The sequence below is a fragment of the Halodesulfovibrio sp. genome, assembly GCF_025210605.1.
Taxonomy (GTDB): Bacteria; Desulfobacterota; Desulfovibrionia; order Desulfovibrionales; family Desulfovibrionaceae; genus Halodesulfovibrio.
The window spans coordinates 1-95,584 of sequence record NZ_JAOARI010000014.1 but is presented as its reverse complement, the minus strand read 5'-3'; the positions used below and the strand labels follow the sequence as shown (position 1 = coordinate 95,584).

Below are 95,584 nucleotides of genomic sequence, written 5' to 3'. Positions count from 1 at the left end.
TTAGAAATACATATTTCGACGCGTCCCCATCGTCTAGCCTGGCCCAGGACACCTGCCTTTCACGCAGGCGACAGGGGTTCAAATCCCCTTGGGGACGCCAAAGCAAGTTAAGCTCTTACACGAAAGTGTAAGAGCTTTTTTTGTTGTCCTAATTCCTTTCTTCCCCTGCATCTTTTTCGTTAGCGTTTGCTTTATGCTTTTCACTATCGCTACAATATTTGGCTACTAGCCGAAAGCATTGCTGTGGTCAGGCCGTTTGGTAGCATCGTTAGTTAGCTAAGTTCGCTAACCGCACGTCACTTTAAGTCACGTCCATTTTTTCTATATAATTCGGACAATCGTGTGGAAGTTCGATGCGGTTGCTTGAGAAACATGTTAGATTGTCAAATTATAAAATGTAAGATTTAGAGTTGTTATGTTACGCATGTATTGACAATGAAATTCACTATCAATAGTCAGAAGAGGATTGTAGTTTGGTGAAACGATGAGGCTGAAGAGACTGAAAGCGATCAATAAGAGGTTATCCAAATGCCTAATTTACTCGAAGAATATGACTGCCCTTCAACTGTTTTGTCCAAGAGGCAAGTTATAGAAAACGATATGCAGATGGTTATTCAACGAGGTGAGGGGGCAGCAGAAATCTATTATGAGGGCACGGAGCAGACAGACCGTACAGTAGAAGTCTGTTTCAATCTTGGAGGGAATATTAAGGGGATGGTTTATGGGGAATCAGGTTGCCATGCGCAAAATTTAGAGCATGGGCAGGCTCATATTGCTTACTATTCAGCTTGTTCAGGACATGTGGCTTTTTGCCCCAAAAGTCCGATTTTCTGCATAGCCTTTATGTTGTCGGAAGATTTATTCGAGCGTTTTTTTGATACCTCTCTTTCATCTATACGTGAGCAGATGCACGAGGAGCAAACGCTCGTCTACTCTTTATTCAGCCCTATCACGGCGGATATGAAGCTTGCCCTGTCGCAATTAGTTCGTTGTCCTTTTTTAGGAAAAGCAAAGGGAATGTTTCTGGAGGGGAAAGCCATGGAGCTTGCTACCCATTTAAGACAGGTTGCAAAAAAGCCAGTCATGAACATGCGTGGGGCACTTACGGCAGCAGATTACGGAAAGATGTGGGAAGTGAAAAATATTCTGGATGATAATTTGGAGTCTCCTCCCTCAATAACTGAGCTTGCGGGGATTACTGGAGTTAATGAGTGTAAACTGAAAAATGGCTTCAAACAGGTACATGGGGTGACGCCATACAGATATATTGCTGATCATAGGTTGGAAGAAGCTAGGTGCCTTTTGTGTGAAAAAAAAGCGAATGTTTCCGAAGCAGCTTTTTCTGTGGGGTATTCAAGTCTAAGCCATTTTTCAAAAATATTTAGAGAGAAATATGGTGTTACTCCGCAGGAATACATGGTGAGTGTTGATACGTTTTAACAGGCATTTTTGCGGAGTAAAGTTACACGCTCCATATTTCGCTAGCTTTTATCCTTGAGCAGTTAGTTTCTACTATCTCCCTTCATTATAAATAAGCATCACGTACAGTAAGAAATGTGCGGAATTTGGTGTGCAACAGCCTCTATGCTGTGCATGTCAAAGATCGTTGCTGCTGCTTTCGTACTTTTCTGTGCGTGAAAGAGGTAGTTAAGGGAGATTATATGAAAAAGTTGGTTGTTTTTTTAGTGGTGTTCTTGTGTGTGTGTAGCAGCAATGTCTATGCACAGAACAATGCTACACCTGCTTCGGGAGAAGGGGATACATCAATTGCTCAGCAGGATGAATCAACAAAAGACCCTGAGGCAGAAGAAGAGAACGCAAAAGAAGAAGTTACACTGGACAGGTATGTTGTCTCGGTTACTCGAAGTGACACTGAATACACAAGATTTCCAGCGGCAATTGACGTAATTACCAGCCGCGATTTGGAAATCAAACCTAAAGCAGATAACTTTTATGATGCAGTATCAAATGTTGTAGGTGTTCAGGCTGACCAAGGTTCTGGCATGGGCTGGCCTTCACTTAATATTCGTGGGGCTAGACCTACTGTGTTGTTAGAGGGGATTACAATCAATCCAGTTGTTACAGGTTCTCCTTTCAACATCTTAACAGCAGGTACCGGCTCTGTAGAACGCTTGGAAATTTTGAAGGGTGCTCAGGCTTCGACGCAAGGTTCAGGCTCCATGACAGGGGTAATCAACGTCGTTATGAAACAAGGTGACCCTTCTGATCCATATGTAAAAACTAAATTATATGGTGGGACTAATTCCACTGCTGACGGCTCTTTTACAGTGAGTGGTGGACAAGACAAAGTTGCCTGGTTTGCTAACTACGAGCAGAATTATAGTGGTAACTATGATACTCCTAAAGGAAGAATTCCATACACAGATTCCCGCTTTAGAAACTTTTACGGCAGATTGGATTACCTCGCCTCTTCTAAACAGGATTTGTATTTTGAGATGTTTTATAATGATGGGCAGTATCAAACTGGCGGTCAGGACTATTACTACTCAGGTAGCCTGTATGGCATGGACCCTCGCAAGATCTGGCAAAACAAACCCCAGACTACTGGTTTGTTTGGACGCTATAAAGGTGAATTTGAACGATGCACCGTTAAAGCGACACTTGGGTACATAGATAACGCGCTGGATTATGTATTCGGGAATCCAATTTACGACGTGCCTTCCTTCCAAAGCAAACAGAACACCGTGGATATGGATGAAAAGAGTTTTGTCGGGGATATCAGATCACAGATAGATATTATTCCTGATGATAAGCTTACTGCACATGTGAACTATTTCTATAAAAATGATTATGTTACGGCTGATTCCGTTGGTGGAATGCCATACGATATTTCCTCAAGCTACAATCAGAATAGCCTTGTCGGGCAGCTTGAATCCAAGCCGATATCTCATCTCTTACTTATCGGTGGTGTACGATATGACTCATACCACATCGATGAAAACTCTATCGATAACACCAGCGTAAACGTTGGTGCCTCCATCTATCCATTTGCCAACACAGAGTATGACTGGACAACATTATGGGCTTCCTACAGCGAGGCTTTTAAGGTTCCGTCAGCATTGTATCTGTACCTGCCATTTTTTGGTAACCCAAATCTTAAAAGTGAAAAATCCCATGGCTGGGAAGTTGGTATTAAACAACAATTCTCCCATTGGGCTGATGTTGAAGCAAGCTACTTCAGTATTGATTATGATGACCTGATTGCTGTTGACAATATGAAACTTCGTAACGTTGACAAGGCAAAGACTGAAGGCTTTGAAATGCAGGTGAACGTGTATCCGGTAGATCATCTTACACTTAATGTGAACTACCTGAATATGAAGCGTACAAATGAACAGACTGGCGAACGCTTGTATGCTCCACAAGTTCCGGATTCAAAGTTAGGATTTGGCGGTGTGCTGAGTGATTTATATGGCTTCACTCTGGCAATCGACGGCTCTTATTACATTACCTACAAGATGAGTAATGGAACTAAGCATCCGACACAGGGCAAAGTTGTTTGGAACGGCAAGCTCTCTTATGAATACTTCTATAAAGATTTAAAAATAGAGCCGTTTATTGAAGTAGATAACTTTAGTGATGAACTGGTTTACAGTTCTGGCGATGTTGTCGGCATTCAGCCGGGTCGAACATTTATGGCGGGCGCATCTTTGACCTATAGTTTCTAAAGGTTCGGGTTGTAGAAAAATTAGGGAGAAGTTGCTCGTAGACTCTGCACAGTATGGTATGTGCTCTGTATATACCATACTGTGCTCTATCTCTGTTGTTTTATGAGAAAATAAAAATAAATTTAACAGTAGATTCGAGGCTGGAATGTTTAAAGATAATGTAAAAGCTATTCAATGGCTTATTTCTGTATCAAAAGGTAATCGCGTTTTTGTAGTACTTTCTATTTTGTTCGCGATTGGAGGCGGTTGTGTTTCGATGCTACCGTTTCTGTTTTTTCATGAAATGGTACAGGCGATGTTTTCCAGTGCCGTTACAGAGGAACTGGTAACATCAGTCGTAATGGGAACTGCTGGTGCTATTCTTTTGCGATATATTTTTGTGTTCTCGGCTAATATGTGTTCGCACCGGGCAGCGTTTGATATTCAGTGTAATCTCAGAAAAGATCTTTTCGCACACGTAGGAAAACTACCTCTTGGTGTTTTTGATAAAAATTCTTCTGGATTGTTACGAAAAATCATTAGCGAAGATGTCGAAAGTTTAGAAATTTACATTGCCCACCATATACCTGACACGTTCCTTTCTCTCACAATGACCATTGTGATTGTCGGTATTATTTTTACACAGCATACAGCGCTTCCAACTGTTTTGGTTATTCCAGTTGCGTGCATGCTACTGGCATTAAACAGATTGAATCAGTTGCGAAAAGATAATGTAAAAGAATATTTTGATAATGCGGAAGTCATGAATTCTGCGACGGTAGAATATCTAAGAGCGATTCCGATAATTAAAATATTCAACGTAACAGTAGAATCTTTCACTAAATTTCATAATTCTATTCAGAAGCAGATCTCTCTTACTTCGCAATGGATCAAAAAAAGTTCACCCTTCTTCGTGTTATTCAAATCTAGTCTCGATTTAATCCTTCCTCTACTTTTATTTGTCATAGCCTTTTTTATGTATGCTGGTTCTCCGATTAGTGGTGCTACCTATTTGTTATGCTTCATTTTAGGAGCAGTAATGGTGAAGCCAATTAATCAGATATACACCTCAAGCAATATATTGTGTTCGTTGATGGAAGGGGCGAGCCGCGTAGAACAAATTATGCAAAAGCAGCCTGTCCCTGAAGTTGCGCATCCTCTCACCCACGCCAAAAATTTTGCCATTCAGTATGAAGATGTATCGTTTGGGTATGGTGAAACGACAGTGCTACATAATGTCAATTTGAATTTGAAAGAGAACGGGCTGTACGCATTCATCGGGGAATCCGGATCAGGCAAAACAACCGCAGCCCGTCTTCTTTTACGATTCTGGGACGCAAGTAGCGGACGTATCTGTATTGGCGGACAAGATAACAGAGAGTACTCCATAGACTTTTTGCTTAATTCTGTTGCGTTCGCTTCTCAAGACCCCTTTATTCTTGATGGCACTATTAAAGATAATATCTGTATGGGGCAGGAGGGCATCAATGATGAAGAAATTGTTAGAGCCGCTACGATTGCTGAAGCACATGGTTTTGTCGAAAGTCTGCCCCTCGGATACGAAACAATTATCGGTGCACATGGAACCAGACTTAGCGGTGGTGAAAAACAACGAATCTCCCTTGCTAGAGCGCTGGTAAAAAACGCGCCTGTTCTGCTGCTGGATGAACCGACATCACAGGTAGACTCAGCGATAGAACGAAGAATTTTTGAGGCAATAAAGCGTGAGTGCACGAATCAAGTCGTAATTTTTATTACACATCGTATTGCGACAGCAGTAAATGCTGACACGATTTTTCTTTTTAATCAGGGACATATTGTTGCCAATGGACACCATGATGTGCTGGTTGAAGAAAACGAATTATATCGGCGCATGTGGGGAGTAGCAACACGGGCGGGTAATTGGTCACTGGAAGTCGGGAGTTAGTACTATGCTGCTTAAAGTAAGAAAAATTTCAGAACGAAGTCTTGATGATATGTACTTGGGAGTCATGTACATTTTGGGTGAAGTTATTTTGTACACGGCTTCAATCTTGCTTTTTTATTTTGTTGCAAATGGACTGCTGAACGGCACAATGAACGCAGATAAGGTCTTTATGGCAGGAATTGCAACAGTGCTGTTAACTTTCATACGGATGATGCTGACATGTGTTTCATATAAAAAAGTAATGATTGAGGCATACAAAACAACATCAAGTATCCGTGTAAGATTAGCAACGCATTTAAAAAAACTGGCATTTGGTTTTTTCCTTAAAAAGAACTTGGGGAATCTCACCAATGCAATTCTTCAAGATACTAACTTGTTGGACTTTCTGTTGTCCCACATTTTTATTCGTTGGATGCGCGATATTTTTGCTGTCTGTCTTCTTTTAGCTGTGATGGCATGGTTAGATTTTTACTTATTCTTGTTTTCACTGGGAATATTGGCAGTTGCCGTACCATTTTTTTTATGGGCACGACTAACAACAATTAAACTCGGATCACAGCGACTAGTCACCGTTGATAAAACGGATTCGTATATTCTTGAATATATACAAGGTATAGCGGTTATGAAGTCGTTTGGTCTGGTGGGCGAGCAGAATAAAAAAATCTTACTCCAGCTAAAAAAACTGGCTAGAGACAGCTTGATTGCTGAAGGCAGTATTTTAGGGCTTGGACTCATTTTTACTCTTGTAATTGAATTGGGACTCCCGTTCTTTTTCTACATTGTTATGCAAGACTATCTTGAAACAGGGCAGTTGAATTTCAATTCTCTTATGTTCATTCTTTCGTACATGCTCATGTATTTAGCAATGTTTGATGTCATGCAGTATTCATTACTTGGTCAGCATATGCTTAACGCGGTGAGCAGGGTTGAGAAAATGCTTAATCAGCCTGTGATGATCGAGCCCAAGAATCCTCAGTACCCCGAAACATATGACATTGCCTTTTCAAATGTATCCTTTGGGTATGGAAAAAAAGAAGTCCTGCATAACGTAAGTTTTGCGGCAAAAGAGAAAGGATTAACCGCCCTTGTAGGGCATTCCGGTGCTGGGAAATCTACTATCACCAACTTAATTCCTCTATTCTGGAATACCTATTCAGGCTCCATCACGATTGGCGGTGTAGATGTACGCGACATTCCCAATAAAGACTTGATGGAAATATTCTCCTTCGTTTTTCAGGACGTTTATCTGTTTAATGATACGATTTACAACAATATATTGTGTGGGCGTAAGGATGCCAGCCGTGAAGAAGTACTGAAAGCTGCGCGGAAAGCTCATTGTCATGAGTTTATTGAAAAACTTGAAAACGGGTATGACACCATAGTGAGCGAAGGTGGAAGCACACTTTCTGGTGGGCAGAAACAGCGGTTATCTATAGCAAGAGCAATGTTGAAAGACGCTCCGGTTGTTATTCTGGACGAAGCAACGACCGCACTTGACCCGATTAATGAGCTATATATTCAAGAAGCTATTAGTGAACTGATTCAAGATAAAACGGTTATTACTATCGCTCATAGGCTGTATACGATTGTTAATGCAGACAATATTGTGGTCTTGCAAGATGGTAATGTCCTTGATTCCGGTTTGCATAGCTATCTTGCAGACAATTGTTCCACATACCGCACTATGCTTGATTCAACACAATAACATGACAAACAAGGAAGATAAGCATGGATAGTAGGCTGACAAAATTTACTACGCATGATTTGGTGATGGTAGGCATTTTTAATGCTGCGCTTGTTCTCTTTTTTTATGGAACAACAATAGTTTTGCATTTTATCCCGTTTTTGTGGGGAGCAATGGACCCTGTTCTTTGCTTTGTTCTTGCTCCCATTTTTTTACTTATGGTTGTCCGTGTTCCCAAGACAGGAGTCCTGACTATCCATGGTTTTATCATCGGTATAGTGCATGCTGCCATTGGCTGGTGGCCAGGGCTGGTAGCAGGTATTGTAGGAGGCACTGTTGCTGATGCTTTTGCTGTAGCTGCGGGAGGATATAAGAAAAAGACGGTTGTCTATGGAAGTATTTCATTATTCTTTTTAGTTAAAATAGCTCTTTTTTATTCACCGATGTATCTCTTTATGTATTTGCCATGGTTCGATGATGTTCTTTCCATGTGGCCCAAAGAATCTATTGAAAAATACACAGTTGTGTATGTAATCGGAGTACTGGTATTTTCACTTATTGCTTGTTTTGCTGGTTTGCTTTTTGGGCAAAGAATGCTTTCTCGCCATTTTAAAAACAGCAGCGTGGCTTGCTAACTCGAATTGGTATCACCCCGTAAGCGCGCATTTAGTTTGGATGCGCGTTTACTCTTGTATGTTATCTGACCGAAATACTGCGGTGAAGTGGCATACAGTAAAAAGGAGAATGGTATGGCTGAGCTAGCAACCGAAGTAGATGGGAATAAACGCGTGGCACTATCTGGAAGCGGAGTGGAAGGTTTTGTAGCTCGGCTTGATCCCAGAACAGTGCTTTGCGTTTTTCCACTTGCTTTAACATGTGCGTTTCTTTTTTTGAGCGATCCTTTACAGGACTATGCATTTATAGCGTATTTGTTTTTTGGACTTATGGTATTGCGACGTGAAGGCTTTGTCGCAAAATGGATTCTTGTTTTAGCTGTGGTACATACACCACTTTTTTTTATTTCAGAGCCGTCCTTCCAGTATAGCTTTCTTGCCTTGTCTGCTAGAAAAGCATGCATGATTTTCAGCACGGGGCTTATTCTTTTTACAAGCGTCTCAGTTGGTGATTTGGTTGCTGTAATGAAAAAGATGAAGCTGCATAAAAATATTATTATACCTGTTGCTATCTGCTTTCGATTTGTCCCGACACTCGTTCATGAAACCCAAATGATACGTGCTTCTTTGAAAATTCGAAGATTGTACTCGGCTACCGCAGTGCTGCGTCACCCCTTGCAAATATTTGAGTTATTTTTGGCAACGCTTCTTTTCAGAATGTTTGCGTTAGGGGAAGAGCTTAACTTTTCTCTTTCGACTCGCGGAATAAATTTTACTGGTAATGCTTTTTATCAAGCTAAGGCATTTAGCTATCGTGATGTACTGTTTATTGCTGCTACATGTGTGTATCTTACTGCTATCTTGTATTTACCTTCACTGGAGTTTTTTCAACAATGAAAAAAAAGAACGCATTGAAAATACATAATTTTTCATTTCGATATGCAGGGAAAGAAGAGTTTGCTCTCCAGAATATCTGTTTGGATGTTCAAGAGGGAGAATGCATTGTGCTGGCTGGTGAAAGTGGGTGTGGAAAATCAACACTGCTACGTTGCTTGAATGGCATTATTCCACATCTTCTTAAAGGTGAGGTGCAGGGAGAGATAGCTGTTTTCGGCAATGAACTTGGCAAAAACATGTCGTTGGAAGAGCTTTCAGCAGTAACCGGCTCTGTGTTTCAAAATCCACGCTCCCAGTTTTTTCATATTGATGTGACGGATGAAATTGCGTTTGGCCCTGAAAGTATGGGGCTTTCCCATGAAGAGATAGTTTGTAGGGTAGATGAAGCGTTTGACCTTTTTTCCATAAATCATCTGCGTGGAAAAAAAATGTATGAGCTTTCTAGTGGAGAACAGCAAAAGGTATCTTTTGCAGCCATCTATGCTGCTGGCGCAGAAGTTTATTTACTGGATGAGCCTTCTGCTAATTTAGATTATGCAGGGGTTATCAATTTGAATCAGATTGTGAAGATTCTCAAAAAAAAGAAGAAAACAATCATTCTTGCAGAGCACCGGCTTCATTATTTGGCAGATGTGCTGGATTCAATTCTAGTCCTGAAAAATGGGAGCATCGAGAAAGTTTTTTGTCAGGGAGCCTTACCGGAGAATGCTGCTATGCAGCAGTGGGGGCTACGGGCGCTGGACTTGCAGAGTTTCGTGAATGAGTCTGCAATGTGTTCAATACCTGCACGGGAAGCCTCTGTGACTGAAGAGCAAAAGGATGCACCTAATCTATCTGTTAAAAAACTTTCTTTTTCCTATCCGCGAAGTGGAAAACGCGTATTGCACAATTTATCTGTTGATCTAGGATATAGTGAAAAAATAGCGATTATTGGGCAGAACGGTTCGGGAAAAACTACGTTTTCTAAATTACTCTCCGGTCTATTCGAACCTTCAGAAGGGGCTATTTATGATGAAGGGCGTGGAAAAATGCGAGCACGTCAGCGATTAAATGCAACAGGCTTGGTGTTGCAGGAAAGCAGTCATCAACTTTTTTTTCCAACTGTGATGGAAGAGCTTGTATCAGCACGTCGAGAAAAAAGCGAAGTAGATCCTGAAGAATTGTTACACGAACTTGGTTTAGAAGAGTTGCACAATGCGCATCCACAGTACCTTTCTGCGGGGCAGCAGCAGCGTCTTGTGTTTGCCTTAGCTACCGTGAATCATCCTCGTATACTAATTCTTGATGAGCCTACATCAGGGCTGGATGCCCGGAGCATGCAGGCTGTGGGGAACCAGATTTCGCATGCATCAGCCGCTGGGTCGACTGTGGCAATTGTAACCCATGATTTTGAGTTTGTTTCTTCGTACTGCGATGCAGCACTTCTTTTGAAGAATGGAAGGGTGGTAGAGAGGATTGAGCGGGCAGATTTTGGCGAACGGTTGTTATCGTGTATTCCAATCCAGTAATCGGATGTTTCCTTACGTAAGGCGGCACTAATGGTGTCGCCTTACTTTTTTTCAAGAAGAGTAGAGATACTTTGAATTGTCTTTTGAATGGTTTCAGGCGTAATGGAAAACCCTATTTCATTAAATATAGCATCAAGCTTAAAATGTCCTTTGTACTTCACTAAAGAAAGTACATCTTCAATAGTCGCAACGCCTTTTTGTATCTGGTCAAAGAAAAAAAGAGCTCCAAGCTGGGTCATCGCGTAATTGGAAAAGTATCCTGGAGAACTGATAAGCAAGGGAATGCGGTACATCCATAATTCAAGTGCTGTTTCATAGCCTGCATAATCAATCTGCCCTAAGTTTTTTGAGATAAGTGCAGCAAAAAGCTGTCTGCGTTGCAGAGAGGTATGCTTGGCACTGTATATAGCATGTTCAAAATGATACAGCGTGTGATGTGTAAGAAAAACCTGCAAGATGCTTTCGATGAACTTTCGCTTTGCCCATTTAGCAGCGTCAGGATCGGTGTAATAGACAGCAAGGTGTTCTGCTGCGAGTAACTCAAGCGTAAGAGCAAAAAACTCACTGGTTTCCGGGACGATTTTTGTCGTTACACTGGCAGAGTCGTTAGAGGCTGACAATATACTATGGAAGGCATGTCCCAGCTCATGAAAACCAGTCATGATGTCTTTCCGTCCACCGCGTAACTGTAGAAATAAAAATGCTTTTTTACTGTAGGGTAGTGGCAGGCAAAATGATTCTGGCGCTTTCCCCGTGCGCGGTGTTAAGTCATACAGTCCTTCATTGATGATATCTTGAAAAAGAGCTGATAGCGATGGGTGCATGGTAGCTAAGACTGTGCTTGTTTTAGTGCACCAATCCTTATGTCCATCAAATCCTCTTGCATTGCGTGTTGCGGCATCAAACGGTCGAAGGCGGGTAAGATGTAGTGTACGTTTTTTTTCGCGCTGAAGTTTGGATAAGATCGACCGGCATGGCATCGCAACGGCTTCGGTAAATGCGGAAGTACAGCCTGATGCGTTTTGTTTTTGCCGTAATACCTCGGAGTATTGTTGTTTTCCGTAGCAGAGAGCGATCTGGTGTCGTACAGCAGTAATTTTATCAAAAATATTATCAAGTTGATCTGCCTGATGTTCCCAGTTTTGGCTCGTTGCAATCCATTGTTTTTTACGAATACTTCGAGGAAGGCAGGTTAATGTATCCGTAAGTGCTGGGTGGCTTTGGTCGTCAATGCTTGCAACCAGTTTGAAATATTCATGCTGGTAATGTTGTTCCTGTTGCTTTTGCTGAGCCAGAGCGCTGTTATTTGCTTTTTCCGGATCATTTTTTTGAGGTAGTGTATCACGTTTATTCTCCATTGGTTGCAAAAAAGATGTGGGCACAGGGCTTTGTTGCGAAAGTGTGGCAAGTTGGCGCGATAAGGTGCGCAGTACAGTGCCGTATTCTTTTTGTGCTTTTGCAAAATCTACACGACGTGAAGTCGAGACCATATTTTGCTTCCAATATATGGTGAAAAGCGAAAGAAGCTCTTTGTAAAAAGCAATTGCCTTTGCTTTTTGTAAAAAAATCTCTGCCTGCCCTTCCGGTGAAGAAGGGTAGGCAGAGGTTTGTTGATCTCGAAACTGCGGCTCAATTTTTTGCATTGCAATAATTGTTTCTACAAGCACAGAGTGTTGTTCGCAGTTGCTTATAGTCCAGCCAATGCTACTTGGTGCCATAGATCACATCATTAACCATGGCGTGTTCTAGCTCCAGTGTGCCTACGACAACAACGGAGTTTATGGACGGATCAATTTGTCTGAATTTATAGCGAACAAGTCCTACGCCGGGTGCAAAGTGAACTACAGAATTGTAGATAGTTCCTGTGGCGCGCTGGTAGTAAGTATCAACTCGGACACAATTCTGAAAAATACCGGCTGGAAGGCTGATGGTTTCGTATCCAGTCATTTGTGAATTCAAATATGCCGGAATTTGTCCACCATCGGATTCGGAAAGAATATATGGGCATGCCTTCCGTTGTCCAAATTCAGCGTTGTTGGAAAGGCTGGTCCATGGTGGTGAAAAACTTTCTGATCTACCCTTAGGTTGCAAATCTGCATGGTGCTGAATGCCGTCTTCGTCCTTACTAATGACAAGCAACATTGGATTATTGTCGCCAAGCAACCATGCTGGTTTTCCGTTTGAGACAATCTTGCCATGAATTTTCCATTCAAAATTATCTGTAAGAACTTCCCCGTTTCTGCGGATACGGGTTGAACGCATGTTCCAGAAGTTTTCTGGATTTTCAACAGGGAAATAGGCATCAATATCCAGATTTGGCGGGGTAATTTTATGCACTATTTCAGTTGCACCAAGAGTACCTTCATATATGGTCTGTGGCATAGAAGCTCCTACAGTTTAATGTGTGTTTGCCAGAAGCGGGCTAAGAAATAATCGCAAATGTACGGTAAGTTATAACTGCTGTATGCTCATGGTGTAAGGCAGTTACAGCAAAAACTGCTTGGATCTATTTGCGGGCGGCAATATAGAGCTTGATACCATACTGGTCTGCATCAGTAATTGGTTCTGCTTTATTGTCGACAAAGACTTGAATGTTATTGAAACCTGCTTCTTGCAGCATGATTTTGTACTCAGCTAATGAGTAAAGCCTGATGAGCTTGGTGTAGTAATCAATAGCGTAAGAGCCATTTGTGCGCAGGACTCGATAGTCCGCCGCTTTAACGATTCCTTTCAAATTATCAATCGGGTTGAATACGTATTCAGCACGCGCAAAACCTTCTTCCAATTCACGAGTGTGAGTAAGCGACCAACCCGCAGGATTCCAGATTCCTAGTGAGTTGTAGACAGAAAAAAGAAAGACACCGTCAGGAGCGAGCAGCGAGTGTGCCTTTTTAAAGAAGGTAATAGCCTCCGTACGATCGAGCATGAATTGCATCAGGTAAAAGGCAACAATACCGTCAAAATTGTGTGATGGGGCAAAGTCTTCAAAGGCTGTGTGCACAAGCTCTGGATGCGTATCGATATTTTGAACTTTACTTTTGAAGATATCGAGCATGGGTTCACTTGAATCTATGCCGACAACTTTATGCCCCTGCTGGTGCAGCGGCAGTGAAAAACGTCCGGTTCCACAACCGACATCCAGTGTTGTACCAGTGCTTTTTTGTTGGTCGCTTAAAAGATTGAGATACAGTTCAATATCATACACTGTTTCGGCGTCCTCAAAGAAATAGTCCCACATTTCGGCTGTGTTCACAGAATAACCGCTGTCCATAATCTCTCCGAATAGTATGCTTTATTGGCTGTGTCAGTTGCATCTCGATGTCTGACTGGTTCTTCTTGGGTGTCGGCAAGCAACAGCTTCAAGAAGTAGTCATTTTCAGTTAGCGACGAGGGCTGACAAAGCTTGATTTGTATACGCTGCTTTTACGTAAAATAATGTGAAGCTGACTAACGAGAGCAGGAGTTCTTTTGATGGAAATAGAATAGGCTGGATTATGTGGGAATTGTCACGCATCAAGGTGTCAAAAAGAACTTAGTTCATTAGAATAACAGTAGTAATGTGTCTTGACCTTGAACTTTCATTTCTCTAATGATAGTGAAAATCAAAATCACTTAGAATGTGTTTTATCACCAACGCTTCGGATACGTTGAACACTTAATTAGCAGAAGGTACAGACATGATAAGCCCTGATAATATGGTAACTAGTTATGATAGTACAAATGTTTTCGCGCAATATCATACTCTTCAACAGGATAGGTCTCTTGTTGTCCGGCAAGGAGAAAAAGGACACCAGCTGTATTCATTTGAGTATCAGAATGAAGGAATGATAGAGATCGGGTTTAATCTTGGCGGTGAAGTTGTCTGCAATAAGAACAGAATTTCCAGTAAGGATGAAACAATAGTTATCGGACATGGTCAGGTGCACGTGGGAAGTACTAATGGTACACTTGTGTTTTCAAGTGACCAGCCTGTGTGTTGGATTGGGATTGTTCTTCCTGTAGCGATGGCTAATGAGCATTTGGGTGAATCGCTGGCTGATCTGGTTGGGCAAGGAGCCGTGAAAAGTGAAGCCTGCTGTATTAGTAAAAAAATTGGTTCAATTACAACTGATATGAAAGTTTCATTGCATCAGATTGTGCAATGTCCGTTTTTGGGTAAGACAAAGTGCTTGTTTTTAGAAAGCAAAGTTCTTGAACTTATTTCGCATGTTCGGTTTAGTCTGGAACAGGTGCCAGAGTCATCTGCTCAGAAAACAAATATTTATTTGAATATGGAAGATAAGGAAAAAATGTGGCGAGCCAAGGCGTTTCTTGATGAAAATTTAGAGGTGCCGCCAAGCATTGTTGAATTGGCGCAGTATGTTGGTGTTAATGAATACAAGCTTAAGAATGGGTTTCGTCAGGAGCATGGTATTACACCGTATCGGTATATTGTCGAGCAGCGCTTGGAAAGAGCAAGAAAACTGCTGTGGAATCGAGATATGAATGTTACTGAAGCAGCTTTTGCTGTGGGATACTCAAGTTTAAGCCATTTTGCGAAAATTTTTCGCGATAAATTTGGTGTAAATCCCCATGAGTATTTGGCGTAAGTAGCGTTACAGGAGAGAAACTTCGAATCGACCTATTTTTACGTATAAAAAAAGAGCCTTTATAACGTGTTCGTTGGAAAGGCTCTTTTTTTATAACTATTGGTAATGCAATTGGTTAAATTTACATTTTAAAATGGATACCTTCCATTAAAGAGTTCTCGATACGTGAGAGGCGTCGCTCTGCGTCCCATGGTGCACGGAACGGTGAAGAGTCGTTCCTGCGTAACCTGAAGTGGGTGTGAGAGCTGCTGCAAACCACATGGAATTACTCTAACAACGGGGATTCCGATAGCATTGTCAGTTAAATCTACGCCGATTACTTGAATGTCGGGAATATTTGTTGAGAGTATTTCCAATGTTTTGTGGAGATCTCCTGTAACTGTTCCAGTTGTGACATTAGGGATATCTTCCATGGAAAGTGTACCGCCTTCAGCAGACAAATCAACTTGTGTGAAGTGGTAAAGGTAAAACAGTGAATGTCTGCTGTTAAGGATATCGCCATTGCCTTTAGACATGTAACGGGTATTTTTCGCCTTTGTGTACATAGTCTGCGGCATGGAAAGCTTAGCCTCAGTAAGTGCTCTTCGAAGCGCAAGATGTTTATTCAGGTGGCATCCGAATCCGTGAGCAGCGTAGATTTCGACAGAATCAGGTTGAACCAGCCAAACCCTAAAGACCGGAATACCGAGTTCTGTTGCGATATATCGGATGCGCACCTGATATCCTTGCACTTCAATTTCACTGATTATTTTCTGAATGGTTTCATCGTTGATGGATGACTTCAGAATTTCTGGACAAGGAAGGCTGTTCGCTTGCCAGATCATCCAGGCATCGTGCTCAATTGTTTCCATCAATCCTTGTAGTAGAGCATCTTCAGATGTTGTGCCTGCTGCAATTCCACCTGTGCTGGCATTGTAAAACTTACCGGCAAAACTTGTTGACCCGACATAAACCATAGATGCAGGAGTCAAAACAGGCTTGCCTGTTTGCAGGCATTGCCCCCAAACCCAGTCAATTGGCATGTCCTCATCAAATGGATCATTATTGCGGTAGAAGTGAACTGTTCCGATTCGTTTAGGGATATTGAGAGCTTGATCTTTTACTTCGTTCCAGCTTGCACGCAATAGCTGAGTATTGCCACGAGGTTTAGAGCATAACCGTTCAACTGCTTCAAATGTTGCGGAAAGGTAAGCTTGCTCTTTATCAATGCCCTTACCAAAACCAAGTATATTTTCAGATGATTCTGGAAGCTGAAGTTCTGCTCTAAATGATGGGAGAACGTTGTCCAGTGCTCCTGTGTGAAGTTCTTGAACTTGAATAGAGCCGTTGAGGTTTGCAACAGCAATATCGACCAGTTGTTTTGCCTGTGATGGGGTTAACACCCTGTACCCGTTGTCCAGTTGGCATGTCGGGACATCTTCTAGCGTAAATATTGGTGCTTCAGGTTTGATAAAATCTTTAACACAATCAGAAAATTGTGATGCGAAACCACCGTGACAAGTCGGGCAATGGGTAGTGTGCGCAAAGCGTGTTGGTGTGCCCTGTGCTTGTGGAGTTGCTGAAAATTGCATCTGACATCCAGCTAGCGAACAAGGCATATTATGCGACGCAGCAGTCAATTGATCTAAAAGAAGTTGGATAGCCCGCTCTGCAACTTCATCTTGCGAAAGTGAGTATGGCACGGCTGTAATAATTTCTGCCAATTCTTGTGTAGTTAACTGAAGCTGCTTATGGCTTTCTATTTGTTTTTCTTGCCATGTCATCAAGCAGGATAAGCAAGGCGTTTTGTCGGGAATAACTACAGGTCCAGTTATTATTTTTTTGCCATTGAAGTATATGAAACCGAATGGTTTTGTTTCCTTTACGTGCAGGGCATTAAAGTGCGCCAATTCGCCACGGGTTGCATGCTCAGGGCAGATGATGTGTAGCGTGTGCTGGTCATCTTCTGAAGAAATTGGTGCTTCTGTGAAAGGAACTTGAATGATGCTGGCAGATGAGTATTTTTTTCCCGCATTCGCTAACACCATGTCTGCCAGTTTTCCTGTTCCGTATACATATACGCTATGAATGGATTTACTTGCAGCAGCATGGGAGTGCACCAGTATATTTGCGCGGAGTAGCTGTTTTTCTAGTGCTGTAACCATCGCGGTGTTTTTTGCGGCAGAGGAAGATGTTCCATAATTTTGCAGCCATTCGCCAGACATGGAAGGCTGTTTCCAGCGCAACCGTTTTATTTTTCCGTATAATGAAAAGACACTCTCTTCTTTGGTTGATCGTAGAAAAGAAATATGGGGGTTTAATGTTAATTCAGAATTATTGCTGGTGGCAGTCATTGAATAGCTCCTTAAAAGAAAGAGTCTTGTCACGGTACCCAAGCTTAGTAGCCTGTTCAAATAATCTGTTTTGAGGGAAGTTTTGCAACGGCTGCGAAGGGTTTTGCAAGCCGGATGTGATGACCCTTACTACGGGAATACCGAATTCTTTTCTGGTAAGGTTTACAACAATCAGGTCACTGTCTGGAACTTGCTGTTGCATACGATGCTGTATTTCCAGAATATCTTGCGAAATGCTTCCAGATGACAGGTTAGGAAGTGACGTATATGCTGTTTCAGCACCTTCAGCGAGAATATCTGTCATGTTGTCTTGATAGTGCATGAACAGCGTTGTTGTGTTGTAGCTGAACAAATCTGTATTGCTTTTTGAAGCATAATGCTTAGGGGCTTGCTGTTTATCACTTGGCCATGATTGTTTAGCTTCCGAGATAGCTCTGCTGAGTGCAATATCAGGATTCAGTGATGCGCCGAGACCTGCTGCTGCATAGTGAATAGGGTTATCTTTTTGAACAAGCCATGCTTTGAAGACATAGATACCCAGATCCGTGGTGCAGTCTCGAACGAATAAGGTAAATCCTAATTCTTCCATTTGTTTTGTGAGGTTTCGAACTGATTCTGGAAGATCTGTAAGCTTTGGTGTAACGACTGGGTTTGCTTGCCAGATATATCGAGCGTCATGTTCGACGGCTTCGAGTAAACCTTGTAGAATGGCATCTTCAATCGTTGTTCCGGCAGCCAGTCCGCTTGAGCTGTTTAGCATGAATTTCCCTTGAAAAAGAGTCCGGCTCAAATAGACCATACTTGCTGGGACCAGCACATATTTTTGATTCACCAGCGACCAACCCCATACCCAGTCAGCAGGAATATCCGCATCAATGCTGTCAATATTTCGCAGGTAATGCTGTTCTCCCACTCTGACCTGTAAATCAAGAGCGAAATCTTTAACCTGTTTGTACGGCAATTGAATCATTTCAACATTACCGTTGTATTCTGCGCTGATTCGTTCCATCAGTTCAAACCCTGCGGAAAGATATGCCTGCGCCTCGTTCATTCCTTTGCCCCAGTGGCAGTGTTCATCGACGGTGAAAGGCAAATCCGGAGAAAAAACAGCAGAAGTATATGAACGAAAGCTTGGAATAATATCGTCAAGAACGCCCTTGCGAGATTGCGTTATTTTTACATTTGCCTTGAGTAGACCAAGCGCGCGGTCGAGTAAGGTTCTGGCGTCTGCGGTGCTTTTGGAGCGCAACCCGTTATGACCGTGTCGAACCGTATTGTGTTGTAATGAAATTTTGACCCGTTCAGGACTTGCAGGTTCCATGCGCACAGGTTGTGTGGTGTGGTGTTTATTCATACCCTGACATGCTGGGCAAGTGGTGACTGCTTCAAATTGGACATCAGGAATGTCTATAGTGGCTTGCAACGGTATTTGTATCTGGCGTCGGGTATAGAGCGGAGCGTCGGCGAAGGTCGCAAGCCGCTCCAGTTCAGCAGCAAGAAGCCAACCAGCCCATTGAATAGTACTTTCCAAAGCTTGGTCTTCAGGTATTGGAAAGTTCTCGACGCACTGCAAAAAGGTGTCCCATGTAATATTCAGCGAAGGGGCTATTGCTTGCAGTCTGTGTTCAAGCAGGCATTCGAGGCATGGTGTTTTGTATGGAATTGTTGATGGTCCAAGAGCTATTTCGCAGCCGTTGAAATATGCCAGAATCCAAGGAAGTTGCAAAGTAAGGCAAGCTCGGTTGAGAGCACAAAGCTGCACATAATTCATGTTTTCCGGCAGGACGACTAGGCTCTGTAATGAGTATGATGCCAAGTAGTTTTCAAAGAATGCAGTCCACGCTGCGACACTATCTTCTGACTTCACTGGCACCGATGAGTCTGAGAACTCTGATAACGGGATTACAGGAAGTTTACTTATAGAGGTAACAGCCTGTGCAAGTTTTCCGGCTCCAAGGCAGCCTACCCGTAGAGAATTACGGGTACTTGCCGCTGTCTTTTCGGTTGAAACTGGAAGCAAGGAGTCAAGAGTTTCGATCTCTTTTCTGACAAGAATGCCAGAGGTAAACATATTATTAAGTAAGCGTTCAGCTTTGTCTCGGGAGTGTGTTGGAGAAAGAGATTGTAATAGCTCTTCTTTACTTTTATTTCCATCTACAGCGTGTAAAATTGCTACTATAGTGGGAAGAGAACCACGAAGCATTTTAACTTCTCCAAAGAGGGAGAAGGTTAGTGTCTCTTCTTGCTCTTTCAGTATGGTGAAGCTTGGATGTACAGCAATCGCAGTATGTTTCATAAAAATAGTCCTTTGGAAAAAAATCGTTAGGCATATGGCATGGGCAACGTGTTCCATTCAGATGGTGTAGAAAAACCAAGCTTTCGTGGGACTGTCCAAAGTCTGGAGACCGCCTTTGGTGGATACAATGTCGGGAGGTTCGGAACCGCTCCCGGAGCAACAACCCGGACGACCTGCCAGCCGATATCAGCGACATCTTCTGTCGTTAGGTCAATACAGACTGGTTCAAGCCCAACGTTAATAAAATTTTCGAGTAGTCTTTGGTAGTCAGTTGCATACTGATGCGACTTGCACTCACAGAGTTGTATTTGCTGCTGCGGAGATAAAAAATCTTCGAGGTGCTTCCAGTTTTGCGGGTTCAGGTAGAACCCGAGATTATACAGAAGTTCTGTCATAGGAAGTTTTGCCCGTGCTGCGGGGTCAAGAAAGGCAGAAGGAATTGCTTTCTTCGAAGCAAGTTTTCCTTTTGCCCCGTTTTGCACTTCCTTGCTTAGTCGTAGAATTTGGATAGCTTCACATACCGCTTTTTTCGCGGCGTGAACGGCATTGAATCCTGCGGAGCATCCACCCCCCAGTAAGCCGTTTTTTTCATCCAGTAGTAGAGCAAACATGCACGGCACTTGAATGTCTGTTTCCAGCAATGCAAGGTAGAGCTTTAACTGCGGTGGAAGTTTGAACTGTTTCCGGATGCGCTGAAAATCCTCATCATGGGCGATTCCCGTAACAGGAATTTGATTAAGCCAATGAATCATCATCGTGTCCCGTTCAACGATTTCTAACAAAGCGCCGGTGAGTGCTCGGGTTTTAGAAAAGCTGCTGGCAACACCAGGATGAATATCAGGGCATAACCGTAATTCATTTGTTTTTGGTCGGAATTGATTGAAAACAAAGCCTGCGGGCACAGAGACTGTCGTGTTATCGCTTAGGCGGTTACCTGCTATCCACGAAAGTTTGGAATGATCTGTAGCGTATGTGAAAGGAAATTTTGACTGTGCGTACTGGTCGCTGGAAAAGAGAGTAAATTTTTCAAGGGGAAGTGGGGTATGTCCCTTTGCTTTTAGACCACTATACGAGTCATACGTAAGTGTTTGAAAGTCAGCGAGAGCAGCGCAGTAGCGTTCAATAGACTCCCCTAATGAAGACCAATGAGCTTGCGTAATGTCAATCGAAGTGCCTGTAGAGGCAAAATCAGCTTTGTTTCCACTGAATCGATGGAATGCGGTTATTGATGAGGTTACAATATGTGGCGCAGGTTCTTCTGGGCTGCGCAACAAGTTGCCAACGCTTTTCACAATACCTGTTTTGGGGCTGATGACTTCGGTAAGTCCAGATGTACACGAAGATGTTGTGGAATGAAAAATATTCTGCATGCCAACCTCGACTATTATGCATACGGCATAGGGAAAAGAGCCATGGATTCTTCTGTTTTTTCTTGAAGTCCAAGTGCCCTGGGGACAGAGTAAAGGCGTTGATTTCCCAAATGTGGCCACGCTGTGACACTGTTTGGAACTAAACCGGGAATGGATACTCTGAGGACAACAAAACCGAGATCTGCAACATCATCGTGCGTTAAATCGGTTGTAATTACATCGAAACCCTTTTGCTCTAGAATAGAGAGGCATTCTTGCAGGTCTGTTTGAGCTGAACCTGTAGACCTGTCCAGAACATCGGCAAGTTCGATTCGTGATGCATTGGAACGAACAGTATCCAGCAGGCGGTGTCCTTCAGGCTCTAAGTATGTATGCAGATTCTTGTCTAAGTTTGTCATGTTTACAAATTGTGAAGACGAGGTGTCTGGTTGTTCGCTTGAGAATATAACCTTTTGGTTTTTTTGATTATAAAGAGTTCTTCCCCAATCTGATTTCATGGGGAGTTGACCAAGACGGTTTTGTACGCATTCAAACAACGCTTTGAGTGCTGCAACGTTTGGGTTTAAGTTGGTACCAAATCCACCAGCAATGGCATTGTTTTTTGTATCGGTAACAAGCCCGAAAAAGACCGGAATCGGAATATCCATTGTGATATTCCATAACTCGAAGGTTAAGCCGGAATCTGCAAAGTTTTCTTTAAAAATTTCACCAATCCAGCTTTCAGAGGATAAAGAAACTTGTGGAGTTGGATGTTGTCCAAGCCACCAGATCATCATTGCATCCCTTTCTACAGCTTCATACACACCGGAAAGCATAGCAGATGTATATGATGTGCTACTTGCAATACCGCCAAAGATGGTATGGCACAACGGGGACTCATTCTCTTCTGGGGTGTAGGATACATATACTAATGCAGCGGGCAGGCTACGTGTCTTTCCAGTGATGGCAGAAGTCCCTTTTGCCCATCGGATGACGCTTTCTTCAGTAAAAGGGCGATAGCGAAAATCGGAAAGAGCGTACTGTGTCTGAGAGTACAGTGGAAGTTCCTGTGGAGAAACGGCGAAAGGGTCAGTCTGTATAATCTGCCGGTAGCTTCCTTTTTCGAGGGTACTTTGAATATCGTAGGCGCAATAACCTTCAACTGCTTCGCCAATAGCTGCCATAAGTGCGTTGTTTTTTGTTAACCCGACGCCGGTTCCAGATACTTCCCCGAAACAATCCAAGTACCTTCTGGAATTTGTCAGTTCACTGATAGCAACGTGCACTTGAGGGTCAGCTGCGCCACGGAAGAGTGTGTTAACTCCTTTTAGTACACCACTCTTTTTGCTTACCAGATATGGAAGTATCTGGTCTAACGTGACGTTTTGCGGGTGATGGTTTGTCATACCGCTTGCTCCGCAAATGGGCGCACGGGAGCACCTGAGTGTTGAAGGCGGCTGCATGCTGAACAACGTGGAAGTTTAAGAACGGGATGTAATGCAAATTCCATTGTTAATAAATTAAGTTCTAACTGAGCGTTGTATGTGACAGGCGGTGTTAATCCGCTAATGTCTTTAACAACTTCCAAAGAGACAAGACCTGCAATAAGCTGTGTGTGCGACGGCAGGTATCCAAACAATGTCGGGTTACCATTTGTTCGCAACTGCTGTTCGTACGCTTGCAGTTCATCAGGGTAGTCTGCATTGGCATTGAGTCTTGTTGTATAACATTCGAAACATGCTGTTTCGTGCGGCAGAACTGTTGGACCGACCGTACCGCAAAGGGCATCAAGGGAGCACCATGTGTATGGAACTCCGGAAGACAGGCAGAAGGTGTTGATGTCAGCCAGCATATCGGGACGATAATTTTCGTGGCAAACGACAATATAGTCCGGATGATCTTCTCTTTCGATGTGGCGCAGTGACAAATCCATGATGTCCCATTGAACTTCTGGGAAATTTTCTCGTATAGACATCACAAAATTTTCTTCACAAGAAGAGCCAATGGTTGCAGAAGGAGCTTCAGCAGCTAAAGTGTCTTCGAGCTGTACTGGGTTACTGTCTGAGACACTGATTCTTCCAATTCCTGATTGAGCAAGCGTGTGAGCTACGCTTGTGCCAATTGGTCCTAACCCGATTACTGCAACGTGGGCTGAAGCCAAAGCTGCAAGGTTCGGATTGGCATTGGGTGAAAATTGGGAAAAATAAGCTTGCTGTGCTGGATGTATTTTTGAAGTTTCAGGCGTTGCCTCTATACGTTCTCGAACAACACGGCGTTGCGTCAGGCGTGTCAGTATCGAAATAATACTTTTTTCGGGATATCGGTCGGCAAGCTGACTGATGATTTCTGGCAGCGTGTTTTCCCCTGTCAAAAGTGGCATCAGATCATTGATGAGATTCAGTAGATTGGGACCTTTGATGACAAACAGATCCTGACCGTTTCGAAATTGAACCCTGTCACCGTCCATCTCTATGATATGATAGCTTGTATTTACGACCGGCAACTGCGGTAGTTTTGAAATTTTAGTCTGCATTACGTGTTTTCTCCATGTCAGGGCTTCCAAGGCTGATAGCAAAAAGAATTGACTCTTCAACGCCGTCAATCTGAAGAAAGTCGTTCATCGGGTCATCGAGGCAGGCGACAATAATACAAGCACTGTAATTCAGAGCTGTTGCAGCAAGCAAAATGTTTTGCGAGACATGTCCGGCGTCAAGCAGGACGCCTCTGTATCCTCGATCACCATATTTAATCTGGTTTCTTTTGAATGCTGCTGTGACAAAGAAAACAGCACCTGCTGTTGCAAGCCATTCATTGTTGTTTGGTTGTATGAGCGAATACATTTCAGGAAGTAGAGTCCCGCTTCGCAGGCATTCAATCGAGTTGTCTGGTACATTATAGTGATACAGCCCGTTTTCTATTCCAGCCACATTGTTGATGAGTGGATATATTTCAAGTGGGTACAATGCACCGGCTGAAGGCGCAGCTCTGAGGCTCACTTCATTTCCGTTTCCAGTAAATGTACCAGTCGGTCCGTATCCGAACTGAAGCATTTGCGCTAATGCGTTGCCGTCTATTGGAGTGTCAGAATAATCTCGTTGGCAACGTCTTCGCTGGATAACGTCCCATAAGCTGCCCGCCTCATGCTTTGCTTCGATAGGAGGAAGCTCGAGAGCCGGATAGCCGTCATATTTTTTAAAACTGGCTACGCTCCTTTGAAAGAACGTTTTTACAGACATAGCTGTAAGCCCTGTCGGAAGGAGCGGAGCCAGCCAAGGGCGGACATCGTTTGCGTGCATCTTGGTGTTTTCGTGATAGAGTTCGCTCAAGTAGTCGGGAGCACTGCTTGAAAGCTTTATGTTTCCATCAAGATAAAACGTTTTTGGACGGTATAGTTCCTTTAAAGTAATCATAAAGAAATCTCTTATAGCTAAGGCTTTTGCGCAATGGTGTACAACATTGTCCCTTGCTTGGTTTCGTCGTGGATTGGTTCAGCATTGCAATCGGCGTGGGTTTTAATGTTCGTAAAACCGACATCTTCAAGCAGAAGTACCAATTCTGTAAGCGTGTAAAACCGCTTTGTTTCTGTGGTGAAATCGAAAAAAGGTGCTCCTTTTTCTTTTACCATGCAGTATTTTTGGACAGTGGCAGTGCCGTTGAGATGATCTTGCGGGGTGATAGTTGTTTCAATTCGCCCGAAGCCGTTATCAAACGTATATGCTTCAGTTGTTACCCACTGCTTGGAATTCCATAGAGTAAAGGGATTCACGAAGCTGAACAGAAGAGTCCCCTCTGGAGCAAGATGGGATAATGCCTGTTTGAAAAAAGAGCGCAGGGCATTTTCGTCCAAAAAGCTCTGAATGGTATCGAGTGCAACGATAGTTGAATACGCTTCTTGAGGAGGGATCTCGTCGAAGGTAACTGTCCGAACATCTAGTGAATGGCTTTGGCTAGCAGCTTTTTTGTGAAGGACATGGAGTAGGGTTTTATCTGTTTCCAGACCGACTACCGTGTGACCTTTTTCTAGTAATGGGAATAACAGCTGTCCCGTGCCACAATTTATGTTTAAAATAGAAGGTTGTAATGGACTTTTAGGGACAACCTGTTCAAGATAGAAGTTAAGTTCTGCTTCAAAATGTTTTTCGTAGCAGGCATTCCATAATTCAACCGCTGTTGCGGATAATGTACTGTCAAGTTGCTCAATAACCATGTTGTTGTCCCTTGAAAGTTCTTGAAAAAAGATCGGCGCATCTTTTTTGGGTTACGTGTTTTAAAGTAGGTTGTTCCTTGCTAATTGTTGTCCCAATTAGCTACAATTACTCTCCGGAAGACAGGTTGTTGCAATGGAGAGGAACGCTGATTTCTTCGAGATCTTCGAGGTCAATTACTTCGTATTCATCGTAAGTTGTTTCTTGCATAACAGTTCTCCTTGTTATGTTAAAAAAGATGCGCCGAAATATTATTGATGGCTTTTAGCCTTCATGTCTTTTTGTGCCCTTAAGGGCGGGTAGCTGTTACAGCTATAATGGGAGAGCGGGTATTGCCGCCTTCCATTTTTTTTGCGGTAAACCCTGCATGCAATGTAATATCTGCAAAGCCTGCTCGCTTTAGAAAAAGTTTGATAGTGTTTGGGGAATGGAAGCGAATTGGACGTACGCTCAGATCATATGCCGTACCGTGTGCTGAATGCGTGAACTGCCTGTAGTCTTCTGTGGCAGCAACTCCCCTGAGCATGTCGACTGGCTTGTTCGTGTAGTCCACTTTTAAATGTCCGCCTTTGAACAGCCTTGCCATATCGGATTCCCATCCTTCAGCATTCCAAAATTCATATGCATTAAAGAAATTGAATATGAATAAGCCATCAGGATTCAGTAGGCGATGCACTTTTTGCAAGAACGAGAGTATTTCCTTGTCCGGCAAAATGTAGATGATTGAAAAAAAAGCCATCGCCAGATCAAATTTCTTTGTGATATCAGCTTCTGCAAAGTCCTCAGTAATTACATCAGCAGTAATTTGGTGACGTTTTGCTTTTTGTCGCAATACTCCAAGCATTGATTCGCTTGAATCAACTCCAGTAACATCCCATCCTTTTTTACTTAACGGTATGACATAGCGGCCAGTACCGCAGCCAATATCAAGAACGTTTTGAGGAATATGTTGAGCATGTTCTTCCCATTTGGCACAAACAAATTCTGCTTCTTCTGTGGCAACAGGGCCGTACATGACGTCCCAAAGTTGTGCAGCGCCTGAGTGGAAGAGGGATGTATTTTTTTTGGGTGCTTGCTGAGTATCGTTCATAAAGTACAACCAGTTCTTGAGTTATGGTGATCCAGATGGAGACTTTGTTTCGTCTATAGGTGAGTTTTAGAGGATTGCTAAAAGCTCGGCTAACGAGGGAAGGAGTTCTTTTAGTGGGAAATGGAAAGGGTATTTGCTTTTGAGTATAGAATAGTTGTTCCGAGGGGCTACTAGGAATAGATAGGGGTGAAAAGCGATGGTTCGGAATACCTCTTAGCGTGACAGTTCTAAATTGATCTATATTCATAACAATAGGTTATGTTGTATGAATCAAAAAAGAAAAGGACAGAACAATGTTCCTTTACAGGATATTGTTCTGTCCTTTTTTGCTAATGATACAGCGTAGAATTAATAAGTAAGACTGTCAGCTATGCTTTTTTAATGCTTTTTCTTCGCTATGGATTTTTTCCTTTTGCTGGATGAGCATCATACCGCTTGCTGCACTAAGTCGTACTTTTTTATATTTTTTGGCTTTAAGAAACAGTTTCTTTGCGTTATCGTATTGATTTAATTGAAGGTAGCATTGTCCTTGGAAGTAGTATGACAGTCCTTTATATTTAGTCTTGGCAGCCGCTTTGTCAAAGTGAGGTATGGCGTTGCTGTACTGCTGATTTCGGAAGTATATTTTGGCAAGCTCAAAATGTCGCTTGGGGGAAGGAGCAAGGCTGATTGCTTTTTCAATTGCTTGTGCGGCTCGCTCTAAGTGACCGCCCTTTTCTTGTGCAATAGAAAGCAGTTCTAGTTGCTTTGCTGTCAGTGGCTCCGGCGAGGCCTTAATTGATTTAACTGCAAGGAGTGGTGAATTAACCTGCAAGTAGACTTTTGCAAGGCGCATACACTCACCAGAAGTTGCAGGTTTCAGGCTATGCGCTACTTGTAGCGCCGCCGCACCTTTTTTGAGTTTTCCGCGTTGAATATATACCTCGGCAAGCAGTTTCCAGGCATCTCTATTGCTAACTTCTTTTTTTAACAGGCTGACAAGAATCGCCGTGGCTTCTTTCCATTTTTTTTGCGCAATATAAGAATGTGCAATAAGCCTATGGGTATCGCAGAAAGCCTTGTACTCTGGATACATTGTAAGAGGGTTCAGCATCGTCAAAGCATTTTTGTAATCTGATACTTTGTAATAGCAGACGCCAGCTTGATATTGACTGTTGTACCAGCTTGGGTCTGCTTTCTTTACGCTTTTTTTTTGGTGTTTGCCTTTTGGTGTACGTTGTAAATCGCTTAGCTGGTGAAAGCAGTCACCTGCTTTTGCAAACTGTTCTAGATAGTATAGAGCAACAGCCTTGTTTTGCAGAAGGTGAGTGTCATGCGGATAAAGTTTTGTGCCACGCTTGTAGAGAGCCAATGCTTTTGGCGTTTCTTCAAGCTCCATATACGCGTTACCTGCAATAACCATCGCAGATACATTCGGTCTTGAACTTGCGAGTGTAGATTCCAGAAGTTCCAGTGCTTTCTTAGGATGATTTGCCTGTAACTCTTTGTATGCCTTGTGTATGGCAGGATTGGCGCGTGGTGCTGCAAAACAAGCTTGTCCGGCAAAAAACGTTATACATAGAGCGCAACTTACGATTAATTTGTACATGTGAACTCCAGTGGCAATGAAACCAGAACCGCCACAGCCTTTCCGTGTAAGCGGGCTGGCTTAAATCGCCATTTTTTAACAGCCTGCAATGCAGCACTGCTGAATAATTCCTGATGTTCGCCTGTAACTATGTGAGGTTTTGCGACTGTACCGTCAGCTTTTATAACCATTTTTACAAGCAGGTTTGTCTCAATTCTTCGTCTCTTTGCTCTGGCCGGATAGAGTGGAGGCGGCGTATATATTGGAATAGGTGCTTCGTCTACATCCCCTATTCCAAGTGTGCCAACCTGCCGTGGAATATTGACCGGAACTGCTAGCGAAAGGTTGGCTGCTATATCTACATCCAGCAAATCTGGTTGTACGGGAGAAACTGGTGGAGTTGAAAGCTCCATAATTGCGACCGGTTCCTCCGCAGGTGGTTCAGGCTTTTTTTCTTCTTCGGGAGGCGGTTCCTCCTCTTCTGCTTTCGGTGGGATTTGACGTAACGAAACAGTAGTCCGAAATCGTGTTATTTTATTCGGTTCGGTTTCCTGCTTGAATAGAGAAGGAGCTAAAATCAACACAACAGCAAATGCTGCTGCAATTAAACAGGACAAAACCCATTGGAGTCGGGAAAACGGTGGGCGGATCATGATGGAATCCTGGCAGCAACGCTCAGATTTGTAGTCCCGGCTTCTCTGCATGCATCCAGCACTTTGATAAGAAGACCGCTTTTGCATTCTTGGTCCGCTGCAATTACGACTGAACCTTCAGGCGTTTCTGCAAGAAAACGGTTCATATACCCACGAATGGAACGTACGTCATAGATTTTTCCTTCAATCCAGATTTCGTTACTTTCAGTAATGCCAATAATCAGGCTGGTACTTTCATTTGTAACCGCCGTATTTGCGACAGGACGGTTTATTTCAACTCCTGCCTCTTTAACAAAACTTGTTGTTACAATAAAAAAAATAAGAAGAATGAATACCATATCGATTAATGGTGTCATGTTTAATTCACTTTGCTGGCGACGTGCTCGCCGAGAACGTATGCTAGACATGAGTGGAACTCCTATGGGCTGCTGTCGTCCGTTGCGCTGTATTTACTTCCGGTTCAGATAATAACTCAGCGTCGATGTAGGTAAGATACGCGTTAATACGCTGGCGCAGTCGGTTGACTCTGCGTTGCAGAAAATCCATTGCTACGTACCCGGGAATAGCTACGAGCAAGCCCCCCTGTGTCGTGATAAGAGCTTGGGAGATGCCTTCAGCCAGTCCTCTGGCGTTGCCCGTTCCAAATTCTGCAATTGTAGTGAACGTTGTTATCATGCCGGTAACAGTGCCTAATAAGCCCATGAGCGGAGCTGCTGTGACAAGCAGGGCAATAGTGGACAGCCCTTTTGCCATGTTTTCGCAACAGGAGTTACCAATGGTTGCCATAATAGCATTGTTGGTTTCGTCATTCTGACTGCGTAATTTTTTGTAGGTGGCGGCGAGTGTGCTTTGCCAGTGCCATGCTGGTGGTGGATTTGTCTGAAGCTCCGACGCACTTCGCTCGTTCTTTTTGAACTGAATCAAGATGAAAAACTTGTTGATGATAAGCCACCACATAACGAATCCGGTGATGATAATCGGGATAAGAACCGTGCCACCAGCATGGAGCTGCTCAGTCAGTTGAGGTAAAAGTGTCATTGTTACCTCCCGTTAAGAATTGTGGCAATTAAGGCTGTTCCCTTTTCCTCCATATCATTTGCGAGGCTGTCTACACGGCTGTTTAGCACATGATGCAGCATCATAATTGGGATAGCTACGGCAAGTCCCAGCTGAGTTGTCACCAGTGCTTCGGAAATACCGCCGGAAAGCATATGTGGGTCACCCGTGCCAAACAATGTAATGACTTGGAATGTATTAATCATACCTGTAACAGTACCCAGCAGTCCAAGAAGCGGAGCAACTGCTGCAAGGGTTTGCATGGTAGGAAGGAAGCGTTCCATCTTTCCGAGCTCAAAAATCAATGCTTCTTGCATACCTTTTTCAAGAGCTGCGGGGCTGCCGGAAGATTTTTTCAACGTTGCCCAGAGAACACGTTTGGTAGGTGTGTTTTTGTTGGAAAGTTTTTTATAGCAGGATGTCCAGTCTTTGTTTTCTGCCAGCTCCATTATTTCAGTAAGCTCTTCAGGAGAGGTACGCTTCATCCGCCCCAGATTTATAAAACGTTCAAGAGCCAAGAGCAGTGCGATTACTCCAATGCCGAGAATGGGCCAAACGAGCACCCCGCCATCTTTGATTTTTGTCCAGATGTCACTGTCGGCAACAAGGCGTACAAAAGCTGCGCCGTGGCTGAAATCGAGTGGAACAATCTGGTTGCCTGCGAATGCATCAACGACTGTTGAGGTAAGTTCGGAGGACAGGGCTTCAACGCTTTTCACCTCTGTTCCGTTTCCGGTAACTTCCAGAAAGCCGTATGTATCGGAAGGAGTTCGGTAAAATGCTGAAGAAGTACCAGTACGGAAAATTTCAGCAGTAATTTTTTTGCCGTCTGGGGCGATAATTGAGCTTTCGTATCGGGCAAGTGTTCCGGTGGCGCGCAGCTCTTTGAAATACATGTCTATCAAGTGTTGAAGATCGCTTAATCCGGGCATTCTTCCCGAAGCCAGCAATGTTTTGAATGCCTGCAAACGTTCTGGATGTTGCTGGGTCAGGAAGCTGGTGGAGGCTCTGTCCTGCATGAGCTTTGCAGCAGTACGCACTGTGCCTTCGAATGTTTTGATTTCTTCACGTCTATTTTGAAGTTTCTGTTTTAACGCTGCTTCTTTTTTTAGCAGCATTTCATACTGCGAAATCAGCTGTTGGACTTCTGAATCTGTTTTTACAGCTTTTTGTTTCACACTCGTTAATTCGGCTGTAAGCTCCTGTTTGTTTTTTTGCGTAAGTTGCAAGGTAGAAGCTACACTTTTTGCATGATCTTTTTTTAATTTGCTGAGCGTAGCAATGGTCGTTTCCCATTGATCTGATTTTGTTTCAGAAGGCGTTGCAGCGTTAGACGCTAGGGCAGAAGAAAAAAGCAACATAATGGCTGCTACAGAAGAGATGAATAAACGCATATTAGTTTTCCTCCTGCTCTGTGGTGTTTACTGCCAGAGCAGTAGGGTCTGTTTGTTTAGATTGAACAGCGATTGTTAGTGGTAATGGTGTGACTTCAATGATCTGTTTGCGATGGGCGATGTGTTGTAGCTGTAAAACAGCAGTAGCGGCTTCGCCTTCAATAGGAATAAATTTTTGCTGTTCTGATGACCAGATTCCAACTTTTTCCTTGTCTGGAGAAATGCAGTAGTAGCCCAGTCTACCAGCGCGGAGAGTTGTTGTGTGGATTTTGCTGTCACCTAGCAGGACTTCTTCATCTTCCAGCTCAATTCCAGATCCATATGCTGTTTCAATTTCTAAAACTTCCAGCATCCTTCGGAGTTGTTCAGCTTGAGGGGCGTGTGGATCTGCTAAAACTTTTTTTATTGAGGCAATACGCTGTTGTCTTTCCTGTGAAAGAAAAGGGATGTCTTCATCGATAAAAGCAGTAATGTGATCCAGTGTCGATTGAAGCAACGGCGATACTGCGTTAGCGATAGTATCCAGCTCTTGGTTTTGTCGCTCCATCTCTGCAATGTTATCTTCAATAGTTGCAACGTACGCGGTATATTTATTTTTTTGATGGGTGAGCCAGTCCAGCTCCAATTGTTTGTGTTGAATTTCTGCAATGATTGCAGGCTTCTTTTGCTGCCAAGCGCTTATTTTTTTTTGCGCCCTCTGCTCGGAGGTAATGGTATCGGTCACAATTGATTGAGCAGTGGAGGTTGAAGCTAATAGTGTTCTTGGCGTAAGCAACAGGCATAGGGTTACAATGAATGAGAAATACGAAAGATTTTTCATAGTAAGGCTCCGCATAACTTCTGTTCTGGTTATGATTTTGGGCGAGATTGTCTGATGGGTATAATTTGTGCTGCTACTTATGAATCATTTGGTAGCGATAAGGATATTTCTTGTATTTGAGGTAGTTATGTTTAAAGAATATCAGTTGCTTGCAAATGAAACTCATTATCAAAGATCAGATAACGATCGGGTTGTCAAGCTGTTAGCCGTTAGATAATGTTTTTTTTCATCAAATATTTTGGAAAGTTACAGCTAGTTGTAACGGCTGAGGCGCTGATAGCAGTTGCTCCATAGTTTTTTAAAGGAGCTATGCCTCAATAGTATTTTGTAAAAACAGTGCGCGTGTGAAGATCAGCAATAGCAGGTAATATTCGATGGCTACTCTTCAAGATATCTGATGGTTGAGTGAGTTATTCGCTTGTACCTTTTCAGAACAGGTCTGGATTGTCGCAGTATAGTATTAGTACCTTCTCTTCATGACCTCCTGTCTTTTTTCTCTCTTTTTCTTTTTCAAATCCCATGAGCTTCAAGGCGGAGTTCGTAGTTTATTTATGCTGTTTCTTTGAAGGAAGGGCATGCTGGCTGCTGGTGCAGTGTTTTTGGAGTGTCTACTTGATTGGTTTTCTATTGTAATTTTTTAAGAAAGTCGGTGGGCAGTCCGTGGAGGATTGTACTGTGATGCTTGATGGATGTTTACTTGTGTGGGGGGATGAATATTTGTGCACGACTCGTTTTTTTCGTGAAAAATTATCTTTGAGGTTAATTGTTTGAAAATAATGTGTTTTTTGTGGAAAATTCTTTGAGAATAAAGACTTTTTGTCTGGAAAAGATGTCGATTGAGCTTTTTATCACGAAGTGTTTTGAAGGCGATAATTGAACTAGTTCTAATGGCGCGACAATTGTCACGCAGGAGCGACAAGGGTGTCGCTTTATTTTTTGCACTGATAATACTGACTATTTTCTATTTATGCCAGCAGGGCGACAGGAGTGTCATGTGTTAGATTCGGCTGTCTGGAGTACGTTGCTTCTTTTTTCACAAGGGGAATAGGGAATTTCAGCATTTTGTTCAGTTTGGTCTACAAATTGCTCATAGGGGTTTTATAAACGCATTCGTGTATCCGTTTTTACTCCAAATCAGACTAGTTTGCCCTGAACTACTGATGAGAGGAGCATTAACAATAAGTCTGACTCCCATATTCAATTTGAACCGGTCAGAGTACACGAACTTGCAAGAGTATTTATGCTTGCGCCCATGATACTCGCAGTAGCTGTGTGGGTAACTGGCATATTATAATAGTATATTGGCTTGTTGCTATACCGCTGATTTGAACAAGACCATCTACTGCTTTTCGTAAAAAAGTTCCCCTTTCGGGCAGGTCGTTGCGATTACAGCTTTTTTATGAAGAGTTTGCATTATAACGTGTTGATAAAAAGGAAAAAATTAAATGACTTCAGAAGCCAAAAGAATTGCACTTCTCGGTTTTGACTGCGCTATTCCTAAGCGCCTTGAAGCTTTGATGGAAGAAGGCGCTCTGCCTAACTTTAAGAAATTTAAGGCAGAAGGCTCTTACATGACTGAAGGCTACAACATGCCTACAGTTACTCCTCCATCTTGGGCTTCCATTTGTACAGGTGCTTACCCTCGTACTCACGGTGTAGAAGATTACTACTACTACAACGAAGGTGAATCCCTCCACTTCTCCAAGTGTGTACAGGCATTTGGCTCTAAAATGCTCAAAGCTGAGACTATTTGGGATGCTTGGGATAAAGCTGGCAAGAAATGTCTGGTAGTTAACTACCCTACTTCTTGGCCTTCCAAACTCGAAAACGGTGTAATGGTTCAGGGCGAAGGTCTTTCCGCTGCTGAATCCCGTTGGCAGATCGAAGGCTACGAGCACAAAGAACACCTTTGTGCTGAATCCTGTGTTTCTACTGATTACTACCCAATCGGTGTACAGGCTAGCTTTGAAGATGCTGAAGGCTGGAAAAACCTTCCTGAAGAAATCGAAGATGCTGATCCATTAGAAATTGTAATTCCTATGGAATTTGCACATGCAATGGAAAAGCTTGCTCCACAGACATGGTACGGTCTCACATGGGAATCTGACGACGACGGATACGATGTATTTGCTCTTTGTCCTGAAAAAGACTTCTCTAAAGCGTTCTTCACCATCAAACTTCGTGACTGGTCTGACGTTATTGAAGGCGACTTCCCAATGGCTGCTGACGGTCGCATCGAGAAAGGTTACTTCCGTTGTAAACTGATGGAACTTTCTGACGACGCTGAAGATTTCAAACTCTACATTTCCGGCATCAACGGCACTCACGGCTTCTGCGCTCCTGACGATGCACTGAAAAATGTTGACTTTACCAAAAACATTCTTGGTAACGACATGGGCTTCGTTGCTCTCGCTAACGGTATCATCGATGATGAAACTGTTCTCGAACTTGCTCAGTTCCACTCCGAGTGGCTCACAGAAGTTCTTACAACTCTCATGAAAGATCATCCTGATTGGGATCTTCTCTACATGCACTCCCACCTTGTTGACTGGTTCTACCATGGTTACCTCGACAAAATGGAAGACGGCAACGAAGAAGAGAAAAAGAAAGCATACGACATGGAACGTGTTATCTACCAGATCGAGGACAAATTCCTCGGTATCATGATGGATCACATGCCTGAAGATGCTCTCACATGTCTCATCTCCGACCACGGTGCAACTCCAATGGGTCCTATCCTCAACACTGCGGAAGCACTCAAACAGGCTGGTCTTTGTGCATACGAAGCTCGTTCTAACGACGATGCAAGTGCATTCTTTGACGAGTCCGAAGGTTTCAACTACGACCTCATCCCTGAGAAATCTTTGGCTGTTCCTCAGCGTTACATGTTCGTTTACGTTAACCTGAAGTCCAAATACCCAGGTGGTATCGTAGAGGATGAAGATTACGAAAAAGTTCGTAACCAGATCATCGATGCACTTTACGATTACAAACACCCTGAAACCGGCGAACGCCCAGTTATGTGTGCTATCCCTAAAGAAGACGCTAAAGTATTCGGTATGGGTGGCGAGCAGGCTGGTGACGTTGTTTACGTTCTCAAGCCTGAGTACATGGCTGAACACGGTTACGGCTTCCCTACTGGTGAATCCGGATGTGGTTCCCTCAAAAACATCATGCTCTGGAAAGGTCCTGGCGTGAAAAAAGGCTTCGTATACGAACGTCCTCGTTGGTTGGTTGACGTTGTTCCTACCTTCTGCCACGCAACAGGCAACCCTGTTCCAGCAGATACCGAAGGTGCGGTAATCTACCAGATCTTCGAAAAGCACAACAACTAATACCTAGCTAAATCGAACAATTAACAAGGTCTTGCGTTGGCAACAGCTGCAAGACCTTGTTCATATAATAATATTTCTGGAAAATTCAGGAGACACAGACAATGGCTGAAAAAAAAGTAGTTCTTCTCGCTTGCGGTGAAGCAGACGTAGCTGGCAAAGGTGCTGCACTCGAAAAATTCATGAAAAAAGCTTGTTCCCTCGCTTCTTTCAAAAATGAAAATGTTCTTGCTGAAGTTGCAAAAATCGAAGGTGCTGTAAACGCTGCTGCTGACGGCGTTGCAAAAGCTCTCGAAGACGGTGCTGCTCTTGTTGTTGTAGAACTCGGCAACGCTGATGCTGATGCTCTCGAAGCTGCAATGGCTCACGTTTCTGAAGCTGCTGACCGTCGCACACTCGTTGCAATCGCAACCGACAAAGGTCTGTTCCTCGGTGGTCTTGGCATCAACAAAAAAGCTGGCGCAATCGATCGTGCTGCTTGTGTATGCGACCTCGTTGCAACTTTCTGCTACGTAGCAGACCTCCCAGTTCCTGCTGATTGCATCGGTGGCGTTTTGTACCAGGCTCTTAAAGATCCTAACATGAAAGCTAAAGAAATCGGCAAACTCAAAGACGCAATTGCACGTATGGAAGTTGCAATGCAGCGTGACAGCCGCGAGCCTTGGGATAAGCACGATTGTGCATAATCCTAAATTAGGAAAGTAGTACCATACCCCATGGATTGTAACTTTGTTAAAACCATGGGGTATGATTCCTTATTTGAAAGCCTACAAACTCTTATACCCTGAATATACATTCTATTTTGACTAATAGAATTGGCGATATGTGTTGCTATTGCATTAAAATCATTCGTGTTCTGCATGAATGATTTTTAGAATAAGAGTAATGTGAAAAAAAGCACTTGTTCTTTTTGAAAAAGCGACGTATCTGTCCTGCCAGAAGCGACGACAGTGTCGCACTTGCGTTTGGGAGAGACACTATGGAGACTAAGACCGAAGAGCAGTATGTCGATCAGCCTGCGGATAGTGTAGAGCTTGATAGGGGAGAACTGAACAGCGCTACCCCAAAAGAGGATATACTGGGAAGCCACTGGCGATTAACTCGTTTGCTGAACAATTTGCCGGGGACAGCATACCGCTGTTCGCTCAGCGAAGATTATCAATATACATTGGAATTTGTTAGCCGTGGCAGCATTGATCTTCTTGGCATTACGCCGGAAGCGCTTGTTGCTAAAAACACCAATGTACTTGAGTTAATGGCACATCCAGAAGATTTGCCGTCTATGCGTCGCGAACTTGAAGAAGCGATTCTTGGTAAGCGTCCTTATAAGATGCTTTACCGTATCACGCTGGATGATGACGGCAGTAAGTGGGTCTTAGATCAGGGTGAATGTGTTTTCGACAGTGCAGGCAATCCTATCTATATCGAAGGCATTATTATTGACATCAGCGCGCAAAAAATGCGCGAATTTGAACTGTTGCAGGAAAACCATCGCCTTCAGGGCTTCATGGAAGACCGCTTCAGGCTTGGGAGCATCATCGGCAAAAGTCAGGGTATGCGCGATGTTTTTAAGCTGATTTTGAAAGCAGGCAACAGTAATGCTAACGTAATCATTTTAGGTGAGACTGGAACCGGTAAGGATCTCGTTGCACAGACTATCCATGAGCATAGCGGTGTGAGCGGCGCATATGTTGCTGTTAACTGCGGTGCTATTCCTCCTAACTTGATGGAAAGTGAATTTTTTGGGCACAAAAAGGGCGCTTTCTCCGGTGCTACAAGCAACCGCAAAGGCTATCTTGCCGCAGCAGATGGCGGCACACTCTTCCTTGACGAGGTAGGGGAAATTGATCTGTCTTTACAGGTTAAGTTGCTCCGTGCACTCGAAAGTAAATTATACACCCCTGTGGGGGGAAGTGAGCCACAGCGCTCTCAGTTCCGACTTGTTGCCGCAACAAACCGTGATCTTGCCCAGATGGTAAAAGACGGCACAATGCGCTCGGACTTCTTCTTCCGCCTCCATGTCCTACCTATTCGTGTTCCGCCTCTTCGTGATCGTCTGGAAGACCTGCCATTGCTGGTTACCGAATTTATGTCCCGCTATTTAGGGAAGAATGCTGATGTGCCGAGTTTGCCTGTTAAGCTTCGTGCAGCGTTTGAGACCCACCACTGGCCGGGAAATGTTCGTGAGCTGCAAAACGTTCTTGAGCGTTACCTGACGTTTGGTGAAGTGATTTTGAGTGATTTTGGAGCACAGGTTTCTAAAGGCTCTATGGACTTGGATGATGCGTTGGAAGCTGCTGCTGCCTATTCTACACTCACAGAAGCCATGGAGGCTGTGGAGCGCCACCTTATGCTGAAAGCTCTTGAAAAGAACCACTGGCGCAAAGGACAGACAGCTAAGTATCTCGGACTGAATATGCGTACTATGCAGCGGAAATTGAAAAAATATTCTATGTAGTTGCTATGGTATGTGAAGGTAGCAGCACGCTGTTGATGTAAAAAATTTTGCCGTGACGAAATATTTTCCTTGAAATACTATATGGAAAATATTGTTCAGGTTAAACGGTTAGTACAAAGAAACGACCAGTTTTTCATGATGCTCCATGCAGGGCTTCAGAAAAAAACTGGTCGTTTCTTTTTTTGAGAGTATTAACTCTCATTCGTGCAAGATGAGTAGGAGAATGCACGAATTATTTGCAAAAAACAGACGTTACTATTGGGAAGGATTACGTTTTTTACAAGTTTCCGCAAACAGTGCAGCATTGTACGATGACCGTACTAATGGGGCACTGAATACGTGAGGAATCCCTTTGGATTTACCGTACTGTGCATACTCTTCGAACACATCAGGATGAACATAGCGCTCTACGGCTGGGTGTTTCATTGAAGGACGCATATATTGTCCGATGGTTACGATGTCGCAGTTAATGGCGGCAAGGTCATCAATAACGCCTCGTACTTCGTCATCCGTTTCACCAAGACCGACCATAAGTCCTGACTTGGCAACGCATCCGGCTTGATTAACCCGCTTCAGCAGTTCCAGACTTTGCTGGTAGTCCGCTTGTGGGCGGATTTCTGCATAGTGCACAGGCGGGGTTTCCACATTGTGGTTAATGATATCCGGACTTGCAGCAATAACTGCATTCAGTGCGTCCTCATCTCCTTTAAAATCGGGAATAAGAACTTCAATAGTGGAATCAGGCTGCTGCGTACGAATGGCTCGAATGGTGGCGGCAAAGTGGGCTGCACCGCCATCTTCAAGGTCATCGCGGGTGACTGATGTTACGACAACGTGTTTGAGGGCTAGACGCTTTGATGCCTCAGCTACGCGGTTAGGTTCCGTAGGGTCGAGCGATGCAAGAGTCCCGCTTTCTATGTTGCAGAAGGCACAGGTTCGGGTACAGGTGTCGCCCATGATGAGAAAAGTTGCAGTATGCTCAGAAAAGCACTCAAACATGTTGGGACATTTGGCGCTCTGACAGACTGTATGTAAATTCAGGTCTTGTACCAGATCGTGTGTGGCACTGTAGGTTTTATTACAAGGAATTTTAACCTTGAGCCACGGTGGAATGCGTAAATATGGTTTGGAAGTGTCTTGTGAGGACATCTTTGACCTCCTGCATAGGCAGTTCGTCGCGATTAAGTTCTTGGGCAAGGGATGAAGGTTCTGCGTCGGCTAATCCGCAAAGGGTAATCATTCGGAATAGTTCCACATCGCGCTGTACGTTGAGTGCCAGCCCGTGGTAGCTTGTCCATTTTTTCATGCCGATACCGATTGAGCATATCTTACGGTTTTCTACCCACACACCGGGGCGACCGTCTTGCCTTGTTGCCGTTACTCCAAAGTCACTGGCGGTGCGGATAACAATTTCTTCCAGATCATTAAAGAATTGGCGCATGCCTCCAGGACGCTTGGCAATTCGAAATATAGGGTATGCCACAAGCTGACCGGGGAAATGGCAGGTAATGTTTCCGCCGCGGGAGGAATGCACAAGGTCAATGCCAGCTGCACTGAGGTGCTCGTCGCTGACGTGCAGATTTTCACGACCACCGTTTCTCCCGAAGGTGATAACCGGATCGTGTTCCAGCAGGTAGAGTGTTTGCTCTGCACCCGTTACGACAGCGTCAAGGCGCTCCATTTGGATGCGTTCGGCGTCTTTGTATCGAATTTGTCCAAGGTCGATAATCTGCATTGGTTTTATGAAAGCAACGTTGCGATTAAAGTTGGTAAAAAGAGCGGCTTCATAAGTACGAAGCCGCTCAGGTGCAAAGCTTGTTGGTTAGCAGCAGTAGTCACTGTCGTGGGGTATGCGACAGTATTCCTTGGCTACTACAGCTGGGATGCGTATTTTTCAGAATCAAGCAGCTGGGATTTGTCAGCATCTGCATCAACTGTGATGCGGATCATCCATGCGTCGCCGTAAGGAGCAGTGTTAACGTCAGAAGGCTCATCTTCGAGAGCTTCGTTAATTGCGGTAACAGTGCCTGCGATAGGCATGTGAAGGCTGCTTACAGCTTTGATGGATTCAACGGTGCCGAACTCGTCGCCAGCTGCGAAAGTTGAACCGATTTCTGGAAGGTCAACAAAAGCAACTTCGCCAAGCTGCTCCTGTGCAAAATCAGTGATGCCTACAACTGCTGTGTTGTCGTCGGCAATGCGTACCCAAGTGTGTTCTGGATGGTAAAGAATATCTTCTGGAAAAGTAAGTTCGCTCATTTTAAATCCTTTTTATATACTGTTTTGTTGGCGCAAAACAGGGGCTAGCAGCCCCGAAGCCAGCCTTCCGCGACCTCGTACAGGCCTTCAGCAAGGGTTGGGTGCGCGTGAATAGTGTGAGCAAGATCGGCTGCGGTAAGACCTTTTTCGATAGCTAATGCTGCTTCTGCAATAAGGTCGGTCGCATGAGCACCGGCGATGTGCACGCCAAGAATTTTGCCGCTTTCTTTTTCACAGATTAATTTGAACATGCCAGGCAGTTCGCCCATTGCCTGTGCTTTACCCAGTTCGCGGAACTGGAATACCTGAGAACGAACTTCGAAGCCTTTGCTGATAGCATCTGTTTCAGAAAGACCGACTGTTCCGATTTCAGGGGAGGTGAAAATTCCAGCAGGGATAACGCTGTAATCAAGTGTTTTGTCTTCGCCAAAACAGTTTGCAACAGCGCAAAGACCTTCAGCAGAAGCTACATGTGCAAGCATGATACGTGCAGGACCAAGAGCATCGCCGATAGCGTAAATTCCTTTAGCAGAGGTACGCATACCTTCATCGGCTTTAATCCAGCCACGGTTGTCAGCTTCAACACCTGCGGCATCAAGGTTGAGACCTTCAATGTTTGGAGTTCGACCAACAGCAACCAGAACAACGTCTGCTTCGATGGTTGTGTCTTCTCCAGTAGCACCTTCAACAAAAGGAGAAGGTCCGAGCACACAGGAAACTTTGCCGTCTACCACGGTAGCGCTTTTAACGGTTTTAGCGAGTTCAACCTTAATACGGTGTTTTTTCGCTTCACGCTGCAACAGGCGGCTCATGTCTTCATCAACAGAAGGGATAGGAAGCAGACGATCCAGACCTTCTACAATGGTAACTTGTGCGCCGAAAGCACGGTAAATAAACGCCAGTTCACATCCGATAACACCGCCACCTACAATAACCATACGGTTAGGAACATGGTCGAGGTTCAGTGCATCGTCACTGTTAATGATATGCTTGTGGTCAACAGGCAGAGAAGGCAGGTCCAGAGTGCTGGAGCCGGTAGCGAGAATAATGTTGTCGCTTTTGACTTCTTCTGTACCTTCTGCGGTGTGAACACGTACTGTAGTGTCTCCTGCCAGTTCGGCAGCACCACGGATAAGGCGGATGTTGAGAGAAGCGCAGGTCTTCTCCAGACCACCGCTGAGTACTTTTCTCACACGTTCTTTACGTGCGATGACAGCAGGCATATCTGCTTTGAAAGAAACTTTTTCGGTGCCTGCTTCAGCGGCAATGCCGAACTGAGCAAGTTTACCAGCGGTTTCTAATGCTTCGGCTGAAGACTTGAGTGTTTTGGTAGGAATACAACCAGTATTGAGGCAGGTTCCTCCAACATCAGTCTTTTCAACCAGAGTAACTTCGGCTCCACGGCGTGCGGCTTCAAAAGCAGCGATGTGTCCGCCCGGTCCTGAGCCAATGATCGTGATGGATGGCATAGTTTCTCCTGTTTGCTAACGCTATTGCTGAATTACAACGCTAGTCGCATTCGTGGTGCAGCTTGTAGGTCATAGGGAATGCGTCATGCAGGGAAGCAGTAACAAGACAACCTTTCTGCATAATTTTTTCAACACGATCAAAAATGAAGTCGTAGTCTTCATCCATGTATACTGTAACATCAAGAGTAATGCCGACAACGCGAGCACGTTTCTTTTCATCAACACCGGTTTCAAGGGTAGCAGTACCATGAATACGGTCATATTTAGCACCGCGTGTTTCCAGTGCTTTACCAAGAGCACCACAGAAACAGTAAAGTGCTGAAGAAGCCAGCAGCTGTTTTGCTGTGCCGCCACGCTCGTCTTCTGGAATACCATCAAAGTTGATGTCTAATTCACCAAGAATTTTAGACTGTGTGTCGATGGTGCGTTTTTCGCCTTCTTTATTGTATGAAACGATGACTTCTGCCATTTCTCTTCTCCCTCGTGATTATTTGGACAAGCTTGTCCGTCAATCCCAATTAGCATGCTCCATGCCAAAGTAATTAATTGCAGTAAGTAAGGGGATGTTTAGCCTGATAAAGGAGAGCATTACCGTAAGGGGAGCTTTGGTAAAGCGTATGGGGCGACGTAAATGTCACTGTATTGTGAGGTGTGGTGATTAAAAAATGTTAAAAATCAAGTTGATAAAAGTATTGCGACATTGGTGTCGCTTGTGGTCGCAGTACGATACTTTGTAAGGGTGCTGTGCGGGTCTTTGATTCTAATACGTTGTATTTTAATGTGTTATATGAGGTGACATATTTGTCCTCAGGGTGCTGCTGCAAGGCTTTGATGGGCATAGGAAATGCGTCCTCAAAAGCACGGATTCGGAGTTATATCGAGAAGATTGGCACAAGTGACATTAGTTGTAGGAAGCTTTGTTCGTGATATGTTCACGTAATAGTATGATATAGTCGTAACTAAATACCATTGTTTAATGTTGTATTGCAGCTAGTTACTATTTTTTGATGTGCTTTGAGGTGTAGCTCGTTCTTTTTTTCTTAAGCAAATATGTAACTGTGGAGGGTGCTTGAAGGGAATTACTGATATACGCGGAAGAAAAGTTGTATATCGTCAGGTGTGGTAGCAATGTTCTCGAGATGTATGTGACATTTGGGGTGCGATTGACGACAAGAATGACATGTTTTGTAACTAGCTGATAAAAAATAGCAAAAGTTAAGATTAGGAATAAAAGGCGACCTTTGTGTCGCTTTTTTTTGTGTCCGATTTGGGTTTCATAATAAAGTCTTTAAAAACAAGTGGTTACATCGATAGTGCGACTGGCACGCTCTGTGCTCATAGAGCAGCGGAGAGAGTTTGGAGAAGTGAGCTGTCTTGTTAGCACTCCACTTTGGTTGGTGGAGAAGGCTCTTACTTGTTCTGACGAAGCCCCCGGGGGGCCGGGGGCTTAAATTTCTAAGTGGACGTTGAGATGCCGCAAGCGGCGCTAGCTCAACCTATTAGTGCATTATTTAACAAGAAGAAGTTGTGACAATGCTAGACCGCTTCCAAAATATATTAAAAGGTAAAGTAGCAGGGTACTGCTACATAATATTGGCGATCGCCAACTTTTCAGGAAATATTGTAGCAGCAAGAGCTATGGGTGATGTTATGCCACCTTCTATGCTCAACCTGTATCGCTGGACGCTTGCTACATTGATTGTTCTCCCGTTTGTTGCAAAACCAATGTGGAGAGAACGTCATTTGCTGAAAAAGCACTTTGTAACTCTTTGTGCTCTCGCTTTGCTTGGTCTTACCTTATTTGATTTATTCTTATTTATTGCTGGTCAGACAACTTCTGCACTGAATATTGCGCTCATCTCAACGTTGTCACCGCTGCTCACTGCTGTGGTTGCCCGAGTATTTATTGGTGAAAAAAGCACTCTGGCTACATATGTAGGGTGCGTTATCAGCATGATTGGTGTTGCCTATCTTGTAACACACGGAAATCTGTCACAGTTGGCCAACATTCAGTTTGGACGAGGTGACCTGTTCGTTATTTGTACCTGCGTGATGTCTGCTATCTACAACTCTACTGTAAAAGTTGTGAGTGAAAAAATTAGCCAGCTTGCACTCCTTGGTTCCATGTTTATTCTTGGTGTTGCTTTCCTCTTCCCGATTTTCTTGTGGGATGTGTACACAGGTGTTGAAATGGTTGAAGTGACAAGCAATATGTGGATGATTTTGACATACTTAGCCATTGGTGCATCCATTCTGTGTTACTTCTTCTGGAACTTGGCGGTTGAAATTATTGGCGCAACACGCACTACCCAATTTTACTATGTAATTCCGTTAGCAAGTGGTTTCCTCGCGTACATTTTCTTAGGCGAGCCAGTTTCTGAAACACAGCTTTACGGTGGTGCTGTAATCTTTGCAGGTATTCTGCTCTCCATGATGTCTGGTAGCCCTAAAAAGCAGACGCCTCAGGAAGTACAAGAGGAAGAAATGGCAGGAGTGCATCACACACCTGCTTCTCAACATGTATAAAAAAATGCCCGTGTGCAGCATGTAAGCATGTTCTTTTTAATGTTACTTTTGGCATAGTTTACTTTATTTCATATGCGAATTTAATTCTTACATTTTGCTTATGCTTTGTTGCACAAGCCCCCCTTCTATATTGCTTAGAAGGGGGGCATTTTTTGTGGGAGAACGTCTAGATATTTTTATGGAAAGGGTTGTTTCTTAGAAAGGTGGCATCATTGTTGTGGCAAAGCTTGATAGCAGAATTTCTTCGTGTCGGTAGTGCATACATCTACCCACTGTAAAGGCATGTTTATAGAGTACACCGGCTTTGTTTAGGATGCGTTATGGGAGTTCATGAGCGCGTTTGAGACGCAGGCTTAGAACGGCTGTTGTGTGCGTTTAGAGGCTAGCCCTCTTGGTGTAGAAAAAGTAGTTAGAAGAAAATTGAGCGGTAGGCAAATTGTGAGGTGGAAATAGTTTAGAGGCGTCTATCTACCGTATATAGCAAAAAAGCCCGCAGACTAGTGTCTGCGGGCTTTCTATAGTGTGTTGTGCTTTATGAATGATTAGCTAGCTTTTTTGAAGTCCTTGGAGGATTCAGCAAGGGTTTCTTCAATTTTATCTAATCGTTCAAGCTTATCTGCGATTTCAGGGTATTTTAAGCGAATAGGGTCTTCGTCTTTAAGCATTTTAAAGAGAGAAAGAACCATAGGGATGATAACGAAGATCATCAACGCGCCTGAAACGTTCGCAAATGTTTTCATTGGAGCGATACCGCCAATGAAGAGCATGGAAGCAGGAAGGATCGCCTGGAGGAAAGCCCAGAAGAAACGGTGACCAACGGTTGGGTGGTCGCCGATGCCGAGCTTACGGGTACAAGCAGTGGAGAGAGCATATGCAGCAGAGTCAACAGAAGTTGCGAGGAAGATTGTTGAGAATACGCAGTATGCGAGCAGAATGAGAACACCACCAGGGAGGCTGCTGAGTACTTTAACAACTGCCATAGCAGGACCGAACTCTTTAAGGATGCCTACTGCATCAAGAGCGCCGGTGAGCTGGAGGTTAAGTGTGTAGCCGCCGAAAACGCCGTGGATGAGCCAGCCGCCGAGCATGCCGAAGATAAGACCCATAGTCACGATCTGACGTACAGTTCTGCCTCGGGAGATACGTGCGATGAACAGACCCATGAACGGACCGTAGCTTGCCATCCAGAGTGCGTAGAACACTGTCCAGTCCTGAGGGAAGGAGCCACTGGTGTGTGGGTCAGTCCACAGGGACATGTGGAAGAAGTTGTTAACCATTACGCCAAATGCGTTTGTGAAGTTATCTACAATGTAGGTTGTAGGACCAACAACAAAAGCAAAACAAATGAGTGCAATAGCAATAATAAGGTTTACGTAACTAAGGTTAGCAATACCTTTTTCCAGACCTGCAGCAACACTGGCACTGAAAATTACTGTACTTGTAGCGAGTACGATGAGCTGGAGACCAATGGAAGGCTCAATACCAAAGGTTTCGGAGAGGGAGAATGCGATAATTGGAACAGAAATAGCCATTACTGCAGCGTTGGATGCAACAAGACCAATGCAGAAGAAGGAGTCGATAGCGGAGCCGAGAGGGCCGTTAACGCGATCGCCAAGAATTTCTTCACATGCAGTACTAATACGCAGAACAGGTTTTTTGCGTTTGTAGTACATGTAGCAGATAGGAATAGCACAAACTACATACCAGGACCAAGTGAGTGGTCCCCAGTGGAACAGTACATATGTAGTTGCCCACTCGTATGCTTCTTTAGAGAAAGGTTCAGCGTGCATTGGCGGGTAAGCAAGGTCAAAGAGCGGTTCCGCTACTGACCAGTACATTACAGCACCAGCTACACCGGTACAGAACATCATAGCAATCCAGGACATGTCGGAAAATGCTGGTTTTTCGTCTGGCTCACCAAACTTGATGTTACCGTATTTTGAGAAAATTAAATAAAGCGCAAGTCCAACAAAAGAAAGGGTGATCCACAAGAAAGCGGAGCCTGTGTATGTTGTCAGCATGCTGAAGATTGTTTTCAGGATGCCTTGGCTTTGATCTGGGTATAAGACGAATGGGATGCAAACACCTAAAATAACAAGTGAGGTTGGGATAAGGATTTTATAATCCGGTCTGAGGTCACTTGAAGAGGTGCTGTTAGGTTGTTCCATTTTTTCTCCTTGGTTGAACGTGCCAGGAGCGCCGTGTTTGAAATGTTAGCTGTGCGGCGCAGCGTAAAAAATTAGTCGTTTTGGAGTTGGGTCTGACGGCTAGTTCTAAGCATTATTTGTGCCATTTTTCACATTTAGATTTTACGCCACAAATTGTTGAAGCTAGCACTATCCGGTAGCTGGACTAAATTCAAGAAAGGAGGGGAGAGATGGATATGTGACAAAAATGACACTATATAATCATTATAAATAATAAATATAACGTATTACTGAATAGACAATAGTGTCGCAGAAGAGACATCTCTGTCTGCTTTTTTTGTTAAAGTTTGTTAACGCTCGGTGCTTGTTTGAAAAGCATAGAATGTAGGAACTGAAGGGCTAGGTATGGCGTGGGGAGACTATTTATTAGCTGCTATATTGGAGTGTTGAGTTGACTTTACAGCATTTCCCCTGCGGGAACGTACTATCAACGATATGAGAAAATAAAACGTAATCTGAGGAATGCAATTATTTTTATGTAGCATTTGGGCGTGAAGAGAGACTAACTCGCACGGTCGGGTTCTTTTACCGTGGTCAGCTTAGGGGCTGCATACGCATGAGGCACAGTGCAAAGGCAACTCGTGGTATGGTAATCTAAATCGCAGGCAGCGGTTGTGACTGTAGGAAGGTTGACCAAGATAAGGTCGCTGTTGCCGCATGGGGGGGGTGCTAAGCGAATTTGGACGATGGCGAGGGGTGGTGAAAATTTTCTGCAACGCCCTTGTGTTACCGAAGGGCGTTGCAGAAAAAAGTGGTTAAGCGGACTGGAGAGTTGCAATCATCTCTTTCAGTTGATTAGAAAGTGATGTCAGGTTGTCCATAGCTTTTTGTGCTTCATCCATGCGTAAGGATGTTGCTGCGGAGATGTTGTTGATTTCTCCGATGGACTGATTGATCTCTTCACTCGCGGCGGATTGCTGCGTTGTGGCTGTTGCAATTGCGCGAACCTGTGCCGATGCGGTTGTCACGCTGTTCATAATCAAATCAAATGTGCTTCCAGATTCTTTAATGCTTTTTGTCGCATTGCTTACCACGTCGATGGTTGTGTTCATCAATGCAACGTTTGTGTTTGTGCTTGTTTGGATGTTTTCGATAGCTGAACTTACCTGATTTGTTGCACTCATGGTGTGTTCTGCAAGTTTACGAACTTCATCTGCTACAACTGCAAATCCACGACCTGCATCACCTGCTCGAGCAGCCTCAATTGCTGCGTTGAGTGCAAGGAGGTTTGTCTGGTCTGCAATGTCATTAATAACGTTCATAATTTCACTAATGGCGGCTACTTCTTTGCCGAGAACGTTCATTTCTTGTTTGAGCTGCTCTGTGTGAGAATGAACATCTTGCACGGTTGCAATTGATTCGCTGATACCTTTCATCCCTGACGTAGCTTCTTCGTAAACCTTGTCAGAGTTTGTAGCGGCTTCATTTGTATTTTTAGCAACTTCAAGAATTGTGCAGTTCATTTCTTCCATGGCAGTGCCAAGTTCGCGGTTACGCTCACTTTGAATGGTTACATCACTCGCGGTAGATGTAATCTGTTCATAAAGCTCTCGAGAAACATGTCCTAAGGTCTCAACCACAGTTCCGAGCTGTTCTGCGGCTGTAAGCTGACCGCTTCTGTGCGCGTGCTCTGCTTCTTGTTGTGCCTTCTCTGCTGCAACCATTGCTTCTCTTGCTTCGGCAGAGTGCGTTTGGATTTCTTCCATGTTCGTTTTGAAGCGCTGCTCGTTGCGCTCAAGCGTTTCGCCAAGGTTGTTTACGGCATCTTGCATTGTGCCGATTTCATCCTTGGACTGAACAGAGCATCGGGCTTCAAGGTTGCCAGAGGCTAACGCTGCAACTGTCTGTGAAGTATGAATGATCGGGTTAGCAATGACAGAGGACAGTTTGTAGATGAACAAAATCGCGATGAGGAACGCAAGTACTGAACCTGCGATGAGTCCCATTGTCATTGTGTCAACTGGTGCAAGTACGACTTGCTTTGGAATGGAAAGCGCTACTGCCCACTTTTCTATTGTGTTACCCGGCTGCATTGGAACGAGAACACGGATTGTGTCATTGGTAGTGGAGGTAACAGCCTGACCGGATGATACTTGTGAAAGAAGGCTGGAAGCATCCTCAACGTATTCGCTGTATGGTTTATGAAGGGCGTCCGGTGTATTTGTTCGCGCCTGAACATTACCATTAGGGGCAATGATAGTTAATGTTGCCTGACCATCGAAGGCTTCGATGGAGTCAACGATTGTGCTTAAAAAGTCAGCTGATAAGTCAGTGCCGATTACGCCGAGAGCTTTTCCGTTTACCATAATAGGAACGGCTAGAGAGGTTACTTTAATTGTTCTGCCGACAGGATGATACTCTACTACGTTTGTTGCTATTTCACGGCGTGTGTTGCGCGGGTGAGTGTACCATGCAGAGTTTTCGTGGTCACGATACGACTTACATGGGTATAGTGAAAGATATCCCTTGGTTTTGTTCCAATATGGAATAAAGCGTCCTTCGGAGCCTGAGTGATCCGTGCCTGACGTATATTTGGAGTCGTCTCCATTATACGCATTCGGCTCCCATACAGACCAGATGCCAAAAAACTGCTCGTTTTTTTTGACTAACTGATGTTGCATTTCGGTTGCCTGATCACGTGTCGGCATTATGCCTTTAGCTCGTAAGCCTGCTAACGTAACAGCCAGAGATCGTGCTGCGGAAAACCCAGTTTCAAATTCTTGTTTAATGCGTAACGATTGTGCTGTTGCTGTTTCTTCAGCAAAAACCATAGCATCATCAATAGCGAACAAGCGCGAGTAGTATGTTGTTCCGGCGACAAGTCCGCTGAGGAAGATGGTGAAGAGAATAGAGATTGAGAAAATCAGTTTCGGTTTTAAGGATGTAAAATGCATGATTGATCCTATCTACAATCGTGATGTGTTGAAAAGACATGTAATATATAGTGATTAAGCAAAAATTACACCATGTTCTGATGGTATAAAGGAATCTCTCATAATTGGTAGTGCGTTTAGTGCAGTAAACAATGCGTGCTTACTTGCATGGTAAATGGCAGTTTCCCGACATTATTGGTGGCGACGACAACAATGTCGCTATTCTAATAGTCTGTTTATGTTGTTTAAAATAAAAAAGCAGTCATAGTGCGACAATGGTGTCGCTATTGTTTTTTAGAGGGTTGATGCTTTAAATGTGAAAGATAAACAATTCAGATACTTATGCGATTATAATGTATGGCATGATCTATGCTCTAGTACTAAACGAAATGAAAATAGTATGTGCCGACAAAAAACTAATGGATGCATGCAAAAAAGAATTTCTGTGAAGATACATCCTAATCCTGTGTCTTCATGCTATTTACAGTTTAGTTTCTGACATAACTTTATAGCCCCCCTTTAATTATTTTACCTGACTACGAATGCGCTTATCGTCGTCTGTGTAATATAATTTACCTTCCCCCTCTGATACTGCCTTAAAGAGGGGGAAGCTCATAAATAAGAAAAGGGTTCGCAATAGAAATACTGCGAACCCTTTTTGCTACGGAACTAAGAAGTTAGTGTGGCTTCTTTTAGTATTCTTTTGCTGTGATGACGTACTTACTTTTTTTTCATGGTGCAAGTGCGCAATCTAATAGTATTCATATCGTTTGTACTGTTTTTCACATTAGAGTAAACAGCAAAAAAATAAAATAAAGTTACGTAGCGAGTGGGTAGGGATGTTTTTGAAAATAGTTATGGATGAAATAAAGCGACACTGTTGTCGCTTGTATTTTTGATATTCAAAATATACGAACTGTTACGTAGTAGACGCTTTTGTCTTAAAGAACGACAAAAGCGTCTACTTTTTTTGTATCAGAAGAACTAAAGGGAACTTTTTAATTTATCAATTCCGAAAGAAGTGATTTCGTAAGACTGAATTAATGTTTCCTGTGCAGTAAGGCGTGCACTATTTTCTTTCAGAATTCCTACTGCCTTCAGTGACATAAGGTGGTTTTCAATTGAGCTACGGGTGAATTGTCCTTCGCCACCGTACTCAGACTCTAATTCAGAGAAAACATCTTGTGATGAGCGAGGTTTCATGTCTGAAAAAATATGAGCAATACTCATGCGAAGAGGGCGTTTATCAGCAAACATTCAAGGCTCCTAATCTACGTTACGTAAGTTAATCATGTCTTTAGGATTACCAACAACCATAAACATACCGGCTGTAATGGTAATTGCACCGAGAACAAGGTTCATGGTGAGTTCAGTATCCATGAAAATTGCACTAAAGATGATTCCCCACAGTGCGTAGGTAACGTTCATACCCATTGCACGGCTTACGCCTGTCATGTTCATAGCGCGGTACCACATAAGGTATGAAATAGCGCCAAATACCCCTGCGAATACAATGAGGGAGCCTGCGTTTGACCATGCTGCTTCAGAAATAACCATGTAGCCGCCAACAGCTGGAATAATAACTAAAAGGTAGGTAGTGGCAGAAACGAGCTGGCGAATGTTCAGTACTGCCGCCGGATCGAGCAGATCCATACCGTAAGCAGCACATACGCCTTCGGAACCCCAACCCAGTGTCGCAACGAAAGCGAATGCGATACCGAGGTAGAAAAATTCATCAGAGCCACCGGTAGGTGGGGTGTAGCCAATGATAATAGCACCCGCGATGCACATAGCCAGTCCGCACCAAGCGAGTTTTGTGATTTTTTCTTTAAGCACAACAATTGCGAGAAGTGACGCGATTGCTGGGTATAAGGTTGTGATAGGAAGTACAAAAGCAGGACCAGCAAATTTGAGTGCGAGCAGATAGCCACCCATGCCGATAGGACCGCCTAGCAGTGAACCAAGGCACACGAATTTCCCTGGTTTGCTGAAGAGGCTTCGTGTAATTTCTTTAATTTTGCCTGTGTAACAGTTTACTGCAGTTACAACTATTGCTGATGCTGCATCGTGCATTGCTGCTGCGGACAAAGGAGCAAGAAGCCAAAGTGAAGCATCCGTGAAAGGACCCATTGTCAGAGCTATACCAAGAATAACCCCGTCAAGTCCCCAAGTCATTCCGGACAGGAGTGCAACCAAAATTCCTGTCTTTGCAAACCGCAAATCTCTCTGAGATTTAAGCTGTTCGATAGTTGTTGCGTGTGCCGCCATATATACATTCTCCTTAAGTGTAATACCCCCATCTAAGCACGTAGCGTGCCAGTTTGCTTGTGAGCCTTTTAACATGCGGTAGGTTAGTGGTTGCTATCAGAGCTTATAATGATTCGGGTATTCAGCCTGTGCATTGCTGTGCTAAAGGAGAGTGGATACGGCTTATAGGCTGTCTGGTTTCAGGTATAAGCTTGTGTGTAAGTGCAAGTTTTTGTGTTTAGGGGGACGGGCAGTCGCAACTCGAGTAGCATTGTGCAGTTGATGTGGTAATGGGGAGCATCTCTTACATCTTTAATAATGCCAAAGTATTGTACGTTGTGCTCCGCGTTGGCTATCACCAATCAGGCGTGGTTGGTATTTCTTGCTACTACAGCTTGTATTTTACGTATTGCATGGTTTTTTCCGAAATTGTTTTGAAAATGGAGATGAGGCAAAGCAAAATAAGGAATCAGTATGACCAAACTACCATCAAGTATCTTCAACGAGGTCATTGGTCCGGTTATGATCGGACCTTCAAGTTCTCACACAGCAGCACCGTCGCGTATCGGGAATTTAGCAGGTCAACTGAGTGGTGGGACACTGTCACGGGTGACAGTGACGTTCGAGGAAAACGGTTCATTTGCGACCACCTACAGAGGGCAAAAATCCGATCAAGGATTGGCTGCCGGATTGATGGGAATGTCCCCGCATGACCCGCGTCTCTCTGATGCGTTATCGATTATTGAGCAAGCCGGAATCGCCCTTACATTTGAAGTAAAAAGCTTTGAGGCAGACCATCCAAATGTTGTGTATCTGGATATGGTTAACCAGCAGGGAGAGCTTGTTACTGTAAAAGCTTTGTCGACAGGTGGCGGGCGTATTGAGTTTAACGAAATAAACGGATGCCCTGTGTATCTGGCAGGAGATTACTACGAACTTGTTGTCATGTTTGAAGGGGATAGATCTTTTTCATTGGAACAGCAGTTGAGTAAAATCTGTCGGGTGTTAACAGGGGCAGGCATTACGTTGCACGGAAGTTTTGTAAGTGACAATGGTAAAGCCGGTGTTGAAAGCCGTGCGGTCATTGTCGTGCATATGCGTGAACAACTTTCGCAGGAACGTATGGACTCTATTCAAGTGCTGTGTGGAAAGGCATTGCTGCGTAATCTTGTTCCCGTAATGCCTGTTATGGCATCAGAACAGTGTGAAGTTCCCTATACTCGCGCAGAAAAAATGTTGGAGTGGTGCAGTCAACAAGGTGATGTTCCACTGTGGCAGGCTGCCGTGAAGTATGAATCGGCTCGAGCTAATCTGGATGAACGTAACGTCATTGAGATGATGAGAGAAATTGCGGAAGTGATGGAATCTGCCATTGCCACAGGTCTTACTGGTGACTTTTTTATGAGGGGATTTTTAACGCCTTCTGCTGGAAAGTTACATGCTGCTTTAAAGCAGCAAAAATTTATTCCGACAGGCATGCTGGATATGGCAACCGTTATGGCGGTAGCAGTGATGGAGCTAAACTCTTCAATGGGACGTGTTGTAGCTGCTCCTACAGCAGGTTCATGTGGTGTTTTGCCTGCCGCAGTGTTCAGCGCACTTGATGCGCTTGGTGTTCCATCGGAAGAGCGAGGCGAAAGAGCTGCTAAGGCGTTGCTGTCCGCAGGTCTTATCGGTGTATTTATTAGTGAGCAGTCTACGTTTGCGACGGAAGTGTGTGGGTGTCAGGCGGAATGTGGTTCCGCTGCAAGTATGGCGGCAGCTGCATTGGTGGATATGGCTGGAGGTTCTGCACTGGATGCTTGCAATGCCGCCGCTCTCGCAATGCAAAATTCGTTAGGACTTACATGTGATCCTGTCGCTGAACAGGTTGAAATTCCTTGTATCGGTCGAAATGTTGGCGCAGTAAGCAATGCAGTTTCATCAGCAAACCTTGCTATGTTCGGTTTTAAAGGAAATTTACCGCTTGATGATGTTATTAGCGCTATGTGGGAAGTTGGGCATACCCTGCCGGATACATTACGATGTACTGGTAAAGGCGGATTGTGCACGACTCCTTCCGGCAAGAGAATAAAAAAAGAAGTCGATAGTATTCGGTTTGCTTCTTAGCATCCTTTTGTAACATTAAATATAGTACTAATTGTGAGAACCACAATTGTGTTAATTACGTAAGTTTACATGCCCCCGTTATGTTTGTGTATAGCGGGGGTGTTGTGTTTTCTTTGTCACTGAACGCTAATCAAATAAGTATCTGGCAGAAAATACAGTAGATTTGTTATTGGGGCAAAGTCCGTGTGCTCCTTATTCTATGCGTAACTGAAAAAACTGGATTCGTTTCATTAAAAAGTAGGTAGCGTTTTTCTAATTTTTATGAGCAATTAACATCTTGACTCTGAGAATGGATTTCAATATCAGAAAAAGCGATATAAAAAGGTAGGCGTTTTGTGAAAGAAAATGTGTTTGACCGTGAAGCAAAGGTCATCCGCAATGCACGCTTGAAATTAGCAGAAGGCGTGTTTCTGAAAAAAAGCGGAGAGCAGCACTATAAGGATTTGCTTGGGGAGTACGAAAAAGTTGTACGCCAAAGTAAAAGACTGCTGAAGATGGGGGATCGGATGCAGCATGCGCTTTCTTCGTTGAATGAAGAATTGCAATTGCGTGAGCAAACCTATCGGGGAATTTTTGAAAATGCTACAGAGGGGATTTATCGCACTGACGCAAATGGAGTGCTGCTGGAAGTAAATGCAGCCCTTGCGGCAATGCTTGGATACGAGACTCCGCAGGAGTGCTTGGAGCAAGTATCTGAAATGGAATACTTTTTCCAAAGCGCGCAAGCTGTGCGGCAATACAACAACGTGCTGCGCAATAAGCTTGTAGTCAAAACCATGCATGCAAAATTTTGTAGTGCGGACGGCGGGTATGTATGGGTTGAGATCAACGCAGGTGCAATTGAATCGCAGTCTGAAGAAGGGCGCAAGCTTGCAGGTGTAGTGGGCGTTGTCGCAGATATCACAGAACGCAAGCGAATGATGCGCGAGATGTGCCGACTGGCACGTACAGATTGTCTGACCGGATTGTGGAACAGGGGATATTTTGTAGAGCTTGCAGCGCAAGAGATAGCTCGCTGCAAACGTTTTTCAAATGACCTTTCCATCTTATTGGTAGATATTGATTATTTCAAACGTGTGAATGATGACTACGGGCACGATGTCGGGGACAAGGTGCTTGTAGGGGTTGCAGATATCTTGCGTGAAACATTGCGTGAAGTGGATGTCGTTGCCCGTTTTGGTGGAGAAGAGTTTGTAGTGATGCTTCCTGATACCTGTCTTACTGCGGCACATTGTGCGGCGGAGCGGTTGTGCGATGCGGTTCGCAAACATGATTTCTCCTATGACAGGCACAGAACTATTAACGTAACGGTCAGCATTGGCGTTACCGCATATGAGAACTCATCTATGAGTTTTGACCTGTTAGTAAAGCGTGCCGATACTGCTATGTACGCTGCAAAACATAACGGGCGTGACAGGGTGGAATACTGCCCTGCTGATCCAGTTGTCTAGCTTTGAGCATCGTTCACTGTTTTCTGAAAACTCCTTTTGCAAAGAGTACAAGGTTATTACATGGAAGAATTTTTTGTTGCGCAAACAAAGTCATCTCCGCGAATACACTTTAATCCGCAAACGCATCAGCATGAAATAATCGGCGAATCTTATCCGGAAAACAGCGCTAAATTTTATGGGCCAATGTTCAGCTGGCTGGAAGTGTATCTCGGAAATGTGTGCAATGCCACAGTCGAGCTTTCGTTGGATATTGTATATTTTAACAGCTCCAGTTCCAAAGTTTTTATGGATTTACTTGATCTGTTGGATGATGCAGCATCGCTGAGTACCAAAGTTGTGGTGAACTGGCGATACCATGAAGAGAATGAACTGGCACTTGAGTGCGGTGAAGAGTTCATGGAAGACATACAGAACATACATTTTAATCTGGTAAGTTATCAGTAGATGAGGTGCCTCTTGTCACTGCTCTTGTACCGCCATTTGCGTGGTGAGATATGGAATTAATGCCAATTAGTGCGCCAAGCTCCAGCTTTGCAGAATTAAGTGATGAGCGGGTGCAGCGTGCTGTACTCCGGTCTCTTCATTCTTTTGCAGAATCGCTTGGCAATGCTATCGATGCTAAAGATCACTGCACCTGTCTCCATTCAGAAGAAGTTGCAATAATTTCTCAAGCAATCGGAATGCAGCTTGATTTGTCGAAACTGGAGACAAGGCTGCTCCATATAGCAGGACATCTGCATGATATTGGGAAGATAGGTGTCCCTGATGCTATTCTGAAAAAATCAGGCGCACTTACAGATGATGAATATGCAGAAATTAAACGACATCCGCAGTTAGGTGCAGAAATTGTTGCACCGGTGATGGGAGCTGTGGGGAATGGCGAGATTGTGAAAGTGATATTGCACCATCATGAGCGCTTTGATGGCAGAGGCTATCCTGATGGTTTGAAAATGTATGATATTCCTCTGGGCGCTCGTATTATTGCTGTCGCTGATAGTTTTTCCGCTATGTTGCAGAATAGACCGTACCGTGCTGCTATGACGTATGAAGATGCAGTAACTGAAATTGTGCAGTGCGCTGGAACGCAGTTTGATCCGGAAATTGTAACTGCCTTTTTTGAAATCAAAGATAACGTACGTGAACTGCTCCAAACTATACGTGGATTTGATGTACTGATTTAATATAGCTTTCATAGTTTAGAAATGCTTTCAGCTGTGGTACAGAATAACTACATGCGTTGTGTCGTAAATAATAACTTCTGTATTTGCAGTTAGGCGTTTTAAAAAACTACTGGTTAGTGACTACAAACTAATGTATGCCTCTTCACACAATCTTAAAGAATAAGGTGTTTGTATGATTAAAAATATTCTTCCTAAATCACCCGTTGCGGCAGCTGGAGTAGGACTTCTTCTTGGAGCAGGCATAGGTGGTGTGAAAGGCTGGCTGGAATTTCGACGCGGCGAATCAACTAAAAAAGAAGCTGTTGCAGGAGCCATTAAACAAGGACTTATGTTCGGCGGCGTAGCTGCTGTTTCTACTTTTGCCAGTGGCAGTAAAGGCGGTGGTGCTGGGCTTGCAACCATGGCTGTTGTCGGCATGAGTGGCGGCGGTGGCGGTGCATTACCAAACATGTTGCTCGGCATGGCTGGCGGTGGCGGCGGTGGTCGCGGCGGCGGTATGGGGGGCGGCATGGGCGGAATGAGCAAAATGGGCGGCGGTCAAGGCGGCGGTGGTCGTGGTGGACAGGGCGGTCAAGGTGGCGGCTCCGGTGGCGGTCGTAACCAGTCTTCCGGCTCAATTTTAGATACTATTTCTTCTGCTGTTACCGATTTGATCTTGCCGGATGAAAATAAAAAACAGCAAACCGTACAGGCAATTCCAGCAGCACAGCCTGCTATTGAAACAGAAACTGTGGTTGCTGAGGTTGTGGAGCCAGTACAGCAGGATGTTGTTGCTGAATCTTGCGAGGAAGCACCTGAACAGGTATCCTCTGAAACACTTGATAACGATATAGAACAAGAAGAAAGCAAAAATAAAACACCGTAACAGGGGTTACTCTTCGGTCTGAAATGGTTTTCTTCACGGAGAATATATGGATTTTGCTACTGTTGCTAAGCTGCGTAAATATCTATCTGTTAAGCATCATATTCCGGGGAGGATCAGGATTTTATTTGATAAATCTATCATGACGGACCCTGAAGCATTGAAGCTTGTTAAAACTGCGCCTAAGACATTGCCGGAAGCAGTTAAAAAAACAAAGTTGAATATTTTTACCAAAACCCTTGTTATTGAATACGATTCTAAGCGAGTTCCACCCAAGTTACTTGAGGAGCTGATTAATGCTCCTTCAGATAAAGCAGCAAGTGCGATTGTCGAAAAACTCTACTCCTTGCTGTATTAGGGGATGTTGTTACTTGTAAGTTTGTGCTGCTTGCTTTTTCCTATTAAGGTACTATCCAGCAAGTAATTAGTTTCGACGTAGCTTTGCTATCTCTAGAATATATTTTCACTTTTGCTTTGCATGGAGAAAAAGCTAACGAGCATTCCTGTGCATACAATGTAAAAACATATCCTAAGTAGATCTTTCCTGTCTCACAGCCCTGTCTTTTTCTACGAAGACAGGGTTTTTTTTATATAAAAATGTTGACGATGATAATCGTTTTCATTAGAAAGGGATGAAGAGATTGGGAGAAAATTCATGGATAAATACATTCAAGAAAAAGCAAGACGATTTGCAGCGCAGTGTGACAAGTTGGACTTTGATCCAACCACACCTGCCTGTTCCGTTTGTGCACTAAAAAAACGTTCGCGTTGCCGAGACTACGGGCTGCTGCTCTCTCTTTGCGGAGTTATGATTTGTAACCAGTTTAACCTTGGTGTTGGACAGGCCGTCTGCCATGGTTTTTTGAATGTATTCATGAATAAAATCGCTGCAAATCAAGGATATAATAAGAAAACATTGCTTCAAAATTGCTAATTCATTTTTATAATGTTAGCAGATCTCGAGACGATACTTTTTGTTGTGAAGTCTTTGCGGTAAAATATATCGCAAAGACTCTTTTTTTATCTAGTGGGGAGATTTTGCTTATGAAAGAACTTTCAGAAAAAATTTTGTTAGTGGCAGCCGGAGCAGCTGTTGGTGCTGTTGGCTATCTGGCATGGAAAAATAGAGATGAGCTTCATGAGTTATTAGATGTAGCTCTTGATAAAGGCAAAGAGCTTGTCGAAAAACAAGTAGAAGAAATGGGAGACCTTGTTTCCCAGTCTAAAGAGGAAGGTGTTAAATAATGGCTGTAAACAGATTAGCGTATTTCTTCGCAGGTGCAGTGCTTGGAGCTGCTGGGCTGGCTATGGTTAAAACCGGAAAAGGGCAGGAGCTTGTTTCCGGCATGATTAACGGTGGCTGCGGCTTGGCAGAAAACGTGCTTGGTCGTGTAGAAACTGTGAAAGAAGACATTGAAGATTACATGGCAGAATTAAAGTACAAAGCTGAGCAGGAAAAAGAAGCTGCTGAAGCTTGTGCACAGGACGTTGCTGAACAGGAAGAAGTGGAAGCAGTTGCTGATGTTGAAATTGACATTGCGTCTGAAGACGTTTCTGAAGCAGATGAGGAAAGCGTTACGGATTCTGAAACCGGCAAGGCTTAGTAATTCATTCGCACGGATATTGTGTGAGACTGGTGCACACGCACAACGAGTGGCGGAGAATAGATGACGGTTATACGAAGTTTTCCGGGACGAATCCGGTTTGCGGCGCAAAGTCCTGCTGCGGTACAATATTTACAGCAGCAAGCTGAAAAAGCGCTCGATACGATTAAAACTGATGTTGCAGTAGAATATAACCCTCGCACAAAGCGCGGATTATTACTCTTTGAAAAAAATAGAGAACTGACAGACCTGCTTGTTGGCGTCATTGACGGTATGGCGCATACCTTGTCTTCAACGTTTGTTGAGTCAGATGCAGATGGTGCATGCGGTGAATTGGTTCCTGTGGCAGAAGGTGTAGCGCAGTCTGAAGAGCATGTGGAAAACCCCGTATGGGTCATCTCTAAAAAGGTCATAAACCATTATATGACCCGCATGTTTATGCCTGCAACAATCCGTCCTTACTGGACGGCTTTCAACGTTGCCCCGCTTATATGGGAAGGGTTAAAGTCATTAGGTCAGCGTAAGCTTGATGTGAATGTTCTTGACGCTGCTGCTGTAGGCTCCGCGCTTGCCATGCGTGATTTTAATACGGCGGGCACGATTAACTTATTGCTCGATATTAGCGAAACTCTCGAAGAATGGACAAAAGAAAAATCTCGCAGTGACATAGCTGCATTGTTCTGCGGTGATAAAAAGCCTGTTTGGGTTATGCGAGATGATGAGCCTGTTGCGGTTTCTCCGGATGAGCTTGTTGTCGGTGACCTTGTTGTTGTTCGCTCCGGTGCGCGCATTCCTGTTGATGGCATTGTTGCAGAGGGTACAGCCCTTGTAAACCAGTCCTCAATGACAGGCGAACCGCTTGCTGTAGAGAAAAGCGTGCAGAGTGAAGTTTACTCTGGAACAGTTGTAGAAGAGGGGCGTATTATCATATACGCCGAATCTGTCGGCGATGAAACTCGTTTTGCCAAGATTGCGAAAATCTTGACAGAATCTGATGATCGTAAAGCGGACATACACAGCCAAGCCGTGAAAATGGCAGATAAAATTGTTCCATTCTCCTTTATTCTGTCTGGAATTGTCTATGCGGTAACCCGCAATGCAACGCAAGCGGCAGCAGTACTGCTTGCGGATTATTCCTGCGCTATTAAGCTGGCAACGCCGCTTGCTGTTCGCTCTGCAATGCTGGAAGCTGCACATAATGGTGCTGTAATCAAAGGCGGCAAGTATCTTGAACATCTTTCAAAACTTGATGCTATAGTTCTGGATAAAACAGGTACGCTTACAGAGGCGCGTCCAGAGGTTGTACAAGTGTGCGCACTTAACGGCTTCAGCGAAGAGTTTGTATTACAACAGGCTGCCTGCATGGAAGAACATTTCCCGCATCCCGTTGCGGATGCCGTTGTGCGAAAAGCAGATGAAGAGGGACTTGTTCATTCTGAGGATCATGCAGAGGTCGAATACATTCTTGCTCATGGTATAGCCACAACGCTTGATGGGCAGCGCACAGTTTTGGGCAGCAAGCATTTTGTACATGAAGATGAACATATTTCATTTGAAGGTGCAGAGGATGTTATTGCAGAGTGCTCTGGTGCAGGGCTTTCCTTGCTGTATTTTGCATGCGGAGGAGAGCTAGCCGGTGTTCTTGCCATTAAAGACCCAGTCCGCGAAGACGCAGAGCAGTTTATTCGTAATCTGGAAGGCATGGATGTTGAGCGTATCATTATGCTGACAGGTGACGGTGAAGATACTGCTGCATCTGTTGCGGCTGATCTGCGTATCAACGAATACTATGCACAGGCATTGCCGGACGAAAAAACAGAGCTGATTACCAGCCTGCGATCTGAAGGCTACACCGTTGCAATGGTCGGCGATGGTATTAACGATTCCGCTGCGCTTACCACAGCTGATGTAGGTGTATCGATGAAGCACGGGGCAGACATTGCACGTGAGGCTTGCGACATTATGCTTACTGGTGAACGTCTGGATAGCCTTACCGACGCAATGGAAGTCTCAAAGCGCGTTATGCGGCGTATTAAGCGCAACTTTATGTTTATTGTTGCAAGTAATACTCTGTTTATCGGATTGGGTGTGACGGGGCTGATTACTCCGGCTCTCATGGCGCTTTTGCATAATTCCGGTACTGTTCTCACATGCGTACACTCAATGCGCCCGATGTTACCGGAACGGAAAGACGCGTAATTTGCGCTCTTATCAGAAATAAAAAAACATGCGGCAATCGTCGCATGTTTTTTTATTTTGTCCAACGTGAATTTTTCATTGTATGTGCAGAAATGGCAGGCTGTCTTTTCCCTTACAAGATAGAAGTAAAAAAATGCAGGTGTAGCGGGGCTACGTCAAAGCAAAATTTTACAGATTGTTCATTAAGGAAAAAAACATGACAGCTGTGCAGCAATACAATTCAAAAACATCCTATGAAAAAAGAGTTCGCTTATTTTGGTAAAGATGGGCAGCCATCAGGGTCAGCCATACGCCACCAGCAACTGCGTGTCCTTTTTCAGAAAAAGCCAGTAACGCAAGTGTGGTAGCACCAGCGCAGAGTAAACCTCTTTTTACAACTCTTCTTCCGCTTCTTCCAATTACAGCACGGTTAAAGCTGCTCAGTTTACTTTTGATCTGTTCCGGCTCTAATCCCAGACCTTCAGCGATTTTGCAGAAAAGCTTATCGGCGCTTACTGCTGCCTGATCGAAAAGAACAAGAATGCTGCCAACTCGCTTGTTAACTGCAACCTCAACTACGCCTTTGGTTTTAGCTAATGATTCTTTGATTGCATTGGCATGTTCTTCTATTTTCAGTGATTCACATCTAAAACGGAAGCGTGCATGTTCTACGGTTGTTGCGCTCATAGTATCGGCTCCTTGGTATATCGACACTGTACGTGAATGAAGTATGGCAAAAAGTATATTTATAGAAGATCGGTTGTGAGATCAAGATAGGAAGATGTGAGTAACAAATCAGCATTGTTGAAAAAAGTAGAGAAGCAGAAGTGGGTGCTTCTGCTTCTCTATTGGTTCGTATTTGCGTGAACACTGAGCGCGTAGATAAAGCAATGCCGTTGCAGCTGGACGAATGCTGCTTGTCATATGCTTTGCATTGAACGTGGGGTGTTGCTGGCGCATTTTTTACAATGCGTGCCTTATAATCAATGCATTATTCAGTGTTAACGAGAATACGGACTTTTTGTTGCTCATTAAGTAAAAAAGTTTGTTTCGCAGTAATTGCGCTGTGCTGATATTTTTATCGCAGAATATTGTCACAGAAACTTTTTTTACTCATAACATCTCTAAATGTTAGATAACTACGTACCACAAGAAATAGAATATGTGTAGAACATTTGTAAAATTCTTTATGCAACCTATCAGTAGTGTAGAGAACTATATGAAGGGCAGCATTATAACTGTTAGCGTATCGTGGGAAGTTACGATTATACGACGGGATTATGAAAAAAGCGAGCGGGGGGAACTGATGGGGGATAGTATTAGAAATTAGCTCATATTTTGAATGCTCAACTTTTTTATTGGATATGAAAAAAATGGTACGACTTCCCTTTTTTAAATACGGATAGGGTTGGGTACGTTTGCCATTGTGTGAGACTTCTTAAAGGGCACTGCTTGTAAAGTGTTGCACCCGAATGTGGAATACGGCAACCTGCTGTGGATTCATGAAAAAAGCATAGTTATTATAATTTTGAGGAGATGTCTGGATGGGGATGTCAGAAGAAAAAACAGCAGAATTTAGTCAAAAGCTCTGCGATATTTTAAATTACGGTGCACTGAATGCTGCTATGGGAATCGGGTATGCTTCTGGTGCATTTGAGGCGCTGGGAAAATTTGATGCTCCGGCGTCTTGCGAGGCGATAGCCCTTCAAGGTGGGTTGAACGAAAGGTATCTGCAAGAGTGGCTTGGGGTGATGGTTTCCGGCGGGATAGTGGAGGTTAGTGAAACAGAAGCTGACGGGGAGGAGTTGTACTTTTTGCCCAAAGAATACCTACCGTTGCTGACTCGTAGCGGGGGGAACTCTAATATGGGGGTATATACGCAGGAAATACCTTTGTTGACGCAATCAAGCTTGAATCAAGTTGTTTCAGGCATGCAGACAGGTGAAGGCATCGGCTATGAAAATTACAGCTATTTCTACTCATTTATGGAGGAGCTTGCTAACGCCAAGCATGAGCAGATGCTTGTTGAAACGTTTCTACCGTCAGTTATGGATGGTGTCATAGTCGAACGATTGCGGAAGGGAATTCATGTTTGCGATATGGGCTGTGCAGACGGGGTTGTTCTTCAGTTAATGGCTAAAGCATTTCCAGAATCGACTTTTGTGGGATTTGATATTTCGGAGGCGAGTATTGAAAAAGCACAGCAACAGGCTGCAAATCTTGGATTGAAAAACGTTCAGTTTGTTTTACAGGATGCAGGGGCAGAGGTCGTTGAAGCCGAACAGTTTGATTATATCATGGCGTTTGATGTGATCCATGATCTTACTCGCCCATTTGAAGCGTTGAAAAATATTCAAATGATGTTGAAGCCTGAAGGTGTATTTTCCATGGTGGATATAACTGCGAGCTCTTCTGTTGTGCAAAATAAGAAACATCCCATGGGCATGTTTTTATACACCGTGAGCCTGATGCATTGCATGCCTGTGGGGCTGGTGGATAATGGTATGGGGCTTGGGATGATGTGGGGGCGCGAGCAGGCACTTGATCTGTGCTATGCCGCTGGTTTCAGTTCTGTTGAAGAATATGCAATTCCAGAAGATGCTTTTAACAGCCACTACCTTTGTCATAAGTAGTTGAAAAGGTGACCGGAGACACACTGGATATGGCGTGAACATATCCATAATGCCTCCGGTCATGAATACCAATATAGGTATTCAAAAGCAGCACAAAGGATAGAGGTGCAGGTAAACCCTTGTGCTGCGTTAACATCTAGTAATCATTACTGATTAAAGTTTCTGAAAATGAAAGATTTGATTCGTACGTCTAGCACACTGCGGTAGAGGAGGACAGAGCTAAACGTTGGTTATGTCGTAAAAACTGGTTAAAAAATAATAAATTACTGTACAATATTCTGATTTTTACTGGGGTGAATTGTTACCTGAGGAAAGCAATAATTTGTTCTCCGAACAGGTAGGTGATGAGCGCACCCGACGCAAGGAAAGGACCAAATGGAATATACGTGGTGGCAAGGTTACTTTTTCCTCGCAGGGAGATAATGCAGAAAACGAGTGCACAACTGGACGCCACAAGAATGAGAATAGATAACTGCTGCCAGCCTACCAATGCGCCAAGCATGAACATAAATTTCACATCACCAAGCCCCATCCCGTCTATTTTGCGAATCAATTTATAGAGTGCTGCAATAGCCCAAAGTGCAAAAGCGCCGATAACTGCACCGAGTAACGCATCAACGAATGTCACTTGGAGAAAACCAGCGTAGCTCGCGAGCAGTACCAATACCGCACCTGAATATGTAAGCACGTCTGGCAACAAGAACGTACGCAGGTCAATTGCAGACGCTACAATGCAAATGCCGCCAACGACCATGAGCGTTATCCATTCCGCTGGGCTGGAAGTATGCATTGCTGCCAGCACTGCCCAACACATCGAAGTCAATTCAATAAGAGGATAGAACAGCGGGATGCGGGTTTTGCAATGTCTGCAACGCCCTTTTTGTAGAATAAAGCTGATAAGAGGGATGTTCTCACGAATTGTTAATTGGTGTTTACAATGCGGGCAACGTGAACGTGACGGTTTGAAAATTGTGTTTTCGGTTCCGTAGCGGCTTGCACATACTGAATAAAAGCTACCGAGAATGAGTCCCAACAGGGCTGCAAAAGGAAGATACATAATGATTCCAGAACGTGAAGGTTTAAAAAATATGAGAATGTAGCATCGAATTATAAGAAGGATGTCGGAGGGTGTAAATGAGATACGGGGGAGTATATCGGTAGAATTCACAAAAACTCAATGATTGCGAAAGTTTTTAGTTATAGGTGTAGGCTATGATAAAGCTCACAAATTAGTATTTAACATTCTTTTTGTTTTAGCCCAAAGTGCGCGCTGCATTTAACTGTCCTGACTGCTGTCGGACAACGGAGAATATATGGAAAATCTATTTTTTGTAGCGCTGTGCTGGGGTATTGGTGGATTTATCAATGGTATTGCAGGATTTGGTGCTGCACTCATTGCTATGCCACTTATTACAAGCACCGTTCCACTGTCTCTTGCAGTACCTAGTTGTACCATTGTTGGTATGAGCTTGTGTTTGCAAATGGCGTGGACGTATCGCAAAAATATTGACTTTCAGAAGTTGAAGCCAATTTATATAGGCACTGTTCCCGGGGCACTTATTGGTGTTACTATGATGCAGGAGTTTCCTGCTCATTACTTGAAGTTGGGCATGGGAATTTTCCTTTTTATCTATGCAATGTGGGGACTGTTTTTTGAAGGAGCAAAACCTCGAAAAGTGCACAGTGCATGGGGGGCAGTAGCTGGTTTCTGCTCCACGGCGATTAGCTCTTCCGTTGGCATGGGTGGACCTCCGACTATTGTCTATACCTCACTTGCCGGGTGGGAGAAAGATACGATCAAGGCAAGTATTGCCAGCTACTTTATCGTATCTGGTGCATTAATCCTTTCGTTGCAGACTTATGCAGGCATCCAGACAAAAGAAACTGTTCTCCTGTTTGCTGCGGCTGCCCCAGCTGTAATGCTTGGCGCGCGGTTAGGCGTTCTCGCCTCCAGAAAGATTGGGGAGTTTGCGTATCGCAAAGTTTTATTCGGCATGCTTGCAGTAATGGCATGTATGATTTTAAAAAGTGCGTATGTGCAATTTGCAGCTTTAGTGTAAAAACAACAGCGAGAGTGCATTTTTGTGCACTTTTTTAAAATATCTCTGCTAATTTTTTTTAAGCAACTGTTCTCCCGTGTTCTATCTATGTAAAAAGTAGACCGCGGGAGTTCTTTTTTATGTGTTCTAATATGCAAATTTAATGAAAGACTTTCTTTATTTTTCTATTTGATATAATTGAACGTATCTATTCCTATAACATAGGAAAAAAATGTAGAAGGATTGTTTTATTGTAGTAAGATTAACAAAAGAATAGGGAATGAAAATGGTAGAAAATCGTTTATATTTTCTGGATAACCTTCGATCTGTAATTATTTTGGGAGTTGTAGTGCTCCATGTTGCAATTTGTTACATGATGTATCCTCCCGTTTGGTGGTATGTAGTGAATCCGGTTACAAACTTGTATTTTACACAGTTGGTAGTGCTGGTAGATGTTCCTTTAATGCCTTGTATGTTCTTTATCGCAGGATATTTTGCATTGCCTTCGTTACAGAGACATGGTGTTGTTTCATTTTTACAACAGAAAACATGGCGCATTTTCATTCCATGGGTGCTCGGCATTGTTCTTTTAGCACCTCCTACTGCATTCAGTTACCCGTATTCCCGCAATATGCCGGTAGACCTCTATTCATTTTGGACGCATTATTTTTGGACAGACGCGTTCCAACACTCGGTTTACTGGTTTCTGGCGCTTCTTTTTTGGCTATTTGTGGCGTTGACAATAATTTGGAAGTGCGTTCCAGCGTTGCGTAATGTAACACGCACTCCAGCTCAGGCACCGCTTTGGCTCTTTCCTGCCGTCGTTGGCGTTTCCGCATCATGCTTTTTCATTGCGTTACAATTTTTTCCTTTGGATTACTGGTACGTAAGTTACCTCCTGTCTTTCCGCCCAGAACGTCTAGTGCAATTGGTTGTGTTCTTTATTCTTGGCATGTGGGCATGGAAATATGGATGGTTTACACAAGAGGGATACCGTCCGCGAAAACGCGTCTGGTTGCCGCTTTTTGTCCTCACTATGGTTATTTACCTTCCTGTCCGTTTAGGCTTTGTGGCATCTCCTATTCCACTTTGGCAAAAACAGATTATTCTAGCTTGCGCCTTTACAACATACAGTATTGCTTCACTTATGGGCTTGTGTGCCGTATTCAGCACGTGGGTTAATGGTAAAAGCGCTTTTTGGCGCTCTGCTTCAAAAAACTCATATGGTATTTATTACTTGCATGCCCCGATTGTGTACTGGTTGGCATATGCGTTTATTCCGCTGGCATGGTCAACTTATGTCAAATCAACTGTCATACTGGTGCTTTCAATGGCGGCAAGTTGGATGTTTACGGCGGGTGTATTGAGAAAAGCACCGTTGCTGAAACGTATGTTTTAAAAAAAAATAGGATGAACAGAAATGATGGTGTACGGAAAATTAATCCTTACCGCAGTGTTGTGGGGAGGAACATTCGTAGCAGGACGTCTGCTTTCGGATGGAATGGGCGCTTTTTCCGCCGCTTTTTTGCGGTTTTTAACAGCATCAGTCTGTATGGTGTGGATTATGTATCAACGTTCCGGCGGGTTACCGGCTCTTGATAAAAAAGGATGGCTGGGTGTTTGCCTATTGGGCGCAACCGGTGTGTTTGCATACAATGCATTCTTTTTTACAGGACTTCAAACCGTTCCTGCGGGGCGGGCTGCTGTGATTATTTCCACAAATCCTATTCTTATTACTGTACTGGCGGCACTGTTTTTTGGAGAGAAACTAACTACTCGTAAAGGGGTGGGTATTTGCCTCTCTGTTACAGGTGCTACTATAGCGATATCCCGCGGCAATCCCGCATCACTTTTGACAGGTGGGCTAAGCGGTGGGGATCTCATTATTTTTGGTGGTGTTCTAAGCTGGGTTTTATACTCCCTGCTTGGGAAGCGTATGATGAGTTTTTTAAGTCCGCATGCGGCAATCACATATTCTTGTATAACAGGTACAATAATGCTTTTGCCGTTTGCCCTGAATGAAGGCATGGTAACCGACTTTTCCGGCTATACTATGACGCACCTATTATGCATCGCGTATTTAGGTGTGCTGGGGACAGTCATCGGTTTTACGTGGTTTTATCAGGCAATTAAAGAGATAGGTGCTTCGCGGTCAGGAGTGTTCATTAATTTTGTCCCCGTAGCAGCTATCTTGTGTGGATGGATTATTCTGAATGAACCACTATCGCTTTCGTTGTTTGCTGGTGTGCTTCTTGTTATCACAGGTGTGTACATGGCAAACTCGGTATCGGCGAAAGCTTCGTCGTAACATCATAAGATTCTGAGATATAAAATTGAAGAGCTGTTCTGCATAATGCAGGGCAGCTTTTTTTGTATATTTTGCGCTTTGACCGTGCAGATAATCCACGATTTTGTACTGCCTCTTGTGGTAGATTGATGGCTCTTACAGAAAAGCTGTGACGTAATTATTGCAGGAAAAATGCATGAAAAAATTAATCAATAAAGCTGAAGATGTTGTGCTTGAGCAGCTACAGGGACTGGCGGCAGCGCACCCCGAACTCTATTTGAACCTGAACCCCAGATATGTATGCCGCAGGGAAATTCCAGATGGCAAAGTTGCTTTGATATCAGGCGGTGGCAGCGGGCATGAACCGATGCATTGCGGGTATGTTGGTTTCGGTATGCTTGATGGAGCATGTCCGGGTGAAGTCTTCACGTCTCCGACACCGAACCAGATATATGAATGTGCGAAGAAAGTGCACCGCGGTGCTGGCGTGCTGTTTTTAGTTAAAAACTACACAGGCGATGTTCTTAATTTTGAAACGGCAGCAGAGTTGTGTCTGGCTGATGGAATTCAAGTTCAATGTATTCTTATTGATGACGATGTAGCCGTAAAAGGTGGCGGTGGAACAGCTGGTAGACGTGGGCTGGGTATTACTGTTCTCGCCGAAAAGATTATAGGAGCTGCTGCGCAAGCTGGATATTCTTTTGAACAGTGTGCGGCGTTAGGGCGTCGAATAAACCAGAATGGGCGGTCTATGGGGGTGGCGCTAAGCTCATGCGTTGTTCCGGCAGCTGGTAAACCGACTTTTACGCTGGGCGAGAATGAAATTGAAATCGGCATTGGAATTCATGGTGAACCGGGCATAAAACGTATGCCTATGGCTTCTGTAGATGAGCTAGTACAAATTTTGGTTGAACATATTTTCGCAGACCCTGATTACACGCGTATTGTGCACGAATTAAACGCCGACACTGGAATATGGGATGATGTTGAACTTGTGAGCAAGCAGTTTGCAAAAGGTGATAATGTTATCGTGTTGGTCAATGGCATGGGAGGAACGCCGGTAGGCGAATTGTACGGTGTCTACCGGAAGCTCGCATTACTTTGTCCGCAGTATGGAATAACTATTCAGCGCAATCTCGTTGGGACTTATATTTCTTCCTTGGAGATGCTGGGATGTTCCATAAGTATTTTGCGGGCGGATAAAGAAATGCTTGATTTGTGGGATGCACGTGTTGCGACTCCTGCGTTATGTACGCTCGGAACTGTCTGTACTTCTTCCAAATAGGAATATTCGATGTTTACGAAAGAAACTGCTTTTACATGGTATACAAAAGCAGCTGCAAAAATGAGTGAACATAAAGAAGAACTGCATGATCTTGATGCCGCAATCGGTGATGGAGATCACGGTATTAATATGGACAGGGGCTTCACATGGCTGTTGCAAGCTGTGCCGGAAATGCAAAATTTACGTTTAGGAGAAGTGCTCAAGACTTCAGGGATGATATTGCTTTCAAGTGTCGGGGGAGCCAGTGGACCACTCTATGGTACGCTGTTTTTAAAAGGTTCTGCAACGGTTGGTGAGCGGGATGCGTTAACTTCTTCTGAGTTGTTTACTTTTTTTGATGTTGGTGTTGCCGCTTTGATTGCACGTGGCAGAACAAAATCCGGTGATAAAACAATGTATGATACGTGGGAGCCGATGCTGCTGGAGTATAAAAAGCAATTAGAGTCCGGTGCGACGATGGTTGAAATTATGCGTGCCTGTGTTGATGCAGCAGCAGCAGGAATGACTGCAACAATTCCTATGCTGGCGCAAAAAGGGCGAGCAAGTTACTTGGGAGAGCGCAGTATCGGGCATCAGGACCCCGGAGCCACGTCATCATTCTATCTTATACAGGCATTGTACGAGAGCATAAGAGAGTAAATATATGGTCGGTATTGTTTTGGTATCTCATTGTCGTCGTTTGGCGGAAGGGCTTCATGGTATAATCGAACAGATTACGCAGGGTGCTGTCCCTGTGGCATTGGCTGCCGGAAGTAATGATGAAGAACATCCCATTGGAACTGACCCTGCTAAAGTTCTCAGCGCCATTCAGCAAGTGCAGCAGGGGGACGGTGTTCTTGTGCTTATGGATTTGGGGAGTGCTATCTTAAGCGCTGAAACAGCTATCGATTTATTACCGGAGGACCAACAAAGAAAGGTCTACATGAGTTCAGCACCACTTGTTGAAGGTGCTATGGCGGCAGCGATTCAGATAGCAGCAGGCGCAGACATGGAAGCTGTTCTTAAGGATGCTGAAACTATTGTGCGCGCAAAAGCGAAACAACTTGGAGTGGAAGAACCAAATGGACATGCGCGGAGTCCGCATGTTGAAGAAGAGACACCGCCTGCACGGGAAAAAAGTGAAGAAATTTCGATTGTAGTCCCGAATAGACTTGGGCTGCATGCACGTCCGGCTGCACGCATTGTGGGCACGCTTGGAGGGTACGTTGCAGATGTGTGGCTTATTCGGGAAACAGAAAGTGCCAGTGCTCGTTCGTTGAACCAGATAACAATGCTGGCTGTTCAACAGGGAGAAACCATTCAGTTTCGGGCAGTGGGTGTTGATGCCAAAGATGCCTTGTCTGCCTTGACTGCATTGGCAGAAGAAAATTTTGGTGATGTTGATAAGCCTGACTACAGCCTGCGGAATGCAAGTATGTCCGCAGGAGGCATTGCTGCTGCACCGGGGACAGCGCTTGGTCCTATAGTCTGGTATCGTCCGATGCTGCCAACCGTTGAGAAGACTGTTGCGTCTGATTCAGAAGTTGAAATGATTCGGTTGGCAGAAGCCATTGCTATGGCGCGTATCGAGCTGGCAGATTTGGAATATAAAGCGTCCGGTAGTGCAGACTCAGCAGAGGAGGCTGAGTTTTTCGCATTGCACAGTATGCTGTTGGATGATCCATACATTACATGCTCCGCACATGATTTTATGACTAAATCAAAATACACAGCGGAGGCGGCATGGTCGGAAACAATCGACAAGACAATGGAACGATATCGTACTCTTCAGAACGAATATGTACGGGGCAGGGCAGCAGATGTTCTGGATGTTGGAATACGGGTGCTGCGTGCGTTAACTGGGGAAAAATTTGTGGGACCTGAGATTGCTGAGCCTTCCATTCTTGTAGCAACTGATCTTGGACCATCAGATATGGTTGAGCTTGATATGGAAAACGTGCTTGGCATTGTAACACAGGAAGGCGGGGCAACGTCACATGTTGCAGTGTTTGCCCGTGCATTGAAAATACCAGCAGTGGCAGGTGTTCATCAACTTCTTGAGCCATTGCAAGATGGTGATATTATCGGCTTAAACGGTGCGACTGGTGAGGTGTGGATTTCGCCGGATGCAGCTAAAACAAATGAACTAAAAATGCTACGTTCGCAATGGGATGAGCATGTGCAGGACGTGCGTTTAAAAACAGTAGCCCCTGCGGTAACTCGTGATGGTAAAACAGTGCGCGTTGAGGTGAATGCTAAATCCGTTGAAGAAATCCCCGGTGCACTTGAGTCCGGTGCGGACAGCATAGCTATTTTGCGAACGGAAGATTTGTATTTGAATCGGGTTATTCCTCCGTCAGAAGAAGAACAGGTACAAGTGTACACCAAGGCGGCTGAATTACTTAAAGGTGAACCGCTTGTTATTGCGACAGCTGATTTGGGCGGCGATAACCAGTTACCGTATCTGGAACAGCATGCAGCCGAACGACATTCATGTTTTGATAAGCGGGGAATACGGTTCAGCCTTGCCCATAAGGAATTATTTCTCCATCAAATTAAGGCAATTTTACGTGTAGCTGCTGACCATCCATTAAAGATGTTGTTACCGATGGTGTCGCAAGTTACCGAGCTTAGAGACGTGCACAGCATCATAAATGAAGTTCGGGCAATGCTTAAAAAAGAAAATATTGCTTGTGCTGCCAACATAGAAGTGGGGGTGGTTATCGAAGTACCTTCAGCTGTTTTTCTTGCAGACCAATTGGCACGCGAAGCAGACTTTTTTGTACTGGGTGGTGATGATCTCGCTCGATATGTCATGGTGTATGATCCAAAAAATTCTGTTTTAGGCACAGAGTATGACGAAGTGCACCCTGCTATTCTTCGCATTATCCGTGATATCATCGCAGTAGCACACGAAGCAGGCATCCCTGTGAGCGTTGGTGGAGAAGTTACCAGCAATCTCCAAGCTGTATTCGTGCTTGTGGGACTTGGGGTAGATTCTCTTGCGGTTGCACCTAACTCAATTGAACAGACAAAAGACTTAATCCGCACAATCGTAACGTCTGATGCAAAAGAGATTGCAGTAGAGGCAATGGAACTGCCGGATGCCAGCAGCGTGAAGACTCTTATTTCGCTCCACTGTTGTATGTTAACGTAAACACAAAAGTGACGGATAGTATGACAGCCACAGTTTTTGAAACATATGCTCCCATAGCAGTGATGGTGCTTCTTATTGTTGCAGGATACTTTGTTACACGGACAAGAAGTAATAAAAAAGCTAAGAAAAAGCAGATAGATAAATGAGAAGAGGGCAAGCGCCCCGTGTGTTACTTAAAAGCAGCAAAGGCAGCCCCATGCAAGAAGGGCTGCCTTTTTCCGTGAGTAAGACACGTCTGTACTTATGAAGAAGAATGGGACGCCTACACAGACAACGTGCATACTTACATGCTGTAGCATAGGGTGTTTTTTGATGATTTCTGCACAGAAACTAGGGTGCATCCAGATTATAAAAAATAGCTAAGGTACTTGGACATCTTTTACATTGCACCTGTTAGGTGCTGTTCTTTTCTATTCCTTGAAGCGCCATCAGTAAAAATATGTTCTGACGTACTGCTGATGTATTCAAGGTGTTTTTATTTTTGCCTTGTAAGGAGAACGAGCTGCATAGCATCTCTTTGCGCATAATTTTAAAACACGCCCTAGACGGTAGCATATCTTGAACCATATTCCAAAGGATTCTCTGTGATGAGAGCGGTTAACTTGTTAGTATAATGTAATATATACTGCGGCTAATCTTACCGGAAAAGAAGGTGTTTCTGTGGAAAGGTGTAGTGCTTGCAACAAAAGTAAGCAAGGGCAGAGAATAGAAAAACCCCACTTGCTGCCAGGTGGGGTTTCTCTGTCTTGGTTGTCTATAAAAGCGTGGGGTAAGTTCTGGAATTTTATTAGGGAAGAATTACACTTAATCTGAAAGAATTCATCTCTGGGGGAGGTACCATCGTGGGGTTAGCACGATTGTGACCGGAACAACGCCAAGACATTCAATACGTCTTTATTGCACACAGAGTAAATTCATTCCACAAGAGTAAACATCATCACTATTTGGCACAAAGTGATAATAAGATGATGTTCTATTGTTTTTTATGAGTATTTCACACGTATGAAAGTAATGACTACGTGAGACTAAAAATGCTCATTTGTTGCCCGTATTTCTTCAACACGCAGTCGTGCTTCAGAGTAAAGGGCAAGAGCAGCCACGGCTCTGTCACACACAGGAAAAACAGGTACATTATGCAGTAAAAAGTGGTCACGTAACGGGTCATAGAGTCTACCACCATCAATAACACCGATGATTGGCTTGTTTGATGCTTGTGCCGCTTCTACAAGTAATTTTGCAATAGAGTGTTCATCTTCTATTGAAAACACTGGTAACGTCGGTTCTGCCAAAGTGTGCATAGCTGGTGAAAGTGGATCAAGTCCAACTATCACAGAATCTACAGCGGTATCAGTAGCGAGCGTTGTCACTGCTTGAGCATGGAGTGTGTCGTTTGCGCTTGGTGTGAGGTCAAGCGGATTTTGAATCGTAACAAGGGATTGCAGCTTGTTGGCTTCAAGCATGGTTGCAATCGTTTGTTTTGTCTCTGCACTGAACGCTGCAAGATCCATTTGAAAATCATCGGAATGTATGGAGTCTGCCATACCCACAGCCTCAAAACCGGCACCACTGACAGCAGCGAGGCGGTTTCCAGCAATATTTTTATCATGCAGCATCTCTGCAAGCAGGAACAGGTCTTGAAATTCCTGAAAAGTTCGGGCTACGAGTGCTCCAGCTTGGCGCACACAGCTTTCGCATACCATGTAATCGCCAGCAAGAGATGCCGTATGTCCACTGGTAGCAGTTTTTCCTTCCGGTGTGCGACCAGCTTTGTAAAACACAACTTCCTTGCCATTCAGAATAGCCTCACGAACAGCTTTGCAAAATTCCAGTCCGTCGAGATCACTAAATCCTTCAGCGTATACGGCAATTACATCAACATCATCAGCGTCTTTAAAGTAGCGAACCATATCACCAAGTGTAAGGTCTGTCTGGTTGCCCATTGAGATCATATAATTCGGATGTAATTCCGGCTTCTGGCTGCATCTGTGCAGCATGAAAGCTCCGCTCTGGCTTATAAGTGCGGCTCGATGCGGCGTTGCAGTACGGTTTTTGGGTAATTTTTCTTCAGGAATGAACCATGTGTCATAGGAACCGGGGTGTGAAACTACACCCATGCAGTTAGCACCAAGAAATACCGGCCCACCGTCGTTTCGTGTGTGTGCGGCATCTATTTTTGCAATGAGTTCCGCAGCTTCTTTCTGGCTGCCTTCTGTTTCACCTATGCCTCCGGGGATAAGCATGACGCTCTGGGCGGCATCAAGCTCGATGATTTCATCCACAAGTTGTGGCACTTGTGCAGCGGAAACAGCAACAACAAAGAGGTCTAGTTTGTGGTCAAGGCTGGCGAGATTAGGAACACAGCGTACCCCGTCAATTTCATCAATTCCATCGCGGATGAGTGTGACGTTCTCCTTGGCGAATCCTTCAGCAATAATGTTTTCAAGAATTATTCGTCCAAAGTTACGGCGGGTAGCAGAAACACCAATAATGCCTATGCGCTCAGGATGCAGCAGGTTATGAATTTTGTGGATAGGACGTGGAGCCGCAAGTTTTTCAGCTTTACCAAAGCGGCACATGCCATCCAGCGGAACCATAAGGTAGTCAGTAAAAGCAAACGGGTTTATTTCAAGTTCTTCAATAATAAATGGTGCTTCAGTGTTGGATGGAGAGTAGAAGCGTCCCATTTCAATAAACGAACTGAAGCATTCGATAAGCTGCTCATCAGTAACAATGCGTCGTTGTCCGCGAGTTAACCCTGCGAGTTTGCGATATGAAATAGTCTTGCGGAAAAGTTCAAAGAAAGATTCCCCGTCGACTAATTCTGTAGATGCCGCCACGATAGCCTGCCCTTTGCGGAAGCGCTCTGCATAGAGCTCTGTATCTGTTCCACCTAGACCTGCACTGATAACCATGCCGAATTCGCGAGTATGGCGAAGCCCAACAATCAGTTCGTTACCAAATGCACTGGAGTCTGGTGGCATAAACTGTACTTGCAGCACCCCTTTGAGATCTCGGCTGATTGCTTTGATAAGCGCATCACCTTTTAATCCTTTGTAGGATTCTGGTGCATGGTCGGGATGGCGTTCGATGTAGGCAGCGTAGTTTTCAGGCACTTCATACTGCATGCCGCGTACTGCTGAACGAATTTTTGAAGGGTGTTTTTCAACAATGCGTACTCCACCTACTTCTGTTTTATGAATAATGGTAGGAGATACGATTTTGAGTACAGCTTTTTCGCCGGGGATAGCCATAAGCTCTTCATCTGAAAAGCGAGCACCGCGTGGTAGAAGGTTTGCAATTGGCGGTGTTTCTGCACCTGAATTTGCAAGTAAGTTGTACACTTCATATTCGTACAAAAAATCTCTGTTTTCTGTATCAGCGGCAGCAAATAGCTGTGTAATTTTATCGAAATCAATTAATGTGTTCATAGCCATCTCGCTTAAGAAAAAAATTCGGTTGGAGAATAACTGTACGAACTTTTGAAGCTTTTGTCTTCGGTGTGTTTTTCTTTTCGACTATGTGGAAAACTGTCGGTGCGATTGCAACAGGCTAGATGCTTGTCGTACGCTGTTTTTACGCATTGCATGCGCGTAGAGCTAGTGAGACTAGCAATGTGCAGGGAAGAATACGGGGGGAGCGTGCGGGGTGCTTAATAAAAAAATGATCGGAGCAGGGAGAGAGAGGTTTCCTGCTCCGATCAGTTGTCTCGAGGTGTGGTAGTTGCTGGACCACCCATCAAAGACAGAGGATAGAGTTGCTGTCACCCTATTGTCAGCTAATGACAATTATAAAATATCTAATCCGTGTGTCATTTGTGTTACAAAGTACAAAATTTGCGTCAAAAAAGACAAATCTGTGAAGTTCGTTAATGAAAAAAGGAAATTGATTTACAGCCCCAACGATTCAGGAAGGGTTGCTATATATTCCTTGATTGCGTCGCGCACTGCTCGATAGCAATTCAATTGCTCTTCGGCTGATGCGCCTTGTGCTGCAAGTTCTTTTGCTTGGGCAGGCGGATCAGGGAATCCTACATGCACCACCTTGGCATTGCCTGGAAAATATGGGCAGGTTTCGTGTGCATGTCCGCAGACGGTGACAACAGCATCGAACGCAATGTCATCGTATTCAGAAAGAAGTTGTGACGTATGCGATGAAATATCTACGCCTGCTTCTTTCATGACTGCAACGGCGTTCGGATTAAGACCATGCGTCTCAATACCTGCGGAATAGGCGTTCAAAATATCGCCTTTAAGGTGTCGTGCCCATCCTTCTGCCATTTGACTCCGGCAGGAGTTTCCAGTGCATAAAAAAAGGATATTCAATTTAGTCTTCATTGTGATTCCTGTTTTTAGCGGCAGAGCCGCTACGCTGTTTGCGGGAGATATCTTCAGGGGCGCAGGCTAGAATTTTTTTCAGTTCAGCAAGGTCAGCCTGTAGCTCAGGGCATGTTTCTGCCTTGTCATTAATCCAGTCTAAAACAGGCTGCGCATATGCAATGCCTGCTCCTAATTTATAAAATATCCATCGCCCTTCTTTTCTGAATTGTACGAGTTCTGCATTGTGTAGAACGCTTAGATGCCTTGAAACAGTGGCTCCAGCAATGCCGAGCAACTGCGTAAATTGGCAGGCGCATAATTCATCATACTTCATAAGTGTGACGATTATGCGAAGTCTGTTTTGGTCTGATAGTGCCTTTAGTGTTTGAGTGAGCTTTTGCATGTGATTTCCAGAATCAACTTGTTTAGTTGTTGTGCTAAATAAAGCGTTTTACGTGTGTGTCAAGAATGTGCGGGCTACATGGACATGAGTATGTAGGTAACACAATGTTGTTTACATAGTATAAAAAAGCAAAGGTAGTCACGATAGTGAAATATAGTTCTTTCTGCGTAGTTATTTTTATTGGGTACTTACTGGCAGCATGACCTTTTCAGTAGAAAACAATTTAGCAAGGAACGCTACGTAGTGATGATACTTTTTTAATAGTATGCTCGATTCTATGATTGCCGCGGGCTTTAACAGCGCATCCTGTACACATGGATACAAGTAATAGGGTCGTGACAAGTAGGTGAATGTGCTTTTTGTGCATTACTCCTCCAGAGTTTGATAACTGTACAGCACCAGATGATTCAGAAACCGTCAAGAGGACGGAGTGGTTCAAATTTACGCGGAAAAACAAAACCCGTCAGAAAGTGAACTTTTCTGACGGGTTTTGTTTTTAGCTAAAAAATGTGCTGTTGAGAAAATGGTAACAGCTAATAGAGTTTTCGTGGTGCGAAGTTAGAGCCGATTACGGAGAATGTATTTTCAACAACAAAAATTGCGTTTGGATCAGTATCAAATACAAGAGATTCCAACTGCTTCATGCGGATGTTATCTGTAATGCAAAACAGCATGCCTACTTCTTTGCCGGAATATGATCCGGTTCCATGAACCAGAGTTCCATTGAGGCGCTTAGCGTGTCGCATTTTCATGATAATTTCATCGTTTCGATAGGATATGATGCGCACTGCTTTTTTCTGGTTGAACACGGACAGTGCGTATTCAGTTATATATGAACTGATGAAGAGCATAATCAGCGTGGTAACAACCAGATCAGCATCAAACTGTATCGCAATAAGCCCCATGAGTATCAGGTTGATAACGAAGTAAAAAACACCGATGCGCACACCGAATTTACGGTTCAAAATGACTGCTAAAACATCGAAACCGCCGCCTGCACCAAATGATCGGAGTATTATTCCGCCGCCCATTCCCATAATTACACCGGCAGCAATGGCACCGAGCAGTTTGTCCTGAATGTGCAGGTTGAGTGTTAAGTATTGGGACAGAATTGTAACCAGCAACATGCAGTACATATTAAGAAAAAAGAAACGTCTTCCGACTCCTCGCCATGCGAGAATGAAAATAGGAATGTTAAAAAGTAAATACCATTGCGAGATGGTGAGTACATCGTTGGAGTAGTTTGCAAAAACTGCAAACCCATACAGCCCAGCAGGGATAAAGCTGTGGTGCGCTGCAATGCCATTGTAGCCAATGACAAAAATTAGTGCACCGGTAGTGAGAAGAAAAATATTCCACGGAAGGGAGTAGGCAAGAGCATGACGGTTAAACTGCATTGTGGCTTTCCTTGTGTTTTACAGCTTAGATTGTGCTCCGGTAAGGCCGGTTTCAGGATATTCTGTGCGCCTGTAACGTTACCCTTTTGCAAAACAACATCGCATAGGGGTGTAAAATAAAATCAAAAAAAAAGGCTCGAACGCAAGTTCCGAGCCTTAGTGGTACAATAATTTTAGCAGCGTGCTATAGCTGCACGCCTTCGCGAGTAGTCCAAGGCTCATGGAATACGCGCGCAAAAGTACTTTCCAAACAAGAAAGTGTTCGTTGACTAGTTGCGGTATGAGTATTCTGCATACAAAAGCCTTGGTTAAAAATTAAGAAAACGGGTGCAGCTTGACCGCTACCCGACCTGAATGCGAGGTGTTTATCTGATATTGCTAATGGCGTCCAGAAAAAAATATATTTTTGGTTTTACGGTAATTAAATGAATATGTTACGTGATGAAAGCAGTTTCCTGTACTAGCTTTGCAGAACATATTTCTATCACCAAAAAAAGAATATGCCTTAATTTGCCGAGGATCAAGCAGCGTATTGAGAACTACCTGTAATATGCTCTTACACTTTGGATTTTTCATTCGGGCATTCATGCTGCTCTAAATGTGCTGCCAATTCTTTTAAGCTGCTTGTAAGGGGAGATTCTGGATAAAGATGGCAGTATGGCGTGCCGTCATTTATCGCAATAAATGTCCCTTTTTGATCTTCTGGTAAGCAGATAATGCAATTTACGCCGATGGTCTTTTCGATTTCAAATTTCGAGAGAGTATTGCCGGAAACACATCCCGTAAGAACCAGAGAAAGTTTGCAGAAATTTTCAAAGCCACCGGAAGTGATGGTTTGAACAAATCGTTTTGCACTCCCCATGCAGGGCTTGGTAGGCATAGCGACCAGTAAGCTTGCATCTGCCATTTCCATCACCCGATAGAGGGCGGCATCAACACGACTGCCCATATCTATAACTATTATTTCAAACGCATCTGCCGCTGCAAGCAACATTGCGGAGACAGTTTCCGGAACCACACTCCCTGTTCCCATAGTTACTTCTGGTGCTACGAGCGCCAGTATTCCACTGCTGTGATGATACATGGCACTTTTCATAAATGATGCATTCATTAACCCTATGTCTCTGGCAGCATGCCGTCTATCACGTTTAGACGGCGTATTAAGAAATGTTGCCACATCTCCATATGGTCTCGAAAAGTCTAGTAACCCGACTCTTGTACCGTCTTTTGCGAAACAAGCTGCAAGGTTTACAGTGACAGAGGTTGTGCCGGAACCGCCGCGTGCTCCCATGAGTGCAATAACTTTGGGGCGGCTGGTTTTGCTTGTGTCCACAGGTCGATTCGTCAGGTAATCCTGTAATGCCCGTTGCAGGATGAGTTTGCTGAGAGGGTAGCTGAAAAAATCTCGAGCACCAGCGACTAATGCCTCATGTTTATTCGTATCAGTGTATTGTGATGCACAAACGTACACAGCACCGTATTTGTGGCGTTTTGCTTCTATTATTCGTTCTGTAATTTCTTCTGAGTATGTTGTGCAGCCAATAATAAGTACTTCGGGCTTTGTGAGTTGGAGTGTGTTGACCAGATGCGTAAAAGGAATGTCGCAGAGCATGTTGTGCAAGGCACCTGCAATAGTAGGGTCAATGGCTTCAAGTTTTATATACAGAGCTTCTTCAATTGTGGGCATTAATTCCTCCGCTGGCTCATCATGCTGCAAGCATGAGGTGTCTCGGGCAAATACTATTGCTAAATTACTTTTCTAGATTTTTTTCTTCTTTAAAAACTTTTTGAGCTTCAGGTATTTTATCTGAATTTGTATCGATTAAAATCCGCCATGCACCGATGAGGAATGTTATGCAGAGTATAACCAATAAAACATTTCGTAATATGCGGACATTTGATGCTTTGTAATCGCTAATCATTATGCAAACCTCAAAAAATATGAGTGTTGTATTTTTACGTAAAAATTAATGAAGAGGAGTTTTTTCACTCTACCAGCAGTGTAATATGTGAGCGTGGAAAGAACATATGATATTGAAAAAAGTATATTCTTGCTATGTAGATGCATTGTGAAAGTAGATTTGTATTTCTGTTAGTATGCAGTGATATACTTTTAATATAATATTATTACTTTTTTTGTTATTGATGTTGATTTTATCGAATTAAAAAAGCATGTTGGATGGGCAATAAATAGAGGTTTTTAAAAACAATGAACGTTTATTGTTCGTTAAGCTTTTAAAAAATAAAGAATAATCAATAAAAGCCGATGGAGGTTTACGCACTTCGCTTAATTGACTGGAGTGCATGGCAATTGCTGTGAAGAGCGTTCGGGCGAGCGCGCAGGGGTGCGCGTTTATGCTCTTTCAAAAAGGAGAAAAAATATGCAAAGCCAAAGAGTTTTGATAATTGCTCTTGGGTTAGTTCTGTGTGTTCCATGCATTACACTTGCAGCAAAGTATGTGGGGTCTGCTGCATGTAGTGAATGTCATGAGGAGGAATACGGGCGCTTTATGCAATATTCCAAGAAAGCAAAGTCTTGGGATAGTGTTGCAGTTATGGCGCCTAAGCTTACAAAAGCTGAGCAACAGGAATGCTACGAATGTCATACCACAGGGTATAACAAAGGAGGATTTGTCAGTTACGAAGAGACACCTGAATTATCTGATGTAGGATGTGAGTCCTGTCATGGACCTGGTGCGGCACATGCAGAAGCAGGTGAACCAGACCTGATTCGGCGAAAGCCTGATCCAAAAGAATGTGTTGTATGTCACAGCCCAACACGAATTAATACTTTTGGATTTAAACCACTTGTATCCAGTGGTGCACATTAGGAGGATGGCATGGCAATGAAGGCTTCGTTAGGTGGCAAAATCAGTATTTTGATTGCTGTCATTTCGTTTGCAGTGTTTTCTATCCTTATTGGAACTTCAACATATCTTCAGCGGCAGGCAATGCTGGTGCAGTTGAGTGAGTCTTTAACACAAACTTCTCAACTAGTGCAGGAAGTTATTGAACGTCCGATGATTATCGGTGATGACGAAGGCACAACAGAGGAATTTCACCGTTTTCACGAGAAATATCCAAGCATGGAAATTCATCTTGCTGACTATGCAGGTGAGATTACGTATTCAACAAAAGAGACTTCCATTGATAAGCAGATTGCCTCAATGGTACCAGTAGAAGGGTTTTCCGGTTTGTCGAGACGGGCACTTGAAAATCCTATTAAAGAGAATTTAATCGTAAGTGGTGGTGATAGCCCTGTGTTTATCCGGGTTGTGTCCATCGCCAATTCCCCTTCTTGCAGGCACTGTCATGGTGCGTCTAAACCTATCCTAGGGCAGCTTGTAATTGCAAAAGATATTACTGGAACCATGGGGACAATTCAGACGCAAATGTTTGATAATATGGCAATTTCTTTTGCAGGATTTATCATCCTTGTATTGAGCGTCATGTTCTTCATTCGTAAGGTTGTTATTAAGCCTATTGAAAAAATTACTGTTGCATCAAATTCAATTACAAACGGTGATTTTCACGCAGATTTTGTTGTGAATAGTGCGGATGAACTGGGCGACCTTTCCAGAAACTTAGGCTCAATGGTTGAAAAGCTGAAAATTGAACTTGGGTTTTCTAAGGGTGTGCTGCGCGGCATGACAGCTCCAATAGTAATCTGTGATGCTGACCGCAAGCTGACGTCAACAAATCAGGAAGCAATTGACCTTATGGGAATTGCTGGTTCACCTGCGGATTATAAGGGTGTTCCTGTTTCTGAGTTTATTGTGAATGACCCATGCTGCGATAATATTATTCAAGATGTTATGGCGTCACATCAGCCATCAACGGGTAATGAAGCCCGTTTGCAGAATTTTGCTGGCGATGAACTGGTTCTGGTATTTGATGCAGCACCAATTTATGACCTCGATGGTAAGATGCTTGGTGTATTTGTGATGATTACAGACATGACAGCGATGCGAACCCAGCAGCGTCGCGTTGAAGAGCAGAACGACAAAATCACGCATGCAGCAGAATCTGCACGCACAATTTCCGAGCAGGTTTCATCTGCTTCAGAAGAACTTGCTGCACAGGTTCGTCAGTCCAGCAATGGTGCTGATGAACAGCAACGACTGACTGGTGAGTCTGCCAGTGCTATGACTCAGATGAACGCTTCAGTTCTGGAAGTTGCGCGCAATGCGTCAGATGCCGCAGAGTTAGCTGCTGAAACACAGGAAAAAGCAGCTGAAGGCGGCGACATAGTCGAGCAGGCTGTGAACAAAATCCATGCAGTTGCCCAACAGGCGCAGACATTGAAAAAAGAAATGGATGTGCTTGGAACAAGGGCAGATGGTATTGGACAAATAATCACAGTGATTGAAGATATTGCCGACCAGACAAACCTGTTGGCGTTGAATGCTGCCATTGAGGCAGCTCGTGCCGGTGAAGCAGGACGCGGTTTTGCTGTTGTAGCTGATGAAGTACGCAAACTTGCGGAAAAAACAATGAGCGCAACCCGTGAAGTTGTTGAATACGTTAGTGCTATTCAAGCAAGTACGAATCAGAATGTGGAAGCAACCGAAAAGGCAGTAGTCCTTGTTGGTGATTCGACTGAGCTTGCTGTTCGTTCCGGTGAGGCTTTGAAAGCTATTCTTGGGATGGTAGAAGCGACCGCCGATCAGGTGCGCGCTATTGCAGCAGCTTCTGAAGAGCAGTCTGCGGCGAGTGAACAAATAAGCTGTTCTGTGAATGTTATTAATGACATTTCGGAACAAACAGCAGCTGCAATGACTGAATCTACGGCTGCTGTAGAATCAGTTGCTCAGCTTGCTCAAGACTTGAATGGCATTATTGACAATATGCGATCATAGTTGTGAGTAGCTGTGTCAATGCGTTTGGGTAAGTATGCATCTCTGCATCGACAAGAAGCACTGTTTACGGTGTCTCGAAAGTACAAACTTTGTTTGATGATAAGGTGTAAGCGGTGACATATAGGCACCTGCAAATAGAAATTAAGAGGGATGGGCAAATGCTCATCCCTCTTTGTGTATATATGCTACAACGCCTTCGACGTGAATGGTCTGATTGTTGGCTGCTTGTAGGAAGAGCTACCTTTCTGAGTATTCAGCAGAGCTTGAAAAGCGTTATCGCGCTTGGCTGCCCTGTTGATGAATTCATCTGCGATTTTGGTCGGTCCGTTGCATTCATTCACAAGGTAATGCTGTACATGTTCTGCTTCGGAAAAGCTCAGTGCTCCATGCAGCGTCCGTCTGCTTGGATAGTTTATGTGGAACGTAGACGAGAGAATGAATTTGCCAATTGTAGTTTTGTACAGCTTCAGTTCCCACCAGTTGGGCGTTACGCCCATTAACTCTCTGTCATCAAGGCTCACAAGCAATTCGCCAGTAAATGTCAGGTTTTCTTTACCATTTCTTTTTAAGGAAACTGTTTGCATCGTAAGCTCCTGTGAAGATATAATTTTATATTTTGCTGTGCAGGTAACGGCAGAAAAATTGTACAAGTAAACAAGCTAACACGTTAGTTTGTGCAACAAAAAAATAGTACTATGATTAGTGTAGTGCGTTTTTTATGCTGGTACAGCAATGATAATGTTTCTGCCGTGTGGAGATATAAAATATAATCAAAAGAGAAGATGCGGAACTGGCTGGAATAAAGGGAGGAGCTAATATGGCTATAAAAATGCAGATGCGCCGGAACTACAAGCTCCGGCGCATCGCAACCACAACAACAAACCAGTCAGGAGGGGAATCTATATTCCCCTATATATGTATCGCGCAAGGCGATTACAAGCGTATGCAAAAAATCCCAGTGTGCTCACTGCTGGCGTAAAGACGCACGAAAAGCAGCTCCGCAAAGGTGCCTGCATGAAAAACGGTATGACTGGAAAAAAAGAAAAAGAGGACGGTAAAACGCAATATTGGTTTTATGGGGTCCACTCTGTCCTTTTACCTGAGAGTTTCACTGCACTGGGAAAGCAGTTTGCTCCTTCGGTGCTCCTTGCGGAGTCTCTCCAGAGGCTCGTCCGAGCAGCAGTCCTTTTGCCTGAAAGAGTTACATCTTCGGCGCCGTTTCTTTTTTACTAAAGCAAAAAAGGCGGTCTCTCCTGCTGTCTTCAACCGAGGTCCATATGTTGAGGCAGACACTTTTTACCGTGGCTAACTATAAAACGCAATAAAAAATACACCACAGAAGTTGTAAATTCATACAAAGCAAAAATACAATGCAGTTTTGTCAGAATAAAAATAAAAACCGCCCTGCTTTTGTATAACAGGGCGGTGTGATTCTACATGGTGCTACAGGCAGGTTGGTGCCAAATAGCTATACGTATTGTTCGTACTTAGATCACTTCGTTAGGGTAAATAGCCTCGTAGGACTTTTTGTACTCTGCAAATGTACCTTCATGAATTGCCTTACGTGCACCGCGAACTGTGTCGAGGAAGTAGGTAAGGTTATGAATAGAGTTCAAGCGGAAAGACAGCAGTTCTTTTGCTTGGTAAAGGTGGCGCAGATACGCACGGGAGAAGTTGCGGCAAGTGTAGCAGTTGCAATTAGGATCAAGTGGTCCGTCGTCTTCTGCATACTCTTTGCGTTTAATATTGATTTTGCCGAAAGAGGTGTACAACGTGCCGTTACGGGCGTTTCGTGTAGGAAGTACACAGTCGAACATATCGATACCGGCGTTGATACCGTTGATGATATCAAGTGGTGTACCAACTCCCATAAGGTAACGTGGCTTGTCTTTTGGAAGCAGTGGCGCAGAGTGATAGAGAATTTCCATCATTTTCTCTTTGCTTTCGCCAACTGATAAACCACCCAGCGCAAAGCCGTCGAAGTCTTCAGAAGTCAGCTGTGCAATGGAGCGCTCGCGCAAGTCTTTGAAGAAACCACCCTGTGTGATAGCGAAGAGCAAGTTGTCTCCAGCTCCACGAGGGTATTCTTCTCGACAACGCAGTGCCCATCGAGTGGTCATTTCAAGAGAGCGGGCTGTGTATGCTTTATCTGCACCGAAGCCGACGCACTCATCAAGCACCATCATAATGTCAGAATTCAGATTACGCTGAATCTGGATAACTTTTTCCGGTGTGAAAAGATGCTTAGAACCGTCAAGATGGGAGCGGAAGGTTACGCCTTCTTCTTTGATTTTTCGTAAATCACTTAGGCTGAAGACCTGAAAACCACCGCTATCCGTGAGGATTGGTTTATTCCAGGAATTGAACTTTTGCAGACCGCCACGACGGGCAACAAGTTCATCGCCCGGACGAAGGTACAAGTGGTAGGTATTGCCGAGAATAATCTCAGCGCCGATATCATTCAAATCGTCAGGAGCAATGCCCTTAACGCTGCCTACCGTGCCCACAGGCATAAAGATAGGCGTCTGCACTACGCCGTGCGCAGTTTGCAGTTCGCCTGTACGGGCAGCTCCGTCCGTTGCGTGTAATGTAAATTCTCCGATGTTTGCCATGGCGGCACTATACTCAGGAGGACATGTAAAGTCATCCCAAAACGTGCATCAAAAAAACAATACAATATAGTGAAATATCACACTGAAAAGAAAAGGCTGTTTCTGGAATAAACCAGAAACAGCCTTATACGTTTTGATGTACAGAAACTTATTGTTGAACTTTGACTTTGTTCAAAATTTCTGTGGCGGAAGCAACCATTCCACCAACGTTTGCCATATCGGCAGGAACGATCATGGTATTGGATTTTTCAGCCATTTTACCAAATTCGCTGATGAACTGTTCAGCAACTTTAAGCTGTGCAGCTTCTTTACCACCAGGTGCAGCCATAGCGTCTGCAATAAGGGAAATACCTTTGGAGGTAGCTTCAGCAATGAGAAGAATTTCCTGTGCGTGACCGCTAGCTTCGTTGATTTTCTTCTGTTTTTCACCTTCAGAAAGTTCAATTGCTTCCTGTTTGTAACCTTCAGCACGGTTGATGCGGGACTGACGGTCACCTTCAGAGCTTGCAATTTCTGCACGTTTTTCACGTTCAGCTTTCATCTGTTGTTCCATCGCATGCATAACAGATTCAGGAGGAGTAATATCCTGAATTTCGTAACGCATAACTTTAATACCCCATTCGCGTGCTGCTTCATCAACTGCACCTACAACAGCAGCGTTGATGCTGTCGCGTTCTTCGAATGTTTTATCAAGACTGATTCTACCGATAGCAGAGCGCAGGGAAGTCTGTGCCAGCTGGCTTGCTGCAAGGTAGTAGTCGTTTACTCCGTAGCAGGACTTCATAACATCCTGCACCTGAATGTACAGAACGCCGTCGATTTCTACGACTACGTTATCGCTAGTGATGCAGGACTGTGAAGCAATGTTAAGAATTTCTTCTTTAGTTGAGCGGCGGTACGCGATTTTATCCACAAAAGGAATGAGGATATGCAAACCTGCATCAAGAGTTTTAGAGTACTTACCCAGACGTTCAATTACGTAGGAGCTTCTTTGAGGAACAACAACCGCTGTTTTGACGAGTGTAATGAGTACAAGTGCGGCAATAACAATAGAGGTAATAAGACTGGTCATGTTAATCCTTTATAACAATGAATGTATTGGGGTCTGATTCTTTTCTAGAAACAATCCGAACGATAGCACCAGAAGGAATATCTTCTGTCGATTCGGCATTCCAGAACGTGCCCTGATATTTTATGCGACCTGCTGCTGTGCTTGATATAGCTTCAACAACTGTTGCATTTGCGTTTACCGAAGTATCTTCTTCAGCTTTGTTTTGCTCTGCATCCTGACTGAAAATCTTAGGCATTTTTTTGCGTAAAAGAATCAGTAGAGTGATCGATGCGACAACAAAGGTGATTACTTGTGATGTTATGGAAAATTCGAGCAATGCAGCACCACCGGCAATTAATGCACCGGCAGCGAAAAAAACAGTGATGAATGTTGGTGTGAATAATTCTATAAGAAAAAAGATGACTGCCAGAGCGAGCCAAAATAACCAGATAGTATCTGCATCAAAGTTCAGGTTAGTCATTGTATAAATTTCCCATAGTATAGGTTCAAAGTATTATTGCTACGATGTTCAGGGGGGATATCACTGTAAAAATTGATAGTAAATAGAAAAAACGTATTGTTATGCGATAATAGTACAAAAAACGTATGATTTTACTGCATGTACTACGTGCTAAAATTTCGTAGAAGGATAATATGAGAGTTCTACTTTTTAAACAAAGCGTAATGCAGTTATTTATAACAAAAGCCCCCGCACAGATTTACTGGCGGGGGATGCAGGCGTGCAAGATCGTGTAATGGTCGTTTAGCGATCTTTGTACAGAACGTAACTCTCCAGAACAGCATAATGCATTTTGTCTTCAATTTTTGCTAAAATTTGCTCAACTGCTACGAGGAATGGAACACCATTTTCCGGCTCCCCAATATTTTTAATGTGCATGTCGTCCATAATTACACTGAAGTTTGCCCGCTGCGGTTTTGGCATCGATCCGCTTACAGAAGGCGTAATAATATGAATATTTTTAATGATATAGCGGTTGCCAATGATCTGTGAGTAATCAATTTTATCATTAGGATTTGGTGGATAGACGCGAGGTTCTGGTATTTTGCTTCGTAAGTTTCTAAGGAGCTGATCGAAGTTGTTTCCATCGCGCTGCACAATAAAGGCGATATCCATCGCTTTGATGGTGAGATTGTTAATGACGATAGTGCCTGTCCCGATGGAGGAAGGAAGCATGTCGACATCAATTTCTCCAATTTGAATACAATGTCCGCGAGGAAAGCCAGCAGGGTTGGCAAGGTATACGTTATGGATTGAACCGTAACCGGAGAGCGTTGAAAGTTTGGCATCTTCCAACTGTACTTTTGCCCCCATTACTCTAGGTCCAAAGTAATGCACTGTTTTCTTTAAAATAGGGTTAATAGATACAGTGGTATACGAGCTGATACCGCAGGATATTACTCCAGCGAGCAGCATTAATAAGAAAATCTTTTTCACGGAAAGAGACTCCTTGCCAAGTGTGTGTCGTTCTCATTTAGTACAATATAAGTACGAGAGTTTTGCAGCAAGGATTTACGAAAAGAATACTATGTATACGGAAGTGATGCTCTCTACTCTTTCTAACAATTGGAACGTGTTATGGTAGAGATACGTTGTTGTAATAAAAAAAGCCCATACTATTGACTAGTTGCAATAGTATGAGCTTTGTATAACAATGTTGATTCTGTATAACAGTACGTTATGAGTATGTATAGTTTCTTACGATGCAGTAGTATGTGGCAGTAACAGGTATACTAATGTGTCGAGAACATGAAGAAGCTCGAGGTACAGACCGCCACTTGCCATTGGAGGGCCAAATAATGCCGTCCTCTGGTTACGAAGTGATTCGGTGGAAACTGTCTCTGGAAATGTTTTGGACAACGTCATCGCAAGCCGCTCTGCTAATAAATAGCCTTTCACACCTTCATAAAATAAATGCAAATCGTGCATAAATTTTTCAGAAACAGATGCCCAGTACTCTTCAGCTGCTGGAGTCGGTTGCATGGAAACAGCGGAGCAGAGTCCATTATACAAGTTATTCAGATTTGCTCCGGGAATACCTGCACGCCAACCGATGAGCCATGAGTTTCTGGCAAAGAAAAGACAATGGTTTTTGCCAATTGTTACGATGTCGTCGAATATTCCTTTCGCTTCAAGCAGCTTTTCATCTGTCCACAGTGGGAGTTCTGTTGCAGGATGCCAGTCTGTCACCAGAGTCTGCTTTGCCGTTACGGTGCCTTCAGTGAGTGCATTAATAATGTGAGCAAGCCATGCATTTGCTTCAGGAGAATTTGGTGTTTCAAGATGCGTATAACTCAGTACATAGCGTCCTTCACCATAGTTACCTGTGATGACACATGGTTGACCTTCCAGAAACTCTGGGCGCAACTTAATGCCATACAGGTCTTCCCACTCGTTGAATGTCCCCGGAGGCAGTGTGCTTAGCGGTAAGTCTGCAATCCAGAAATCATTACCGGGGGTTGCGTAGCTCGCTAAGATTTCGACATCTGTATTTTCTTTAGGAGAAAATCTGGCTGGCCACCATACAGGAAGTGCTGGATTTTCTGAAAAATTATCAGGAATAAGATCGCCAGAGTGCGAAAGATTGGTACCGAGAGAAGAATGCAGATGTCCGCTAACAAAGTGCTGTAAGCGGTTGGTAAACTTTGCGCGTTCCCACGGGCAAAGGTCCAGCCCGTTTTTTCCGGTAAGCCCCAGTCCTGCACCACCGCAGAAGCCTAAATATTTTCCGCCTCTTGCAATATAGTTGCGAATTTCTTCGATTCCTTTTGAACCGAGAGCCTCCGCTTTTAATCTGGCGTTACCGCCGGGAGTAAGGAGTAAGGCTGGTGGGTTGCAAGAAAGTAATCCCTGCGCTATTTCTTCTCCCCGCACAATGCAGTATGGAAGCTTCATTGCTTCCAGTGCCCGCCAGACGAGTAAACCCCATAGGTGGGATTCGTCCCATAATATATAGATGCTTGACATTGTCCTTCCGCTAATTAATCTGACTTTTTTGCAGTCGTGGAAGTGCACTCTATCAAGCGAGGGCAGCGAGTGCAAATAATTACCAAAAACAGACTTAACAGGTTGTTACCAGCCTGAATACAATAACGAATCTGGAGTAGCAGTATGGCGGAAAACGCTCTTTCTAAGGGGTATGAATCTCAAACGGTTGAAGACCAGTGGCGAAAGCACTGGGAAGAAAACAACGTGTTCACACCGGATATGGATGCCGAGGGTGAGGCGTATTCTATTGTCATTCCGCCGCCAAACGTCACCGGTGCGTTGCATATGGGGCACGCTCTGAACCTGACTTTGCAGGATATTCTCTGTCGCTACCAGCGTCAGAAAGGCAAAAAAGTATTATGGGTTCCGGGTACTGACCATGCTGGTATTGCTACTCAGAACGTTGTAGAGCGCAAGCTTGCTACAGAAGGCTTAGGTCGTCATGACCTTGGTCGCGAAAAATTTGTAGAGCGTGTATGGGACTGGCGTGAAGAGTACGGTAGCCGTATTCTTAATCAGGTTCGTAAAATGGGTGCATCCGTTGACTGGACCCGTGAACGCTTCACTATGGATGAAGGTCTTTCCAAAGCTGTTCGTAAAGTTTTTGTTGAACTGCACGAGCAGGGTTTGATTTACAAAGGCGACTACATCATTAACTGGTGTCCGCGTTGTCACACCGCTCTTGCGGATGATGAAGTAGATCACGCTAATGAACCGGGGGCACTGCACTACATTAAATATCCTCTCGCAGAAGGTTCCGGCGATCTTATTATCGCAACTACCCGTCCAGAAACCATGCTTGCGGATACCGCTATTGCTGTTAACCCTGATGACGAGCGCTTCAGCCATCTCATCGGTAAAAAAGCAATTCTCCCACTGGTTGGACGCGAACTTGAAATTATCGGTGACCGCTACGTAGATATCGAATTCGGTACAGGTTGTCTGAAAGTTACCCCTGCACATGACCATAATGACTGGGAACTCGGTCGTAAGCACGGTCTTGAGGTTATGAATATCCTCAATGAAGACGGTACGCTTACTGAAGACACCGGTGATTACGCAGGTCTTACCTGTGTTGAAGCTCGTGTAAAAATTCTTGAAGAGCTTAAAGCAGGCGGATACCTCGACCGCATCGAAGAACACGAGCACAGTGTTGGTCACTGTTACCGTTGTAAAACTATTGTTGAGCCGTTCGTATCTACTCAGTGGTTCGTGGCAATGACAAAGCTTGCTCCGCGTGCTCGCGCAGCAGTGCCGGAACTCACACAGATTTTCCCAGAATCATGGATCAAGACCTACAACCACTGGCTTGATAATATCCGCGACTGGTGCATCTCCCGTCAAATTTGGTGGGGACACCGTATTCCGGCATGGACATGTCAGGATTGCGGCGAGCTTATCGTTGCAACAGAAGACCCGACTTCCTGTAAGTGTGGTTCTACAAACATTGTGCAGGACGAAGACGTTCTTGATACATGGTTCTCTTCTGCGCTGTGGCCTTTCTCTACTATGGGCTGGCCTGACAAAACAAAAGAGCTGGATACCTTCTACCCGACTTCCGTACTTGTTACCGGTTTTGATATTCTGTTCTTCTGGGTTGCTCGTATGATGATGATGGGGCTGCACTTTATGGACGAAGTTCCGTTCCATCATGTGTACATCCATGCTCTTGTGCGTGACGAAAAAGGGAAGAAGATGTCTAAATCTACAGGTAACGTAATTGACCCTGTAGAAATGATCGACAAATACGGTTGTGACTCCCTGCGCTTTACCCTTACTTCTTTTGCAGCAATGGGTCGCGACATTAAATTGTCTGAGCAGCGCATCGACGGTTACCGTAACTTCTGCAACAAAATTTGGAACGCAGCTCGTTTCGCGCTGATGAACCTGCCGGAAGAAAAGCCTAAGACTTTCGCTTTCGATGAAATTGACGGCGTACATCACCGTTGGATTCTTTCCCGTCTTGAGTCTGTGAAGAAAGATATGGATAACGCCATCACAAGTTACCATTTCAACGAATCTGCACAGATCATGTACAAGTTTATCTGGAACGAGTTCTGCGACTGGTACCTTGAGCTTATTAAGCCTGACATGCGTGCAGGTGGCGAACGTGCAGAAAAAGCACAGTTTGTTCTGTGGACTGTATTGCAGGAAATGATGGTTATTCTTCACCCGATTATGCCATTCATCACCGCACAGGTGTGGAGCGTGCTGCCGGGTATCGAAAACAAAGATATTGCGACAGAATTGTACCCAGAAATGCGCCCTGCATGTGAAGATAATGATGCAGAAGCAGCAATGACTCTCATTCAGGAAACAATTGTTGCAGTACGTACCATCAAAGCAGAACTGAATGTTGCTCCGCAGACTCGCCTTAATGTGCTTATCCGTACCGCTTCTGATGAAGCTAAAGCACTGTACGAAGATGCAATGGAAGTAATGCAGGCGCTTGCACGTCTTAACAACGTTGAACTCGGCGCAGATGTTGAAGCACCGAAAGCTTCTGCTTCCAGCGTAGTTCAGGGCAACGAAGTTATCGTACCTCTTGAAGGTCTCGTAAACTTTGAAGACGAACTTGCACGACTCGATAAAGAGCTTGGCAAAGTTGAAAAAGATCTCAAGCAGGCTTCCGGTAAGCTGCGTAACGAAAGCTTCGTTAACAACGCTCCGGCTGCTATCGTTGAAAAAGAAAAAGCTCGCGCTGCCGAACTTGAAGATACTCAGCAAAAGCTGCTGAAGCTTCAGAAGCGTCTTGTTGACGCAATGGGCTAGCAACGGACTATGATCCTGTAAGGGGCGAAAGTTTAAGTAAGGCTTATGCCTGCGGCGCTTTTGTCTCCGACGGGCAGGGGAAATAATTCCCCCTGCACCCCCTGTTAGCGATGGTGCTTTTTCGTGTTAGCTGCAATCGCGGCTTACAGAAAATTAATTAGCAGCAGGGTGGGAGTTTTTATTCAAGTCTACCGAGTTATTCTGTTTAAGACAGAATAAATAATGCCGGTCAAGGGGGGCTCCCCCTTGCGGGGTGCAGGGGCAGAGCCCTGCCCGCCGGAGGCAAAAATAAAAACTGCTTATGGGTACAGATAAAGTTATTATCAGGGAACCGGAGGATACTCCGGTTCCTGATTATTACCGGAGGAATGATGAAAGTTTACCTTATCGGTGCTGGTCCGGGCGATCCCGGCCTGCTGACAATCAAAGGCCGTGATATTCTCAGCACAGCAGATGTTATTGTATATGACTACCTTGCGAATGCTGAATTTCTTTCTTACGCAAAGCCTGAAGCCGAAATTATCTACGTAGGTAAAAAAGGCGGCGACCATACATTGAGTCAGGAAGGCATCAACCAGCTTATCGTGGACAAAGCGAAAGAAGGCAAATCTGTTGCACGTCTGAAAGGCGGCGATCCGTACATGTTCGGTCGTGGCGGCGAAGAAGCGCAGGAGTTGCTCGCAGCTGGTGTTCCATTTGAAGAAGTTCCGGGTATTACCTCTGCTATTGCAGGCCCTGCATACGCTGGTATTCCACTCACACACCGTGACTACGCTTCATCTGTTTCCTTCATTACCGGCCATGAAAACCCTGACAAACCGGGTTCCTCTCATAACTGGAAGTCTCTTGCTACCGGCACATCTACTCTCGTGTTCTTTATGGGCATGAAGAACTTGCCACATATTTCCAAGCAGCTCATTGAAAACGGTATGAACCCTGATACTCCGGCAGCCCTCGTGCACTGGGGAACCACGGCTAAGCACCGTTCTATGACTGCTACAATCGCAACTCTTCCTGAAGAAGGCGTAAGGCAGGGCTTTACTTCTCCTTCCCTTATTGTTGTGGGTAATGTTGTTAAGCTTCGTGATGAGCTGAACTGGTTTGAGCAGCTGCCGTTGCGCGGCAAAGGCGTTGTTGTTACTCGTGCACGCGAGCAGGCAAGTGGTATGGCTAAATCCCTTACTAAGCTTGGCGCAAACGTTATTCAGTTCCCGACTATTAAAATTGACCCGCTTGCTGACTACAGCGAAGTACATTCTGCGATTAAATCCATCAACGAATACGAGTGGGTTATCTTCACCTCTGTTAACGGTGTAAAACACTTCTGGCTTCAGCTTGCAGAGATGGGACTCGATACTCGTGCTCTTGGCACTAGCAAGATTGCTGCAATCGGTCCTGCAACAGCTGATATTCTGCGCGAAAAAGGCATCGAGCCTGATTTTGTTCCAGAAAAATACGTTGCAGAGGGTGTTGTAAAAGGACTTATCGAGCGCGGCATGGACGGCAGCAAGATTTTGCTTCCACGTGCTAAAGTTGCTCGTGAAGTGCTTCCTGAAGAACTCCGCAAAGCTGGCGCACAGGTTACTGTTCTTCCAGTATACGAAACAAAACCAGCTGGCGAACAGCGTGACGAAGTGCTCGAACTTATTAAGAGTGGCGAGCTTTCTTGCGTAACCTTTGGTTCTTCTTCTACCGTGGAAAACTTCTTTGATCTTGTTTCACCTGATCTCGTTAAAGAACACCGTGATAAGGTGAAGCTTGCTTCCATTGGTCCTATTACGACAAAAACTCTTGAGCAGTTTGGTTTTACACCGGATATCCAGCCGGAAGATTACACCATTCCTGCGCTTGTAGATGACTTAGTAGAAAAGCTATAGAGTAGACGGGCTGGAGCACAGGCGTTTACGCCTAATTTTTCAGCAAAGATATTCAAAAGTTTTTCGGCGTAACTAAACGTTCATAACAGGCGGTGGTGTGACACATGCGCCGTTGAACTTTGTGAATGTTTAGTCGGATACTTAGAAATTGAAAAGAGGATAGAGCAAATGCTCTTTCCTCTTTTTTTGTGTAACTTATCAAAGAATTACGTGTTGAGACTTATTACTCTAGTCAGCTGAAATCATATTGAAAAATTCATATGTTTTAGCGAGGGAGTAAGCGTGACATTTACACCGCGAAAACGAGTGTTGGTAACTGGTGGAGCAGGTTTTCTAGGTGCTCATTTATGCAAACGGCTGTTGGAAAAACAGTGCGAAGTAGTATGCGTCGATAACTTTTTTACAGGAACAAAAGAAAATATAGTCCAGTTACTGGAAGAACCGTATTTTGAATTGCTTCGACACGATATTACCTTTCCACTCTATGTGGAAGTTGATGAAATATACAATCTGGCATGTCCCGCATCACCAGTGCATTATCAGTATGACCCCGTGCAGACTGTAAAAACAAGTGTGCATGGCTCTATCAACATGCTGGGACTTGCCAAACGGACTGGCGCAAAAATTTTTCAGGCTTCAACCTCGGAAGTCTATGGTGACCCTGAAGTACACCCGCAAACAGAAGATTACTGGGGGAAAGTAAACCCTAAGGGAGTGCGCTCCTGTTATGACGAAGGTAAGCGGTGTGCGGAAACTCTATTCTTCGATTACCAGCGCCAATACAATGTCCGCATTAAGGTAGCCCGTCTGTTCAATACGTATGGTCCTTATATGCATCCCCACGATGGGCGTGTGGTTTCAAATTTTATTATTCAAGCGTTGAAGGAAGAACCAGTAACCATTTATGGCGATGGAACGCAGACTCGCTCTTTTTGCTTTGTTGATGATCTTGTGGAAGGCATTATTCGTCTGATGGATAGAACAGAAGATGATTTTGCCGGACCGGTAAATTTGGGGAATCCTCACGAGATGACAATTAGAGAACTCGCCGAGCACATTATTAGTCTGACTGGTTCTCATTCTGTGCTGCAATTTAAATCTCTTCCTCATGATGATCCGAGACAGCGCATGCCGGATATATCGCTGGCACGAGAAAAGCTTAATTGGACACCAACAACTACGCTGGAAGAAGGATTACGCAAAACTATAGAGTACTTCAAAAGCAAAAAAGAATAGCGCGTAGATGCAGATGATGCATAAAGAGGTCTCCGACGGCGCTGCCGCGGGCTTCAAGAACCTTTCTCGAAGAAAAATTTCCAACGTTTCGTTCCAATGTGCCTTCTGCGACCAAAGAACCTTCTTGACGCAGATTGTCACGTCAAACTTAACAGTTGATATATTCCGAGTTCAGTTAAAAACTCGATGGTTGTCCTGAAACCTAGTTTCTTTTTGGGGCGGTTGTTTATTAAAGCAACCGCCTCTTTCACTTGGCTCAAAGTAATAT

General features: G+C 44.1%; 73 protein-coding genes, 1 tRNA gene and 1 riboswitch. Of the genes, 35 read left to right on the top strand and 39 right to left on the bottom strand.

The features are described 5' to 3' along the window. Window positions 1-22: 22 nt before the first annotated feature. From N4A56_RS05385 to N4A56_RS05350, 8 genes are all read left to right on the top strand, one after another. Window positions 23-100, top strand: a tRNA-Glu gene (locus tag N4A56_RS05385). 428 nt (window positions 101-528) lie between these two features. Continuing rightward, window positions 529-1,440 carry an AraC family transcriptional regulator gene (locus N4A56_RS05380; protein ID WP_295545567.1) on the top strand — a complete coding sequence of 304 codons (912 nt, stop codon included), beginning with the start codon at window positions 529-531 and terminating at the stop codon, window positions 1,438-1,440. A 221-nt stretch (window positions 1,441-1,661) separates the two neighbouring features. Next, window positions 1,662-3,689, top strand: coding sequence for a TonB-dependent receptor (locus N4A56_RS05375; protein ID WP_295545565.1), 2,028 nt, complete (start codon window positions 1,662-1,664; stop codon window positions 3,687-3,689). A 145-nt stretch (window positions 3,690-3,834) separates the two neighbouring features. Next, window positions 3,835-5,595, top strand: a complete 1,761-nt coding sequence (locus N4A56_RS05370) for an ABC transporter ATP-binding protein (RefSeq protein ID WP_295545563.1) — start codon at window positions 3,835-3,837, stop codon at window positions 5,593-5,595. A 4-nt stretch (window positions 5,596-5,599) separates the two neighbouring features. Beyond that, window positions 5,600-7,300 (top strand): ABC transporter ATP-binding protein, encoded by a 1,701-nt coding sequence (locus tag N4A56_RS05365; RefSeq protein ID WP_295545562.1) that lies wholly within the window; start codon window positions 5,600-5,602, stop codon window positions 7,298-7,300. A gap of 23 nt (window positions 7,301-7,323) precedes the next feature. After that, on the top strand, window positions 7,324-7,914 hold the full coding sequence (locus N4A56_RS05360; RefSeq protein ID WP_295545560.1) for an MptD family putative ECF transporter S component: 591 nt from the start codon (window positions 7,324-7,326) through the stop codon (window positions 7,912-7,914). A gap of 114 nt (window positions 7,915-8,028) precedes the next feature. Continuing rightward, a complete protein-coding gene (locus tag N4A56_RS05355; RefSeq protein WP_295545558.1) occupies window positions 8,029-8,790 on the top strand; it encodes an energy-coupling factor transporter transmembrane component T in 762 nt (253 codons plus the stop codon). Continuing rightward, entirely contained in the window at window positions 8,787-10,298 is a 1,512-nt protein-coding gene (locus N4A56_RS05350; protein ID WP_295545557.1) for an ABC transporter ATP-binding protein, read from the top strand. The genes N4A56_RS05355 and N4A56_RS05350 overlap by 4 nt, the downstream gene beginning before the upstream one ends. Window positions 10,299-10,339: 41 nt before the next feature. Here N4A56_RS05350 and N4A56_RS05345 read toward each other — a convergent pair whose 3' ends face one another. From N4A56_RS05345 to N4A56_RS05335, 3 genes are all read right to left on the bottom strand, one after another. Further along, window positions 10,340-12,016 (bottom strand): M3 family metallopeptidase, encoded by a 1,677-nt coding sequence (locus N4A56_RS05345; RefSeq protein WP_295545555.1) that lies wholly within the window; start codon window positions 12,014-12,016, stop codon window positions 10,340-10,342. Continuing rightward, complete coding sequence (locus N4A56_RS05340; protein WP_293671081.1) at window positions 12,003-12,680, bottom strand: hypothetical protein; 678 nt, start codon at window positions 12,678-12,680, stop codon at window positions 12,003-12,005. The genes N4A56_RS05345 and N4A56_RS05340 overlap by 14 nt, the downstream gene beginning before the upstream one ends. A 124-nt stretch (window positions 12,681-12,804) precedes the next feature. Further along, window positions 12,805-13,569: a class I SAM-dependent methyltransferase gene (locus tag N4A56_RS05335; protein WP_295545553.1), complete on the bottom strand. Its 765-nt coding sequence runs from the start codon at window positions 13,567-13,569 to the stop codon at window positions 12,805-12,807. A 406-nt stretch (window positions 13,570-13,975) separates the two neighbouring features. On the opposite strand from N4A56_RS05335, the gene N4A56_RS05330 reads away from it, so the two are divergent. Next, window positions 13,976-14,887, top strand: coding sequence for an AraC family transcriptional regulator (locus tag N4A56_RS05330; RefSeq protein ID WP_295545551.1), 912 nt, complete (start codon window positions 13,976-13,978; stop codon window positions 14,885-14,887). Between the two features lie 128 nt (window positions 14,888-15,015). Here N4A56_RS05330 and N4A56_RS05325 read toward each other — a convergent pair whose 3' ends face one another. The 14 genes from N4A56_RS05325 to N4A56_RS05260 all read right to left on the bottom strand — a co-directional run bounded on the left by N4A56_RS05325 (window position 15,016) and on the right by N4A56_RS05260 (window position 31,650). Continuing rightward, window positions 15,016-17,220 (bottom strand): YcaO-like family protein, encoded by a 2,205-nt coding sequence (locus N4A56_RS05325; RefSeq protein ID WP_295545549.1) that lies wholly within the window; start codon window positions 17,218-17,220, stop codon window positions 15,016-15,018. Next, entirely contained in the window at window positions 17,201-19,516 is a 2,316-nt protein-coding gene (locus N4A56_RS05320) for a TOMM precursor leader peptide-binding protein (RefSeq protein ID WP_295545547.1), read from the bottom strand. Before N4A56_RS05320 ends, N4A56_RS05325 begins: the two co-directional genes overlap by 20 nt. 26 nt (window positions 19,517-19,542) lie before the next feature. Beyond that, window positions 19,543-20,886, bottom strand: a complete 1,344-nt coding sequence (locus tag N4A56_RS05315) for a YcaO-like family protein (protein WP_295545546.1) — start codon at window positions 20,884-20,886, stop codon at window positions 19,543-19,545. Between the two features lie 14 nt (window positions 20,887-20,900). Then, complete coding sequence (locus N4A56_RS05310; RefSeq protein ID WP_295545544.1) at window positions 20,901-22,271, bottom strand: YcaO-like family protein; 1,371 nt, start codon at window positions 22,269-22,271, stop codon at window positions 20,901-20,903. Beyond that, on the bottom strand, window positions 22,268-23,398 hold the full coding sequence (locus N4A56_RS05305) for a TOMM precursor leader peptide-binding protein (protein ID WP_295545542.1): 1,131 nt from the start codon (window positions 23,396-23,398) through the stop codon (window positions 22,268-22,270). The genes N4A56_RS05310 and N4A56_RS05305 overlap by 4 nt, the downstream gene beginning before the upstream one ends. After that, window positions 23,388-24,275 carry a SagB/ThcOx family dehydrogenase gene (locus tag N4A56_RS05300; protein ID WP_295545541.1) on the bottom strand — a complete coding sequence of 296 codons (888 nt, stop codon included), beginning with the start codon at window positions 24,273-24,275 and terminating at the stop codon, window positions 23,388-23,390. Before N4A56_RS05300 ends, N4A56_RS05305 begins: the two co-directional genes overlap by 11 nt. 17 nt (window positions 24,276-24,292) lie before the next feature. Beyond that, window positions 24,293-25,072 (bottom strand): class I SAM-dependent methyltransferase, encoded by a 780-nt coding sequence (locus N4A56_RS05295; protein WP_295545538.1) that lies wholly within the window; start codon window positions 25,070-25,072, stop codon window positions 24,293-24,295. A 287-nt stretch (window positions 25,073-25,359) separates the two neighbouring features. Further along, window positions 25,360-26,160: a class I SAM-dependent methyltransferase gene (locus tag N4A56_RS05290; RefSeq protein ID WP_293671091.1), complete on the bottom strand. Its 801-nt coding sequence runs from the start codon at window positions 26,158-26,160 to the stop codon at window positions 25,360-25,362. A 364-nt stretch (window positions 26,161-26,524) separates the two neighbouring features. Continuing rightward, entirely contained in the window at window positions 26,525-27,748 is a 1,224-nt protein-coding gene (locus N4A56_RS05285; RefSeq protein WP_295545537.1) for a tetratricopeptide repeat protein, read from the bottom strand. Then, on the bottom strand, window positions 27,736-28,380 hold the full coding sequence (locus N4A56_RS05280; protein WP_295545535.1) for an energy transducer TonB: 645 nt from the start codon (window positions 28,378-28,380) through the stop codon (window positions 27,736-27,738). Before N4A56_RS05280 ends, N4A56_RS05285 begins: the two co-directional genes overlap by 13 nt. Next, window positions 28,377-28,787, bottom strand: coding sequence for a biopolymer transporter ExbD (locus N4A56_RS05275; RefSeq protein ID WP_293671094.1), 411 nt, complete (start codon window positions 28,785-28,787; stop codon window positions 28,377-28,379). Before N4A56_RS05275 ends, N4A56_RS05280 begins: the two co-directional genes overlap by 4 nt. Next, window positions 28,780-29,418: a MotA/TolQ/ExbB proton channel family protein gene (locus tag N4A56_RS05270; RefSeq protein WP_293671095.1), complete on the bottom strand. Its 639-nt coding sequence runs from the start codon at window positions 29,416-29,418 to the stop codon at window positions 28,780-28,782. Before N4A56_RS05270 ends, N4A56_RS05275 begins: the two co-directional genes overlap by 8 nt. A 2-nt stretch (window positions 29,419-29,420) precedes the next feature. Then, the gene (locus N4A56_RS05265; RefSeq protein ID WP_295545533.1) at window positions 29,421-30,830 is read right to left on the bottom strand and encodes a MotA/TolQ/ExbB proton channel family protein; all 1,410 of its coding nucleotides are present in this window, start codon (window positions 30,828-30,830) and stop codon (window positions 29,421-29,423) included. Between the two features lies 1 nt (window position 30,831). Next, the gene (locus N4A56_RS05260) at window positions 30,832-31,650 is read right to left on the bottom strand and encodes a DUF3450 domain-containing protein (protein ID WP_295545531.1); all 819 of its coding nucleotides are present in this window, start codon (window positions 31,648-31,650) and stop codon (window positions 30,832-30,834) included. 1,445 nt (window positions 31,651-33,095) lie between these two features. Here N4A56_RS05260 and N4A56_RS05255 point away from each other — a divergent pair. From N4A56_RS05255 to N4A56_RS05245, 3 genes are all read left to right on the top strand, one after another. Next, window positions 33,096-34,985, top strand: coding sequence for an alkaline phosphatase family protein (locus tag N4A56_RS05255; RefSeq protein WP_295545529.1), 1,890 nt, complete (start codon window positions 33,096-33,098; stop codon window positions 34,983-34,985). 101 nt (window positions 34,986-35,086) lie between these two features. Next, on the top strand, window positions 35,087-35,668 hold the full coding sequence (locus tag N4A56_RS05250; RefSeq protein ID WP_293671103.1) for a hypothetical protein: 582 nt from the start codon (window positions 35,087-35,089) through the stop codon (window positions 35,666-35,668). A 293-nt stretch (window positions 35,669-35,961) separates the two neighbouring features. Further along, the gene (locus tag N4A56_RS05245; protein ID WP_295545527.1) at window positions 35,962-37,440 is read left to right on the top strand and encodes a sigma 54-interacting transcriptional regulator; all 1,479 of its coding nucleotides are present in this window, start codon (window positions 35,962-35,964) and stop codon (window positions 37,438-37,440) included. 255 nt (window positions 37,441-37,695) lie between these two features. Here N4A56_RS05245 and lipA read toward each other — a convergent pair whose 3' ends face one another. From lipA to N4A56_RS05220, 5 genes are all read right to left on the bottom strand, one after another. After that, the gene (gene lipA, locus N4A56_RS05240; protein ID WP_295545526.1) at window positions 37,696-38,589 is read right to left on the bottom strand and encodes a lipoyl synthase; all 894 of its coding nucleotides are present in this window, start codon (window positions 38,587-38,589) and stop codon (window positions 37,696-37,698) included. Further along, window positions 38,531-39,175: a lipoyl(octanoyl) transferase LipB gene (gene lipB, locus N4A56_RS05235; protein WP_293671109.1), complete on the bottom strand. Its 645-nt coding sequence runs from the start codon at window positions 39,173-39,175 to the stop codon at window positions 38,531-38,533. Before lipB ends, lipA begins: the two co-directional genes overlap by 59 nt. 137 nt (window positions 39,176-39,312) lie before the next feature. Beyond that, window positions 39,313-39,699 carry a glycine cleavage system protein GcvH gene (gene gcvH / locus N4A56_RS05230; RefSeq protein ID WP_293671111.1) on the bottom strand — a complete coding sequence of 129 codons (387 nt, stop codon included), beginning with the start codon at window positions 39,697-39,699 and terminating at the stop codon, window positions 39,313-39,315. Window positions 39,700-39,743: 44 nt separating this feature from the next. Then, entirely contained in the window at window positions 39,744-41,168 is a 1,425-nt protein-coding gene (gene lpdA / locus N4A56_RS05225) for a dihydrolipoyl dehydrogenase (protein WP_293671112.1), read from the bottom strand. A 40-nt stretch (window positions 41,169-41,208) separates the two neighbouring features. Then, the gene (locus N4A56_RS05220; protein WP_293671114.1) at window positions 41,209-41,637 is read right to left on the bottom strand and encodes an OsmC family protein; all 429 of its coding nucleotides are present in this window, start codon (window positions 41,635-41,637) and stop codon (window positions 41,209-41,211) included. A gap of 1,064 nt (window positions 41,638-42,701) precedes the next feature. Here N4A56_RS05220 and N4A56_RS05215 point away from each other — a divergent pair. After that, a complete protein-coding gene (locus tag N4A56_RS05215) occupies window positions 42,702-43,694 on the top strand; it encodes a DMT family transporter (protein WP_295545522.1) in 993 nt (330 codons plus the stop codon). Window positions 43,695-44,236: 542 nt separating this feature from the next. Here N4A56_RS05215 and N4A56_RS05210 read toward each other — a convergent pair. From N4A56_RS05210 to N4A56_RS05195, 4 genes are all read right to left on the bottom strand, one after another. Then, window positions 44,237-45,862, bottom strand: a complete 1,626-nt coding sequence (locus N4A56_RS05210; RefSeq protein WP_295545521.1) for a BCCT family transporter — start codon at window positions 45,860-45,862, stop codon at window positions 44,237-44,239. A gap of 794 nt (window positions 45,863-46,656) precedes the next feature. Then, window positions 46,657-48,795 carry a methyl-accepting chemotaxis protein gene (locus N4A56_RS05205; protein ID WP_295545519.1) on the bottom strand — a complete coding sequence of 713 codons (2,139 nt, stop codon included), beginning with the start codon at window positions 48,793-48,795 and terminating at the stop codon, window positions 46,657-46,659. 963 nt (window positions 48,796-49,758) lie between these two features. Continuing rightward, a complete protein-coding gene (locus N4A56_RS05200; RefSeq protein ID WP_293671120.1) occupies window positions 49,759-50,031 on the bottom strand; it encodes a hypothetical protein in 273 nt (90 codons plus the stop codon). A 9-nt stretch (window positions 50,032-50,040) separates the two neighbouring features. Continuing rightward, window positions 50,041-51,042, bottom strand: a complete 1,002-nt coding sequence (locus N4A56_RS05195; protein WP_293671121.1) for a DMT family transporter — start codon at window positions 51,040-51,042, stop codon at window positions 50,041-50,043. Between the two features lie 453 nt (window positions 51,043-51,495). On the opposite strand from N4A56_RS05195, the gene N4A56_RS05190 reads away from it, so the two are divergent. The 10 genes from N4A56_RS05190 (at window position 51,496) to N4A56_RS05145 (ending at window position 60,427) form a co-directional block, all read left to right on the top strand. Beyond that, entirely contained in the window at window positions 51,496-53,130 is a 1,635-nt protein-coding gene (locus tag N4A56_RS05190) for an L-serine ammonia-lyase, iron-sulfur-dependent, subunit alpha (RefSeq protein ID WP_295545516.1), read from the top strand. 335 nt (window positions 53,131-53,465) lie between these two features. After that, window positions 53,466-54,581, top strand: a complete 1,116-nt coding sequence (locus N4A56_RS05185; RefSeq protein WP_295545515.1) for a sensor domain-containing diguanylate cyclase — start codon at window positions 53,466-53,468, stop codon at window positions 54,579-54,581. A gap of 60 nt (window positions 54,582-54,641) precedes the next feature. Continuing rightward, complete coding sequence (locus tag N4A56_RS05180) at window positions 54,642-55,025, top strand: DUF1987 domain-containing protein (protein ID WP_293671124.1); 384 nt, start codon at window positions 54,642-54,644, stop codon at window positions 55,023-55,025. A gap of 50 nt (window positions 55,026-55,075) precedes the next feature. After that, on the top strand, window positions 55,076-55,762 hold the full coding sequence (locus N4A56_RS05175; protein ID WP_293671125.1) for an HD-GYP domain-containing protein: 687 nt from the start codon (window positions 55,076-55,078) through the stop codon (window positions 55,760-55,762). 172 nt (window positions 55,763-55,934) lie between these two features. Beyond that, window positions 55,935-56,627 (top strand): hypothetical protein, encoded by a 693-nt coding sequence (locus N4A56_RS05170; RefSeq protein WP_295545512.1) that lies wholly within the window; start codon window positions 55,935-55,937, stop codon window positions 56,625-56,627. 46 nt (window positions 56,628-56,673) lie between these two features. After that, window positions 56,674-56,982 (top strand): HMA2 domain-containing protein, encoded by a 309-nt coding sequence (locus N4A56_RS05165; protein ID WP_295545510.1) that lies wholly within the window; start codon window positions 56,674-56,676, stop codon window positions 56,980-56,982. 297 nt (window positions 56,983-57,279) lie between these two features. After that, window positions 57,280-57,558 (top strand): hypothetical protein, encoded by a 279-nt coding sequence (locus N4A56_RS05160; RefSeq protein ID WP_295545508.1) that lies wholly within the window; start codon window positions 57,280-57,282, stop codon window positions 57,556-57,558. Between the two features lie 110 nt (window positions 57,559-57,668). Further along, window positions 57,669-57,869 (top strand): hypothetical protein, encoded by a 201-nt coding sequence (locus N4A56_RS05155; protein WP_293671131.1) that lies wholly within the window; start codon window positions 57,669-57,671, stop codon window positions 57,867-57,869. Beyond that, window positions 57,869-58,228, top strand: a complete 360-nt coding sequence (locus tag N4A56_RS05150; protein WP_293671132.1) for a hypothetical protein — start codon at window positions 57,869-57,871, stop codon at window positions 58,226-58,228. Before N4A56_RS05155 ends, N4A56_RS05150 begins: the two co-directional genes overlap by 1 nt. A gap of 63 nt (window positions 58,229-58,291) precedes the next feature. Then, a complete protein-coding gene (locus N4A56_RS05145; protein ID WP_293671134.1) occupies window positions 58,292-60,427 on the top strand; it encodes a heavy metal translocating P-type ATPase in 2,136 nt (711 codons plus the stop codon). A 231-nt stretch (window positions 60,428-60,658) separates the two neighbouring features. Here N4A56_RS05145 and N4A56_RS05140 read toward each other — a convergent pair whose 3' ends face one another. Further along, window positions 60,659-61,093, bottom strand: coding sequence for an HMA2 domain-containing protein (locus N4A56_RS05140; protein WP_293671136.1), 435 nt, complete (start codon window positions 61,091-61,093; stop codon window positions 60,659-60,661). 857 nt (window positions 61,094-61,950) lie between these two features. Here N4A56_RS05140 and N4A56_RS05135 point away from each other — a divergent pair. Continuing rightward, window positions 61,951-63,039 carry a methyltransferase domain-containing protein gene (locus N4A56_RS05135; RefSeq protein ID WP_295545503.1) on the top strand — a complete coding sequence of 363 codons (1,089 nt, stop codon included), beginning with the start codon at window positions 61,951-61,953 and terminating at the stop codon, window positions 63,037-63,039. A 301-nt stretch (window positions 63,040-63,340) separates the two neighbouring features. Here N4A56_RS05135 and N4A56_RS05130 read toward each other — a convergent pair whose 3' ends face one another. Next, window positions 63,341-64,096 carry an A24 family peptidase gene (locus N4A56_RS05130; protein WP_295545501.1) on the bottom strand — a complete coding sequence of 252 codons (756 nt, stop codon included), beginning with the start codon at window positions 64,094-64,096 and terminating at the stop codon, window positions 63,341-63,343. 256 nt (window positions 64,097-64,352) lie between these two features. Between N4A56_RS05130 and N4A56_RS05125 the strand changes: the two genes are divergently transcribed. From N4A56_RS05125 to ptsP, 6 genes are all read left to right on the top strand, one after another. Further along, the gene (locus N4A56_RS05125) at window positions 64,353-65,099 is read left to right on the top strand and encodes a sulfite exporter TauE/SafE family protein (RefSeq protein ID WP_293671140.1); all 747 of its coding nucleotides are present in this window, start codon (window positions 64,353-64,355) and stop codon (window positions 65,097-65,099) included. A 265-nt stretch (window positions 65,100-65,364) separates the two neighbouring features. Continuing rightward, window positions 65,365-66,477: an acyltransferase family protein gene (locus N4A56_RS05120; RefSeq protein ID WP_295545499.1), complete on the top strand. Its 1,113-nt coding sequence runs from the start codon at window positions 65,365-65,367 to the stop codon at window positions 66,475-66,477. 21 nt (window positions 66,478-66,498) lie between these two features. Further along, a complete protein-coding gene (locus tag N4A56_RS05115) occupies window positions 66,499-67,386 on the top strand; it encodes a DMT family transporter (protein ID WP_295545497.1) in 888 nt (295 codons plus the stop codon). 175 nt (window positions 67,387-67,561) lie between these two features. Further along, the gene (dhaK, locus tag N4A56_RS05110) at window positions 67,562-68,650 is read left to right on the top strand and encodes a dihydroxyacetone kinase subunit DhaK (protein ID WP_293671144.1); all 1,089 of its coding nucleotides are present in this window, start codon (window positions 67,562-67,564) and stop codon (window positions 68,648-68,650) included. 9 nt (window positions 68,651-68,659) lie between these two features. Next, window positions 68,660-69,289, top strand: coding sequence for a dihydroxyacetone kinase subunit DhaL (gene dhaL, locus N4A56_RS05105; RefSeq protein WP_295545494.1), 630 nt, complete (start codon window positions 68,660-68,662; stop codon window positions 69,287-69,289). Window positions 69,290-69,293: 4 nt separating this feature from the next. Beyond that, window positions 69,294-71,786: a phosphoenolpyruvate--protein phosphotransferase gene (ptsP, locus tag N4A56_RS05100; protein WP_295545492.1), complete on the top strand. Its 2,493-nt coding sequence runs from the start codon at window positions 69,294-69,296 to the stop codon at window positions 71,784-71,786. A gap of 1,025 nt (window positions 71,787-72,811) precedes the next feature. On the opposite strand, the gene N4A56_RS05095 is transcribed toward ptsP, so the two are convergent. From N4A56_RS05095 to N4A56_RS05075, 5 genes are all read right to left on the bottom strand, one after another. Beyond that, window positions 72,812-75,214: an acetate--CoA ligase family protein gene (locus N4A56_RS05095; protein WP_295545491.1), complete on the bottom strand. Its 2,403-nt coding sequence runs from the start codon at window positions 75,212-75,214 to the stop codon at window positions 72,812-72,814. A 459-nt stretch (window positions 75,215-75,673) separates the two neighbouring features. Further along, complete coding sequence (locus tag N4A56_RS05090; protein WP_295545489.1) at window positions 75,674-76,120, bottom strand: arsenate reductase ArsC; 447 nt, start codon at window positions 76,118-76,120, stop codon at window positions 75,674-75,676. Next, entirely contained in the window at window positions 76,110-76,505 is a 396-nt protein-coding gene (locus N4A56_RS05085) for a metalloregulator ArsR/SmtB family transcription factor (RefSeq protein ID WP_295545487.1), read from the bottom strand. The genes N4A56_RS05090 and N4A56_RS05085 overlap by 11 nt, the downstream gene beginning before the upstream one ends. 533 nt (window positions 76,506-77,038) lie before the next feature. Continuing rightward, entirely contained in the window at window positions 77,039-77,902 is an 864-nt protein-coding gene (locus N4A56_RS05080) for a YitT family protein (protein WP_295545485.1), read from the bottom strand. A 556-nt stretch (window positions 77,903-78,458) separates the two neighbouring features. Further along, window positions 78,459-79,589: an AAA family ATPase gene (locus tag N4A56_RS05075; RefSeq protein WP_293671155.1), complete on the bottom strand. Its 1,131-nt coding sequence runs from the start codon at window positions 79,587-79,589 to the stop codon at window positions 78,459-78,461. Window positions 79,590-80,283: 694 nt separating this feature from the next. On the opposite strand from N4A56_RS05075, the gene N4A56_RS05070 reads away from it, so the two are divergent. After that, window positions 80,284-80,733 (top strand): multiheme c-type cytochrome, encoded by a 450-nt coding sequence (locus tag N4A56_RS05070; protein ID WP_293671158.1) that lies wholly within the window; start codon window positions 80,284-80,286, stop codon window positions 80,731-80,733. 9 nt (window positions 80,734-80,742) lie between these two features. Then, window positions 80,743-82,761: a methyl-accepting chemotaxis protein gene (locus N4A56_RS05065; RefSeq protein ID WP_295545482.1), complete on the top strand. Its 2,019-nt coding sequence runs from the start codon at window positions 80,743-80,745 to the stop codon at window positions 82,759-82,761. Between the two features lie 185 nt (window positions 82,762-82,946). On the opposite strand, the gene N4A56_RS05060 is transcribed toward N4A56_RS05065, so the two are convergent. The 6 genes from N4A56_RS05060 to N4A56_RS05035 all read right to left on the bottom strand — a co-directional run bounded on the left by N4A56_RS05060 (window position 82,947) and on the right by N4A56_RS05035 (window position 89,410). Further along, window positions 82,947-83,345: a hypothetical protein gene (locus tag N4A56_RS05060; RefSeq protein WP_293671161.1), complete on the bottom strand. Its 399-nt coding sequence runs from the start codon at window positions 83,343-83,345 to the stop codon at window positions 82,947-82,949. Window positions 83,346-83,838: 493 nt separating this feature from the next. After that, window positions 83,839-83,935, bottom strand: a riboswitch (glycine riboswitch). A gap of 313 nt (window positions 83,936-84,248) precedes the next feature. Then, entirely contained in the window at window positions 84,249-85,373 is a 1,125-nt protein-coding gene (tgt, locus tag N4A56_RS05055) for a tRNA guanosine(34) transglycosylase Tgt (RefSeq protein ID WP_293671163.1), read from the bottom strand. 148 nt (window positions 85,374-85,521) lie between these two features. After that, a complete protein-coding gene (locus N4A56_RS05050; RefSeq protein WP_295545479.1) occupies window positions 85,522-86,445 on the bottom strand; it encodes a stomatin-like protein in 924 nt (307 codons plus the stop codon). A gap of 1 nt (window position 86,446) precedes the next feature. Then, the gene (locus N4A56_RS05045) at window positions 86,447-86,905 is read right to left on the bottom strand and encodes an NfeD family protein (RefSeq protein ID WP_295545477.1); all 459 of its coding nucleotides are present in this window, start codon (window positions 86,903-86,905) and stop codon (window positions 86,447-86,449) included. A gap of 282 nt (window positions 86,906-87,187) precedes the next feature. Beyond that, on the bottom strand, window positions 87,188-87,880 hold the full coding sequence (locus tag N4A56_RS05040; RefSeq protein WP_295545475.1) for a hypothetical protein: 693 nt from the start codon (window positions 87,878-87,880) through the stop codon (window positions 87,188-87,190). Between the two features lie 261 nt (window positions 87,881-88,141). Next, window positions 88,142-89,410, bottom strand: coding sequence for a BPL-N domain-containing protein (locus N4A56_RS05035; protein WP_295545473.1), 1,269 nt, complete (start codon window positions 89,408-89,410; stop codon window positions 88,142-88,144). Between the two features lie 144 nt (window positions 89,411-89,554). Here N4A56_RS05035 and N4A56_RS05030 point away from each other — a divergent pair, with 144 nt between their 5' ends. The 3 genes from N4A56_RS05030 (at window position 89,555) to N4A56_RS05020 (ending at window position 95,316) form a co-directional block, all read left to right on the top strand. Next, window positions 89,555-92,203 (top strand): valine--tRNA ligase, encoded by a 2,649-nt coding sequence (locus N4A56_RS05030; protein ID WP_295545470.1) that lies wholly within the window; start codon window positions 89,555-89,557, stop codon window positions 92,201-92,203. Window positions 92,204-92,574: 371 nt separating this feature from the next. After that, a complete protein-coding gene (cobA, locus tag N4A56_RS05025) occupies window positions 92,575-94,080 on the top strand; it encodes a uroporphyrinogen-III C-methyltransferase (RefSeq protein ID WP_295545468.1) in 1,506 nt (501 codons plus the stop codon). A gap of 282 nt (window positions 94,081-94,362) precedes the next feature. Continuing rightward, window positions 94,363-95,316 (top strand): UDP-glucuronic acid decarboxylase family protein, encoded by a 954-nt coding sequence (locus N4A56_RS05020; RefSeq protein WP_295545466.1) that lies wholly within the window; start codon window positions 94,363-94,365, stop codon window positions 95,314-95,316. The last annotated feature ends 268 nt before the right edge of the window (window positions 95,317-95,584 follow it).

Excerpts from the sequence above, each read along its gene's own strand:
- N4A56_RS05380 (WP_295545567.1), top strand. The coding sequence starts at position 529 with ATGCCTAATTTACTCGAAGAATATGACTGCCCTTCAACTGTTTTGTCC.
- N4A56_RS05375 (WP_295545565.1), top strand. The coding sequence starts at position 1,662 with ATGAAAAAGTTGGTTGTTTTTTTAGTGGTGTTCTTGTGTGTGTGTAGC.
- N4A56_RS05370 (WP_295545563.1), top strand. The coding sequence starts at position 3,835 with ATGTTTAAAGATAATGTAAAAGCTATTCAATGGCTTATTTCTGTATCA.
- N4A56_RS05365 (WP_295545562.1), top strand. The coding sequence starts at position 5,600 with ATGCTGCTTAAAGTAAGAAAAATTTCAGAACGAAGTCTTGATGATATG.
- N4A56_RS05360 (WP_295545560.1), top strand. The coding sequence starts at position 7,324 with ATGGATAGTAGGCTGACAAAATTTACTACGCATGATTTGGTGATGGTA.
- N4A56_RS05355 (WP_295545558.1), top strand. The coding sequence starts at position 8,029 with ATGGCTGAGCTAGCAACCGAAGTAGATGGGAATAAACGCGTGGCACTA.
- N4A56_RS05350 (WP_295545557.1), top strand. The coding sequence starts at position 8,787 with ATGAAAAAAAAGAACGCATTGAAAATACATAATTTTTCATTTCGATAT.
- N4A56_RS05345 (WP_295545555.1), bottom strand. The coding sequence starts at position 12,016 with ATGGCACCAAGTAGCATTGGCTGGACTATAAGCAACTGCGAACAACAC.
- N4A56_RS05340 (WP_293671081.1), bottom strand. The coding sequence starts at position 12,680 with ATGCCACAGACCATATATGAAGGTACTCTTGGTGCAACTGAAATAGTG.
- N4A56_RS05335 (WP_295545553.1), bottom strand. The coding sequence starts at position 13,569 with ATGGACAGCGGTTATTCTGTGAACACAGCCGAAATGTGGGACTATTTC.
- N4A56_RS05330 (WP_295545551.1), top strand. The coding sequence starts at position 13,976 with ATGATAAGCCCTGATAATATGGTAACTAGTTATGATAGTACAAATGTT.
- N4A56_RS05325 (WP_295545549.1), bottom strand. The coding sequence starts at position 17,220 with ATGACTGCCACCAGCAATAATTCTGAATTAACATTAAACCCCCATATT.
- N4A56_RS05320 (WP_295545547.1), bottom strand. The coding sequence starts at position 19,516 with ATGAAACATACTGCGATTGCTGTACATCCAAGCTTCACCATACTGAAA.
- N4A56_RS05315 (WP_295545546.1), bottom strand. The coding sequence starts at position 20,886 with ATGCAGAATATTTTTCATTCCACAACATCTTCGTGTACATCTGGACTT.
- N4A56_RS05310 (WP_295545544.1), bottom strand. The coding sequence starts at position 22,271 with ATGACAAACCATCACCCGCAAAACGTCACGTTAGACCAGATACTTCCA.
- N4A56_RS05305 (WP_295545542.1), bottom strand. The coding sequence starts at position 23,398 with ATGCAGACTAAAATTTCAAAACTACCGCAGTTGCCGGTCGTAAATACA.
- N4A56_RS05300 (WP_295545541.1), bottom strand. The coding sequence starts at position 24,275 with ATGATTACTTTAAAGGAACTATACCGTCCAAAAACGTTTTATCTTGAT.
- N4A56_RS05295 (WP_295545538.1), bottom strand. The coding sequence starts at position 25,072 with ATGGTTATTGAGCAACTTGACAGTACATTATCCGCAACAGCGGTTGAA.
- N4A56_RS05290 (WP_293671091.1), bottom strand. The coding sequence starts at position 26,160 with ATGAACGATACTCAGCAAGCACCCAAAAAAAATACATCCCTCTTCCAC.
- N4A56_RS05285 (WP_295545537.1), bottom strand. The coding sequence starts at position 27,748 with ATGTACAAATTAATCGTAAGTTGCGCTCTATGTATAACGTTTTTTGCC.
- N4A56_RS05280 (WP_295545535.1), bottom strand. The coding sequence starts at position 28,380 with ATGATCCGCCCACCGTTTTCCCGACTCCAATGGGTTTTGTCCTGTTTA.
- N4A56_RS05275 (WP_293671094.1), bottom strand. The coding sequence starts at position 28,787 with ATGTCTAGCATACGTTCTCGGCGAGCACGTCGCCAGCAAAGTGAATTA.
- N4A56_RS05270 (WP_293671095.1), bottom strand. The coding sequence starts at position 29,418 with ATGACACTTTTACCTCAACTGACTGAGCAGCTCCATGCTGGTGGCACG.
- N4A56_RS05265 (WP_295545533.1), bottom strand. The coding sequence starts at position 30,830 with ATGCGTTTATTCATCTCTTCTGTAGCAGCCATTATGTTGCTTTTTTCT.
- N4A56_RS05260 (WP_295545531.1), bottom strand. The coding sequence starts at position 31,650 with ATGAAAAATCTTTCGTATTTCTCATTCATTGTAACCCTATGCCTGTTG.
- N4A56_RS05255 (WP_295545529.1), top strand. The coding sequence starts at position 33,096 with ATGACTTCAGAAGCCAAAAGAATTGCACTTCTCGGTTTTGACTGCGCT.
- N4A56_RS05250 (WP_293671103.1), top strand. The coding sequence starts at position 35,087 with ATGGCTGAAAAAAAAGTAGTTCTTCTCGCTTGCGGTGAAGCAGACGTA.
- N4A56_RS05245 (WP_295545527.1), top strand. The coding sequence starts at position 35,962 with ATGGAGACTAAGACCGAAGAGCAGTATGTCGATCAGCCTGCGGATAGT.
- lipA (WP_295545526.1), bottom strand. The coding sequence starts at position 38,589 with ATGTCCTCACAAGACACTTCCAAACCATATTTACGCATTCCACCGTGG.
- lipB (WP_293671109.1), bottom strand. The coding sequence starts at position 39,175 with ATGCAGATTATCGACCTTGGACAAATTCGATACAAAGACGCCGAACGC.
- gcvH (WP_293671111.1), bottom strand. The coding sequence starts at position 39,699 with ATGAGCGAACTTACTTTTCCAGAAGATATTCTTTACCATCCAGAACAC.
- lpdA (WP_293671112.1), bottom strand. The coding sequence starts at position 41,168 with ATGCCATCCATCACGATCATTGGCTCAGGACCGGGCGGACACATCGCT.
- N4A56_RS05220 (WP_293671114.1), bottom strand. The coding sequence starts at position 41,637 with ATGGCAGAAGTCATCGTTTCATACAATAAAGAAGGCGAAAAACGCACC.
- N4A56_RS05215 (WP_295545522.1), top strand. The coding sequence starts at position 42,702 with ATGCTAGACCGCTTCCAAAATATATTAAAAGGTAAAGTAGCAGGGTAC.
- N4A56_RS05210 (WP_295545521.1), bottom strand. The coding sequence starts at position 45,862 with ATGGAACAACCTAACAGCACCTCTTCAAGTGACCTCAGACCGGATTAT.
- N4A56_RS05205 (WP_295545519.1), bottom strand. The coding sequence starts at position 48,795 with ATGCATTTTACATCCTTAAAACCGAAACTGATTTTCTCAATCTCTATT.
- N4A56_RS05200 (WP_293671120.1), bottom strand. The coding sequence starts at position 50,031 with ATGTTTGCTGATAAACGCCCTCTTCGCATGAGTATTGCTCATATTTTT.
- N4A56_RS05195 (WP_293671121.1), bottom strand. The coding sequence starts at position 51,042 with ATGGCGGCACACGCAACAACTATCGAACAGCTTAAATCTCAGAGAGAT.
- N4A56_RS05190 (WP_295545516.1), top strand. The coding sequence starts at position 51,496 with ATGACCAAACTACCATCAAGTATCTTCAACGAGGTCATTGGTCCGGTT.
- N4A56_RS05180 (WP_293671124.1), top strand. The coding sequence starts at position 54,642 with ATGGAAGAATTTTTTGTTGCGCAAACAAAGTCATCTCCGCGAATACAC.
- N4A56_RS05175 (WP_293671125.1), top strand. The coding sequence starts at position 55,076 with ATGGAATTAATGCCAATTAGTGCGCCAAGCTCCAGCTTTGCAGAATTA.
- N4A56_RS05170 (WP_295545512.1), top strand. The coding sequence starts at position 55,935 with ATGATTAAAAATATTCTTCCTAAATCACCCGTTGCGGCAGCTGGAGTA.
- N4A56_RS05165 (WP_295545510.1), top strand. The coding sequence starts at position 56,674 with ATGGATTTTGCTACTGTTGCTAAGCTGCGTAAATATCTATCTGTTAAG.
- N4A56_RS05160 (WP_295545508.1), top strand. The coding sequence starts at position 57,280 with ATGGATAAATACATTCAAGAAAAAGCAAGACGATTTGCAGCGCAGTGT.
- N4A56_RS05155 (WP_293671131.1), top strand. The coding sequence starts at position 57,669 with ATGAAAGAACTTTCAGAAAAAATTTTGTTAGTGGCAGCCGGAGCAGCT.
- N4A56_RS05150 (WP_293671132.1), top strand. The coding sequence starts at position 57,869 with ATGGCTGTAAACAGATTAGCGTATTTCTTCGCAGGTGCAGTGCTTGGA.
- N4A56_RS05145 (WP_293671134.1), top strand. The coding sequence starts at position 58,292 with ATGACGGTTATACGAAGTTTTCCGGGACGAATCCGGTTTGCGGCGCAA.
- N4A56_RS05140 (WP_293671136.1), bottom strand. The coding sequence starts at position 61,093 with ATGAGCGCAACAACCGTAGAACATGCACGCTTCCGTTTTAGATGTGAA.
- N4A56_RS05135 (WP_295545503.1), top strand. The coding sequence starts at position 61,951 with ATGGGGATGTCAGAAGAAAAAACAGCAGAATTTAGTCAAAAGCTCTGC.
- N4A56_RS05130 (WP_295545501.1), bottom strand. The coding sequence starts at position 64,096 with ATGTATCTTCCTTTTGCAGCCCTGTTGGGACTCATTCTCGGTAGCTTT.
- N4A56_RS05125 (WP_293671140.1), top strand. The coding sequence starts at position 64,353 with ATGGAAAATCTATTTTTTGTAGCGCTGTGCTGGGGTATTGGTGGATTT.
- N4A56_RS05120 (WP_295545499.1), top strand. The coding sequence starts at position 65,365 with ATGGTAGAAAATCGTTTATATTTTCTGGATAACCTTCGATCTGTAATT.
- N4A56_RS05115 (WP_295545497.1), top strand. The coding sequence starts at position 66,499 with ATGATGGTGTACGGAAAATTAATCCTTACCGCAGTGTTGTGGGGAGGA.
- dhaK (WP_293671144.1), top strand. The coding sequence starts at position 67,562 with ATGAAAAAATTAATCAATAAAGCTGAAGATGTTGTGCTTGAGCAGCTA.
- dhaL (WP_295545494.1), top strand. The coding sequence starts at position 68,660 with ATGTTTACGAAAGAAACTGCTTTTACATGGTATACAAAAGCAGCTGCA.
- ptsP (WP_295545492.1), top strand. The coding sequence starts at position 69,294 with ATGGTCGGTATTGTTTTGGTATCTCATTGTCGTCGTTTGGCGGAAGGG.
- N4A56_RS05095 (WP_295545491.1), bottom strand. The coding sequence starts at position 75,214 with ATGAACACATTAATTGATTTCGATAAAATTACACAGCTATTTGCTGCC.
- N4A56_RS05090 (WP_295545489.1), bottom strand. The coding sequence starts at position 76,120 with ATGAAGACTAAATTGAATATCCTTTTTTTATGCACTGGAAACTCCTGC.
- N4A56_RS05085 (WP_295545487.1), bottom strand. The coding sequence starts at position 76,505 with ATGCAAAAGCTCACTCAAACACTAAAGGCACTATCAGACCAAAACAGA.
- N4A56_RS05080 (WP_295545485.1), bottom strand. The coding sequence starts at position 77,902 with ATGCAGTTTAACCGTCATGCTCTTGCCTACTCCCTTCCGTGGAATATT.
- N4A56_RS05075 (WP_293671155.1), bottom strand. The coding sequence starts at position 79,589 with ATGCCCACAATTGAAGAAGCTCTGTATATAAAACTTGAAGCCATTGAC.
- N4A56_RS05070 (WP_293671158.1), top strand. The coding sequence starts at position 80,284 with ATGCAAAGCCAAAGAGTTTTGATAATTGCTCTTGGGTTAGTTCTGTGT.
- N4A56_RS05065 (WP_295545482.1), top strand. The coding sequence starts at position 80,743 with ATGGCAATGAAGGCTTCGTTAGGTGGCAAAATCAGTATTTTGATTGCT.
- N4A56_RS05060 (WP_293671161.1), bottom strand. The coding sequence starts at position 83,345 with ATGCAAACAGTTTCCTTAAAAAGAAATGGTAAAGAAAACCTGACATTT.
- tgt (WP_293671163.1), bottom strand. The coding sequence starts at position 85,373 with ATGGCAAACATCGGAGAATTTACATTACACGCAACGGACGGAGCTGCC.
- N4A56_RS05050 (WP_295545479.1), bottom strand. The coding sequence starts at position 86,445 with ATGACCAGTCTTATTACCTCTATTGTTATTGCCGCACTTGTACTCATT.
- N4A56_RS05045 (WP_295545477.1), bottom strand. The coding sequence starts at position 86,905 with ATGACTAACCTGAACTTTGATGCAGATACTATCTGGTTATTTTGGCTC.
- N4A56_RS05035 (WP_295545473.1), bottom strand. The coding sequence starts at position 89,410 with ATGTCAAGCATCTATATATTATGGGACGAATCCCACCTATGGGGTTTA.
- N4A56_RS05030 (WP_295545470.1), top strand. The coding sequence starts at position 89,555 with ATGGCGGAAAACGCTCTTTCTAAGGGGTATGAATCTCAAACGGTTGAA.
- cobA (WP_295545468.1), top strand. The coding sequence starts at position 92,575 with ATGAAAGTTTACCTTATCGGTGCTGGTCCGGGCGATCCCGGCCTGCTG.